Origin of the sequence: Mycobacterium paraseoulense (assembly GCF_010731655.1) — a bacterium.
In the GTDB taxonomy this organism is placed as follows: domain Bacteria; phylum Actinomycetota; class Actinomycetes; order Mycobacteriales; family Mycobacteriaceae; genus Mycobacterium; species Mycobacterium paraseoulense.
This window is the reverse complement of sequence record NZ_AP022619.1, coordinates 4804745-4918713: the sequence shown is the minus strand read 5'-3', so window position 1 is coordinate 4918713 and position 113969 is coordinate 4804745. Positions and strand designations below refer to the sequence as shown.

The following is a 113969-nucleotide window of genomic DNA, read 5'->3' as shown; positions in this document are numbered from 1 at the left end:
ATGGTGGTCAGTCGCGCCGAGGAGGCCGCGCGCGAATTCGCCGGTCTGCACCAACACGCCCACGCCGCAACCAAATTGCGCGCCCGAGCCGATGCCCTCAAGGCCATTCGGGCCGGCATCGACGGCATCGAGGCCGAGTTCGGGCTGTAGCCGGCCCGGCCCCGCGCTCAACGTCGCGCCAGATGCGCCGGGCCAACGCGATGCGCCGAAGCAGCTGTCACCACAGGTATTGATGGGCTGAACGGCGAACGCGGTGGCCGCCGCCGGCCGCCACCGCGTTCCCTTCGCCTCCTCGCCGCCAGTGTGGCACGCGCGCGAATGGCCGTCACTTCAGTTCGTGACGAATCGTCGGAACCGGTTCAGGTATCCCGGCCAATCCCAGGTGTGCAGGAAGTCGTGCGCCGCGGCGTAGCCCCGGTCGCAGAGTTCCTCCAGGCGGGCCCGGGATATGCCGAAGTCGAGAACGCTCACGTCGGTGGAGGCCACCCCGATGGTGCGGCACTTGACCCACGGCAAGCTCAGCTGCGCCTGGTCATGGCCGACCAACATGGTGGTGAAGAGGCTTTGCAGCAGGGCCGATTGTTTGAGGAAGCGCAGCGGGCGCAGCGCGGGAAACACCTGATCCACGCCCTCGGCCAGCCTGGGCATCACCGTGATGCCGAACGTCGGCCAGCGCGGCGGTCTGCCGTCCGTGCGGTCCAGCGAGTCGATCGGGAAATTCGACAGCACGCCACCGTCGACCAGGGTGGACGTGAGCCCCATGGTGTCGGTCAGCGTGACCGGCGGGTAGAAGAAAGGGATCGCCATCGAGGCGCGGACCGCGTCCGCGACGGGCTGCTCGTCGGGGTCGAGCCCGTACAGCCGCCGATAATCCCATGGCAGTCGCACCAGCTGCGCCGCGGTGACGTCGGCGACGGTGACCGCGACCTGGTAGCGCCGTTCCGGGAGGAGCTCGTCGTCGGCGAGAGCCAGGTCGCCGAACGTGACCACGCCCAGGTTCTTCAGCTCGCTGCGAATCCAGTCATGGGCGAAATCGCCGCGGTACATCGAGGTGTCCCGCACCAGTCCCCACGCGGAGCCGACGAGGGGCACCGGCCCCGCGTCGCGCCACTTGCGCAACGGCACCGACAGCGCGAGCTCCCTGACCTGGCCGCTGGTCAGTTGATCGCCCTTGGACGCGGCCGCCGAGATCGCCGCGACCACCGATCCCGCCGAGACACCCGACACCCGGTAGGCCGAGTAGCCGGCATCCATGAGGGCGGTGACCGCGCCGACCAGGCCGATGAACTTCACGCCCCCGCCCGAAAGCACCAGGTCCACCGGTTTCGCGTCGGCCACCATTTCAGCTATCCGCCGAAACCCATTGATAGGGAAGGAATTTGCCATCCAGCGTCACCACGACGCGGTCGCCCGACGGGTGTGATTTCTTGTGCAGGTCGACGCTGAAATTGATCGCGCTCATGATGCCGTCACCGAACTGCTCGTGGATCAACTCCTTGATCGCGCCGCCGTAGACCTGCAGCGCCTCGTAGAAGCGGTAGATGGTCGGATCGGTCGGCACGGCGGTCGGCAGCCCGCCCCGCATGGGCGGCGCCGCCAGCACCGGCACCACCGACTCGTCGAGGTGCAGCCGCTCGACGAGAACCCTCGCCAGCTCGGCGGGAATCGGATGCTGGCCGAGCAGCGCCGAGGTGGTCCACAGCACCGGCCTGTCTATGGCGTCGGCCAGCTGTTGCCAGGTCAGGCCCAGCCTCAGGCGAGCCAGGACGATCTGCTCGGTGATCTCGTGTCTGTTCATAGCCCCCAAGCATGCACGCACGGCGCCGCGCCGCGTCGGGGACCATGGGGCGCTCCCCGACCTGATATCGCCCGCGATATCGAATTCGCCGCTGACGCACGTGTCCAGAATCCGGCGGGCCTCACCCCGGCTTCGTCGCGGTGACCAGGCGCGTGGAAAACCACGGACCACCGTAGTACATGCGCCATCCGACGTTGCGGCGCCGCACGTTTCGCCAACCCAATTCCCTGAGGTGCGCGGCATGCCGGCGGGTCTCCCAGAGGTCCGCGATCGCCAGCCGCCCGCCCGGGCGCAGCACCCGAACCGCTTCATCGAGAGCTTTCCGCCGGCCGGCGCGCGTCGGGATGTTGTGGATGGCCAGGTTGCTGACGATCACGTCGACGCTGTCGTCGGCCAAGGGCAGGGCTGTCATGTCCGCGGTGTGCACCTCGACGCGATCGCTGACCGCTTCCAGCGCCGCGTTGGCCAGGGTGGCCTCCGGGGAGTTGTCGGTCTGGTCTGCCTGCCACAGATCGACACCGACCGCACGACCCCGAGGCAACCTCGTCGCCGCGGCGAGCAACACCGCGCCGCGCCCGCAGCCGAGATCGAGCACCGTTTCGTCGCCCCGCAGCCGAAGATCGGCCAGCACCCGGTCCCACACGACGAACTTGCCGACCCGCGTCGCGTACACGTAAAGGGCTGCGCTCGAGGCGATCCCGACCGCCGACGTTGCCGCCAGCGCCGCCGTGAGCCGCTTGCCGCGCGCCCAGCCGACCACCGCCCACCCGAGAAGGGCGACGGTCTGGGCAGCGAGGCCGATCGCCTGCCCACGCGCCGAGATGGTGTGAAACGAGCCGTCTATTCCGTAGTCGCCCCGGTGGTCATGCACGGTGCCGAGCTTACGACCGCCGTCGTCACCAACGACCGTGGTGGACGACCTCGGCGAAGGGCCGCCGGTTCGGTGTGCGGATCGGGGTGAGCGGACGGTCGGCGGGATACCCGACGCCCAGCAGGAAGGCGACCAGCCGGTCGTCGGGAACACCGAGGATGGCCCGCGCCTTGTCCTGGTCCCCCACCGACGAGTGCCCGGTCCCGATCCCCAGGTCAGTGGCCGCGATCATCATCGCCATCGTGGCCTGACCGACGTCGTAGTTGTCGGTGACCACCCTGCGCTCGTCGGGCGGCACGGGCACGACGATCGCGATCGCGGCGGCCGCGGCGGCGATGTGGCCTGCGCCCCGCCACACGGTCGACAGGGCCTGCAACTGCGCCCGGTCGGTGACGATCACGAAATCCCACGGCTGCCGGTTTTTCGCGGAAGGGGCACGCCACCCGGCCTCGGCGATGCGGTTCAGGTCTTCTCCGGAAACCGGGTCCGGCGTGTACTGCCGGACGTTGCGCCGGGCGCGGATCGCGTCCCAAGCCTCCATATGTACCCCTCCTGATTCTCCAGCCGACTCCGGGTAAACGGGGGTAACCTCGTCGGAATTCCCCGCATATGCGCGCAGAAGTTTGATTCCGGCAGTTACGGGAAGCCACGGTGAACCAGCTGAGCCGCCTACTCGTGTACCAGCTGAATGGCCCCGGATGAGAGAGGCGCGTAGCCGGCATGACCGAGAAACTGACGCCGCATTTCGACGACGTCCAGGCGCACTATGACCTGTCCGACGACTTCTTCCGGCTGTTCCTCGACCGCACCATGACCTACAGCTGTGCCTACTTCGACCGCATGCGGGACATCCCGCTCGAAGAGGCGCAGCTGCGCAAGATGGACCTGGCGCTCGGAAAGCTGGGCCTGCGGCCCGGGATGACACTGCTGGACGTCGGCTGCGGCTGGGGCGGCACCATGCGCCGCGCGCTGGAGAAGTACGACGTGGACGTCATCGGGCTGACGTTGTCCAAGCACCAGGCCGCGCACGTGCAGAAGATGTTCGACGCGATGACCACCCCGCACAGCAGGCGGGTGTTGCTGCAGGGCTGGGAGCAATTCGACGAGCCCGTCGACCGGATCGTCTCCATCGGCGCGTTCGAGCACTTCGGCTACGACCGCTACGACGATTTCTTCCAGATGGCTTACCGCGTCCTGCCCGACGACGGGGTGATGCTGCTGCACACGATCACCATGCTGACCCCGGAGCAGATCGTCGAACGCGGCTTGCCGATGACCGAAGAGCAGACCGGCTTCAACGACTTCATCGCCCGCGAGATCTTCCCCGGCGGCCAGCTGCCGCCGATCGAGATGGTGGAGTTCCATGCGTCGAAGATGGGCTTCAACCTGGCCCGCAGGCAGTCGCTGCAGCTGCACTACGCCCGGACGCTCGACCTCTGGGCCGCGGCGCTGGAAGCGCACCACAGCGAGGCGGTCGCGATCCAGTCCGAAGAGGTCTACCAGCGATACATGAGATACCTGACCGGGTGCGCCAAGGCATTCCGCGACGGCTACATCGACATCAACCAGTTCACGCTGGCCAAGTAGCCGGGCCGCATACCCGGCGGGGGTCACGACTCCACAAGGCGGACAAGGTTTTTCAGGCTCTCGTCGAGTGAGCGGCCGACCCAGAAGGCCGCCACGCGGTCGGCGATCAGGCCCAGCAGGCCGCCTTCGGAGCTGTAGGCGAGCCGGAACGTCACGCGGGTCCGGCCGGGGCCGGCGTCGCGCAACCGGAACCGGCCGCGCTGCGTCACGCCGGTGATGTTGATCCAGGCCAGATCCCGCGCAGTATCGAACTCCACGACTTCGGCGATGCCGCCCACCGGGATCGAGCCGATCTTCCACAACACGGTGTAGCGGGCGCCCACCCGGGCCGGGCCCTCCGTCAGCGTCTCCCAGCGCTCCAGGTGCGGTAGGAACGACGGGTATCGATCCGGGTCGCTGAGCACCGTCCACACCGTGTCGCGATCCGCGTTGACGACGATCCGTCGTTCGACGCGCATCAGCCGAGCACCGGGAAGCGGCGCTGCGCGGCAAGCCGGTCCACACCGGCCTGCAGGCTGGCGATCACCTCGTCGTACACGGCCTGGTCGTCGTCGCCCACCGCGACCGGCTCCTGCACCTCGATGACGATCTTGGCGGGGAGCGGGATGTGCCCCAGCAGGTCGCTGATGTTCAGGCCCCACGGCAGCGCCAGCGAGATGGGCACGCTCTTGAGCCGGACTACCTTGTCGACCAGCAGCAGTCTGGCCAGCCATTGCGCGCGGCCGAGGAACAACGCCGTCTCCTGGCCGCCGACGGCGGCCACCGGCACGATCGGCACGCCGGTCTCCCGCGCGAGCCGCACGAACCCCTTGCGGCCGCCGAAGTCGACGATGTGCCGCTGCCAGGACGGGCGGAAGACCTCGTAATCGCCGCCCGGATATACCAGCACGGCGGCACCGGATTCCAAAGCGAGGCGGGCGTTTTCGGGACTGGCCGCCACGGTGCCGAACTTGCGCAGCCAGCGCAGCGGCGGATAGAGGGTGACCAGGTTGTGCGCGAGCTGATAGAACGGGCGCTCCACACCGAAGTACGAGCAGAACGCCAGGGTGAAGACGAAGGTGTCCGGCGGGACGTTGCCGCCGCTGTGGTTGCCCACCAGCAGCACCGGTCCGTGCGTGGGAATGCGGTCGAGTCCGCGCACGTCGGCGCGGAAATACAGCGATGCCACCAACCAGGTCGCGGGCAGCTGGTCGCGGATGAAGTCCGGGTCGCGCTGATCCAGGTCCGCCTTGGGCACCCGGTCCGCGATCTGCCTACTCGCCCACCCGATGGCATCCGCGACTGTCGCCATGATTTCAGCCTGGCACAGCGGGGCCGACGGGTGGAGGGACTTTCGTCGCCTACCGCGGCCCGATGTCGGTGCGGGGGTCTATCGTTGCACCGCAATGGCGCTTCATCTCCACCGTGCCGAACGCACCGATCTCCTTGCCGACGCTCTCGGGGCCCTGCTGGCCAACCCGCCCATCGACCCGTTCGCCGAAGAGCTGGTGCTGGTTCCCGCACGGGGCGTAGAGCGCTGGCTCAGCCAGCGGCTGTCGCATCTGCTCGGCCGCTCCCGGGGCGGCCCGGGCGGCGACGGGGTGTGCGCGGGGGTGGCGTTTCGCAGCCCCTCGTCCCTGATCGCCGAGCTCACCGGCACCGCCGACAAGGATCCCTGGTCGCCGGACGCCATGACCTGGCCGTTGCTGGAGGTGATCGACTGCTCCCTGGACGAGCCGTGGTGTCGCACGCTGGCAACGCATTTGGGCCACTTCGACACGGGCCCCGAGGCGGAGTTGCGCCGCGGCAGGCGTTATTCGGTCGCGCGCCGGCTGGCCGGGTTGTTCGCCTCCTACGCAAGCCAGCGTCCCCAGCTGCTGGCCGACTGGCTGACCGGCGACGAGGGCCCGGACGACCTCGACGCCGACCTGGCCTGGCAGCCGGAACTGTGGCGGGCGGTGGCGGCGATCATCCCGGCCGATCCCCCGCACGCCCGCCACCGGAGCACGATCGCCCGGCTGCTGGCAGGCCCGTGCGACCTGCCCGCGCGGCTGTCGCTGTTCGGCCACACCCGGTTGTCGCGCACCGATGTGGAGCTCCTCGAGGCGGCCGCGGCGCACCACGACCTGCACCTGTGGCTGCCGCACCCGAGCGATCGGCTGTGGCGGGGTTTGACCGGCGTTCACGGCGTGGTGCGCCGCCGCGACGACGACAGCCGGCGCGCGGCGCGCCACCCATTGCTACAGACCCTCGGCCGCGACCTCCGCGAATTGCAGCGGGGGCTGCCGGCCTCCCGTGCCACCGATGAATTCATCGGCGCCGCAACGCGATCCGATACCCTGCTGGGCTGGCTGCAGTCCGACATCGCGGCCAATGCGGTCAGGCCGACGGGCCGCAAACCGTCCCCCGGTGACCGCTCGGTGCAGGTGCACAGCTGCCACGGCGCGGGGCGGCAGATCGACGTGCTGCGCGAGGTGCTGCTCGGGTTGCTCGAAGACGACCCGACGCTCGAGCCCCGCGACATCGTCGTGATGTGCCCCGACATCGAGACCTACGCCCCCCTGATCGTCGCCGGGTTCGGACTGGGGGACCTGACCGGGGAAGGTCACCCCGCGCACCGGCTGCGGGTGCGCCTGGCCGACCGGTCCCCCGCCCAGACCAACCCGCTCCTCGGCGTGGCCGAGCAGTTGCTGAACTTCGCGGGCGGCCGCGCCACCGCCACCGAGGTGCTGAACCTCGCGCAGGCCGCGCCGGTGCGGGCCCGCTTCGCGTTCACCGACGACAACCTCGACTCGATGACCGCGTGGGTGCGGGAATCGGGGATCCGGTGGGGGTTCGACAAGGAACAGCGCGCGCCCTACGGGCTGGACCACATCCTGCACAACACATGGCGTTTCGGACTCGACCGCATCCTCACCGGCGTCGCGATGTCCGACGACTCGCAGGCCTGGCTGAACACCGCGCTACCGCTCGACGACGTCGGCAGCAACAAGGTCGAGCTGGCCGGGCGGCTGGCCGAATACGTCGCGCGGCTGCAATCCGCGGTGGATGCGCTGGACGGGCCCCGGCCGTTGACCGAGTGGATCGACGCGCTCACCACCGGGGTCACCGCGCTCACGCAGGTGGGCACCGATGACGCATGGCAGGCCGGGCAGCTCCGCAGCGAGTTCGCAAACGCCTTGGAGCAGGCCGGTTCCCGCGACTCGACCATGATGCGCCTGCCCGATGTGCGCGCGCTGCTGGCAGGGCACCTGGCCGGGCGACCGACTCGCGCGAACTTCCGCACCGGCACGTTGACCGTCTGCACCATGGTCCCGATGCGCTCCGTTCCCCACCGGGTGGTGTGCCTGCTCGGCCTCGACGACGGTGTCTTCCCCCGCTTCAGCCGGCCCGACGGCGACGACGCGCTGGCCCGGGTGCCGATGACCGGCGAACGCGACATCCGTTCGGAGGACCGGCAGTTGCTGCTGGACGCGATCTGCGCGGCCACCGAGACGCTGGTGATCACCTACACCGGTAACGACGAACACACCGGTCACCCGCGCCCGCCGGCCGTGCCGCTGTCCGAGCTGCTGGACGCACTGGACCAGACGGCCTGCGAGCGCGTGCGCGGGCGCGTGGTCGTGCGTCATCCTTTGCAGCCCTTCGACATTCGCAACGTCACCCCCGGTGAACTGGTCCCGGGCCAGCCGTTCACCTTCGACCCCACCACGATGGTGGCCGCCCGGGCCGCGGCCGGCGACCGGCACGCCGCCCGCCCGTTCTTCGCCGGCCCGCTTTCCGAGCCACCGCACGACGACGTCGCCCTGGCCGACTTGGTCACCTTCCTCCGGGATCCGGTGAAGGGCTTCTTCCGCGCCCTGGACTACGTGCTGCCCTGGGAGGTCGAGGACCTCGAGGACGAGATGCCGGTCCAGATCGACAATTTGGCGGAGTGGACCGTCGGCGATCGCATGCTGCGCGACATGCTGCACGGCATGCATCCGGACACCGCCGCCAACGCCGAATGGCGGCGGGGGACCCTGCCGCCCGGTCGCCTCGGGATGCGCAAGGCCATCGAGATCCGCGACCAGGCCGCCGATCTGGCGCGAACGGCGTTACGGCACCGCGGCGTTGACGCCGACGCGTACGACGTCGACGTGGACCTCGGCGGCGGCCGCCGCCTCACCGGCACCGTGACGCCGGTCTTCGGCGAGCGCACGGTTTCGGTCACCTTCTCCAAGCTGGGTGGCAAGCACCTGATGGAGTCCTGGATTCCACTGCTCGCCTTGAGCACCGCCGTGCCGGACCGCGACTGGGCGGCCCTGTGCATCGGGCGCGCAAGAACCGACCACCGCATCGAGCAGCGACTGCTGGGACCGCCGCCCGGCCCCGGTGAGGCCTTGCGTGACCTGGTGCGCCTCTACGACGCGGGCCGCAGGGAGCCGCTGCCGCTGCCGGTCCGAACGTCGTTCGCCTGGGCCGAGGCCCGCCACAGCGGCCGAGACCCGGTCCGGGCGGCCGGTTGGCGGTGGCACTCACAGAACAACTTCCACGGCGAGAACGCGGAGCCCGCGCACGAAAAGCTCTGGGGCAAACGGGCGCCGCTGAGCGTCTTGCTAGGCGCGCCGCATCTGGGCGAGGAGGTCGGCGGGGAAGACTCCCGCCTGGGCGCACTGGCCGCGCGGCTGTGGCTGCCGATGCTTCGCTCTGAGGTGCGCTGATGGACCGCTTCGATTTGCTCGGCCCCCTGCCCGGGCCCGGCTGCACGACGGTCCTGGAGGCCAGCGCCGGCACGGGAAAAACCTTCGCGCTCGCCGGCCTGGTCACCCGCTATCTCGCCGACGGCCTGGCCACCCTCGACGAGATGCTGCTGATCACCTTCAGCCGCGCCGCCAGCCGGGAATTGCGCGAGCGCGTCCGGGCCCAGATCGCGCAAACCGTTGCCGCACTCTGCGATCCGGCATCCGGCGCCCCCAACGAGTTGGTCGCCCACCTGATGCGGGGCACCGCCGCCGACCGCGGCGCGCGCAGCGGCAGACTCACCGACGCGCTGGCGGGATTCGACGCGGCCACCATCGCCACCACCCACGAGTTCTGCAGCATGGTGCTGAAATCCCTCGGCGTCGCCGGAGACACCGACGCCGGCGTGACGCTGGTCGAAAGCCTCGACGACCTCGTCACCCAGATCGTCGACGACCTCTACCTCGCGCGCTTCGCGTCAGAACGTGACGACGCGGCGTTCAGTCACCCCGCCGCGCTGGCGCTGGCCCGTGCGGTGGTCCGCGACCCGTGCGCGGAGCTGCGGCCGCAGCGGCCCGACGCGGATTCCGTTGCCGCGGTGCGACTCCGGTTCGCCACCGATGTGCTCGCCGAGTTGGAGCTCCGCAAGCACCAGCTCGCCATCCTGGGCTACGACGACCTGCTGCGCAGGCTCGCCGCCGCGTTGCGCACGCGGGATTCCGACGCCGCCAACCGGATGCGGGCGCGTTGGCCCATCGTCATGGTCGACGAGTTCCAGGACACCGATCCCATTCAGTGGGAGGTGATCGGGCGCGCGTTCGGCGGCCACTCCACCGTGGTGCTGATCGGCGATCCCAAGCAAGCGATCTACGGCTTTCGCGGCGGCGACATCTACACCTATCTGGAGGCCGCCCGCACCGCCGGCGAGCGGCGCACGCTGGACGTCAATTGGCGCAGCGACACCGCACTGGTCGAGCGTCTGCAGACCGTGCTGCACGGCGCGGCGCTGGGCGATCCCGGCATCGTGGTGGGCGAGGTCGAGACGCGCCTGGGGGGCCACCGGCTTTCGGGCGCGCCGCGCAACGCCCCGTTTCGGCTGCGCCTGGTCAGCCGCTCCATGTTCGGGGTCGACCAGTCCAAAACCATTCCGATGTCCGAGCTCCGCCGCTACATCACCGCCGATCTGGCCGCCGACATCGGCGCCCTGCGGGCGGGCGGCGCCACGTTCGGCGGTGTCCCCGTCGAGCCCGGTCACGTGGCGGTGATAGTGGAGACCGGTGAGGACGCCCGGGCGTGCCAAAGCGCCCTGATACAAGCCGGAATTCCCGCCGTCTACACCGGCGACGCCGATGTGTTCCTCTCCCAGGCCGCAGAGGATTGGCTGTGCCTGCTCAACGCGTTCGACCAGACCCACCGCAGCGGGATGGTCCGTGCCGCCGCGGCGACGGTGTTCTTCGGCAAGACAGCCCACGCGCTGGCCGCCGGGGGCGACGAGCTCACCGACGAGGTGGCCGCCACGTTGCGGGACTGGTCGGGCCAGCTGCGGGAGCGCGGACCGGCCGCGGTGTTCGAGGCGGCGCAGTTGGCCGGGATGGGCCGGCGCGTGCTCGCGGAGCAGGGCGGCGAGCGCACGATGACCGACCTGGCCCACATCGCGCAACTGCTGCACGGCGTTTCGCACCGGGATCGGCTGACCCTGCCGGCGCTGCGCGACTGGCTCCGCCGGCAATGCGACGAGCGCGACGGTCCGCCCGAACGCAATCGGCGCATCGACAGCGACTCGGCCGCGGTACAGGTCATGACGGTGTGGGGAGCCAAAGGTTTGCAGTTCCCGATCGTCTACCTGCCGTTCGCGTTCAACCGGCACGTCTTCATCGAGGACATCCCGATGTTTCACGACGACGCCGGCGTTCGCTGCCTGCACATCGGCGGGCCCGAGAGCCCGGACCTCGCCGAGATCGAGAGGTTCAGCCGGGCCGAGGCGGCGCGCAACGACATCCGGCTCACCTACGTCGCGCTGACCCGGGCGCAGTCGCAGGTGGTGGCGTGGTGGGCGCCGTCCTGGGACGAACCCAACGGCGGGTTGTCGCGGCTGATGCGGGGCCGGCGCCTCGGCGAGGCCGAAGTGCCGGACCGCTGCGATCCGAAGACGGTCTCCGACGAGGAAGCGCGGGCCCGCTTCGACGCCTGGGAGGCGGCGGGCGGCCCGGTGATCGAGGAGGCCGTCGTCGCCGGCGCCCCCGCCGTTGCGGGGCCGGCACCGCCAACCAACTTGGCGGTGCGGCACTTTCACCGTGTGATCGACACCGCCTGGCGGCGCACGTCGTACTCGGCACTGATCCGCGACGCCGACGAGCGCGGCCTGGGTAGCGAGCCGGAGACCGGCGCTCGCGACGACGAGGTCGAGGTGACCCCGGCCGCGACCCCGCCGGTCGTCGGTGCGGACACGTCCTCCCCGATGGCCGACCTGCCGGCAGGCGCGACGTTCGGGTCGTTGGTGCACGCGGTGCTGGAGAACGCCGACCCGTCGGCGCCCGACCTGACGGCCGAATTGGAGGCGCAGGTACGCATGCATTCGGCCTGGTGGCCGGTGGACGCCGATCCCGCCGGGTTGGCTTCGGCCTTGGTCCCCCTGCATGACACGGCGCTGGGTCCCTTGGCGCCCGGCATGACCTTGCGTCAGATCGCGCTCCCGGATCGACTGCGCGAGTTGGCCTTCGAGATCCCGCTGGCGGGCGGTGATTCTCGTGGCGAGGTGACCGACATCCGGCTCTCCGACGTCGGTGAGTTGCTGAGCCGATACCTTCCGCCCGACGATCCCCTGGCCGGTTACGCGAACCGGTTGAGATCCGACGGCTTGGGCCGCCAGCCGCTGCGAGGCTACCTGTCCGGCTCGATCGACGCCGTGCTGCGAGTGCCCGGGCCGCGCTACCTCGTTGTCGATTACAAGACCAACATGCTCGGTGCCACCGCGGCCGATTACAGCTTCCCCACGCTGACCGAAGCGATGCTGCACTCCGACTATCCGCTGCAGGCGCTGCTGTATCTCGTTGTGCTACACCGCTTCCTGCGTTGGCGCCAGGCCGGCTACGACCCAGCGCGGCACCTGGGCGGAGTGCTGTACCTGTTCGTGCGCGGCATGTGCGGCGCCGCCACACCGGCGCCCGGCGGCCAGCCCTGCGGAGTGTTCAGCTGGGGGCCGCCGGCCGAGCTGGCGGTCGCCCTGTCCGATCTGCTCGACGCGGGGCCGCGCGCCGCATGAGCACCCTCGAGGAAGTCTCCCCGGATCGACTCGACCACCGATTCGCACTGGCCGCCGGTGGTCTGCTCGGCGAATTCAACGGCGCGGGCGTGCTGGATGCCGCGGACGTGCATGCGGCGCAACGCATCACGGCGCTGGCGGGCGAGTCCGACGAAGCGGTGGCGCTGGCGCTCGCGCTGCTGGTTCGTGCGCTGCGCGGCGGCGCGGTGTGCGTCGACCTGTCCACCGTCGCCGCGGACTGCGACGCGCCGGAGTTGCCGTGGCCAAAGCCGGTGTCCTGGCTGACGTCGGTGCGTTCGAGCACGCTGGTCGCCGACCCGCCGGTCCTGCGACTCTACGCGGATCGCCTGCTGTACCTCGATCGGTATTGGCGCGAAGAGACCCAGGTCTGCGCCGACCTGCTGGCGCTGTCGGTGCCCGAAGCGCCGGTCGAGGCGCCCGTCCTCGAGCGGCTCTTCCCGTCCGGTTATGACGAACAGCGGGCGGCGGCGCAAATCGTGCTGTCCCAAGCGGTTACGGTGCTCACCGGCGGTCCGGGGACGGGCAAGACGACGACCGTCGCCCGCCTGCTCGCGCTGCTGAGCGACCAGGCGGACCGATCGGGCGGGGCGGGTCTGCGGATCGCGATGGCCGCGCCGACCGGCAAGGCGGCCGCGCGGTTGACCGAAGCGGTGGCCGCCGAGGTCGCCAGGCTCCAACCCCGCGACCGTGAGCGCCTGGCCGGGTTGGAGGCGGTGACGCTGCACCGGCTGCTCGGCAGCCGCCCCGACACGTCGGTGCGGTTCCGGCACCACCGGGCCAACCGGTTGCCGCACGACGTGATCGTCGTCGACGAGACGTCGATGGTGTCGTTGACGATGATGGCGAGGCTGCTCGAGGCGGTGCGGACCGACGCGCGGCTGATCCTCGTCGGCGATCCCGACCAACTGGCGTCGGTGGAGGCCGGAGCGGTGCTGGCCGATCTGGTCGACGGCCTGTCCGCCCGCCACGACCGGCGGGTCGCCGCCCTGCTGTCGTCGCACCGTTTCGGCGAGTCGATCGGTGCGCTCGCCGACGCGATCCGCGTCGGTGACGCCGACCGGGTGATCGCGGTGCTGCGGTCCGGCGGCGATCACATCGACTGGGTGGACGACGAGGAGCCGACCGATCGCCTGCGGGCAATCCTTGTCCCCCACGCGCTTCGCGTGCGGGAGGCCGCCGTGTTGGGAGCCGACGCGGTCGCGCTGCAGGAACTCGACCGGCACCGGCTGTTGTGCGCGCACCGCCATGGCCCGTTCGGGGTCGAGCGGTGGAACCGGCAGGTCCATCGATGGCTCACCGAGGAGAGCGGCCTGCCGGTGTGGTCCCAGTGGTACGCGGGCCGACCGTTGCTGGTCACCGCCAACGACTACGGGTTGCGCGTGTACAACGGCGACACCGGTGTGGTGGTCGCCCATCAGGAGGGATTGCGGGCCGTGATCGCCGGGGCCGCGGGGCGGCTGGAATTCGCGACCAGCCGGCTCTCCGACGTCGAGACGATGTATGCGATGACCATCCACAAGAGCCAAGGCAGCCAGGCCGACGAGGTGACCGTGCTGCTGCCCCCGCAAGACTCTCGCCTGCTCACCCGTGAGCTGTTCTATACGGCGGTGACGCGCGCCAAAACCAAGGTGCGCGTGGTCGGTTCGGAGAGCGCGGTACGCGCCGCGATCGGCCGCCGCGTGGTGCGCGCGAGCGGGCTGCGCCAGCGGCTCAGGTCCGCTGCCGGGCCCGCCTAGCGCCGCGGCCGTGCCGGTACGGCAGGATCGCGGACACGATGATTGACGAGGACGGTGCGCCACCGGCATCCCGGCGACCCCACATCCTGCGGCTCGCGGTGTTCGCCGCGTTCTTGCTCGCGGTGTTCTACCTGGTGGCCGTCGCGCGTGTCGTCGACGTCGAGGAAGTGCGGCGCACTGTCTCGGCGACCGGTTCCGCGGCGCCCGTCACCTACGTCGTCTTGTCGGCCGCGCTGGGCGCGGTGTTCGTGCCGGGCTCGATACTGGCCGCGGGCAGCGGGTTGTTGTTCGGCCCGCTATTGGGTGTCGCCGTGACGCTCGGCGCGACGGTGGGCACCGCGATGGTGGCCGGCCTCATCGGCCGTCGGGCCGGCCGGAACAGCGCCCGGGCGCTGCTGGGACCGGCGCGCGCGGACCGCATCGACGCGTTGATCGAACGCCGCGGGCTGTGGGCCGTCGTCGGCCAGCGCTTCGTCCCCGGGATATCGGACGCGCTGGCCTCCTACGCGTTCGGCGCATTCGGCGTTCCGTTGTGGCAGATGGCGATCGGCTCGTTCATCGGTTCGGTGCCCCGGGCGTTCGCCTACACCGCGCTGGGCGCATCGATCGCGAACCGGTCGTCGTGGTTGGCCTATTCGGCCGTCGCGGTGTGGTGCCTGACCGCCATCGTCGGCGCGGTCGCCGCGCGACGCGGGTACCGCAAGTGGCGCGCCGGCCGCAGCGAGGCGTCGGAACCGGAGGGCCGCTAGCCCTGACTCCGCTGCGCGGTCACGAACAGATTTCCCGGCACGGCGTCGGCCACCTCTTGGGGCGCCGCCCGGCCGTAGCCGGCCATCAGCTCGTCGGACGGGGTGACGGTCACGCTCCAGCCGTGGCGGCGAAACCAGTCGCCGACGTCCTCGCGCTCCTCGAAGTACCACAGCTCGTCGGTCCTCGGCACCTCCCGCTCCGGGGCCACCCGCGCCATCAGCGCGCGGACCCGGTCCATCCGCGCACGACGCTTCGCGCGGAACTCGGGGTCGCAGAACTTCGGTCCCAGCGCCTCCACCGCGACCCGGCTGCCGGGCGCGGTCAGCTGGTGCACGCGGTGGAACAACAACTCCTGGGCAGCGGCCGGCAGATACGGCATCAGCCCTTCGGCCGACCACACACTGGGCGCCGACGGGTCAAAACCCGCCTGCCGCAACGCCATCGGCCAGTCGTGGCGCAAATCCACGGGGACGGCGACCCGGTGACACGCGGGCTGCGCCCCGTGTTCGGCCAGCGTCGACAATTTGAAGTCCAGCACCCGGGGCTGGTCCAACTCGTAGACCGTCGTGCCGTCGGGCCACGGCAACCGCCACGCCCGCGCGTCCAGGCCCGCCGCCAGGATCACCGCCTGCCGGATCCCCGCACGCGTCGCGGCGAGGAAGAACTCGTCGAAAAACGCCGTCCGCGAGGCCATGTAGCCGACCATCGCCCGCATCTGCAGCGGTAACTCCGGCTCGGCCTCGACGAGTTCGTCCGGCAGCTGCGGCGCGGAGTGCCAATTCCACACCCCGTCGCCGGCGGCGTCGAGGAAGATCTGGGCGAACGGATCACGGATCAAGGGGTTCTCGCTTCGCGTCTCCGCGGCGCGCGCCGAAGCCACGCCCAGTGCCGTCGCCCCCACGCTCTCGGTGATCTCCCAGCTGTCGTTGTCGGTTCTCGCCACGCTCGTCCCTCCAATTCGCTAGCCCGACTACCTACCCGACCCTACGCGCGCCCGCTGGGTGGGAGCTGTCCCGCGGCCGGGTATGCGCGTTAAGTTGTCGGCGAGCCGGCGAGCAGATTGGCAGCGCCGCCGAACGGATCCGAAGGATCGTTACCACATGCGAGTCGACGGGCGCGAGATCAGCGTTTCCGGCAGCTTGCTGCAGCCGTTGACCCGGCGCACCAACGACATCCTGCGGCTGGCCGCCAGCGCGGCCTTCCTGGCGGTGGTGATCACGAGTTCGCTGATCACCAGGCCGCAGTGGGAGGCGCTGGAGAAGTCGATCTCGCAGATCGTCGGGGTGCTCTCCCCCCGGCAGTCCGACCTGGTGTACCTCGCATACGGCGTGGCCATCCTCGCGCTGCCGTTCATGATCTTGATCGGCCTGATCGTCGGCCGGCAATGGAAACTGCTGGGGGCGTACGCGGCCGCCGCGCTGCTGGCGGCGCTGCCGCTGTCGGTGGGCGGCAACGGGTTCTCGGCACCCCGGTGGCACTTCGACCTCTCCGAACGCCTGCAGACCGTGCTGGGCCAGTTCCTCGACGACCCGCGCTGGATCGCCATGCTGGCGGCGGTGCTGACCGTCTCCGGTCCCTGGCTGCCCGCGCGCTGGCGGCACTGGTGGTGGGCGCTGCTGCTGGCCTTCGTGCCGATCCACCTGGTGGTCAGCGCGATCGTGCCGGCCCGAGCGCTGTTGGGCCTGGCGGTCGGCTGGCTCGTGGGCTCGCTGGTGGTCCTCGTGGTCGGCACCCCCGCGCTCGAGGTCCCGCTGGAGGCGGCCGTGCGCGCGATGGCCAGGCGCGGCTTCGTCGTCTCGCGGCTCACCGTGGTCCGGCCGGCGGGTCGCGGCCCGCTCGTCCTTTCGGCCGGATGCGAGCAGCCCGACGGCGCGGCGGTCGTCGAGCTGTACGGCCCACACCAACGCAGCGGCGGCACGCTGCGCCAACTCTGGATCAAGCTGCGGCTGCGCGATACCGAGACCGGACCCCTGGTCACCTCCATGCGCCGCGCCGTCGAGCATCGCGCGCTGATGACGATCGCCATCGGGGAGGTGCATCTGGCCAACACCTCGACGCTCGCGGTCGGCACCCTCGACCGAGGCTGGATTCTCTACTCGCACAAGCCTCCCCGTGGCCGGCCGCTGGCCCGCTGCGCGGAGTCGACACCGGTCGAGCGGGTGTGGCGATCGCTGCGGACGCTCAATGACCAGCAGATCGCGCACGGCGACCTGCGCGGCAACGAAATGACCGTCGACGACGGCGCCGTGCTCTTCGGCGGCTTCCACAGCGCCGAATACGGCGCCACCGAAGCCCAACTCCAATCCGATATCGCCCAGCTGCTGGTGACCACCTCGGCCCTGTATGACCCCAAATCGGCGGTGGCCGCCGCCATCGACGCCTTCGACAGGGACACCATCCTGAGCGCCTCACGCCGACTGACGAAAGTTGCCGTGCCCCGGGCGATCCGGAAGTCGATCCCGGACGCGGGCGCGGTCATCTCGGCCGCCCGCGCGGAGGTGAAGCGCCAGACCGGCGCCGACCAGATCAAAACCGAGACGATCACCCGATTCACCCGCAGTCAGCTCATTCAGCTGGTGCTGTTCGGTGCGCTGGTCTACGTCGCATATCCCTTCATCAGCACCGCGCCCACGTTCTTGTCCCAGCTGCGGACCGCGAACTGGTGGTGGGCATTGCTGGGCTTGGCGGTGTCCGCGCTGACCTACGTCGGGGCGGCCGCCGCGCTGTGGGCGTCCGCGGACGAGACGGTGAGCTTCTGGAAGCTGTCGGTCGCGCAGGTGGCCAACACCTTTGCCGCCACGACGACGCCCGCCGGGGTGGGCGGGTTGGCGCTCAGCACGCGGTACCTGCAAAAGGGCGGCGGGCTGTCCGCCATGCGGGCCACCACGGCGGTGGCCCTGCAGCAATCCGTGCAGGTGATCATGCACCTGGTGTTGCTGATCCTGTTCAGCTTCGTTGCGGGCGCATCGATGAACCTCTCACACTTCGTCCCCACCGCCACGGTCCTGTACCTGATCGCGGGTGTGGCGCTCGGGATTATCGGCACCTTCTTGTTCGTACCCAAGCTGCGCCGCTGGCTGGCGACGGATGTGCGCCCCAAACTCAAGGAGGTGACAACCGACCTCATCGAGGTGGCCCGAGAGCCCCAGCGCTTGGGATTGATCGTACTCGGTTGCGCCGGAACGACTCTCGGTGCCGCACTGGCGCTGTGGACCAGCGTCGAGGCATTCGGTGGCGGTGCTTCGTTCGTCACCGTCACCGTGGTGACCATGGTCGGCGGAACGCTGGCCTCCGCCGCCCCGACACCCGGGGGCGTCGGGGCCGTCGAAGCGGCGCTGATCGGTGGGCTCGCCGCCTTCGGCATCCCGCCGGCGATCGGCCTACCGTCGGTGCTGCTGTATCGGGTGCTCACCTGCTGGCTGCCCGTGTTCGTCGGCTGGCCGGTGATGCGCTGGTTGACCAAGAACGAGATGATCTGAGGATCGCCGCGGAATCACTGGGACGAGTCTTGCACCACCACGAGAATCGTTGAGGTGCGCGAGCTTTGGCCGACAGTCGAGGTCAGGTAGACCAAGTAGTACTCCTCGGACACCGAGCGTGCCACCGCGATGGGGACGTCGATGCTCGCCGACCCGTCCGGGGAGAACTCGCCCGCCTTGGGCGTCACGCTGATACCGCCATCGGAGCCGGTGCCGGTGACGGTGTAGCCGCCGGCGTCGCCGATCATCCGTTGCGCGTCCAGCCTGACCGTGCCCGTGCTGCCCGGGGCGATCGTGACGATCGGCCTGGGAACGTTGACCGTTACCGCCGAACTGCCGGCACCGAACGACGGCGGCGCGGACGATTCGCTTGTGCCCCAATTCCTGTCCGGGTAGGCGGCAAGCGAGAAGGAAAGCTCCCCGCCGGTGCGGACGAATGACTCGGGCAGCCACGTGTGGTCGGTGGCCCGGCCGTCGACGCGAAGCCCGCTGATGTATTTGAGGTGGTGCGGTCCGGACGCGCCCGGTGCGGAGATCCGAATGGCGTTGCCGTGGGGAAGCGTGATCACGGCACGGTCGAACAGCGGTGCGCCCACGGTGAGTATCGATGTTCCCGGAGTGCTCGGATAGAGGCCCAGGGCCGCCCAGACGTACCAGCTGGCCATCGCGCCGAGATCGTCGTTGCCCGGCTCCCCGTCGGCCGTCGGGCCGAACAGGCCGCGCACCCGGTCGACCGTGCGCTGCGTCTTCCACGGCTGACCGATGTAGTTGTACAGCCACGGCACCCCGAACCCGGGTTCGTTGCCGGCCCACAGGTAGGGCTCGTTGGGACCGACGTTGAGTTTCTTGGTGAAGCCGTCGAGCCGCCCGGCCACCGCCTGCCGGCCGCCGAGCGCGGTCACCAGGCCGGCCACGTTGTGCGGCACCCACCACACGTACTGCGTGGCGTTGCCCTCGTCGAAGCCGACCTGGCCGAAATCGGAGGGGGACACCACGAACGCGGGACCGGCGCGGAAGAAGCTGGTCCAGTTGCGCGGCGAAATGTATCGGGTGGTCGGGTTGAACAGGTTCTGCCAGTACTGGGACCGGCGCTGGAATTCGGCGGCGGTGCCCGGGTCACCGAGCGAATCGGCGAACCGCGAGATGGCGAAGTCGTCGACCGACCACTCCAGCGTGATCGACGCGTCGGCCACCCAGCCATCGGTGCGGAACTCGAAGGAGAACGGCGCGTAGCCGAATTTCAGATACGTGTCGATCCCCGGTCGCTCGACGTAACCGCCCAGCCCGACACCGCCTTTCGTCGCCGCGTTCACCATGTAGCGCAGCGCCGCCCCGGTGTCGAAGTCCTGGGCGCCGAAGGCGTGGAAGTTCGCGATGAGCGGTACCACGTTGTCCCCGCTCATCTCCGCGGTCGCGGCGTTGGCCAGCGCCCACCGTGGCAGCGCTCCGCTCTGCTCGGCGTCGTTCACGAGCGATTGGGCCATATCGCTGGCCCGGTCCGGAAAGAGGAGCGCCTGCAACGCCGCCAGGCACCGGTAGGTGTCCCAGTCGGAGAAGTTGGCGTACTGCGTGTGCCCCGCGGCCACGGTGTGCACGGCACCGTCGAACCCGGTGTAACGCCCGTCCACGTCGTTGAAGGTGTTGGGGTGCAGCAGCGATCGATACAGGGAGGTGTAGAACGTTTCCAGGTCGTCGGCGTTGCGACCGGCGACCGAGATGCGCGACAGCGCGGCGTTCCACATCCTCGACGCCGTGCGGCTCACGTCGTCGAAGCTCGCCGAACCCTCGGCCGCCAGGTTCGCCCGCGCCCCGTCGATACCGACGTAGGAGATCGCGGTCCGCACCTCGAGCACCGCTCCCGCCGGAAATTCCACGTACCCGCCGCTGTACGGCGAATTTGCGCTGCGGGCACCGGGATACACCGCATTGCCGTCCCAGGCTCCGTAGGAAACGAAAGGCTGGCTGAACTTCATCGCGAAATAGACCGTGTACGTGTTGTTCTTGCCGCAGAATCCGCCGCTGGTGGCCCAGCCGGTGATCGTGGTGTTGTCCTGGCCGATCTGGATGGTCGCGCGGGAGTTGCCCGCCAACGACGCCCCGGAACGCACGTGTAGCAGCGCGGGGCGGCCGTTGCGCGGATAGCTGAATCGGCCGACGCCCGTCCGCGTGGTGGCGGTGAGCTCGGCCTTGACCCCGGTGCCCGGGAACCGGACCGTGTAGTAGCCCGGCACGCCGCGCTCGGTGCCGTCGTGGGCGATCCGTTCCCAGGCGTTCCACGGCTGCGAGCCAATTCCATTGGTGGTCGGCAGCATTGAGATGTCACCGAACGCGGCGCAACCCACCGAGGCGTGGGTCATGCTGAACCCGGTCGAGCGCGGGTTGTCGTAGTTGTAGCCGGCGTAATTGCCGACGGTGTCCGGCGAGTACTGCACCATGCCGAACGGCACAGTGGCGCCGGGGAAGTTGTTGATCTCCCCCACCGTCTGACCGCCCGTTCCGGTGCCGATCAGCGTGGCGACGTGATCGACCGGGTTGGTCACGAGTCCGGGCTCACCGTCGTAGGCGATGGGCGGCGCCGCTGCGACGAATGCCATGAAGACGACCGACGCCGCAAGTAGTGCGACGAGGGCCCTGCGTGACCGCATACCTGTCTCTTACTGGACAACGGTGTACCGGGTGGCTGTTTTTCGTGAACGAATTGGATAACGATTTGCGGTCCGCCGCGATCCGGCCAAAAAATCAAAAGATCGGCAACGTTGCTCGCCAATTCGGCTACTGTCATTTCGCCGTGGTCGGCGCTGGTACCGGCCCCAATTTTCGGGAGATTGGATAATGAAACATTTGACGCTAGCAACCATTTCCGTTGCACTGAGTCTGGCGCTCGCCGGTTGCGGCCACGATCACAAGACCGGCAATCAATCGTCGACCTCGACGACCACGTCCACGTCGACATCGACGTCGACGTCCGCCACCAGCGCAGCCCCGGCCGCGAAGGCGAAATACACCATCGCCGACTACGTCAAGGACAACCACATCACCGAGACCCCCGTCCATCACGGCGATCCCGGCCCCAACGTCGACCTGCCGGTGCCCGCCGGCTGGCAGCTCAACCAGAACGCCGACACGTCGTACGGCGGAATTGTCTCGACCCAGCCCAGCAACCCCGCCGACCCGCCCACCGTTACGGCGCTGTTCTCCAGGCTCAGCGGCGACGTCGACCCGGCGAAGATCATCCAGTACGCCCCGGGCGAGGTGCAGAACCTGCCAGGATACGAGGGCGGTGACGGCAAAGCGTCCACGCTCGGCGGCTTCCAAGCGTGGCAGCTCGGCGGCACGTACCAGAAGGACGGCACCACCCGCGTCATCGCGCAGAAAACGGTGGTGATCCCCAGCCAGGGCGCGGTCTACGTGCTGCAGCTCAACGCCGAGGGCCCGCAGGCCGACCAAGGCCCGCTGATGGACGCCACCAACGTCATCGACGACCAGACCACCATCACGCCCTGATTGGCTCTACGGTAAGCACATGGCAGGGCAGGAATATGCGATAGACGCCGGGCACCCACCGTCGGCCCTGCTGCGCGTCATCAACCCGATGATGGGTTTCCTGCTTCGCACCCCGCTCGCCGGACCCGCCCGCAAGCAGCTGATGGTGTTGAGCTTCACCGGGCGGAAATCGGGGCGGCCGTTCACGCTTCCGGTCAGCGCGCACGTGATCGACGGCCAGCTCTACGCGTTGACCGGGGCGAGCTGGAAGCAGAACTTCCGCGACGGCGCACCCGCGCGGGTGGTCTACGACGGCAAAACCACCGCGATGCGCGGGGAACTCATCGCGGACCGCGCCGCCGTGTCCGACCTCTTCCTGCGCTGCGCCCAGTCCTACGGCGTCCGGCGCGCGCAACGCATGATCGGACTGAAATTCCGCGATCAACGCATACCGACGCGCGAGGAGTTCGCCGAGGCGGTCGACCGGATGCACCTGCGAGCGGTGCGCCTGACGCCGGCCGAGTAGCGCCGCTACCCGTCGGGGCCGGATGCCCGCAGGGGGCATTCATCCGAGCTGGTCACGAAGCCTGTCGACGAGCCGGACCAATTTCTCGTGATGCGACCCGGGCCAGTAAACCCGCCCGCATTCCGCGCACCGGCTGAACTCGTCGTGGTACTGGCGCGTCAGCGGCTCCAACTGGTCGATCACCTCCTGCTTGGCGACCCGGGTCAACGCGCCGTTGCAGCGCACACAGCGGGTGAGCGGCGCCAGCCGCTCTCCCAGGTCCAGCCGCCGCAGCACGTCGAGCGCCTGCTCTTCGGGGTCGCCGGACCTAACGAACAGGCCGCGGGTGACGGCGCGCCGCTTCAACAGGCCGCGATCGCGGGTCAACAGGATCCGGTGCCCCTCGGCGCTGATGTCGGCCAGCGTCTTGTCGTCGGCGTCGTTCGACCACCACACGTCGAACCCGAGCAGGCGAAGCAGCCAGGCCAGCCTGCCCAGGTTGACGTCGACGACGAACCGCGGATCGCGCAACGGCACCGGCCGCAGCCGGGCGGTCGCCCCGACGTCGAGCGCCTCGAACACCGGGTAGGCCGCGATGCGGTCGCCGAAGTCCGGGCGGTAGGCGAAGTCACGCGGGTACCCGTTCACCACGATGAGGTCGACCTCGGTGTGCGGGACACCCATCGCCTCCAGGACGTCCTTGACGGTCTGATGCGGCCGGAACGGTCGGCGCACCGTCGTCCCGCGCGTCTGGGAAGACAGGAAGTCGTTGAGCTCGGCGTACACCCGAACTTCGACGTGACCGGTCGGCTCGTTCACTCACCCGGGCCCCGCGCCGGCGGCGGCGCGGGTGCGGGTGATGACCGGCGGCTCGAGACCGGCGGCGGCCACGGCGCTTCGCACCGCCTCGCCGACCGCGTCGGCGCGGTCGGCCGGCACCAGCGCGATCACGCAGCCCCCGAACCCCCCACCGGTCATGCGGGCACCCAGCGCGCCCGCGCGTACCGCGGTGTCGGCGATCAGGTCGATGTGCCCCGTGGTGATTCCGAAATCGTTGCGCATGGACGCGTGCGAGGCGGTGAAGATCCGCCCGGCCCCGGCGAAGTCCGAACGCTGCAGCGCCGCAACACAATCGATCACCCGCTGGTTCTCGCTCAGCACGTGGCGGGCCCGGCGGGCGTCGACCGGGTCGCGCACCGCGGCGACGGCGGACGGCCCGCGGTCCTGGACCTCGCGCAGCGAGGACGCACCGAGATCCGCGGCCGCCCGCTCGCACGACGCGCGGCGTGCGGCATAGTCGCCGCCGGCGTGGCTGTGCCGGGCGCGGGAGTCGATCAGCAACAGCGCGACACCGGCGGCGTCGGGGTCGAAGGCCACCGGCGCGACCGTGAGATCGCGAAAGTCGATCAGCAACGCGGTCGCCGGCCGGCCGAATAGTGCGGCCAGCTGGTCGAGCAAACCCGTTGGGGCGCCGACGTAGTCGTTCTCGGCGCGCTGGGCGAGCCGCGCCTGTTCCCGGGGGTCGACGCGCGCACCGGCGGCCGTCGCGATCGCGCCCAGGACCGCGCACTCCAGCGCGGCCGACGAGGACAGGCCCGACCCTATCGGGACGTCGCTGGTGACGTGCATCGCGCCGCCGGGCACCGGGTGACCGGCCTGGCGCAGCGCCCACATCACCCCGGCCACGTAGGCGGCCCAGCCGGCCACCCCGCCGGGGGCGGTGCCGAGCGGGATGCGCACCGGCCCGTCCGCGTGGTCGCTGACCACGGTGATCGCCTCGCCACGGTCCGGCGTGAACGTCACCACCGTGCGCTGCGGCAACGCGATCGGCAGCGCGAACCCCAGGTTGTAGTCGGTGTGCTCGCCGATCAGGTTGATCCGGCCCGGCGCGGCGTACCGGATCGTCATCCCAGATCCCTGAGCCGCCGCGCCACGCTCTCGGGCGTGACATCGCTGATGAATGCGTCCATCGCAGACTCGGAGGCCGCCAGATACTTGAGCTTGGTGGCGCTGCGCCGGATCGACATCAGCTCGACGTGGAAGTAGCCGTCGGCCTGGGCTTCGGCGTCGGTGTACTGGTGCAGTGCCGAAATGTACGGCAGCGGTGAGGCATACATCCGGTCGAACCTCCGCAGCACGTCGAGGTAGGCCCGCGCGAACCCGTCCAGTTCGTCCTCGTCGAGGTCGACGATGTTGCGCACAAACCTGTTCGGGTAGATGTGCACCTCGACCGGCCAGCGCGCGGCGAACGGCACGAACGCGGTGAACAGGTCGTCGCGCGCGACGATCCGGCTGCCGTCGGCGACTTCGCCGGCCAGCAGGTCGCCGAAGAGGTTGGTGCCGTGGCGTGTCCGGTGCCGGCGCGCCCGGTCCAGCATGGCGGCGGTGCGCGGCGTCAGGTACGGATAGCCGTAGATCTGCCCGTGCGGGTGGGTCAGCGTCACCCCGATCTCCTCGCCGCGGTTCTCGAAACAGAAGACCTGCTCGATCCCCGGCGCGGCCATCAGGTCGCCGGTGCGGTGCCGCCATGCCTCGATGACCAGCCGGGCGTGCGCCGGTTCCAGCCCCGCGAACGAGCCGGTGTGGTCGCTGGAGAAGCAGATCACCTCGCAGCGGCCCTGCCCCGGGGCGGACACGAAGCCGTCACCGGCGGGCGCAAGCGCCGGCCCGGAGCCGGCCAGGCTGGGGAACCGGTTCTCGAAGACGACGACGTCGTAGTCGGGGGCGGGCACCTCGCTGGTCAGCCCCGTCGGGCCCGGGCACAGCGGGCACTGGTCGGCGGGCGGCTTGTAGGTGCGGTCTTGGCGCAGCGCCGCGACGATCACCCACTGCCCCGTGGTCTGGTCGAACCGGAGCTCGGTCTGCTGCCCGCCGGGCGCCGGCAGCGGCCTGCGATCCTCGACCGGCGCCGGGCGATGGCCGGGCAGCGCGAAGAACAGCAGGTCACGGCCGTCGGCCAGCTTCGCCCGCGTCGGCGCTGTCACGATGTCGAAGACTAGCCTGTGCCGAAGTCCGGGTAACCATGGTTGGTCCGGCGGGCGAGAAGGGGGCGCGGCGATAACCGTTCTTTACGAACAAGCCGGCAACTGGGTGATCGGCTCGGATCCCGGTTTGCTTCGGCTGCGGATGGCGACGCGGACGACGGCCGCGCTCGGCTGTTCGCTGCTGGCCCTCTACGCCGTGACCCGGGCGACGGGACAGCCGCTGACCGTCGCGTTGCTGGGCGTCGTCATCACGATGGTCGCGTCGCGATCCGTCAACGAGCCCGACCCGCGCCGGCAGCGGATCACCATGGCGCTGTTGCCCCTGCCCGCCGCGGTGTCCATCACGGCCGCCGCGGTGCTCGCGTCCCACCAGCTGGTCAGCGACGCGGTGTTCGTGGTGGTCGTGTTCACCGCCGCGTACGTCCGCCGGTTCGGGGCGCGGGGCAGGGCGCTGGGCATGGTCGCGTTCATGTCCTACTTCTTCACGTTGTATCTGCGAGCGCGCATTTCGGAGCTGCCGTGGATGATCGGGGCGGTCGCGGTGGGCACCGTGTGCACCTTCGTGATGACCACCTACGTCATGCCCGATCGGCCCGAGCGGGTGCTGCGTGCCACCATCCGGGCGCTGCGGGCGCGCATGGCGATCGTCGTGGACACCACGGCCGAAGTGGTGCGCACCGGCCACCTCGACGAACGACGCCGGCGCCGCATGCGGGCGCGCACCCTTCGGCTCAACGAGACCGCCCTGATGGTGCAGAGCCAGATCGAGGACAAGGCCGACCCCGCCACGCTGTGGCCGGGCGTCACCGCCGAACAATTGGCCCCCTGGCTGCTGGACGCCGAACTGGCGATCGAATGGGTGGCCACGGCCGGCCGGCGGGCCGCCGCGGCGGCCCCCGAGACCCCGGGCGCCATCCCCGGCCCCACCCGGGCCGCCCTCGTCGACGCGCTCTCCCGGCTGGCACGGGCCATCCGCCTTCCCGAGCCCGATGGCCTCCGGCGGGCCGCAGACCAGGCGCAGCGGCTATTGGACGAGCAGTGCGGTCCCGCGGGCGACGACCCCGGCGGCGTCGCCGTGCGCCGGCTCGCCCTGGCGATAATCAACGCCGCCACAGCGACTTCCGACGTCCGGGCCATCGTCGACCGCGCGGTCACCGCCGGCGAAACCGTGGAGGCCGCGGACAGCGAGCGGCCGCCGGCATCCGATGACGCACCCATCGCCGGACCCGAAGAAGCGGAAATCAAGGGTCTCCGGCCGACCACCCGGCAGGCCATTCAGGTCACCGTCGCCGCGGTGCTGGCCATCGTCGTCGGCGAGCTGGTGTCTCCGGCCCGCTGGTATTGGGCGGTGATCGCCGCGTTCGTCATCTTCGCCGGAACCAACTCGTGGGGCGAGACCCTGACCAAAGGATGGCAACGCCTGCTCGGCACCCTGCTCGGCGTGCCCTGCGGCGTGCTGGTGGCCACGCTGCTGGCCGGCGATAAGGCCGCCGCGCTCACCGGGATCTTCGTGTGCCTGTTCTGCGCCTTCTATTTCATGACGGTCACCTACAGCCTGATGACCTTCTGGATCACCACCATGTTGGCGTTGCTGTACGGCCTGCTCGGCCAATTCTCTTTCGGCGTACTGATGTTGCGGATCGAAGAGACCGCGATCGGCGCGGTCATCGGGGCGACCGTGGCGGTCGTCGTGCTGCCGACGCACACCAGGACCGCCATCCGTGAGGACACCCGGACTTTTCTGGCCACCCTGTCGGCGCTGATCGACGTGTCCACCGCAACGATGTTCGGCGCGCAGGAGAGCCTGAGCCCGTCCGAGCAGGCACGCCGGCTCGACCGGGACCTGCAGCAATTCCGGGTCACCGCCAAGCCGCTGCTGGCGGGTGTCGCCGGCCTGGCCGGACGGCGCAGCATTCGCCGCGCGCTGCGCATCTTCGCCGCGTGCGACCGGTACGGCCGCAGCCTGGCGCGCAGCAGCGAGCAGTATCAGGACCCGGTGTGGTCGCAACCGCTCGCCGTTGAAGTGGAACAAGCCTTCTCGGCCGCCGCGGCCCAGACGCGGCGCAACATCGATGCGCTGGCCGCCGCCATCGGGACCGGACAGCGGCCGACGATCATCTCGGCGGCCGACGACCTCGACAACGCCGAAACCCTGGCCCGTCAGCGCGACGGGGAAGGCGGGTCACTCGGCCAACCGGGGCCCGACACCCGACGATTCCTCACCGCGGTGCACGCGCTCCGCCAGATCGAGCGGGCCGTCGTGACCGCGGCCACCAACCTCGGCGGGCGCGAAACCGCCGGCGCCGGGTCTCACGGATTTCAGAGGCCTGGCAGGCACGCGGGGAAATAGCACGGCTGATTGGGCCCCTGCGCCTTTCTCACCAGGTCGAACAGCGCAGCCATGGTTTGCAACAGCCGCAATTCCACCCCGGGCCGCTGCGCCGGAGGCAGGTTTTGCGCGTCGTTGGACACCGTGGTGGCCTGCTGCTGAAGCTGAGTCAGCCGTTGTTGTCGTTGCGCCGGGGTGAGGTTGTCCCAGTTGTCGTGCAGCTCGTTCACCTGCCGCTGCAGCTCTGCGACCTCGGCCTCGGGGTCGGGTGCGGGGGGTGGCTCCAGCCGGTAACCGTGGCCGAAAGCGGCCGGCGCCGTCGCGTCGGCGTGCGCGGGGCAAGCCGTCACGATCATGGCGACCGTCAGGCCGGCGGCGGCCATCGCTGTGATTCTCATGGAGGCTTCTCTTCTTCCATGCTCGGCTTTATGGTGCTGGCAGTAAGACACGCGGGGTTTGCTACCGATCCCAATAGGCACGCGTGAGGAGAACTCCGATGGCCGCACCGAACCTCCCGCCGGGCTTTGACTTCACCGATCCCGACATCTACGCCCACCGGTTGCCGGTGCAAGAGTTCGCCGAACTGCGCGCAACGGAACCGATCTGGTGGAACGAGCAGGTGCCCGGCGCGGGCGGATTCGGTGACGGTGGCTACTGGGTGGTGACCAAGCACCGCGACGTCCGCGAGGTCTCGCTGCGCAGCGACGTCTTCTCCTCGGCGGCCAAGTCGATCGTGCCGCGTTACCGCGACGACGTGGCGGCCGGCCAGATTGCGGCGGGCCGGGCGTCGATGATCATGATGGACGACCCCGAACACAGCCGGTTGCGCAAGATCGTCTCGCGGGCCTTCACGCCCCGCGCGGTGGAGCGGCTGCGCACCGAACTCTCCGAGCGGGCGGGCCGCATCGTGACCGAAGCGGCGGCGGCCGGTTCGGGCGACTTCGTCCGCCAGGTGGCCTGCGAGTTACCGCTGCAGGCCATTTGCGGGCTGCTCGGTGTTCCGCCCGAGGACTACGGCAAGCTGTTCGACTGGACGAACAACATGATCGGCGGCGACGATCCGGAGTTCGCCGGCAACGATGCGCTGACGTCGGCGGGCGAATTGATGTGGTACGCAATGCAACTGGCGGCCCGCAAGCGGGACGAGCCGGGCGACGACATCGTCACGACGCTGATCCGCGCGGACGCCGAGGGCCAGCGCCTCTCGGAGGCGGAGTTCGGCATGTTCGTGGTCACCCTGGCCGTCGCCGGAAACGAGACGACGCGGAACTCGATCACCCAGGGGATGATGGCCTTCACCGATCATCCGGCGCAGTGGGAGCTGTTCAGGGCGCGGCGACCCAAGACGGCGGCCGACGAGATAATCCGTTGGGCGACACCGATCACTGCGTTTCAGCGCACCGCGCTCGCCGACACCGAGCTCGGCGGTGTCCGGATCGCCGAGGGCCAGCGGGTGGTGCTGTTCTACCGCTCGGCCAACTTCGACGAAGAGGTCTTCGATGCCCCGTACACCTTCGACGTATTGCGCAGCCCGAACCCGCACGTGGGTTTCGGCGGCACCGGTGCGCACTACTGCATCGGCGCCAACCTGGCGCGCATGACGATCGACCTGATGTTCAATGCGCTCGCCGATCACGTGCCCGACCTGACTCCCCTGGCGAATCCCGAGCGGCTGCGGTCGTCGTTCATCAACGGCATCAAGCACTGGCAGGTCGACTACCGCGGCGCGCGGACCCACTAGGCCCTGGTGCCCGCCGGCCGAACGGCCGGAACTCGACCAACGGGACAGATATTCATATATGCGCATTAATGAACTAATGTCGAGGAATAGGGGTCGAAAAGCAACGGAGGGAGTTCAAGGTGTTCGAGTTCAGCGAATCGGTCTTGATAGCAGCACCACACGCACAGGTATGGAATGTGCTCCGCGACATCGACCGCTGGTGGTTGGCTTCCAACAGCGAGCACAAAAGCCTCGAGCACCTGGACTCGCTGCCGGCGACAGAGGTCGGCGCGCGACTGCGGATCGCGGAAAAAATCGGCGGGATACCCGGGGTGGCCGAGGGGACCATCACCGCTGTGGACCCGGGCACGGCGGTCACCTGGGAAGCCGACGCGCGGTATCGCTGGTTCGGCGTTTCGCTGCCGGTGGGTGAGGGCGTGACCTGGCGCGTCGAGCCGAGCGACGGGGCCAGCACCCGGGTCAGCGCGCGGGTGTGGGCCACGTTCCCACGCCACTTGTTGGGGCGCATCGCGGCGTTCGCCTTCGTGCACCTGCTGCACGGCATCGAGAAGGATCGCGAGCACACCCGAACCGAGCTGCGCTATCTCAAGCGGCTCATCGAAAATCCGGGGACGTGACCCGGGTCGTAGCGCAGGGTCGGGACAGCCCTTCCAGCACAACGCATTCCGTGGCGGGCCGGCCATCGCAGTCAGCCTTCGAGGTCACGATCAATTCGGCGATGCGGCTTTCCAGCGTTCGCAAGTCCGCGAGCTTTGCCCGCACCGCGGTGAGGTGGAGCTCCGCCAGGTCACGGGCCTCAACGCAGGACCGATCAGCATCGTGCGTGAGTTCGACGAGAGCGCGGACCTGCTCGACCGAAAAATCAAGATCCCGGCAGCGTCGAATGAAAGTCACCCGCCGCACATCGTCGTCGTCATACCGACGCTGACCGCCGACCCGCCGCGGGTGGGGCAGCAGACCGATCTGTTCGTAGTAGCGAATGGTCGGCGCCGTCGTCCCGGTTGCACCGGCAAGCTCGCCAATCCTGAGGGCCATCTCCCCATGGTCTCGCGTGCGGTCTTGACCCTCAACCCACGTGAAGTCCGATCCTTGAGGCATGCCCGAGAATGACCTTGCCTGCAGCCTGACGGCCTCCGATCACGCGGCGCGAATGGCGTGGATCGGACAACTCAACGCGACGGCCCTACAGACTCATCAGCGCGATGGCCAGCGGATGCGGCTGCGGTACCGGCCGGCGGCCGCCGCGCAGGCACGGGAACTGGTGCGTCGCGAGCGCGAGTGCTGCCCGTTTCTGCGGTTCGGCACCGAGGAGAGCGACGACGCGTTCGTCGTGATCATCGACGCCCCGGACGATTTGGACACCGCAGCCGATGAGCTGTTCGCGCCGTACATTCAACTGCGAGGCCGGCCGTGATCGACGTCATGCGCGGGAGCGACCGCGACGTGCTGGGACTGTGCGCGACGGGCAAACTGACCGCGGGCGATTACCGCGACGTGCTGGTGCCCACGGTGCAGAGCTTGCTCGACCGCTTCGGCACCCTGAAGGTGCTCTTCCTCATCGGCGAGCCGTTCGACGGATGGACCCTGCGCGCGGCGTGGGTCAACACCGTTTTCGACATCGGGCACCGCAACGACTTTCGCAAGGTTGCCGTGGTCGGCGCGCCGCGGTGGGAGCAATGGTGCGTCAACGTCGCCGCCGCGTGGCTGATGAGCGGCGAGTTGCGAACTTTCGACCGTGAGCGACTGGACGCGGCATGGGAGTGGGTGCGAGCGTAGAGGCCGCCATGAGAATCGCCATCAGCGGCGCCGGCGTGGCCGGGGCGGCCCTTGCCCACTGGCTGCAGCGCACCGGCCACACGCCGACGCTGATCGAGCAGGCGCCGCAATTCCGCACCGGCGGCTACATGATCGACTTCTGGGGCGTCGGCTACCAGGTGGCCAAGCGGATGGGCATCGAAGAGCAGATCCGCGCCGCCGGCTACCACATGGAACGGCTTCGCTCGGTCGGCCCGAACGGCGAGGTCAAGGCGGACGTGGACGTGAACGTCTTTCGCCGGGTCCTCGGCGCCGACCTCACCAGCCTGCGGCGCGGCGATCTGGCCGCGGCGATCTACACCACCATCGAGGACAAGGTCGAAACCATCTTCGGCGACAGCATCGCCACCGTCGACGACCGCGGCGACGGCGTACGGCTCACCTTCGACAACGGCGCGCCGCGCGATTTCGACCTGCTGATCGGCGCCGACGGACTGCATTCCAACGTGCGCGGTCTGGTGTTCGGGCCAGAGCGACCATTCGAGCACTATCTGGGTTGCAAGGTCGCGGCCTGCGTGGTCGACGGTTACCGTCCGCGCGAGGAGCTCGCCTACGTGACCTACGCCGCCCCCGGGCGGCAGCTGGCGCGTTTCGCGCTGCGCGACGATCGCACCACGTTCCTGTTCATCTTCCGCGCCGGGCACGATGATGACGGGATCGCGCCGAAAGACCAGTTGCGCAAAGAGTTCGGCGACCTCGGCTGGGAGGCCAAACCCATGCTGGCCGCACTCGACGACGTCGAAGACCTGTACTTCGACGTCGTCAGCCAGATTCGGATGGACCGCTGGTCCCGTGGCCGGGTGTTGTTGATCGGCGATGCGGCCGGGTGTATTTCGCTACTCGGCGGGGAGGGCACCGGCCTGGCCATCACCGAGGCATACGTGCTGGCGGGCGAACTCGCCCGCGCCGGGGGCGATCATTGCCGCGCTTTCGGCGCGTATGAGGCGCGCATGCGGCCCTTCATCGGCGACAAGCAAGCCGGTGCGGCCCGCTACATCGGGTTCTTCGCCACCCGGACCCGATTCGGACTGTGGTTGCGCGACGTGGCGCTGCGCACCATGAATTTCGCCCCACTGGCGACGCTGTTCGCGGGCGGCGTGCGCGACGACTTCGACCTGCCGGATTACGGCATTTAGCTACCGGGCCGGCGTCCGCGTCCCCGCCGCGGCGGGGACGTCCCTGACCGCCCTCAGCCGGATCCGGGCCCCGCGATGCGGCACCAGCACGACGAATTTCAGCTTCTGCCGTTCGCCGGCCGCGGCGGTGGTCTCCAGATCGGCCCGGCGCAGGATCTCGCGCAGCACCACCCGCATCTCGACCAGGGCGAAGCCGGCGCCCAGACAGCGACGGTTGCCTCCGCCGAACGGGAACCAGGTCGTCGGGCTCAGCGCGGCGCCCAGCATGCGGTCCGGATCGAACCGGTGCGGATCCTGGTACACCGAGGCGCTGGTGTGCACCAGCCCGATTCCAGGCGCCACCATCACCCCGGCCGGCAGCCGGTAGCCGGCCACGTCGGCCGGTTCGGTCAGGACCCGCCCCACGTCGAACACCACCGGACGGATCCGCAACGTCTCCTTCACCAGCGCGTCGAGATATTCGTCCCCGGCCGGGTCACCCGCGGCGCTGGCCTCGGCGGCGGCGACGGCCTTGGCCAGCACGGCGGGGTGGCGGGTCAACCGCTCGAGCGCCCAGGACAACCCGTTCGCGGTGGTGTCGTGCCCGGCCACCAGCAACGTCATCAGCTGGTCCCGCAGCTCGTGGTCGGACATCGTCCGTCCGCCGTCGTCGGCGCGGACCAGCATGGCCAGCACGTCGGTGCGTTCGGCCAGGTGGGGATCCGCGCGGCGCTCGGCGATCTCCGTATAGAGCAGACGGTCTGCTTCGGCCATGCACCGGCGCAGTCCCCGCCAGGGGAGGTAGCGCTGCAGCTCCGGCTTCGCCAGCGCCAGCGTCGCCCACGAGCCCACGGTGAGCAGCCGCGGCATGATCGCCCGCAGGGCCGCGAGCCGGGCCGGGTCGGTGGCGCCGATGACGGTGCGCAGGATCACCTCGAGGGTGATCTCCGACATCTTGGGCGCGGCCGCGAAGCTCTTGCCCACCGGCCACCCCGCGATATTCGCCGCGGCAATCTCAGCCATCAGCCCGGCTTGGCGCGCGACGGCGTCGCGGTGAAACGGCGGCAGCATCAGGCGGCGCCGATCCCGATGGACGTCTTCGTCGATCACCAGAAGAGAGGTGTCGCCGAGCAACCCGCTCAGAATCGAATTCGCTTCGCCCGCATGGAAGACATGCGGGTCGCCGGCGAATACCGCCTTGATATCGGACGGGTCGGCCAGATACACCAGCGTGCCCATCCCGGCGACGCGCAGCGTGAACACATCCCCGTAACGCCGCCGGCAGGCGGCGACGAAGCGCGACCCTCGGTGCAGCATGACCGCGGCCTGTACCGCCCGGGGCAGCCGGGGCCCGGGAGGAAGTGCTGCACCCGCGGTTTTGGGCATTGCCCCAATTTTACGACCGGCGAGCGCGGCGCGGCGCGATCGATTGCCGTCGCCTCAGCTACAGCTGCGCCTGGGCACTCTGCGTGTCGTGGCGGTCGCCGGTCGCGATGAAATCCTCGATCAGCTCCACCACCTGGTTCGGCGCCTCCACCTGTGCGAAGTGGCCGACGTCGGGGAGGATTTCCAGCCTCGCGTCGGTGCGGGCCTCGTGCGCTGCGTACGCGTGGTCGACCGGAATGATGCCGTCGCGCTCCCCCCAGATCGCCATGACCGGGAGGTCCTCACGCAGCCGCAGCCTGCTGAGCGCGCTGACTGCCTGCCCGCGGTAGTCGACCACCGATCGCAGCGTCCGAAGAAACGACTGGCGCGTCTCGCCGTCCGACAGCGACGTGTAGGCGCTCCAGATCTCGGCCCCGCGCGGCGAGTGGATGCCCGCGCCTCTCAACCACGACCTCAGTTTGTTGCCGACCGACAGCACGGGCTTGGGCGCGATGATGGGCAATACCAGCTCCGCCCCCGGCGCCGAGAGCAGGCGCAGCACCCACCCCACATCGGGGCCCAGGCCGCCGCTGCTGATCAGGATCAACCGCTTGGCGTAGTCGGGATGCTGATAGACGAACTGCATCGCGACCCCGCCGCCGAGGGATTGACCCACCAGGGTGGCCTGGCTGACGCCGAGTTCGTCGAGCAGGTCGCGCAGCCAGACCGCGAAGGCGCCCAGCGAGTAGTCGGTGCGCGGTTTCGCCGATTCGCCGTGTCCGAGCAGGTCCGGGGCGATGACCCGGAATTTCTTCGACAGCGGAGGTATCACCGACCGCCATGTCTCCGAACTGCCCGCCATGCCGTGGATGAGCAGTAGCACCTCACCGTCGCCCTCGTCGCGGTAGGCGACCCGATCGCCGTGCAACTCGAGGAACTTCAACTCGTTCATTGCCCAGGTGTACCCGATATGGCTGCTGTCTAGGGCCCCGCCGGGGCGAATCGTGACGGAAAACGCTTCCGACCGCCACAGTGCCGGACGCCTCAGCGATGATTTAGCCCATGACGGAACCCATCGCGGCCCGCGTGGCCGTCTACCTCGACTTCGACAACATCGTGATTTCACGATATGACCAGGTTCATGGCCGAAGCTCGTTCCAGCGGGACAAGGCCAAGGGGCTCGAGCAGTATGCCGAGCGGCTGGATCGGGCCACCGTCGACGTCGGCGCGATCCTCGACTTCGCGTCGTCGTTCGGCACCCTGGTGCTCACCCGCGCGTACGCGGACTGGTCGGCCGATATCAACGCCGGGTACCGCGGGCAGTTGGTGGCCCGCGCAGTTGACCTGGTGCAGCTGTTCCCCGCGGCGGCCTACGGCAAGAACGGCGCCGATATCCGGCTGGCCGTCGACGCGGTCGAGGACATGTTCCGGCTGCCCGACCTCACCCACGTGGTGATCGTGGCCGGCGACTCCGACTACATCCCGCTGGCCCAGCGCTGCAAGCGGCTGGGCCGGTACGTGGTGGGCATCGGGGTGGCCGGCGCGTCGAGCCGGGCGCTGGCGGCGGCCTGCGACGAGTTCGTCATCTACGACTCGCTGCCGGGCGTGCCGGCGCTCGAACCGGGTCCCGCGGCGGCCGACGCCGGCGACGAGGCGAAGCGACCGAAGCGACCGGCCGGGCGCGCCAAGACGGCGCAGCCCGAGGAACCGGAGCCGCCCGATCCGCAGGCCGCCGCCACGGCGCTGCTGACGCGCGCGCTGCAGATCGGCCTGGAGAAGGACGACGTCGACTGGCTGCACAACTCCGCGGTGAAGGCACAGATGAAGCGAATGGACCCGTCGTTCAGCGAAAGATCTTTGGGATTCCGGTCATTCAGCGATTTCCTGCGTTCGCGTTCCGATGTCGTCGAGTTGGACGAGACGTCGACGACCCGGATGGTGCGGCTTCGTGCCCAAGAGTCAAACTGACGCGGGCCCCCGCTGGCTCACCCGCAACGTTCGGGTGCTCTCCGGGGTCTCATTTCTGCAGGACACCGCCAGTGAGCTGCTGTATCCGCTGTTGCCGATCTACCTGACGGCCGTGTTGGGCGCGCCCCCATCGGTGGTGGGAGCCGTCGAGGGGGCCGCCGAGGGTGCGGCGTCGCTGACGAAACTCGCCGCGGGCCCGCTCGGCGACAGGTTTCAGCGCCGCCCGCTGATCGCCGGCGGCTACGGGATGGCCGCGCTCGGGAAGGTCATCATCGCGGTGGCGGCGGCCTGGCCCGGTGTGCTGGCGGGTCGTGTCGTCGACCGGCTCGGCAAGGGGGTCCGCGGCGCACCGCGGGACGCACTGCTGGTCGACGGCGTCGCCGAGCCCCTGCGCGGGCGGGTTTTCGGATTCCACCGCACGATGGACACCCTGGGCGCCGTCGCCGGTCCGCTGATCGGGTTGGCGGGCTACGAGCTGCTGGACCACCGCATCGCCCCTCTGCTGTATATCGCCATCGTGCCCGCTGTCCTGTCCGTGGCGCTCGTCTTTCTGGTGCGCGAGCGGCGCCGCGGTGCCCCGCTCGCGCCGCGGCCGTCGATGTGGGCCGGTGTGCGCTCGTTGCCGCGGCCGTACTGGCGGGTGACCGCGCTCCTGGTGGTCTTCAGCATGGTGAATTTTCCCGACGCCCTGCTGTTGTTGCGCCTCAACGAGATCGGCTTCTCGGTGGTGGGGGTGATCCTGGCGTACGTCGGGTACAACGCCGTGTACGCCCTGGCCAGCTACCCGGCCGGATCGCTGGCCGACCGCGTCGGCCGCCCGGCGTTGTTCGGCCTCGGCCTGACCTTCTTCGCGGTTGGTTACATCGGGTTGGGGCTGACCACCGACATCGTGACCTCCTGGCTGCTGATCGGCGCCTATGGGTTGTTCACCGGGTGCACCGACGGCGTCGGCAAGGCCTGGATTTCCGGGCTCGTCGATCAGGAGCACCAGGCCAGCGCGCAGGGCCTGTTCCAGGGCGCGATCGGCTTGGCCGTCCTGGTGGCAGGGTTGTGGGCGGGGTTGCTGTGGGGTTCGAACGGCCAACTGCCACTGCTTGTTTCGGGGATCATCGGGGGCGTGTTCGCGCTGGCGCTGCTCGGCGGCCAGTTGACCCGCGGCATGAGGGGCCGGTAGCCGCCGCTTGGTGGCCACACGGCCGATGCTTTTTGTATGGCCGGCGGCGTCGAATGGCCGCGGCTACGCGCGAGGTCGTTGACAGCCCACGGGCGCGGCCATACATTGTGTGCAAGTTGTCGCGGACTATTCGCGCAACCTCGAGGAGACCGTCATGACCGTCGGTACCGTTGCCACAAGCGTTTTCGATGCCGATCTGCCGACGCTCACATACGGCCCCGAGGAACCCCCCGCCGACGTCTATCCGCGCATTCAGGCGGCGCAACGGCACGCCCCCGTGGCCATCGGACCGCACGGACCCGAAGTCCTGTCCTACCAGCTCGTCCGCTCCGTCCTGCGCGACGGCCGATTCCACATCCCGCCCGGCATCAATCTGCTCGCCCAGGGCGTCACGTCGGGTCCGCTGTGGGACAAGGTGGTCAACAGCCTGCTGTGCCTGGAAGGCGACGCACACCATCGGCTGCGCAGCCTGACATCGAAGGCGTTCACGCCGCGCGCGATCCTGAGGCTGCACGACACCATGGCCAAGGTGATGAACGAGCTGGTCGACGGGGTCGCCGACGCGGGCCGCTGCGACGTCGTCACCGACCTCGCGCGCCCCTACCCCGTCCCGATCATCTGCGCATTGCTCGGCGCGCCCCGCGAGGACTGGCAACAGTTCTCCTTGTGGGCCGACGACGTCTTCAAGGCCTTCAGCTTCAGCGTCGACCTCCGGCAAGTCGAGCCCGTCGTCATGGAGGCCTGGCGGCAGCTCGACGACTACGTCGACGACATGGTGGCGCGGCGGCGGCACAGCCTGACCGATGACCTGCTTTCCGACCTGATCCGCGCCGAGGACGACGACGACCGCCTGAACACCGCCGAATTGCGAATGCTCGCGGGCGGCCTGCTCCTGGCGGGGACGGACACCACCCGAAACCAGGTGGCCGCCTCGGTGCACGTCCTGTGCGAGCACCCGGAGCAGTGGGACCTGCTCAAGGCGCACCCCGAACTGGCGATGCGCGCCGTCGAGGAGACCATGCGCCACTCGCCGATCGCGTGCGGAACCCTGCGGCTGGTGATCGAGGACGCCGAGCTGGACGGCTACCTCTTTCCCGCCGGCACGATGGTCCTGGTGAACACCGCCGCGGCCAACCGCGACCCGGCGGTGTACGACGACCCCGACCGCGTCGACATCACGCGAGCGGGCGCGCCGCCCATCTTGACCTTCGGCGGCGGCGTGCACTACTGCCTGGGGGCCAACCTGGCCCGCCGCGAGATCGCCGAAGCGCTGAACGTCATCGCGGGCCGCCTGCTCAACCCGCGCACCGCCGGGCCGGTTCCGTGGAAACCGATGGTGAGCCTGAGCGGCCCCGAGAGCCTGCCCATCGAGTTCGACCGATAGCAGGTCCGCGGCCGGGTGTGACGAAGACCGCCTGACACAAGTCGCGGTGGGTCCCGGCCCGCTTTACGCTCGTTGGTTACACGAACTTAACGGGGGTTTCTTGATGCGGGCGTTTACGGGGCAAACTGTGCCCAAATGGGGGCTTGCCCTGGTCACGTCCGTTGTCTGCCTGGCCGTCGTTTCCTGTTCGGAAACCGCGTCGCCCCCCGCGGCGGTCCCGACCACCTCGACTTCCGCCGGTAAAGCGACCGCCCAGTCGGCTCCCCTGCCGCCTCCGGTGACGGGTCCGCTCGAGAAGGACTGGAAAACCTACGGCGCAACCGCGTACTTCGGTTGTCCCGATAAATTCTCGCCGGGCAAATCCGCGCTCGAGGGCATCCGGCCCAAAGTATTCGATACGAAAACCGGGCAATACGTGGCGCCCGGGGTCCCCACGGTCCCCGCCGGCGAGAATCTGACCGGGGGCATCTGCGCGCTGACCGGCACGGCGGAGGACATGAAGGTCGTCTATCTGACGACGACCGTCAAGCCCGCGCACGGCCCGGAACCCGAGGTCGCCAAGGCCACCGCATACGCCTTTGACCTCAAGACCAACCATCCGTTGGTGACCAAAGAGCTGCAGCCGCCGAACCCCGACCTGAAGTTGACCCCACCCAACGACTGGAGCCTGGCGGCGACCGCGTCGGGTGTCGCGTGGGTGAACGCCTTTACCGACGGGCACAGCGCCACCTCGGCGCCGCGGACCGTGATCCTTTCCGGTTCGGATCTCTCGCCGATGTGGGACGACCCGCAGCCGGGTCATGCGTGGCAGGACGTGTTGTCATTCCAGCGAAACACCGACGCCGCCAAGACGTCCGGTGCCGAGCTGCGCCGGCCAAGCGGGGAAGCGATCTATCAGGACAACGACATCTGGACGGTCGATGGCGAGTTATCCGACGGCCCGGACAAACTGGTGAAGATGACGCACTGGGATTCCTACAATCCCCCGGTGGTCTCGACGATGTTCTACGACCTGAACGCCAAATCCGTCATCAAAGTCGGTGACTCCGACAAGGTTTCGGGCGGCGGGCTCTCCGCCACGTTGTCGGACGGGAAGCTCTTCATCGACGGCCGCAACTCCGATAATTCGCAGTTCGGATTCGGGGTGTGGAACCTGCGCACGCAGCAGTGGGACTTGCTGAAGACGCGCGACGACGCGAAGAAGATGCCAATCGCCAAATTGGCGTTCTTCGAGGACCACCTCTACATCACCAACGTCGGCAACACGTTCGCCGTCCTCGCCCTGCCTGCCACCGACCCGATCGCGACCACCTGGTCCGTCCGGCCCTTCGCGCGGATCTCGGGCTGGACCCTGGTGTGCCGCGGTGAGAATGCCGCGGCGCTGAACGGGGAGTGCAAGGACATCGTGATGGTGCAGGACCAGGACGGCCACTTCCCCGGCCCGTGGACCTGAACCCGTCAGCCAGGCTTGTCCGCGGTCGCAATCAGGATCTCTTCCGCGTGGCAGAAGACGAGCATGTGACCCTCGTCGCTCGTCGTGCATCGCGGACGGCCCACGAATACCCCGCGGCCCGGCGCGCCTTCGACTTCCAGCGCGTCATCAGCCGCGGGCGCCGTTCGCCGAAGGACCGCCAATCAGGTGGCGGTGCAGAAACTCCGTCTCCACCGCGCTGATCGTCTCGAACAGAGTTCCCGTGTAGACGTCGAAGTGCCCCACCGGATAGCGATGCAGTTCAACGTTATTCATCAGCGACGCTATGCGAGCGCCGAACCTGGGCGAAGCTTGCAGGTCGCGGTCCCCGATGCACATCAGGACCGGCATGCGTAGCTTCTCTGCGGTGCCTTTGCGATAGCGGGGCAAGGCGAAAAGCATGCGCGGCGCAAGCGCATTGCGCCAGCCGACGGCTTCGCCGCCCAGCGCCTCGAACGCGGCTCTGGCCTCAGGCTCGGTGAACACCGCGACCATTCCGGAATTCGCCACCACGGGAACCAGATACGGCTCCCTACCCAACTTTGCCCCCACTACATCGCGCACGGCCGCGACTGCGAATTGCGCAGTCCGCCACGTTACATCCCAATTGAGACGCTGGCGCAGCATGCGGCCGCGGTGCCAGCCGTCGATAAGCGGTACCTGCGACACCACCGCAGCGATATCCGGATCGGTTGCGGCTACCGCCAGCACGTGTCCACCGCTGAGCGACGTCCCCCACAAGGCAATACGATGCGGGTCGATGTCGTCACGACCGCGCAGGTATCGCACCGCCGCGCGGTAGTCATCCTGTTGTTCGGCAACCTTGATGACTTGCCGGGGCTCGCCGCCGCTGGCGCCGAAATTCCGATAGTCGAACGCGAATGCCGCCAAGCCCGCCTTCGTGAACTTCTCCGCATACGCGGGCAGGCCGAGGCGCTTGGTGGCGCTACCGCCGTGCCCCATCACCACGCAGGGCATCCTGGTGCCGACGGTGGTGGGCAGGTAGAGATCGGCCACACACCGTGTGCCGTCGGACTCGAAAAAGACTTCGTTGAGTGCTGCCAATTCTGTTCCAGGTTTGAGTCGCTACAACTTCGTCCCAATGTGCACCATCGACTCGTGCATAACCAGAATCGAAAGGAGCGGCCTTTGATGACTTTGGCCCCTCATGAACGTCCATGCAGATGCCGATGCCGCCGGCGTAAGCGGTGGACGATCACCGTCTGACCGGCAATCGAATAGCCGGGGTTGGGCACAACTCTGGGCACGGTCGCTGCCACCGGGTGCTAGCGCCGCGCTGCGGCGGTCTTGTAGATCTCGAACCACGCGACCCCGATGACGCCGGCCGCGACGGCGATGATCCAGTCCCGCGGTGTGATCGGGCCGAAGTTGAAGGCGCGGCGCAGTCCGGGAACCACCAGCACCATGACGAGCAGCGAAGCCGCCGCGGCGAGTATCCACTTCAGGGCGCGGTTGCGCCGCTCCCGGAACGTTCGCCAGATCGGAAGCCGCCATGACCGATTCACCAGAATCAACGCGAGATTGCCGACGACGAGCGCGACGAACGTCACCGAGCGGACGACATTGTCGGGGCGATCGTTGAGCGCTGCCCACAGGAAAACGCCGAGGGTAGCGGCGAGCACCGAAAGCCCTTGCAGAGCGGCAATTGTCAATACGCGTGCACCGAACATCCGCTCGTTCGGCCCGCGCGGCGACGATTCCATGATCTTAGGGTCGGTCTCCTCGGCTTCGAACACCACCGAGCACGCAGGATCGATGATGAGTTCGAGGAATGCGATCTGGACGGGCAGCAGCACGAGGGGCCAGCCGGCGACGAAAACCGGGATGAGCGACATGCCAACGATCGGGATGTGCACGGCGATCACATAGGCCATCGCTTTCCGCAAATTGTCGAAGATGCCGCGGCCCTGCCGCACTCCACCAACGATCGACGTGAAGTCGTCGTCGGTGATGACGAGCCCAGCGGACTCGCGGGCGACGTCGGTGCCATGCGCCCCCATTGCGATGCCGATGTTGGCCGCGCGCAACGCCGGAGCGTCATTGACGCCGTCACCGGTCATTCCGACCACTTCACCGTTGGCTTGCAGGGCGCGGACGAGTTGGAGCTTCTGCTCTGGCACCATTCGGGCGAAAACACTGACGGATCGGATGCGGCGAGCCAGCTCATCATCCGACATCACTTCGAGATCCCGGCCGGTGATGCAGCCGGCGGCATGGTCTAAGCCGATGTCGCGGGCGATCGCCAGTGCGGTGCCGGGATAGTCGCCGGTGATCATGATCGTGCGGACGCCGGCGCGCCGGCATTCAGCGACCGCACCGGCCACGCCCGGGCGCACCGGGTCATTAAGACCAGCCAGCCCGAGGAATTCGAATTCGAAGTCGTGCTGCTCGGCCGGCAATGCGGTGTGGTCGTCGAAGCGGGCGCACGCCACCGCGAGGACCCGTTGGCCGCCGGCGGTGGCGCGCTCCACATCGGCGGTCAGTGCGGCGAGCTGGTCGGCGGTGAAGTGGCACAGGTCAGCGATCGCCTCGGGTGCGCCCTTGGCGGCGATGACGAACTTGCCGCCGTCGGGCGAGCGCCAGACGTGCGACAGCGCCAACAACCTTTCCGAGAGCGGATATTCGCGCACCAGTTCCCACGCGGCGTGGACGTGTTCGGTTCCGGACAGGTACTTCTCGCCAAGTTCCCTGAACGCTTTGTCCATCGGATCGAACGGATCAACGGGCGAGGCCAGCACGGCAAACTCCGCGATGGTGTGAAACGCCTCGGGTAGCGGATCCTCGCCAAGGGTATGAGCATGCCCGTCAACGATGAGCTGGCACACGGTCATTCGGTTCAGCGTCAGGGTGCCCGTTTTGTCGACGCACAGGACCGTCGCCGATCCCAGCGTTTCGATCACCGGGGGACGCCGAGTGAGGACCTGCTTACGCGACATTCGCCAGGCGCCCAGCGCCAGAAACACCGTCAGAACCACCGGAAACTCCTCCGGCAGCAGCGCCATCGCGGTCGCGATGCCCGCGAGCACACCCGTAAGCCAATTGCCTCGTGTCAGCCCGTAAACAATCACGACGACGACCGCGACGGCAAGACCGAAAACGGCGAGAATTCCTACGAGGCGGTCGATTTCCCGTTGCAGCGCAGTGCGCTCCGGCTCTATCGTGCGCAGCGCCGTTCCGATCTTTCCCAGCTCGGTTCCTGCGCCGGTTTCCCTGACCACCGCAACGCCGTGGCCCTTGACCACCAGGGTTCCCGAAAAGACCCACGGCGTCGTGTCCCCACCGGGTCGACCCATGGCCGCCGACATCGCCGGCGGCTCGATCGACGCCTTCCGCACCGGCACGGATTCGCCCGTCAGCGCTGCCTCGTCAACCGAAAAGTTCGCGCATTCAAGGAGGACGGCGTCAGCGGGGACCCGGTCCCCCTCGGCGAGAAGGACCACATCGCCGCGCACAACGTCGCGGCCGGCAATGCGTACCTGCGTCCCGTCCCGTACGACGAGCGCCCGGGGCGACGACAGGTCACGCAGCGCGGCCAGCGCCCGTTCAGTTCTGTGCTCCTGATAGATCGAAATCGTGATGACCACGACGACGAAACCCAACAGCATGATGCCGTCCAGCGGCTCGGCCACCAGGAAGTTCACCAGGCCGGCACCGAGGAGCAGGAGCAGCATGGGCTGGCGTACGACATCCCAGGCTTCCTGCAGCAGGTTCCGCCGCATCTGGGCCGCGAGCTCATTGGGTCCGTCGGCGGCGAGCCGACGCGCGGCCTCCTGGGCTGTTAGCCCGGACAGGGCCGCGCCGGCTCCTGCCTCCGCCAGGGTCATGACGCAGTCAGCGCCTTCTGAAAGGTCTGCTGGTGGATCTTCTCGTCGCCGGCGATTTCCCGGAACAGGTTGGCGGCCTGAGGGTTTCCCGCCTGATCGGCTTGGCGGGCATAGTCGGGATACATGACATCGGCCTCGTGCTGCTCACCGTTGATCGCGTCTTGCAGGTTTGCGTTGGTGTCGGTGGCCACCAACCCGGCCAGCGTGGCCAGCATCGCGAAATGCTCGTTCAACTCAAAGTTTGCGGCGTTGGTAAAGAGTTGCGCCACCGCCGAGTTACCGTCTCGTCGTGCCTGATCGGCGTAGCGCATGTATTTCGCGTAGGCGAACGCCTCGCCCTGCATCGCTGTGCGCAGGTTCGCCAGCGTGGCCCCGGACGACCGCGGGGGCCCGGCCGTGATGGCCGCCGGTGCCGGCGGTGCGCCGGCCGGAACCGACGCGCCACCGCCAGGGTTGCTCACCGCGTTCAGTGCGGCCTGGAAGTCCTTGAGGTGGGCTGCCTCGTCGGTGCCGATTTCGCTGAAGGCGGATGCCGCGGCCGGATCGTTGTCAGCGGTGGCCTGCTTGGCGAAGCCCGGATACATGGAGTTGGTCTCGGTGGTCTCGCCGTTGATCGCGTCGCGCAGGTTGGCCGCGATGTCTCTGCCCAGCCCGACCAGATCGGCCTCGCGGGCAAAGTGATCCATGTGCTCGGTCTGGGCGGCGTTGGTGAAGTCCTGCGCGGCCTGCGCCCGCCCGGCCTGCTGCGCCTGAGTCGCATAAGCCAGATACTTCGCATGGGCGAGCGCCTCACCGTGCATGGCTGACAACGCATTTGATCGGGTGGAATCGGCCAGGGATGACGATGCCGGTGGCGCCGGGTGACTCGAGCATGCGGTCACCAGCAGCGCGGCAGTGCAGACCACAACCTGGAACCACTTCGCCTGATACATGGTGAACCTCGCAGTCGATGTGTCGATCGTCTCGCTATAACGCCGACGGTAGTTTTCGGTGCCGCGTCAGGCCAAGGGGCGGAAGTCCTGTGTTTGCATCGCCTGGCGGCGCTGTTTTCGCCCGGGCGGCTCACCTCCGCCGATCGATCAGGGCGGGTGGCGGCCGAAACTGCTCCGCACCGGACGAGCCGAGATAACGTGTCGACCATGCGCCGTAGACGGACACCGTCCCAAGCGCAGCTGCTGCTCGACCAGCTGCGCGATGAGCGCGGTCGGCGGATTGTCCTCGTGTCGCACTGTCTGCTGAACGAGAACACGCGTTACGCCGGCGGCGCCACCCGACCGGGTGCGGTGTCGGAGTCGGTCGAGGAGCTCATCAGCGAGGGTTACGGCATTCACCAGCTGCCGTGCCCGGAGCGGCTGGCCTGGGGCGGGACCCTCAAGCCGCACAGCCTGCACCTGTACCACTCCAAGGGCGGACTGCTGTACCCGCTGCGCGGTCCGTTGCTGCGCGGATTCGTCGCCTGGACCCGCCTGGTCTACCGGCGGCTGGCGCGGCGGGTCGCGCGCGACGTCGCCGACTACGAGCGGTCCGGGATCACCGTCGCGGGCATGGTCGGAATCGGCGCCTCGCCATCGTGTGGGGTCACCACGACCTTGGACATGCGGGCATCGCTCGAGGTGGTCGCATCCTGCCCGGCCGCCGCCCTCACCCGCGACGTCATGAACGAGCGCGCCGTGCTCGGGTGCCGCCGCAAGGGCGAGGGCCTGTTCATCGCCGCGCTGGACCGGCAGCTGCGCCGCCGAGGGGTGGAGGTTCCGGCGTTAGAGCACGACCTCGCGGCGGAGCTTCGCGGTTCCCAGCAGACCCTGCTTGCCGCGGGCGCGTTGCGGACGGTGAGGGCACTCGGGAATTCAAAGACCCCCTCCCACGACATCGCAAGCCACTGAACTGCTTCCGGATGCTCAGCTGGCACAAGCACAGGTCAGGGCACGCAATTCGGGGCACGTGCTCGCGCGGCACAGCCTGAACACGCTTGCCATAGTTACCCTACGGGGGTATGGTTCCGGGCATGAACGAGACAGACACCTGCCACTGCAAATCCACCGGATGCACCTGTGGCGACTCCGCCTGCACCCAGGCCGGCGGCTGCGCCTGCGGCCACCCCGCGTGCACGTGTAACGACTAGTCGCCTGCAAAGAAAAGGCCTCAACCCTGCCTAGGCAGACCGTCATCGATGCCAGCCCCAGGCCATAGTGATTAATTTCCCTGCGATTTCGATCCTCTGCGCCAGTGCAACCATCGCCCTCGGCTTGGGCATTGACCTCGCGCCGGGGGCCAGTGCCGACCCGAACCCATTCGGCAATCTGAGCTGCTATTGCCAGCCACCACCGGGCCTCGGTCCTGACGTCACCGGTCAGATCGCCGGGGGAATCCGCGACGGCCTCTCTCGACTGCAGGCCCATCGAGGCGACTCATCACCTGCCCGACCCTGACGCGAGGCCGCCCGGCAACGCAGAGGACCTATGGCCCTACCCCGTAGGGGTATAACGACGTCAAATGGGTGGTACGCACAAATCGAGAGCGGAGACTGTGATGAAATCTCGAGCGATGACGGCGATCGCGCTGTCCAGCGGTGCGGCAGTGCTGACCCTGGCGGCAGCCTTCGGCAGCGAATCACCCAGCACCACGACCACATCGATTGCAACCCCGACGTCCACCGTTGCACCGGCGCCCCCGACCACTGCCGGTCCAGGAGCACCCGCGGCCAGTCAGCCCACGAGGGGCTTCAACGGCCCCGGAGGCGACACGGGTTGCATTCCTCATATCAACTGCTAGGCCGACCGCGCCGGGCTCTCGGCCGGCCTCGAGGCGTCTCGTCGCTAGAAGAGGTGAGGCGTGCTTCGGTGATGCCGGTGGTCGTAATGCACGACCGCCCCGACCACGCCGGCCCCGACGCCGACGCAGGACAGCAGGGCGGCGGCCGCCACCATCGCCCAACCCGGGTGGCCGGTGCCCGCCGCGAAGAGGGCCATCGGCAGCGCCGCGAACGCAAGGAGTGTGGCAAACCACCCGGTCCAGGCGGCGAATCTATTGAGCATCATGACAGAGCCTCCTTAGCCGTCAGTCACGATCATCGTCCTCGTAACGACCGGCCGGCAAGGTTCCGGATGAATAGATTCCTTGTCGGGGCGTACCTGCGCCGTTGAACCGTCGGCCCAGCTGAGCGCGACGCCCGCAACCCGGCGGACCGAGCGGGCAACGGGCCATGGCGATCACCATCGAGGCGATGCCGCCGCTCGCAGGTCCGAATCCTCCACCTCGGCGGTCATTGCGTCGCCAAGTTCAAAGCCTGCATGCCCGACTCAGCACGAAGACATGCATGCGGGCAAACGACTTCGAGCACATTCATCCTGGCTTCATGTGCTGGCGCTAGCGTCGCTTCCATGATCAGGTCAAGACGAGAAGGGACGAATCGATGAGGGCCAGAACGAAAATCGGCATCGGCGTGGCCAGTGCCACCGTCCTAGCGGCCATTGGCGTCGGCGTCGCCGCCGCCGACGACCAGGAGATCACCGGGCCGCCCGCCGATCAGGCCCGCGCCGCGGCGGTGCAAGCCATTCCGGGCAAAGCCGGGAAGGTCGAAAAGGAAACCAACGAGGGCGCCGCGTATTACGGGGTAGTCGTCACCAAACCCGACGGCACTCAGGTCGAAGTTCACCTAGATCAAGGCTTCCACTTCGTAGGGACTGAAGCCCCGGATAATGACTGACCGGGAGGACGAATAACGTTGTCGCCGAGCACCAGCCATGGTGATCAGCCGATCGCGTCAGTCAAACCTCGTGGCTTGGGCCGGCTCTACGCCGCCCGCAGATCGGTGGCGTCGAGCGCCGGGCGCAACGCCTTCGCCAGGGTGACCGCGTCATCGACGCCCCAATAGCGACATCGATGTCGACCGGCGGCTGCACCGTCGGCGCCGGGATGGCCGGCCCGATCGATGTCGCGTCCAGCGCCGCTTTCCTCATCGCAGCTTCATCAACGCCAACTACACCTGCTTTACCTCAAATAGAGACGATGATGGGTGTGGGCCTGGTGGCACCTCCGAGTGCAGAGAGGGTGGTGGCAACGGTGCGAGTGCTGGTGGTCGAAGACGAGCCCAAGATGGCCGACCTGCTGCGCCGCGGTCTGATCGAAGACGGCTACGCCGTCGACATCGCCGCCGACGGCCCCAGCGGCTACCAGGCCGCGATGGCCTATGACTACGACGCGGTGGTGCTGGATGTGATGCTGCCAGGCATGTCCGGCTTCGATATCTGCCGGAAATGGCGCAACCGGCAGAAGTGGGTACCGGTGCTGATGCTCACCGCCCGCGGGGCGGTCACAGACCGGGTCGCCGGTCTTGATGGCGGCGCCGACGACTACCTCACCAAACCGTTTCACCTCGACGAACTCTTCGCCCGGCTGCGATCACTCATCCGCCGCGGGCCCACACCACGACCAACGGTATTGACCGCCGGATCGCTGCGTGCCGACCCCGCCAGCCACCGATGCTGGCGCGGCGAAGTTGAGATTTCCTTGACCACCAAGGAATTCGGATTACTGCAGCTGCTGCTGCGTCGGCCCGGCGCGGTACTTAGCCGAGACCTGTTGATGGAGCACTGCTGGGACTTCGCCTACGAATCACGTTCCAATGTCATCGACGTCCACATCCGCGCGCTACGCGACAAGATTGACCGGCCGTTCGGGCTGCGCTCCATCGAAACCGTCCGCGGGATCGGCTACCGAATGCGCACCGACGGCGGTGTGCCCGAGAAAACGGGCAGATGATTCGACGCTGGCCGATTCGGATCAGGCTCACCGCCGCGTTCACCGCCGTGACGGGGCTGGTGCTGTTGGTCGTGGCGACCCTCACCGTTGCCCACACCAAAGAATCGCTCGACGCGGCGATCACCGAGTCCCTGTCCACTCAGCTGGCCAACCTCCGCCCGATCGCAGCGGATGACGATCCGTTGCTGGCCGGAGGCGATCCCGACACCGCACAGCAGATCGTCGCCCCCGGGGGCCACGTGCTCGCCGCGACCTCCAATCTGGGCGGGCAGACCGCGCTGTCACCCTCCCAGTTGGGGACCGCCCAGCGAGGGAAACTGGTAACCGATCAGCCGCGGCTCGGCAACCTGCACGGGCCGGTGCGGCTGGCCGCGGGCCCGGCGGCCGGTGGACGCGTCGTCGTCGCGGCCCAAAGCCTGGCCGACCGGGACGCCGCGGTCGCGGATCTGCGCAACGAGCTCGCCGTCAGTTTCCCGCTCCTTCTGTTGGCCACCGCCGTCGGCGCCTACCTGCTGGCAGCGGCCGCCCTTCGACCGGTCGAACGCATGCGCGTCCGTGCCGCAGGCATCAGCGCGACCGACGCGGACGCCCGACTGCCCGTCCCGCCGGCCCGTGATGAGATCCGAGACCTGGGAACGACTTTCAATGAGCTCCTGCAGCGGCTGCAGGTCGCCTTGGAGCGGGAACGTCAATTCGTCACCGATGCGGGCCACGAACTGCGCACCCCGCTGAGCCTGCTGACGACCGAACTCGAACTCGCACTACGGCGCCCACGAAGCAATCCCGAATTGGTCGCCGCAATGCACTCGGCCCTGCACGAAACCACTCGGCTGTCCCGATTGGCGCGCGACCTGCTCGCGGTCGCAGACACCGGCAGACGGGCCGACCCGCCGACCATCGACCTCGGTGGGATCCTGGCCGGCATCGGCGAGCGCTACCGCCACAGCCTAGGCGCCCAGCTTGAGATTGACTGCCCCGCAGGCCAACATGTCCGCGTCCAGCCAGACGACCTGGACCGGATCGTCGACAACCTCATCGACAACGCCGCCCAGCACGGAGCCCCGCCGATCACCGTCCGCGCCCAGGCGACCGCCGACGGCGTCGAGATCCACGTCGGCGACCACGGTCCGGGATTTCCGCCCGATTTCCTCCCCCACGCTTTCAACCGATTCACCCGCGCAGACAACGCGCGGACCGCCGGCGGCACCGGCCTCGGATTGGCCATCGTCGACGCCCTCACGCGGCGCAACCATGGCACGGTCACCGCCGAGAATCACGCGGAAGGCGGTGCCGAGATCACCGTCAGGTTGTCGGGCGCGAGCTGAGTGATTTATTATCTGCGTATGCATGCAGGTAAGCGGCCAGTGCCCAGATGAGCACCCCCGGCGGGCACGACCACGACCACCACCATGGGCCTGGTCACCCGCATGCCCACGGACTTCGCGGCCTCGTTGCCCACCTGTTCGTCCCGCACAGCCACGACGCCGCCGACAGTGTCGACACCGCCCTGGAATCCAGCGCGGTCGGCATCCGGGCGGTCAAGGTCAGCCTCGTCGGCCTGGCGGCCACCGCCGCCATCCAGGTGGTCGTCGCCGTCATCTCCGGGTCGATCGCGCTGGCCGCCGACACCATTCACAACTTCTCGGACGCGCTCACCGCGGTCCCGCTCTGGATCGCGTTCTCGCTGGGCCGGCGCGCGGCAAACCGGCGATACACGTACGGCTACGGGCGCGCCGAAGACATCGCCGGTTTGTTCGTCATCGGCATGATCGCCCTGTCGGCGATCATCGCCGGGTACGAAGCCGTGCTGCGGCTCATCCACCCCGTTGCCGTCGAGCACGTCGCCTGGGTCGCCGCCGCCGGCGTGATCGGCTTCCTCGGAAACGAGGGCGTCGCAACCTACCGCATCCGGGTCGGCCGCCGAATCGGCTCGGCCGCCCTCGTCGCCGACGGCCTACACGCCCGCACCGACGGATTCACCTCGCTGGCAGTGCTTTTCGGGGCGATCGGCGTCGCTCTGGGCTACCCGGTCGCGGACCCGGTCGTGGGCATGCTCATCACGGTGGCGATTGTCGCGGTGCTCTACCGCGCCGTGCGGGAGATCTTCCGCCGGCTGATGGACGCGGTGGACCCCAAGCTGGTCGACACCGCCGAAGCATGCCTTGCCGCCCGGCCCGGCGTCCGTAGCGTGCGAAGCATCCGGATGCGCTGGATCGGGCACCAGCTGCACGCCGACGCCGAACTCGACATCGATCCCGGCACCAGCCTCGAGGACGCCCACCGCATCGCCCATGACGCCGAACACGAACTGACGCACGCCGTGCCCAGGCTCAACAGCGCGCTCGTCCACGCCTATCCCGCGCACCACAGCGAACAACACGGCGTTTAGCTCCGGCCGCGCCCGCTTCCGCGTTTCTAGGCGTCGATCACCAGCCGATCGCCGTGGGCGCGCGAGACGCAGACCAGCATCTCGCCGTCGCCCTCGCTGGCGCGGCCGCGCCGATCGACCTGTCCGGCAAGCACTTTCACCTTGCAGGTGCCACAGAAGCCTTGCTGGCACGAGTACGCGGTGGTCGGGTCGCCGTCGAGCATGACGTCAAGCGCCGAGCGGTTCGCCGGCACGCTGAGCACCCGCCCCGAACGGGCGAGCTCCAGCTCGAAGGGGGTGCCGTCGACGACGGGCGGCGGCCCGAACCTTTCGTAGTGCAGCGGAGCGTCGGCGTGTCGATCTCGCGCCGTGCGCACCGCTTCGAGCATTCCGGCCGGGCCGCACACGTAGACGGCCGTCGTCGGCCCGGCGTCGGCAAGCAGCTCCTCGACGGTGGCGATGCGGCCACGCTCGTCGTCGGCCCAGACGGTGACCCGCCCGGGCGCCATTGCCAGCACCTCGTCGAGCAGCGGCATGTACTCCCGGCTGCGCCCGACATACACTGCGCGCCAGTCGATTCCGCGCTGCTGGGCGAGTGAGATCATGGGCAGGATCGGTGTCACGCCGATGCCGCCGATCACGAACAACACCTCCCGCTCGTCGGTGACGAGATAGAACGCGTTGCGGGGACCTTCGAATTCGACCCTGGCCCCCACGTCGAAGGTGTCGTGCATTTCGATCGAGCCGCCGCCGCCGTCGGCGATCCGTCGCACCGCGATGCGGTAGTCGGTGCGCCGCCCGGGCGGACCGCACAGCGAGTACTGGCGGCGGCGGCCCGACGCCAGCCGGATGTCGATGTGCGCGCCGGGAGTCCACGTCGGCAGCAATCCGCCTTGCGCGTCGGCGAGCGTCAACGCGACCACGTCCGGGGTGAGAAGTTCTCGCTTGGTGACCACCGCGGTGTTGGTCCGATGCACCGGCACGACCCGCGATGGATTCCACCGCGACGCCGACGCCAGACCGCCGAACAGGGTGCCCACTCCCCACAACGCCGTGTAGAGGCGATCGCGCTTGCGGCGACCGTACAGGTCGGCCGGTCTGCTGCTCCAAATCGCATGTGCCACAGCGAATGTCCTATGCCTGTCGGATGTCGGTGCCGGCGACCTGGTTGATCCACTCGGCGGTGAGCCGGGCGATGACCTCGGGATGGGAGGACACCACCCAGTGCCCGCCGTCGATGTCGACGACCCTGCCGTTCGGCGGTATCGCGCCGGTGAACCGCTGCAGGGGCGGCGAGACGAAATAGTCCCTGCGCGCCACCAGCACCTGCACCGGGACGGCCGTCTGCGGCAGCTCCTTTCCCGGGGCCAGGAACGGTCCCGGCATGTTGGCGCGGTACAGGTTGAGCCCGTTGACGTAGTCGCGGGTCGAGCGGGTGGTCGCCGCGCGCGCCCGGCCGGCGCCGCGTGGGCGGCCGATGAGTTCAACAGCGGCGAAGACGGCCACGCTGGCCCGGGACCAGATCGCCAGCTCCGGCACCCCCGGGCAGAGGAAGAACCAGATGTACGACGACGCCAGCGCCTGCTTGAGCACGTCGAACACGCCGCGGGGCGTGCGCGCGGACCGCAGGAACCTGCCCGCGTAGTTCAGGTGCGGGCCCGAGATCGACGTGAACGAGGCGACCTTACGCATCACCGCGTCGTCGGTGACCGCCGCCCAGGCCTGGATGGAACCCCAGTCGTGGGCCACCAGGTGCACCCGGCCCGCGCCGAGGCTGTCGATCACCGCGCCGATATCCGAAACCAGTTGGGGCAGGCGGTATCCCGCCCGCCTCGCCGGCTTGGAGGATTCACCGGTCCCGCGCACGTCGTAGGCCACGACGTTGAAGCGGCCGCCCAGTGCGTCGGCGACGCCGTCCCACACGTGGTGGTTGTCGGGGTAGCCGTGAATGGCCAGAACGGTGGGGCGCCGGCGGTCGATCTCCGCGTAGGCGTGGACGGCGAGGGATACGCCGTCGGAGGCGACCACGGTGCGGGAGTGAGTCATCTCTGCCATGTCCGGCTCTCAGTGCGCCGCGCGCGCCGCCGGCGAGCGGGCCAGGTAGTCGACCGCGCGGCCCACCCCGCCCAGTTTGGACGGGTGGAAACTCGGCGTGTAGTAGGCGCCGATGACCCGCAGGAACTGGAACGGCCCGGGCACCAGGCCCCGGCGCGCCGCGCTGAAGTAGTCGCGCCAGCGCGGTTTGGCGCCGGGCGGCAGGTGCGGGTCGACCGAGTACATGAACCGCACGCCGCGGATGAACAACCACAGCAGCGCCGGGGTCACCAGCAGCTGGGTGCGCACCTGCCGCCAGTACCCGGCGCGCAGATGCTTCATGGTGTCGAACGCGACCGCCTTGTGTTCGACCTCTTCCGCGCCATGCCAGCGCAGCAGGTCCAGCATCACCGGGTCGGTGCCCAACGCGTCGTGTTGCGGGGTGTCGAGGATCCATTCGCCCAGGATGGCCGTGTAGTGCTCGAGAGCCGCCACCATCGATACCCGCTCGAGCAGCCAGCTCTGCCGTCGCCGCCAACCCCACCCCGGCCGGCCGCCGATGAGTTGGGAGAACAGCCAGGCCATCTGGTCGGTGAAGGGCGTGACGTCGATGCCCTTGGCCGCGAAGTGGTCCAGCACCCCCGAATGGGCCTGGGAGTGCATGGCCTCCTGGCTGATGAAGCCCTGCACGTCCAGCCGCAGCTGATCGTCCTTGATCAGCGGCAGCGTGTTCTTGAACGCGTCGACGATGAACTCCTCGCCGGCGGGCAGCAGCAGGTGCAAGACGTTGCAGAAGTGGGTGGTGAAGGGCTCGTTGGGCACGTAGTAGAACGGCAGCGCCGCCCAGTCGAAGTCGACGTCGCGCGCCTGCAGGACGATCCGCTCGTGGTCGAGCGAGGCGTCATGCGGGCCGGTCGCCTGGTCGTCGACGGTGAACATGGTGACCCCCTTGCTTGGTTGTCGCGCGGGTCAGGCGCTGCGTTGCTCCTCGGCCTCAGCCTCGGTGATCAGGCGCTCACTGCGCAAGAACCGGACGAGATTGTCGACCGTCTCGGTCAGCGCCGGTTCCCGCAGCCGGACGTCGGCCAAAGCGCGCGCACGCTGGTATTGGGTGTTGCCGTAGCGCTTGTCCCGCATCGCGGCGATCTTGTCCGCCGAGCGGGTGAGGAAGTCGACCAGCGGGTAGATCGGGTCGCGCGGCGTGCACCGCCGGTTCATCTCGGCGGCGAAAGACGAGATGTCGTGGTACTCGAAGCGGTAGCCGTAGCGCTCGGACAGCACCCGGGTGATGTCGGTCATGTTGTAGTAGTCGTCCGCGGTCATGTTGAACACATCGCCCGCGCCGGCCGGCAGCTCCATCAGCGCGACGATGTGGTCGGCGATCAGGTCCGCCGGCAGCAGGCTGAGCTGGTTGAGCGCATTGGCGGCGACGCCGTGCTCGATCATGAACGCCATGGTGCGCACCAGGATGTCGTCCTGGCTGCCGAAGCCCGCGCCGGTCGGTGAGATCAGCGAGGGCCGGAAGATGCGCACGTCGAGGCCCTGGCGCTGGGCGGCGAAGGCCAGCTGCTCGGCGACCCACTTCGTCTGCGAGTAGCCGAAGTCCAGGGCGTTCATCTCCAGGTTGGCGTCGGACTCCCCCACCACCGGCTTGACGCTCCATCCGTAGATGAAGGTGCTGGAGACCAGGTGGAAGGTCTTGCGGTGGGCGGTCATGGCCAGCCGCAGCAGTTCGTGCGTGCCGGCCACGTTGGCGGGCCGCAGGGCGTCGTAGGTCCGGACGTAGTTGACCAGGGCGCCGTTGTGGACGATGACGTCGACGCCCTCGGCCAGGCGCTGGAATTCCGGCGCGCCGAGGCCCAGGTGCGGCTCGGCGAGGTCGCCGCACACCACGCGCACCCGCTTGCGGACCTCGGCTTCCAGCGCCGGGGACCACAGGCGGGCCTTGCGCAGCGACGCGACGATCCGGTCCAGCCCGTGGGCGGAGTCCGTGGCGCGGATCAGCGCGTGGACGGTGTACGACGTCCGGCCCAGCAGGCTGGCGACCAGGAACGGCCCCAGGAACCCGGTGGCGCCCGTCAGCAGGACGTCGCTGGGCGCGCCCGGCCGCGCCGGCGGCAGCGCCGGCAGGGGCAGCTGTGCGTCGGCCCGCATCCGTGCGATCTCGTAGGCCTCGTACTCCGCCGAGATCTGGTCCAGCGCCTGGCGCAGCGCGTCCAGCGGCCGCCCGGACCCCTCACCGAACTGCCGCATCAGCCCGAAGAACTCGGCCACCGTCAGTCGCTGCAGCAGGCGCGTGTTGACCTCCTCGGCCAGCGCCCCGGCGCCGTGCTCCTCCAGCAGGGCCTGCAGATCGGAGCGCAGCTCCGCGAGTGCCAGCGAGTCGATGCCGAGATCCGCGAAGGAGCAGTCCTCCTCACCTGTGAGGTCATAACTTTCGATGAGGTTGCGGAACCGGTCCAGCGGGCCCCGGTCCGCGTCCGGCAGGTCGTGGGGCTGATGCGTGTAGACCGACAGCACCGGCAGCTTGCCGTCCAGCCAGAGCTGCCGCGTCGACGAGCGCCTGATCTTCCCCGAGGTGGTCTTGGGGATGCTGTGCGGCGGCACGAACGCGATCGCATGCGGGTCGATGTGGCCGTGCCGGCGGATGGCCCGCGCCAACGCCTTGCCGTCCGGCAGCGCCTGCGCGTCGCGGACCTCGGCCACCACGGTCAGCGCTTCCTGCTCGTCGTGCTCCACCGCGAAGGCGGCGACGCAGCCGCCGCGGACCTCCGGCGCCGACCGTTCCACGATGCCCTCGATGTCCGAGGGGTAGCAGTTGACGCCGCGGACGATGATCAGGTCCTTGCTGCGGCCGCAGACGAACAGCTCGCCCTCGTAGAGGAAGCCGAGGTCACCGGTGCGCAGGTAGGTGTGCTCGTCGTCGCCGGGGATGCGGGCCGCGAAGGCCTCGGCGGTCAGCTCGGGGCGGTTCCAGTAGCCGCCGCCCTTGGACGGCCCGTCCAGCCAGACCTCGCCGACCCGGCCCTCGCCGAGGGCCCGCCCGGATTCGGGGTCGACGATGCGGACCACGTTGCCGTCGATCGGCTTGCCGCAGCTCACCACCGGGGCCTGGTTGCTGTTCTGGGGCTGAGCCTTTTCGACCCGGGCGAGATTCTGCTCCAGCGCGCGCTTATTGAGGGCCAGGGTCTGGCGTCCGCGAAGCGAGACGATCAGGGTGTTTTCGGCCATGCCGTAGGCGCCGGTGAGCGCATTGGGGTCAAGGCCGTAGGGGGCAAAGCGCTCCCGGAAGCGCGTGAATGTGCCGGCGCGCAGCGGTTCCGCGCCCACGACGATGCTCTCCAGGCAGCTCAGGTCGATCCCGGCGAGCTCGGAGGTGGGCAGTTTGTCCTCGCGCAGGCACAGCTCCAGGGCGAAGTTGGGCACCGGCGTGTGGGTGGCGCGCACGTCGCTGATCAGCCGCAGCCAGGACGACGGGCGCTTGAGGAAGTCCAGCGGCGACATCGCGTGCGTGGTCCCCCCGACCAGCAGGATGAACAGGTAGGCGGAGATCAGGCCCATGTCGTGGTGCTGCGGCAGCCAGCTGACCAGCACCTCGCCGCCCGCGAAGGCGGAGGCGTTGGCGATGACGTTGGCGTGGCTGACCACCACGCCCTTGGGGTCGCTGGTGGAGCCGGAGGTGTATTGAAGGAAGAGCACCGGCCCGGGCGTGTCGGGGACGGGCGCGCCACCGAACTCCTGCGTGCCGTCGGTTCCGAACCACGGCAGTTCCGGGGGCCGTTGGGCGTCCGGCCAGGGCGATCCGCCGTCGAGGTGGTTGAGCAGCAGGCGGTAGTCGTACTCGAACTGCTTGGTCGACAGCACCGCCTTGGCTTGGCAGTCGCGCGCGATGAAGGCGAGTTTGGCCAGCCCCGACTCGAACGACATCGGCAGCGGCGGGCTGACCGGTACGGCGATCACCCCGATGCGGGCGCACGCATAGAACGCCGCGACCATCTCCAGACTGGGCGGGTAGACCAGCAGCGCGCGATCACCCCGGCGCAGGCCCGCTTCCGTCGTCAGATAGGCGGCCAGTTCACGCGTCCGCTCGGCGAAGGTCTGGTAGGTGTAGTGCTCCTGTTCCCGGCCTTCGTCGTCGACGAACCGGAAGAGGGTCTTGTCCGGTGTCAGCGCTTCCCGCTTGTGCAGATGATCGATGAGCGTCTCCATCGCAGGAGCCACCCCCTTCCGGGTTAACTATTGCGCGATAAGAAGTTTCGTATCAATTGGTAACGCCCAATGTAACGCCGCTGGCCGGCACTAAGCAAAGCGTGCGTGGGCTTTGTTGGGCATTGCACATTCACCACACAGGCAAGGCACATCAACGGCTTCTTATCAGGGGTGACCCACCCGCAAACGCGTAGATCAGTATTTCCTATTATCGTTTCTAGCTAGCCGTTTAGCCGCTTCTGCGCTCCGTAGACCAGTGGATACTGACATACGTAATTATGCTTATCCTGAATTATCACCGGAGCAACGGTCCTGTTTTCCGGCCGCATTTCATATCGGCACCGCAAATGACATAACGCGGCCGAAAGCGAGCCGAATCGGTGCTTTCCCATTCGTGCCGGACAGCGATTTCCGCAACGGGCGAGCCGGCCAGCGGTGCTGATCTACTGACGTACGGAGTCAGCCGATCCGGGCGACGCGGATGAGCGGGCCGGCGCGGGCCACCAGCCGGGTGATGCCGACGAACCGTTCGCCGTCGATGATCGGCGAGAGCGGCTCGCCCTCGGCCTCGATGACCATCTCGCGCCCGTTGACGTCGCGCACCCGGCGACCGCGCACCGTCCCGTTGGTGAGCGCCGCGGGAAGCTGCGCGACGATCCTCGAGGGCCTTATCTCACCGGCCTGGAAATGCAGCGCGCCCGGGTCCTGGGCCTTCGGGAAAAGCCGGAACGGCCCACCGATCCTCAGGTCGATGGCACCGGCGTGCAGCAGGCGATGCGTCCGCGTCGGGACCTCCTCGCCGTCGATGACGACTCGGGCGCGCGTCGGGGCGAACAGCAAGGACGCGTAATTGGAAGCCTGCGAGCGGCCGACCTTGGACGCGAGGTAGTCGCGGAACGAACGCCCGATCACCTTCGCGACTTCGCTGCGCCCGTGGTCGGGCTTTCCGTAATACATGTCGTAGAACCGGTTTCCGACACCCCCGGCGGCCAGCCCGAAGCACAGGCGATGAAACGCGGCGCCGTCGGCGGTTTCGCCGTCGAGTCGCAAGGTGTCCAGGCGTATCTCGGGCGGCGGCCGGTCGGCCGCCGCGGCCGCCGCCAGCGCGCGGATGACCGCGTCGGGCCGCCCGCGCACCCCCGCCTTGCGGGCGACGGCGTTGACGCTGCCCCCGTTGGTGGGCACGAACGCCGGCCAGCGTTCCGGATCGCTCTCGCAGCGCTCCATCTCGTTGATCAACCAGTGCAGCGCGCCGTCCCCCCCGTCCGCGACGAGGTGAGTGACCCGCGGACGGAGTTCGTCCAGGGTCTTGGCGAGCTCCTCGGTCGAAGCGGTTTCATGCACCTCGCCCGACGGGCCGACGATGCGGCGCAACTCGGCGACGCGGTCGCCCCGCGCGCGGCGATTCCGGCGCGCGAGCGGATTGACGATGACCCCTAGATACATCCGTGGCGTCCAGGTGAGGTTCCGCTGGCCATCCCACGCACGATACCTGCGGCGTTCCGATGGGCCAGATCACGTAGTTAGGGTGGGCTGCATGCCAGGTTGGACCGCAGCGGAGTTGCCTTCGTTCGCCGGACGTAGCGTCGTGATCACCGGGGCCAACGCCGGCCTGGGCGAGGTCACCGCACGTGAATTGGCGCGGGTCGGTGCCCGCGTCGTGCTGGCGGTGCGCGACACCGACAAGGGCAAGGCCGCCGCCGAGCGAATGGCCGGTGATGTCGAGGTGCGCCAGCTCGACCTGCAGGATTTGGGCTCCGTGCGGCGCTTCGCCGACGAGATGGGCACGGTCGACGTGCTGGTCAACAACGCCGGCATCATGGCGACCAAGCACGCGGTGACCGCCGACGGCTTCGAGGGCCAGATCGGCACCAATCACCTCGGCCACTTCGCGTTGACCAACCTGCTGCTGCCCAAGCTCACCGACCGGGTGGTGACGGTGTCGTCGCTGATGCACCACTTCGGCTACATCAGCCTCAAAGACCTCAACTGGCGGTCGCGCCCATATTCGGCGTGGCTGGCCTACAGCCAATCCAAGCTGGCCAACCTGCTGTTCACCAGCGAACTTCAGCGACGGCTCAACGCCGTCGGTTCCCCGCTGCGCGCGCTGGCCGCCCATCCCGGCTGGTCGCACACGAACCTGCAGGGCAACTCCGGCCGAAAGCTGGGCGACGCGGCGGTCTTGGCCGTCGACCGCATCGTGTCCACCGACGCCGAGTTCGGCGCCCGGCAGACGCTGTACGCGGTGTCACAGGACCTGCCGGGCGACACCTACGTCGGCCCGCGCTTCGGCCTGTATGGCCGCACCCAGCCGACCTGGCGTCACTGGCCGGCCAAGCGGGCGGGCACCGCGACGGCCCTGTGGGACCTTTCCGAGGAGCTCACCGGCACCGCCTTCCCGCTCTCGGCGAGCGGTTTGCCGTGACGCGATTAAATTGGTGACATGTCGAGGGCTGATATGGCGGCGATCCTCGCCCTGTGCGCCGCGCTCGCGTCGGCGATCGGCAACGTGGTGCGTCAGCGATCCGCGCAGGAGGTGACCGACAAACCGGTCGGCCACCTGGCGCTGTTCGGCATGCTGTTGCGCGATACCCGTTGGTGGATGGGCGGTCTGGGAGACATCGCCAGCTACTGCCTGCTCGCCGCGGCCCTGGACAAGGGCTCCGTGCTGTTGGTGATGTCGCTGCAGGTGACCGCGCTGCTGTTCGCCCTGCCGATCTACGCGCGGATGAGCCGTCACCCGGTCACCCGCGGCGAGTGGATATGGGCCGTGTTGCTGACCGCGGCGTTGGTGGTCGTCATCTCGGTCGGCGCTCCGGTGGGCGGTCAGGAACGCGCGCCGGCCCACGTCTGGCTTGTGGTGGCCCTGGTGATGGCCCCGCCGCTGCTATTGGGACTGCTGGGCGCCCGGATCTGGTCGGACCGTCCGCTGGCCGCGCTGTTGCTCGCGGCGGTCGCCGGATCGTTGCTGGCGGTCTTCGCGGTGCTGATGAAGGGCGTCGTCGACATCCTCGAACACAACCCCGAACAGTTGTGGACCAGGCCCGAGCTGTACGGCTGGGTGTTCTGCGGGGCGGCCGGGATGATCTTTCACCAATCCGCTTACCGCGCAGGCGCTTTGACAGCCTCGTTGCCGACGATCATCGCCGCCAAGCCCATCGTGGGCGCGGTCCTGGGCATCACCGTGCTCGGCGAGACGCTGGACGCCCACGGCTTTGATTGGGTGGTGCTGGCCGTGGCGGCGGTGTTGGTGATCGTCGCGGCGGTCGGCCTGGCGCACGGCGAGGCCGCCACCGTGTCGGCGGGCGCCGGGCGCGACGTGCGAATCGCCGACGAGCCGAAAGCGTCGTCGCCGCTCTGACGAAGTGTGGTGGCAGGTACAGGATTCGAACCTGTGAAGCTTTCGCGACGGATTTACAGTCCGCTCCCATTGGCCGCTCGGGCAACCTGCCGCCAGACAGGTTACAACGAGGGGGTAGACAAAGCACAAACGGCACCGGATGAAGGGACGGATCGCATGGCGGACTCATCGTTCGACATTGTCAGCAAAGTCGAGCGCCAAGAGGTCGACAACGCACTCAATCAGGCCGCCAAGGAGCTGGCCACCCGCTTCGACTTCCGCGGCACCGACACCACGATCGCGTGGAAGGGCGATGAGGCTATCGAGCTGACATCGTCCACCGAGGAACGCGTCAAGGCCGCCGTCGACGTCTTCAAGGAGAAGCTCATCCGGCGCGACATCTCGATGAAGGCCTTCGACGCGGGCGAACCGCAGGCGTCCGGCAAGACCTACAAGGTCAGCGGCACCCTGAAGCAGGGCATCGACAGTGAGCACGCCAAAAAGATCACCAAGCTGATCCGCGACGAGGGACCCAAGGGCGTCAAGACGCAGATCCAGGGCGACGAGATCCGCGTCAGCAGCAAAAAGCGCGACGACCTGCAGGCCGTCATCTCGATGCTCAAGCAGGCCGACCTGGACGTCGCGCTGCAGTTCGTGAACTACCGATAGCCACGTAACGCCATCGAGCCGTCGCGAGGATTTCTGGCCCGGCCAACCGGTGGGTGCCTAATGTAGTGACCAGTCCCACGATGTGAGCGAGGTTCACGATGGCCCCTAGCGAAGCCGAGTATTCCGACGTGATCATCGTCGGCGCCGGCATCTCCGGCATCGACGCGGCCTACCGGATCAGCGAGCGCAACCCGCAGCTGAGCTACACCATCCTGGAGCGGCGCGCGCAGATCGGCGGCACGTGGGACTTGTTCCGCTACCCCGGTGTGCGCTCGGACAGCAGCATCTTCACGCTGTCCTTTCCGTTCGAGCCGTGGACCCGCAAGGAGGGCGTGGCCGACGGTGTCCACATCCGCGAGTACCTGGTCGCCACGGCGCGCAAGTACGGCATCGATCGGCACATCCGATTCAACAGCTACGTGCGCTCAGCCGACTGGGACTCGTCCACCGACACCTGGACCGTCACGGTCGAGCAGGACGGGGCGCGGAAGCTCTTCCGCGGCCGATTCCTGTTCTTCGGCAGCGGTTACTACAACTACGACGAGGGGTACACCCCCGACTTCCCCGGCATCGAAACGTTCGGCGGCGTCGTCGTGCACCCCCAGCACTGGCCGGAAGACCTCGACTACACCGGCAAGAAAATCGTGGTGATCGGCAGCGGGGCCACCGCGGTGACGCTGCTTCCGTCGCTGTCGGAGCGGGCCGCCAAAGTGACCATGCTGCAACGCTCGCCCACCTATCTCATCTCCGCATCGAAGTACGGCAAGGTCGCCGCCGTCGCGCGGAAAGTGCTGCCCCGCAAGCCGGCTCATCTCGTCGTCCGGATGTACAGCGCGCTCACCGAGGCGGTGTTCTTCGCGCTGTCCCGCAAGGCGCCGGGGTTGGTGCGCTGGCTGCTGCGGCGCAAGGCGATCAGCAGCCTGCCCGACGGCTACGACGTGGACACCCACTTCAAGCCGCGGTACAACCCGTGGGACCAGCGGATGTGCCTGATACCCGACGCCGACCTGTACAACGCCATCACCGCAGGCCGCGCCGACGTGGTCACCGACCACATCGACCATTTCGACGCAGCCGGCATCGCGCTGAAATCCGGCGGGCACCTCGACGCCGACATCATCGTCACCGCCACCGGCCTGCAACTGCAGGCGCTGGGCGGGACCGCGATCAGCCTGGACGGCAGCGAGATCAAGACCAACGACCGCTTCGTCTACAAGGCGCACATGCTCGAAGACGTGCCCAATCTGTTCTGGTGCGTCGGCTACACCAACGCTTCGTGGACCCTGCGCGCCGACATCACCGCCCGGGCCACCGCGAAGTTGCTGGCGCACATGGCCGCTCACGGCTACACGCACGCCTACCCGCACCGCGGCAACGAGCCGATGACCGAGAAACCGTCGTGGGACATCAACGCCGGCTACGTGCTGCGGTCGGTGCATGCGCTGCCCAAGTCGGGAACCAGGCGGCCGTGGAACGTGCGGCAGAACTACCTGGCCGACGCCATCGACTACCGCTTCGACCGCATCGAGGAGGCGATGGTGTTCGGGCGGGCCGCCGACCGGGCGCCACTGGCCGGTTGAACAGCTAGCCGGCCGCCGGTGGTTTGGCCATCACCGACGGCTTGAACCCATACGTCGGAGTCTGACGCCAGCCGGTGTGCCCGGTCATTGGCCCAAAGGGCGCCATCGGGAAAGGGTGCAGCCCGTCGGCCGCGGCCGGGGCCGCGCTCGTCAGGGTTGTGACCCCCGGGTTGGTCACCGCGGTTACCGGGGCCCAGCTCGGCGGCACCGACATTGCGCCGATCGGAAGCGCGCGCCCCAGCCCCGCCGCGGCCGACCCGGCGTTGCCCAGCCCGGCGCCGGCGGCGCCCAGCGCGTTGGTCCCACCCCCGGCGGCCTGAGCCGCCGACGAGGCGGCGGGTAGCAGGCCCTTTCCGAACGTGGTCATGGCCGTGATGCCATTGCTGATCTGCCCGAAGGATTGGGCGGTCTGAACCCCCACCTGTCCCGACGACACATACGGGACAACGTATTTCGAGTACATCGCGGCCATGTCGTCCAACGGTGTGTTCTCCGAAATCCACTCGTCGATCGGTTTGAGGTTGCCGAAGGTGGGGGTCGCGGGTTCGTTCGCCGCGACGTCTTGCGCGCCGGTCTGGGCCGAATTGCCTACGGCTTTCGCCACCGCGGCGGCCTGCCGGGCCGACCCGGCCGGGTCCGTCACCTCCTCGGGCTCCGCGAAATCGGTCAGCTGGGTGGCGGTCGCGGAGGCCGCCACATAGCCATACATGGCCGCGGCGTCCTGAGCCCACATCTCCAAGTACTCCGCCTCGACTGTCGCGATGGCGGCGCTGTTCTGCCCCAAGACATTCGTCGCGATCAGCGACGCCAGCACGGCGCGGTTGGCCGCGATCACCGGCGGGGGCACCGTCAACCCGAACGCCGTCTCGTAGGCGGCCACGGCCGCGCCGGCCCGTTCGAAGGTCAGCTCGGCGCTTTCAGCGCTGCTGCGCAGCCAAGCCACATTGGTGGCGGCGGCAGCGGCCAGCGCCAGCGACGCCGGACCCAACCACGGCCCGCCGGTCAACGCGGAGATCACCGACCGGTACGACGCGGCGCTGGCGTGCAACTGCGCGGCCAGTTCAGCCCAGGCCGTCGCGGCCGCCAGCAACGAACCGACCCCCGGGCCGGTGTACATCCGCCCCGAGTTGATTTCCGGGGGCAACAGCGCGTAGTCCACGTTGGCTGACACGTTCAGAGCGCCGAAGCCGCGGCGTTGGCGGCCTCGGTGCCGGCATAGGAACCCGCACCCGACGCCAAGGCGGCGGCAAGCAGCTCGTGGATGGCAACGGCTCTGGCACTGAGGATCTGGTACCGCTGCGCGTGGACGGCGAAGCGCGCCGCCGTCAGGGCGGACACCTCGTCGGCAGCAGCGGGAACCACCGCGGTGGTGGGTCCGGCCGCCGCGGCATTGCCGGCACTCAACGCGGCGGTGATGGACTGCAGATTGCTGGCCGCCGCCGACAGCTTCTCCGGATCGACATTTACATAGGACACGCGGCTTCCCCTCTGGCGAATTGGACGATTGCCGCGAAACGCTATAAACACGGGTCGAGCGCATCAAGGCGACCGATGGCTCCGCAATCCCCGTGAGCTCGCCATTTTGGCAACGCTCACATTGATTTTTAATTTGTCGGCGGCGGCATTCTTTTCCGCGGGCCCACCGTCCGAACCGCCCCCGCAGTAGGCCCGTTGTCCAGGGCTTTCGACCCGCCTGCGCATCAGTCTTTTCCGCACAATTTTGTGAGTTTGGCATGAACCGGACCGGCCCGCCGCGGCCCGGAATGGCAATGTTATGAAATGTCTATGTATTTCGACCTACACGCGTTTATCGGGCCATGGGCGGCTGGTCGCGCATTCGCTGCCCATCCCCGGATGAATGCACTTTGTGAATTTCGCATGAAACGGGCGCAGGGCCGAGCGGAAGCTTCGCTGTCAGGCGTCCGCCGCGCCAAGGCCGCACTCGACGCGAATCGGTGCCGCGTGAACTGCTACTAAATGTGAGGTGTCGGCAATACGCTGATCGCCATGGCAGCTGCGATGCGCGAACCCAAAGTCGTTGTCCTCGGTGGCGGTTCCTGGGGAACCACGGTGGCGTCGATCTGTGCGCGCCGCGGACCGACGCTGCAATGGGTGCGCTCGGAGGAGACGGCGAAGGACATCAACGAAAATCACCGCAACAGCCGCTACCTCGGCGACGATGCGGTGCTGAGCGACACCTTGCGCGCGACGACCGACTTCGCCGAGGCCGCGAACTCCGCCGACGTCGTGGTGATGGGCGTTCCCTCGCACGGCTTCCGGGGCGTGCTGACCGAGCTGGCCAGGGAACTGCGGCCTTGGGTTCCGGTGGTGTCGCTGGTCAAGGGGCTCGAGCAGGGCACCAACATGCGGATGTCGCAGATCATCGAGGAGGTGCTGCCGGGTCATCCGGCGGGCATCCTGGCGGGGCCGAACATCGCGCGTGAGGTCGGCGAGGGCTACGCCGCGGCCGCGGTGCTGGCCATGCCGGACCAGCATCTGGCGACCCGGCTGTCCGGGCTGTTCCGCACCCGGCGTTTCCGCGTGTACACCACCGACGACGTCATCGGGGTCGAGATGGCCGGGGCGCTGAAGAACGTCTACGCCATCTCCGTCGGAATGGGTTACTCGCTGGGCATCGGGGAGAACACCCGCGCGCTGGTGATCGCCCGTGCGCTGCGCGAGATGACGAAGCTGGGCGTGGCCATGGGCGGCAATCCCGAAACCTTCCCCGGCCTGGCCGGGCTGGGCGACCTCATCGTGACGTGCACCAGCCAGCGCAGCCGCAACCGCCACGTGGGTGAACAGCTGGGAGCCGGCAAGCCGATCGACGAGATCATCGCCTCGATGAACCAGGTCGCCGAGGGCGTCAAAGCCGCCAGCGTGATCATGGAGTTCGCCAACGAGTTCGGGCTGAACATGCCGATCGCCCGCGAAGTCGACTCGGTGATCAACCACGGTTCGACCGTCGAGGAGGCCTATCGGGGCCTGATCGCCGAGGTCCCCGGCCACGAGGTGCACGGCTCGGGGTTCTGACGTGGCCGTATGACGCCGCCGAATTCAAATCTTTGCATTCTCTATGGGCCGAGCCTGTCCGCTTGACCGGCGTTTGCCAGCAAAATACCGTCAGTGACACAGCCAGGGGTTCCCGGCCATGGTTCTGTGAGCAAGGCCGGGTCTTAACCGTTTGTGCGCCAAGAGTTTACGACGACGTAATGGCGCGCATGATGGGCCGGATATCGGAACATCCCCCGCAAACGCCTAACGAGGGACGCGCCCGATGCAAGACATCGAACAGCTCGGCAATCAACCTCACGACCAGGCCACGAACCCACGCAAAGACCGGGTGCGATCGATCATCCGGCACGACCTGCCTTCGTCGCTCGTCGTTTTCCTGGTCGCACTCCCGTTGTCCTTGGGGATCGCGATCGCTTCCAACGCGCCCGTGCTCGCCGGCCTCATCGCCGCGATCGTCGGGGGCATCGTCGTCGGCGCCATCGGCGGGTCACCGCTGCAGGTCAGCGGCCCCGCGGCGGGACTGACGGTGGTCGTCGCCGACCTGATCTCCGACTTCGGCTGGGGCGTAACCTGTTTGATCACCGTCGCCGCCGGCGCCCTGCAGGTGCTGTTGGGCCTCAGCCGTGTCGCGCGGGCGGCTCTGGCGATCTCACCGGTGGTGGTGCACGCCATGCTGGCGGGCATCGGCATCACGATCGCGCTGCAGCAAGCGCACGTGTTGCTCGGCGGAAAGTCCAAGAGCACGGCCTGGCACAACCTCATCGGACTGCCGGGTCAGATCATCGGGGCACATCGGCCGGGGGTCGTCCTCGGCGTGCTGGTGATCGTCATCCTCGTCGCCTGGCGTTGGGTTCCGGCCAAGGTTCGCCGCATTCCGGGCCCACTGGTCGCGATCGTCGGCGTGACGGTGGTGTCCGTCGTCTTTCCCTTCCACGTGCGCCGGATCGACCTGGACGGGTCGCCGCTGGACGCGTTGCAGCTGCCCGACATTCCGCACGGCAACTGGGGTGCGGTTGCCATCGGGGTGATCACCGTCGCGCTCATCGCCAGCGTCGAGAGCCTGCTGTCGGCGGTGTCGGTCGACCGGATGCACAACGGGCCGCGCACCGACTTCAACCGCGAGCTGGTGGGACAGGGCGCCGCCAACATCGTCTCGGGCACCATCGGCGGGCTGCCGGTCACCGGTGTCATCGTGCGCAGCTCGACCAACGTCAACGCGGGCGCCAAATCCCGCGCCTCGGCACTCCTGCACGGCGTGTGGATCCTGCTGTTCACCGTTCCGTTTGCGGAGCTGGTCGAAGAGATTCCCACCGCGGCGCTCGCCGGGCTGCTCATCGTCATCGGCATTCAGTTGCTCAAGCCGGCCCACATCGAGACCGCAATGAAGCACGGCGATCTCGCCGTGTACGTCGTGACCGCCGTCAGCGTCGTCTTCCTGAACCTCTTGCACGGCGTGATGATCGGCCTGGCGCTGGCCATCACGCTGACCGGCTGGCGGGTGATCCGGGCCAAGGTCGAGGCCAAGCCGGCCGGCGACGGGTGGCAGGTGGTCATCGAGGGTGCGGCCTGCACGTTCCTGGCGCTCCCGCGATTGACCCGGGTGCTGGCCTCCATCCCCGCCGGAAGTGTTGTCACCGTGGATGTTTGGGTGCACTACCTGGATCACGCGGCGCATCAGGCGATCAGCGACTGGCAGCGCCAGCACGAGGCCAACGACGGCACGGTCCACATCCGGGGCAGGCTGGAAACGGGTCATTCGCCCCGCAGGGGAACAGAGCCCGTCGAACCCGAACGACCGGCAGCCGCCTAATCGGGCGCCAAGCTAGTCATAGCCGGAGAGGCCGAAGGTTTCGCTGGGCGCCCGCCCGCTGAGTCTCTGGACTATCCACTGGTTCATCGGCACACCCTGCTCCACGGCTTCCAGCGCAAGGCGGGCATGCAATTGCGGCGAGGTTCTGACGAGAAATTTCCCGCTGTAGCGCCGTTCGGAAAGCGGTTCGGGTGCCGATTCGCCGGTTGCCCGCAGGGCTTCCACGTGCTCGAGGACGGCGTCCTCGACGGCGGCCACGGCCTGGGGCGCCGTCGGCGCTTCGCGCCTCATGTAGGGCAATTCGATACACACGCCCACGTATTCGTTGTAGTCGGGCAACCACTGCGCGCCCTAGGTGTAGCGGTCCACGCGGGATTTGATAGCACGGGCGGTATCAAATCCGGGAGTCACTCATCCCCAGGGGGCTCGGCGCTCCAGGGCATGTGAAGCTTCGCGGATTTGATAGCGCGGGCGATATCAAAATCGGCAACGCCCGCATCCTTGCGGAGAGCGCCGACACTAGCCGCGCGCCATGGTCTCCAGCCGGCGGATACGGTCCTCGATCGGCGGGTGCGTCGAGAACAGCGACCCGATCCGCTCGCCCGCACGGAACGGGTTGGCGATCATCAGGTGCGCCTGGCTGGCCAGCTGCGGCTCCGGCGGCAACGGGGCGGCCTGCACACCGCCGGAGATCTTGCGCAGGGCCGAGGCCAGGGCCAGCGGATCACCGGTCAATACCGCGCCCGACTCGTCGGCCTGGTACTCCCGCGACCGGGACACCGCCAGCCGCACCACGGTCGCCGCGATCGGACCCAGCAACGAAACCAGCAGCAGCGCAAAAGGATTCTCGCCGTCCCGGTTACCGCCGAACATGCCGGCCCACATGGCCATGTTGGCCAGCGCTGTGATGACCGACGCCATCGCGCCGGCCACGCAGGAAATCAGGATGTCGCGGTTGTAGACGTGGGAAAGTTCGTGACCCAGCACCGCGCGCAGCTCACGTTCGTTGAGGATCCCCAGAATGCCGGTGGTGCAGCAGACGGCGGCGTTGCGCGGGTTGCGTCCGGTCGCGAAGGCGTTCGGCGCGTTGGTGTCGCTGATGTAGAGCCGGGGCATGGGCTGGTGCGCGGCGGTGGCCAGCTCGCGCACGATCCGGTACATCGCAGGCGCCTGCAGTTCGGACACCGGTTGTGCGTGCATCGCCCGCAACGCGAGCTTGTCGCTGTTGTAGTACGTGTAGATGTTCATCCCGACGGCGAACAGCACCGCCAGGAACATGGCCGTCCTGCCGAACAGCGACCCGACAAACACGATCAACGCGGACATACCGACCAACAGGGCGAAGGTCTTCAACCTGTTGGCATGGGGATGCCAGGTCATCGGTGTCCTCCTCGGAGCACTCAGGAATTGACTACTACAGCCAATTGAACGTCCGAGACGGGCCGTTGGGTTCCGCGACTCGCTAGCCGTGCCGGCTGATGGTGTAGTCCACCAGCGTCTGCAGCGCGCGCCGGCCGGCGACGTCGGGTAAAAGCGCCAGCTCGGCGCGTGCCTGGGCCGCATATTCCGCCAGCGTTTGCTTGGCCTTCGCCATGCCGGGGGACGCCCGCAGCAGCGCCAGCGCCTCGGCCACCGCGTCGTCGTCGTCGATGGGGCCGGCCAGCAGCTCGCGCAGCCGCGCCGCGTTCGCCCCGGATTCGCGCAGGGCGTACAGCATCGGCAGGGTGTGCACGCCCTCGCGCACGTCGGTGCCGGGCAGCTTGCCCGACTCGTGCGAGTCGCTGTCGATGTCGATGATGTCGTCGGAGATCTGGAACGCGGTGCCCACGATGCCGCCGAGCCGGCTCAGCCGCTCGACCTGCTCGGCGTCGGCGCCCGAGAACATGGCGCCGAAACGGCCCGCCGCGGCGATCAGGCAGGCCGTCTTCTCGTACACCACCTTCAGGTAGTGCTCTATCGCGTCCGCCCCTTCGGCCGGTCCCGTCAGGCCGCGCGTCTCGCGCATCTGGCCCGTCACCAGCTGGGCGAACGTCTCGGCTATCAGCCGTACCGCTTCCGGTCCCAGCCGGGAGACCAGCCGCGACGCCGTGGCGAACAGGTAATCCCCGGCCAGGATCGCGACGTTGTTCCCCCAGCGGACGTTCGCGGTCGGCGCGCCGCGGCGCACCTCCGCCTCGTCCATCACGTCGTCGTGGTAGAGCGTGGCCAGGTGGACCAGCTCGATGACCGCGCCGGCGATGGTCACGTCGTGCGCCTCCGGGTTCGGCCCGATCTGGGCGGACAGCACCGTGAACAACGGCCGGAATCGCTTGCCGCCGGCCTTGAATAGGTGCGTCAGCGAGTCGGTCATCACCTCGTCGGCGCTGCGCAGTTCGGTGTCCATGAGCTGCTCGATCCGCCCGACACCGTCGCGCACGGCCGCCGCGAACGCGGCGTCGCCGAAGTCCACGCCCGCCACCACCGTCGCCGGAGTACTCACCCGACCAACATACTGGTGAGCGTGGAGACCAAAGCCGACCTGGTGGTCGTCGGCGCCGGACCGGCCGGCTCGGCGGCCGCCGCGTGGGCGGCACGCGCCGGCAACGACGTGCTGGTCATCGACTCCGCCAGCTTTCCGCGGGACAAGCCATGCGGTGACGGGCTGACGCCGCGCGCGGTCGCCGAGTGCGAGCGCCTCGGGCTGGGCGACTGGCTGGACACCCGCATCAGGCATCGGGGCCTGCGGATGAGCGGATTCGGCGGCGAGGTGGAAGTCGGCTGGCCGGGCCCGTCGTTTCCCTCGACCGGCAGTGCGGTGGCCCGACTCGAGTTGGACGACCGGATCCGCAAGGTCGCCGAGGATTCCGGCGCCCGGATGATGCTGGGCACGAAAGCCGTTGCTGTCCATCATGACTCGTCGAGACGCGTGGTGTCGCTGACGTTGGCCGACGGCACGGAGGTGGGCTGCCGGCAGCTGATCGTGGCCGACGGGGCCCGGTCTTCGCTGGGCCGCGAGCTGGGGCGGCGTTGGCACCAGGAGACGGTGTACGGCGTCGCGGCCCGCGGCTATCTGGCCACCGCGCGCGCCGACGACCCGTGGCTGACGTCGCACCTGGAGCTGCGCGGACCCGACGGCTCCAAGGACAAAGTGCTGCCCGGCTACGGCTGGATCTTCCCGCTCGGCAACGGCGAGGTGAACATCGGCGTCGGCGCGCTGTCGACGTCGAAACGGCCGGCCGACCTGGCGCTGCGACCGCTGATCAACTACTACACCGACCTGCGCCGCGACGAGTGGGGCTTCGACGGGCCGCCGCGGGCCGTGTCGTCGGCGTTGCTGCCGATGGGCGGCGCGGTGTCCGGGGTGGCCGGGCCCAACTGGATGCTGATCGGCGACGCCGCGGCCTGCGTCAACCCGTTGAATGGCGAGGGCATCGACTACGGGATGGAGACGGGGCGGCTGGCCGCCGAGCTGCTGGACTGCCGCGACCTGTCGCGGGTGTGGCCGGCGCTGCTGCAGGAGCACTACGGCCGGGGGTTCTCGATCGCCCGAAGGCTGGCGCTGCTGCTGACGTTCCAGCGGTTCCTGCCCACGACGGGGCCGATCGCGATGCGCTCCCCGAGGCTGATGACGATCGCCGTGCGGGTGATGGCCAACCTCGTCACCGACGATGACGCCGACTGGGTGGCGCGGGCCTGGCGGGGCGCCGGACGGCTGTCCCGGCTGGTCGATCGCCGGGTGCCGTTCAGCTGAGCGAACTGCTCACCGTCATTGACGTGCGCAAACGGTGCTCGGTCCCGACTGCGGGCGTCGAGAATTTTCCGCACGGTTCGGGCGAGCGGTGTATAGTCCGGCTAATGAAGGGAACGAAGCTGGCTACTATTGGCGGCCTGGCCGCCGCCGCCATCGCGCTGGCCGCGCCGGCATTGGCCTCGCCGCCGCCGCCCAACGACCAGGACGCCCCGTTCAAGAACACGGTCAACGGCTTCGGCATCTACCAGCCGCAGGACCAGCTCGCGTGGCTGGGCAAGATCACCTGCGAGCGGATCGCCAGGGGTGTGGACGGCGACCCGTACAAGTCCGCCAATTTCATCCAGCACAACCTGCCGCGGGGCACCACCCAGGGGCAGGCGTTCCAGTTCCTCGGTGCCGCGGTGGACCACTACTGCCCCGACCAGGTCGGCTTCGTGCAGCGCGCCGGTACCCACTAGGGCGTTCTCACCGCAGCGGCTTGTGGCCCGCGTGTAGGGCGACGATGCCGCCGGTCAGGTTGCGCCACCGCACCGCCGCCCATCCGGCCCGCGCGATTTCGCGTGCCAGGTTTGCCTGGTCGGGCCAGGCCCTGATCGACTCCGCGAGGTACACATAGGCGTCCGGGTTGCTGGACACCGCGCGCGCCACCCGCGGCAGCGCCCGCATCAAGTACTCCTTGTAGGCGGTGGCGAACAGCGCATTGGTCGGCGTGGAGAATTCGCACACCACCAATCGGCCGCCCGGGCGGGTGACCCGAGCCATCTCACGCAGTGCCGCCTGCGGAACGACGACGTTGCGCAACCCGAAACTGATTGTGACGGCGTCGAATACATCGTCACCAAACGGCAGGCGAGTGGCGTCGGCGGCGACCTTCGGCACGTCGCGAGCCGCCCCCGCCGCGAGCATCCCCACCGAGAAATCGGCCGCCACACACCATGCCCCCGACTTCTGCAGCTCGACGGTGGATACCGCCGTGCCCGCGGCGAGGTCCAGCACCCGCTGGCCCGGCCCGATGTCCAGCGCCGACCGGGTGGCTTTCCGCCAGTACCGGTCCTGACCCAGCGACAGCACGGTGTTGGTCACGTCGTAGCGGCGGGCCACGCCGTCGAACATCGACGCGACGTCCCGGGGGTCCTTGTCCAAGGCCGCGCGACTCATGACGGAGACGCTACCTCTCGGGAATTAGGCGGCGACATCGGCGTTGCAACACTTCGTGACTGAAAAAGTTTGGTTTATCACCGGGACATCGCGCGGTTTCGGACGGGCATGGGCGATCGCGGCGCTCGAGCGCGGCGACAGGGTTGCGGCGACAGCGCGCAACACGGCGTCACTCGACGACCTGGCCGAGAAATACGGCGACGCGCTGCTGCCGATCCGGTTGGACGTCACGGATCGAAGCGCCGACTTCGCCGCGGTCAAGCACGCGTACGACCACTTCGGGCGGCTGGACATCGTCGTCAACAACGCCGGCTACGGGCAGTTCGGCTTCGTCGAGGAGCTCTCCGAACGGGACGCGCGCGACCAGATCGAGACGAACGTCTTTGGGGCGCTGTGGGTCACCCAGGCCGCGCTGCCATATCTGCGGGCGCAGGGCAGCGGGCACATCATCCAGGTGTCCTCGATCGGGGGCATCACCGCGTTCCCCTTGGTCGGCATGTACCACGCGTCCAAGTGGGCGCTCGAGGGCTTCTCACAGGCGCTGGCGCAGGAGGTCGCCCCGTTCGGGGTGCACGTCACGCTGATCGAGCCGGGCGGCTTCGACACCGACTGGGCCGGAGATTCCGCCAGGCACGCCGATCCGCTGCCGGCCTACGACGACGTTCGCGCCGCCGTGCAGGCCGAGCGCAGCAAGCGCTGGGCCAGCCCGGGCAACCCGGAGGCATCCGCCGCCGCGCTGCTGAAGGTGGTCGACGCCGAAAAGCCGCCGCTGCGAGTGTTTTTCGGGGCCTCGCCGCTGGAAACCGCCAAGGCCGACTATGAGAGCCGGCTACGCACCTGGGCGGAATGGCAGCCCGTCGCCGAGCTCGCGCAGGGCTGACCGGAGGACGGTCATAATCCTCGGCAAAACCCGTGGACTCTAGATCGGGTCCGGGCGATTGCCACAGGCCGGCGCCGGCAGCATCCCCAAAAGGTGTCACCGTTTCGCACCGCTGAAGCTCCTACCCGCGAGAGTCGGCCCCGTCTGCGACCGACCGCCACCCAAGGAGCGACGAATGGAAGCCGACCGAAATAGCGACGACGGCGAGACCCGGCATGAGCCGGTGTTTCGTGAGCGGTGGCGCGACCGCCAATCCACGGCGAGCCGCCCCGGTGAACTGATCAAGCAGCAGGAGCGGACCGAGGCGGGACTCGTCATGCTCGGTGTGCTGTTGGCAGCCGGCGCTCTGATCGCCGGCACGGTCAGCATTGCGCGGACCGAGGCGCTGCCGGCCGTCACGCAAGGCATGACTGTCACGGCGAGCCGTGGCGGCGGCATACCGCCTGCCCGGGGTGCTGCCGTCCAATTTCGGGATGCTTCCGGCACAACGCACGGCGCCGTCGTCATCGACGTGACCGCGACCGAGGTGAAGGCCGAGTTGGACCGGCCCGTTTCGGCGCCGTCCGGTGAACTTGTTGTTCCGCAAGGACGGCAGCGGCTGATCAGCGCGTTAATGCCGAGGCTGCGGTGAAGGGGCGGGGACGCGCGATCCCCTACATTGCGCAGGCAGAAATGGCCGACTGCGGCGCCGCCGCGCTCGCCATGGCGCTCGGCTATCACGGCCGCCACGTTTCGCTCGCCGAGGCGCACGAGGCCACCGGGACCGGGCGCGACGGTATCGACGCCTTGCGGCTCGCGGAGGCCGCGACCTCGTTCGGGTTGCGTGCCCGCGGCGTGGCTACCGAACTCGACGATCTGCGGGCTCTGCCCCGGGGCACCGTACTACATTGGGGTGCTTCGCATTTCATCGTCCTCGACTCGACTTCACGGCGCGGGGTGACCATTGTCGATCCGGCCGCCGGTCGCTACCGGCTCAGCTGGGACGCGGTCAACGATCTCTACAGCGGCGTCGCGGTCATGCTGGAGCCCGGCGACGGTTTCGCGGCGGGCGGGCGGAGAGCCCCCGGCGCGCTCCATCACGCGCGGCGCCTGCTGGCCCGATCGACCGGGATCGGCCGGGTGCTGGCCACCTCGGTGGTGGTGCGGGTGATGGCGCTGGCGGTGCCGGTGCTGACCGGCGTGGTCGTCGATCGGGTCGTGCCCAACGACGACGGGCGCCTGCTGAAAGTGCTGGCCGCGGTGATGGCCGCTTTGGTCATCTACTCGGTGCTCGCGACGTATCTGCGCGCCCATTTGCTGTTGCGGCTGCGCAGTCGCCTGGACGTCGACATGACGCTCGACTTCCTCGAGCACCTCGTGGACCTGCCGTACGCGTTCTTCCTCAAGCGCTCGTCGGGAGACCTGATGATGCGATTGCGCAGCAACGCCACGGTTCGCGAGATCCTGACCACGGGCACCATCTCCGCGCTGCTCGACGGCGCGCTGGCCACCCTCTACCTGGTTGTCATCGTCGCCCTGTCGCCGGCTCTGGGCCTTCTCGTCTGCGTGCTCGGCGCCGCCCAGGTCGCCGTCCTGCTGGCGGCGCGCCGCCGCAACCAACACCTGATGGGCGAATCACTGGCCACCGAAGCCCGCTCACAGTCCTACGCCTACGAGATGTTCTCCGCCGTCGAAACGCTCAAGGCGGCCGGCGCGGAGCGGCGCGCGGTGGCGCACTGGACCAACCTGTTCGTCGCCGAACTGAACGTCTCGCTACGCCGCGGGCGCCTCGAGGCCTTGGTCTCGACCGCGATCCACGGGCTGGCGCTGTTGTCCCCCATCGCGGTGCTGCTGGCCGGCGCCGAGCTGACGTCCAGCGGAAAGCTCTCGTTGGGCACCATGCTTGCCCTGGCTGCCCTGGCGACGGGATTTCTTGAACCACTTGGCATTCTGGTCGCGACTGCGCTGCAAGTGCAGCTGCTCGGCAGCTACCTGGCCCGCCTTGACGACGTGTTCAACACCCCCACGGAGACCGCGGGGCGCGAGCTACGACACGCGCCCGAACTCATCGGATCGGTACGCGCCGAGCGGCTCACCTTCCGCTACACCCCCCATGGCCCACCGGTCGTCGACGGCGCCAGCCTCGAGGTGCGGCCCGGACAGGTCCTGGCCATCGTGGGTCGTTCCGGGTCGGGCAAATCCACGCTGGGCCGGCTCCTACTGGGCCTCTACTCACCCTCGGAGGGACGCGTCCTGCTCGACGGCAATGACCTCGCCACCCTGCACCCGCGCAGCGTGCGCTCGCAAATCGGCGTGGTGACCCAGGACCCCTACATCTTCGGGCTGCCGATTCGCGACAACCTGGTACTGGGTAACCCCAGCCTGCCGCTGGAGCGGCTCGAGTCGGCGGCGGAACTGGCCGGCGTCGCCGAGGACATCCGCGCGATGCCAATGGGTTTCGACACCCCGCTCGTCGACGCGGGCGCCTCGCTGTCGGGTGGTCAACGTCAACGGCTTGCCCTGGCACGCGCGCTCGCCCCCCGGCCACGGATCCTGTTGCTCGACGAGGCGACCAGCAGTCTCGACACCGTCACCGAGGCCAGGGTCCACGGCAATATCGCGCGGCTCGGCTGCACCGTCATCGTGATCGCGCATCGACTGGCGACCGTGATCGACGCCGACCACATCGTGGTGATGGACGCGGGCCGGGTCGTCGAGGCGGGCTGTCACCAGGAACTCATGGCCATGGGCGGCCATTACGCACGACTCGTGGCCGGACAACTCGTCGGCGAAACAGCAAGGTAGGCAACCGCAATGAACGCTCCATCGACGTCCACACTGACTCCGAGCGGCTTCTTCGTGATGCGCGCGCCGTTGCTGCCACTGCAGGAATTGGATTGCCTGCGCGCCGATTCCGACCACTGGCGGACCCTCGTTGCGCGGCCGGAGGTTCGCGAGGCCCTGCACCTCGCCTCACCCGGGTTGATGCGATGCTTGGCCGCGGGCGATCCCGACGACCGGGTGATTGCCTCGGTGACCGCGTACCTGACGCGCATGTGCACCCGCGCAACCCCTTTCGGACTTTTCGCGGGCTGCGCGCTGGGCGAGGTGAGCCCAGATCCGGGAGCCACCGCGCTGGTGGTCGACGGCCCGCAGCGGGTCAGTCGGCACAGCCGGCCCGACACCGAGGTGCTGGCGGCGCTGGTGCAGCGGCTGCTCGCGGATCCGGCGACACGGCCGGCGATGATGGTGGAACCCAACTCCAGCCGCTACCACGCCGCCGGGGCCGTGCGCCTCATCGAAAGCCGGCTTCGCGAGGGCCGTCGCTCGCATCATCTGGTCGTTATCGAGGACGACGCGCCGTTGCGGTGTGCGCTGGACGCGGCCGCCGGCGGCTGTTCGGTGGACACGGTCGTCGAGGCCGTTGCCGAAGGGATGGTAGTCGAGCGCGGCGAGGCCCGCGAGTACGTCGATGCCCTGATCGAGGCCAAGGTCCTGACGCCGGTGGCAGAGCCCGCGGTAACGGGCCCAGAACCGCTGGCGCAGCTGATGTCATCGCTGAGCGGACCGGCCTTCGCCGCGACGTCGGAGGCGTTGCGGCGGGTATCCGACGAGCTCGCCCGGCTGGACGCCGCCGGGCTGGGAAATCCGCCGGAGGCCTACGGTGCCGCGGCCGCAACCCTGCTCGAGCTGGCCGGCGAAGGCGACGAAGCCCGGCTGATCCAGGTCGACCTGCACCGGGCCGGGTCCGGTCTGAGGCTTGGATCCGACGCGGTGCGACTGCTCACCGAGGGCGTGCACCTGCTGCATCGGTTGTCCACCGGCGGCGAGGATCCGGCGCTGATTCGGTTCAAGCAGCAGTTCGCGGCGCGCTACGAGGACCGCGAGGTCCCGCTGATGGAGGCGCTCGACGAGGAGATGGGCGTCGGATTCGACCCGTCGACGCACCCGGCCGCCGACGAGTCGCCACTGCTGACCGGCCTCGACCTGGGCGGTGTGGCACCGCAGTATGCGTTCACCGCGCGCGACGCCGTCCTGCTCGACATGATGATCCGCACCCGCGAAAGCGGCGCTGCCAGCCTCGAACTCGACGCCCCTACCGTCGCGCGCCTGGAATCGCCGTCGCCGCCGCCGTTGCCCGACGGCCTGGCGGTCAACGCCAGCCTCCTCGAGGACGGTATCGAGATCGACTGCGTTTACGGGCCTTCGGGAGCTCAGCTACTCGGCCGGTTCTGTCACGGCGATGCGCGCATGTCCGACGCGGTACGAGCCCACCTGCGCGCCGAGGAGGCCCAGTCGCCCGGTGTCGTGTTCGCCGAGATCGTCCACCTGCCGGAAGGCCGTGTCGGGAATGTGTTGGCCCGGCCGGTGTTGCGCGACTACGAGCTGGTCCTGTTGGGTCGTTCGGGGGCACCCGCGGATCGTCAGCTCAGTGTCGACGAGCTGACCGTGCGTCTCGACGGTGACCGCGTCGTCCTCTACAGCCCGCGGCTGGGCGCCGAAGTCAGGCCGCGGCTGACCACCGCCCACAACCCGGCGTGGCGCGGCTTCGGGGTTTACCGGTTTCTCGCGGCACTGCAAAGCGACGGGGTGGCCGGCGGGCTTACGTGGGATTGGGGCGCCCTGGCAGGGGCGCCGGCGTTGCCCCGAGTCACCTCCGGGCGCCTGGTCCTGGCACGGGCGCGGTGGCGGCTGTCGGCGGACGAGATCGCCCGGGTCACCGGGTCCGACGCCGTGGCCGCATGGGCGGCGCTCGCCCGTGAGCGGGGGCTACCCGGCGAGCTGCTCATCGCCGACGGCGACAACCGCCTGTACGTCGACACGGCCAGCCCCGCCCTGACCGCCGCGGCCGCCAAGGTGCTGCGCGGGCGGACCGAGGCGATCCTCGAGGAGGTCCTGCCCACCGGGGTCGCCGGCGGCCCGCAAGGCCGGTTCGCCCACGAACTCATCGTGCCGTTCCTCCGCCGCGGCGAACCGGCACCCGCCCCCCGGTCGTGGACCGCGCCCACGGTGCGCCGGACGTTCGCACCCGGCAGCCCGTGGCTCTACCTCAAGGCGTACACGGGTACGGCGTCGGCCGATCACATCCTCACCGACACCGTCGGGCCCGTCATCGAACAGCTGCGCGAAAGCGGCGTTGTCGACCACTGGTTCTTCCTGCGCTATGCCGACCCCGAACATCATCTGCGGCTCCGGTTGCACGGGGACCCCGCCGCGCTGCGCGACCACGCCCTCCCGGCACTGACCGACGCCCTGGCGCCACGGCTCGCCGACGGGACGATATGGAAGTTCGCGACCGACACGTACCACCGCGAGATCGAACGCTACGGCGGCGACGCCGGCGTCGAGCTGGCCGAGCGGATCCATGCGGTCGACAGCGAGGCCGTGCTGCGAGTCCTGGGCATGCTCGGCGGCGAGGAGGCGGCCGACGCGCGCTGGCGGTTGTGCCTGTATGCCACCGACCGCCTCCTGGCCGATGCGGGCCTGGACATCCACGAGCGCCGCGACTGGGCCAAGAGCGGGGCCGCCGGATACCGGCCGGAATACCCCAACGCCGCCAACCTGGATCCCGGGATCGGGCAGCGCTGGCGCCGCGAGCGCGCCGACATCACCGCGCTGCTCGATGACGGCGAGGGGCACCCGTACGAAGCCGCGCGCCTGGTGTTCAGGCGGCGATCCGACCGGATGGCGCCCTTGCTCGCGGAGCTGGCGGACCTTTCCAGGCGGGGTGAGCTGACCCGGTCCTATCCGGAGCTGCTGCACAGCTTCAGCCACCTGAACGCCGTGCGGCTGCTGCGCTCGGCCGCCCGCACTCACGAACTCGTCCTGCTGAACTTTCTGGATCGCCACTACGCGAGCCGATTGGCGCGGGCGAAATAGCGTCACGCTTTGCCAGGTTTGTCGCTCCTACCTGTGAGTGCGGCCAAACCCGGTCCGCGCCAACACAAATCACAATCAGGAGAGACGATGAACACCAACGACAAGCTGGCCCTGCGCCGGCAAAGCATCCGCGCCTTGACCGGCGACGAGCTGCGCATGGCCCACGGCGGTCAGGGCGGCAACGGCACCGGCGGTGGCAACGGCACGGGCAGGACCACCAAACACACCACGATGCCCAGCTCGGGAACGCACACAGGCACCAGCACCAATCCGACGGCTACTCATTTACCCACGCAGACGCTGACGGTGGCCTAGCAGAGCCCAGCGCCTACCCGAAGAGACCGCCCCACAACCGATTTGGTGTCGATTGTGGGGCGGTTCTCGCTGTGCCGGCAGGTAACCGGCCGGGTTCGGCAAGTGCAAAATCTCCGCGGGAAAAGGGTCACCCTTCGACGTCGCCGGCGCTCCTACCTATGAGCGGGCCCACCCGGGCTTGCCGTCAACAAATCACCAGAAGGAAAGGTCACATGAGTATCAACCACGACAAGATCGCGCTGCGCCGGCAGAGCATCCGCACACTGACCGCCGACGAGCTGCGCATCGCCCACGGCGGCCGCGGCAACGGCACCGGCACGGGCACCGGCCACGGCACGGGGACCGGCACCGGAAACGGCACCGGCACCCGCACGGCGCACACCAAGACGAAGGCGTGAGCTGCCCATAACACGTCAAGATCGTCGCCACCGCCCCATCACCGAGGTAACGGTGATGGGGCGGTGGTCGTCGTCGGCATGCTCCCCGCAGCCGAGTCGGCTTACCGGCACTTGCCGAACAAACCCTTACCAAACGGATAGGAAACCCTTCCCTTTCGGGAGTGGAAACTGGCTTCCACGGTAATTACGAGATCACCCGCCATCGCCGAGCATTTCAGTCATGAGTTTCATGACCACACTGCCGAACAGCCCCATCGTGAGCGACGCGGACCTCGCCCGGGCTGCTGCGGCCGGCGATCGCGCCGCGCTGGCCGGGATCTACCACCGCTACGCCGCCCCGCTGCACGCCTACTGCGTCGGCATGCTGCGCGATCGGCACGCGGCCTCTGACTGCGTGCAAGAGGTCTTCTGCACGGCGACGACAGAGTTGCCGAAGCTTCGTGACGCGGACAAGCTGAGGCCGTGGCTCTACGCCATCGCCCGGCGCAGCGCACTGCGGACCCTGTCCGAACGCCGCCGCGAGGCCGCGTCCGACGAGCTGCCCGACAACGCGGCCACCGGCCCGGGGCCGTTCACGCTCACGGCCCAGAACGAACTCCGCCAACTGATCGCCCAGGCCGCCGGCGGATTGTCCGAGCGCGACCGCCAGGTGCTGGAGCTCGCCTACCGCCGTGGCATGACCGGAGCCGAGCTCGCACGAACGCTCGGCATCAGCTATGACTCGACCAAGAAGCTGCTGCAGCGGCTGCGCGACACCATTGAACGCTCGTTGGGGGCGCTGTTGGTGGCCCGCCGCGCTCCCCAGAACGGATGCCCGCGCCTCTCCGCGGAGCTGTCCGGCTGGGACCAACAGTTCACCGTCCTGATGCGCAAACGCATTGCGCGCCATATCGAGTCGTGCCCCACATGCGACGAATACCGCCGCAGCGCCCTCAACGCCGTCGCCATGCTCGGCGGCGGGGTGCTCGACAAGGTCTCCTAGTGACGCGGCCGCTCACCGTTGCCGCGGGCGACGCTCACGCAGCATGGAGCGGTTGACAGCCCCGAGGCGGATGGCCGCGTTGGCCAGCCGGACCCGACGATCTCCATCGGCGTTGATACCGAACTTGTCGTACAGGTGTTGCAGATGCTGCTTGACGGCCGCCTCCGTAACGAACAGCTCCTGGGCCATCCGACGAACCGACGCGGGCTCGGGAAACGGGTCATCGGAGACGAACGGCCGACACAACACCTTGAGGACCTCGAGTTCGCGCTGGGTCATCCGAGGCGGTCGCAGGACGGACTTGCCGGTTTCGGTTTCTTGATCACCCGGTGCTTCGTCGGCCCCCCTTGTCATCCAGAAGACCAACCGTGAACTGCCCAGGCGTAATTCGTCTCCAGACCGCAGGATCCGTTCCGCGGCGATCTTTTCCCCGTTGACGTAGGTGCCGTTGCGGCTACCGAGATCCCGCACGGACCACGCTTGCCCGAAGTTCTCCAAGACGGCGTGCACGCGGGACACGGTCGGGTCGTGCTCGAACGACACGGCGTTGGTCAAGGCCTTGCCCAGGGTCACTCGTTCACCGCTCAGCGCGATCAGCTCCCGTCCCGAGGGTTTCCACACCTCCAAATGGGAAGACATGCTGACCCCTCCTATCAGGCCAATCCTGCCCCTGCGACCCAGAGCTTGGTCGGGATCACCCATCCATCGATGCGGCCGGTGATCAAGTCGTCGACCTTGCCCCGCCGATCCGGCACCAAACTTGGATGTTAGAGCGCGACACACGGCCGCGAGAAGCGTTCAGCAAAGATGCCGACAGCAAATCATCCCGCAGCGATGGCCGGCGCGGGGCTGACCGCTAGCTCACTGCCCCTGCGCGTACCGCTTGGCGAACATCCGCCGGCGGGCAAACGGCGACAGCACGGCCTCGTAGTGGCCGAGCAGCTCGTCACAGATGACCGGCCAGCTGCGGCCGAGCACGCTGCGCCGGGCGGCCGGCGCGTAACGCTGGCGTTCGTCGATCAAATGGGTGACGGCCGCCGGCAACTTCGCTTCGAACTCGTCGACGCCCAGTAACAAACCGGTGCGCCACGGCGTGACGAGGTCACGTGGGCCGCCGGCGTCGGGGGCGATCACCGGCAACCCCGACGCCAGCGCTTCCTGCACGACTTGGCAGAATGTCTCGTGCTCGCCGGGATGCACGAAGACGTCCATGCTGGCGTACGCCGCCGCGAGTTCGTCACCGTACAGAGCTCCGGTGAAAACCGCTGTCGGCATTGCCTTTTGCAACTTGTTCCGGTCCACGCCATCACCGACGACGACGACCTGTAGCGCCTCCCGCGCGGCCAGCGGAATCAGCCGCTCGACGTGCTTCTCGGGCGCCAACCGGCCCACGAAGCCGACGATCGGCTTGCCCTGGGGCGACCATTGCCGCCTGAGCGCCTCGTCGCGTGCCGACGGCGCGAACCGCAGCACGTCGACCCCGCGCGCCCAGTGGTGGACCCGGGGGAAGCGGTGCGCGACAAGCGATTCCATCGTCACGCTGGACGGCGCCAGGGTGCGGTCGGCGAGGCTGTGCAGATGGCGGAACCAGGCCCACGCGGCCCGTGTCGTCATCGGGATGCCGTAGCTCGCCGCGAAACCCGGTACGTCGGTTTGATACACCGCGACCGTCGGCACCCCCAGCCACCGCGCCGCCTTCACCCCGCCGTAGCCCAACAGCGCCGGCGAGGCCAGATGCACGACGTGCGGGTCGAATCCGCGCAGCACCTTGACCATCCGGGGCATCGGCACACCGAGCGGCAGCGTGGTCACCTTGGGAAACATCCGCGACGGAACCCGATGCACGCGGATTCCGTCGTAGACGCGATCCGCTGGGGGCGCACCGGGCGGGGTGTCCGGGGCGATGACGAGGGCTTCGTGACCCGTCCGGCGCAGGTGCTCGAGCACCCGGATCACCGAGTTGCTGACACCGTTGACTTCCGGCAGGAACGATTCGGCGACGATGGCAACGCGCACAACATCACGGTGTCAGCACCGACTGTCGAAAAGGTTGCCTACGGGCATACGTCGCGCGAAATCTGCTGGTCGGCAGCGTCACTGCGACGATCCAGCAGCCTGTCCAGCACCGCCAGCCCGATGAGCAGCCCCGTCGCCGCCAGCCAGCACACCACCGCGATGGAGCCGGCCGGGATGATCGCCAGGCCGGCATTGCGGTGCTGCACGCGAACCAGATTGGGATCGTTCTTGTTGTACTCGACGTAGATCCGCATTCCCGTGGCCAGATGTGACGGGTACAACACGCCGAGCTCCGGGCGATAGGTGACCCGCTCGGGTGTGACGAATTCGATGGTGGAGCGCCGCGGCCCGGCACTGAGCACCTCGGCCTGCGCCACCCCCATGTTGTGTTGAATCGCAAGGTCGTCGCGCCAGGCCCCGGCGACCAGCAGGACCGACTGCACCGTCACCAGGCCGGTCACGATGAGCACCGCGATGCGGGCCCAGCGCAACGCAATCCGCGAGCGGGTGTTCGGCGGGTGATCGCTGCGGCCGTGAATGAGTATGTGCAGCAACCTTTTCGGGTGGTTCACCGGACCCTCATAGGGACGCCTTGATGGCGGCGTGCAGCTGTCGCAGCGAGGAGCGGTCGGCCTTGACCTCCAGCACCCGCATGCCGGCCGCGGGCTCGTCGAGAGCCGCGCCGAGCTGGTCGACCTCGATCTGCCTGCTCTCGACGTGATAGGCGCGGCACAGCGCACCCACGTCGACGTCGTGCGGCGTGCCGAAGATACGCGACGACACGTCGGAGAACCGCGGGTCGCCCTGCTCGAGCAGTTCGAAGATGCCGCCGCCGTTGTCGTTGGAGACCACGATGGTCAGCCGGCGCGGCGTCGGCTCGGTGGGGCCGATCAGCAGCCCGGAGCTGTCGTGGACGAACGTCAGGTCGCCGATCAGCGCGACGGTGCGCCCCTCGTGGGCCAGGGCGGCCCCGATCGCGGTGGAGACGGTGCCGTCGATGCCCGCCACACCTCGGTTGGAGCGCACCCGGATGCCGTGGGTGTCCAGGCCGACCAGCGCCGCGTCGCGGACCGGGTTGGACGCGCCGAGCACCAGCTGGTCGCCGGGGCGCAGCGCGTCGGCGACGGCCGCCGCGACGTGCAAACCGGTGGTGAGCGGGTGTGCCTCGAGTTGGCCGCGCACCGCCTCGTTCGCGTGCCGGTTGACGTCCGCGCAGCGCTTCAGCCAGGCCGGATTCGGGGCGCCGGTGGTGACCGCCCGGGTGCCGGTGGCCGCCGAGTTGCCCGAGACGTCGGGCCAGCGCGGTCCGGTGGTCAACGCGTACACCGGCACCTGGGGGTCGGCCAGCAGCGCCGACACCGGCCGGTGCAGGGTCGGGCGGCCCAGCATGATCACCTGCTTGGGGCGCAGCAGCGGCAGGGCCAGCGGGTGCAGCGGGTTGGCGGGGGCGGGCGCCGTCGGCTCGGCGACGGTCGGCAACTCCGCGAGATTGGGCTGCGCGCCCGCGCCGTGTCCGGCGATGACGATGGTGTCGGGCGTCAGGTCGATGTCCAGCGGCTGGTCGAAGGCGACGGGCGGGGTGTAGGTCCACGGCCGGCCGCCGGGCCGGCCCTGCGGGGCCGCGGCGCCGTGCGGCTCCGGACCGGGGACCAGCGGTTCGCGCAGCGGGATGTCGAACTGCACGGGACCGGCGTTGGCGGTGCGAGATCCCGTGGCGGCGGCCAGGACTCGGCAGGTGGCCGAGCGCCAGGTGGCGTTCAGGGCGGCCAGCCGCTCGGGGGCGTCCTCGGCCAGGCCCAGGCTGATGGCGGCGCGGACCTGGGTGCCGAAGTAGCCCAGCTGCTCCATGGTCTGGTTGGCGCCGGTGCCCAGCATCTCGTAGGGCCGGTTGGCCGACAGCACGATGAGCGGCACGCGCGCGTAGTTGGCCTCCACCACGGCCGGCCCGAGGTTGGCCACGGCGGTGCCGGACGTCATCGCAACGCACACCGGCGCACCGGCGGCGATCGCCAGGCCGATCGCCAGGTAACCGGCGGTGCGCTCGTCGATGCGGACGTGCAGCCGGATCCGGCCGGACTGGTCGGCGTCCTGCAGCGCGAACGCCAGCGGCGCGTTTCGCGACCCGGGGCACAGCACCACGTCGCGGACGCCGCCGCGAATCAGCTCGTCAACGACGACCCGGGCCTGTGTCGTCGAGGGGTTCACTCCTACAGCCTGTCACAACCCGAAAAAACTAGTTGCTGGCGAAGAACTTCAGCGCCGCCTCGTTGACGGCCTCCGGGCGCTCGAAAAAGCCGAGGTGGCCGGCGTCGGCGATCTGCACGTACCGGCCGTTGGGCAGCGCGTCGGCGACCTCACGCCCGAGGTAGGGGGGCGTCAACACGTCATCGGAGAAGCCGATCACCAGCACCGGCGTCGTGATCGCGCGGTAGGCCGGCAACCGGTTGGTGTACGGGGCGATGTCCAGCTGGCAACGCATTCCCGGGGTCGACTTGACCGGCCACATGGAGAACATCGCGATCCAGTCCGCGACCGCGACGTCGTCGTTGAGCGTCTTGTGCGAAAAGTTTTCCAGCAGACGGATTTTCGCCTCGTACGAGCTCGGCAGCTGGACGCCGGCGTCGGCCAGCTCGGCCTCGGCGTCGCGGAAGAACTCGCGGGTTTTGTCCATCCGGCCGCGGGTGCCCATCAACACCGCGGAGCTGACGAGTTCGGGCCGGGCGAGCATGAGTTCCTGGGCGATGAACGCACCCATCGACATCCCGACGATGCGGGCCGGAGCGGCGTCGAGTCCTTCGATCAGCGCCGCGGTGTCGGCCACCATGGTCTGGGTGGTGAAGCCCTGGGCGTTCTCGGTGGCGCCGATCCCGCGATTGTCGAACGTGATGACGCGGTAGCCGGCCGCCAGGAACGCGGGAAGCTGGTAGGGGTGCCAGGTCCGACCGGCGCCGCCGTGACCGCTGATGAACACCACCGGCTCGCCCGAGCCCCGGTCGTCGTAAGCCAGGTTGATCACCCGGACGACGGTACAAGGAACCGGTGGCAGGCCTCGACCCGGTCGATCCACCACTGCCGCCGCTCCGCGGGCGCGGCGAGGGCCCGCAGCCGCCCCGGATCGGGCGTGACCGGCCCGACCGCCAGGGTGCCGTCGACGGGCGGGGCGACCTCGGCGACGTCGTGGACGAACAGCCCGCCGGTGCCCAGCCCGCAGGCGTGGTCCAACACCGGCAGGGCGGCCGCGGCGGCCAGGCCCGCGGCGATTCCCACCGCGGAGTCGATCGCGCTGGAGACCACGACCGGGATGTCGATCTGCGCGGCTAGCGACAGTAGGGCCGAAATGCCGCCCAGTGGAGCGACTTTCAGCACGGCGATGTCGGCGGCACGGGCGCGGACCACGGCGAGCGGGTCGTCGGCCTTGCGGATGCTCTCGTCGGCGGCGATCGGCACGTCGACCCGCCGGCGCAGGGCCGCCAGTTCGTCGACGGTCGAGCAGGGTTGTTCGAGGTATTCCAGCGGGCCGTCGGCGGTCAGCGCGGCCGCCGCCCGCACCGCCTGCTCCACGCTCCACCCGCCGTTGGCGTCCACCCGCACGGTCGGCACGAGTTCGCGCACCGCGTTGACCCGCTCGACGTCGTCGGCCAGGGTCTGGCCGGGCTCGGCGACCTTCACCTTGGCCGTGCGGGCGCCAGGGAACCGGGCCAGCACCTCGCCCACCCGGGCGGCGTCGACGGCCGGCACGGTGGCGTTGATCGGGATGCGGTCGCGTCGCGGTGGCGGCGGCGGGCGGTAGGCGGCCTCGACGGCCGACGCCAGCCAGTGCGCGGCCTCCGGCGGCGCGTATTCCAGGAAGGCCCCGAACTCCCCCCAGCCCGCCGGCCCCTCGATGAGGGCGACCTCCCGGGTGGTGATGCCGCGGAACCGCACCCGCATCGGCAGCGCGACCACGTGCAGGCGGTCGAGCAGGTCCCTCAGGGCGGGCCTCACTGGCCGTAGACCTGGCGGCCCGCCAGGAACGTCGCACGCACCTCGAGGTCGGCGATCTGCTCGGGCGGCACGGCCCGCGGGTCCGCCGACAACACCACCAGGTCGGCGTACTTGCCCACCTCCAGCGAGCCGGTCACGTCGTCGGCGAACAGCTGCCACGCCGCGTCGATGGTTTGCGCGCGGATCGCCTGCTCGACCGTCAAGCGCTCCTCGGGCGCCAGCACCCGGCCGCTGGGAGCGGTCCGGGTGGCCGCGACGCTGATGTTGCGCAGCGGCTCCTCGGGCGTGACCGGCGGGTCGTTGTGCAGCGAGATGCGCATTCCGGTGGCGACCGCGGAACCGGCCGGCATCCAACGGGATCCGCGCTCGGGCCCGAACAGGCCGTCGACGAGGATGTCGCCCCAGTAGTGGATCTGGTCGACGAAGATGCTGCAGGTCACCCCGAGGTCGGCGGCGCGCTGCAGCTGCTCGGGCCGGATAGCGCCGACGTGCTCGAGCCGCAGCCGGTGGTCGGGGCGCGGGTGCTGGTGCAGGGCTTCTTCGTAGACGTCCAGGATGGTGTCCACACCCGCGTCGCCCTGCACATGGCAGGCCATCTGCCAGCCCCGCGGCAGGTACGCGCCGACGATCTCGGTCAGCTGCTCGCGGGTGTAGTTGGCGCAGCCACAGGAACCGGGCGTGATGCCGGCCGAGCGGGTGGCGGCGGTGTCCAGGTACGGAAACGACAACGCGATGTTGCCGATCCACGGCGAGCCGTCCACCCAGATCTTGATACCGACCTGGCGCACCATGTCGTCGCCTTCGCCCGGGCTGGCGTCGGTGGACAACTGTGCGTTGGAGACCTCATAGGTGCGCAGCCGCACCGTCAGGTCCTTGCGCAGCTGCTCGACCAGCGGCTTGAACTTCGGGTCGAAGGCCATCTCCGAACAGGTGGTCAGGCCGGCACGGTTCAGCCGGGCGCACTCGGCAAGCAACATGTCCGGATAGGCACCGCCCTCAACCGCGCCGCCCAGCAGCGGGAACACGGCACCGATCTCCTCGGCCGTGCCGTCGAGCTCACCTTCGGCGGTGCGGCCATACTTGGCCCCTTTGGGGTCGGGGGTGCCGCGCGTGAGCCCGTTGATTTCCGCGGCGCGCGAGTTGAAGTAGGCCTTGTGGCCGGAGTTGTGGATGATCACCAGCGGTCCGTCCGGCGCGATGTCGTCGAGCCAGCTCAGGGTGGGATCGGGCAGGCCGGGCTGCAGCAGCGCGTCCCAGCCGTTGAGGTAGGCGCCTTGGGATCCCCGGCGCGCGGCCTCACGCCGAATCGCGTCGACCACCTGCTTGGGATCGCGGATGGTGACGGGGCGGATGTCGACGATCCGGTCCGACAGCGCGATCGCCTCCATCAGTGGATGCCCATGCGCCTCGACGAATCCCGGCATGACGCAGCCGTCGCCGACGTCGATCGTTTCGGTGTCCGGGCCGATGTGGTCGGCGACATCGGAGCGGCTGCCGACGGCGACGATGCGCCCGTCGGCGACGGCGAGCGCCTCGGCGGTGGGCCGCGACTCGTCGACGGTCAATACGGTTCCGGTGACGACGAGATCTGCGGGAGCCATAGGCAGGGAGCGTAGTGGTCCGAGGGGGTGGCTGACCGGAATTGCAACACGTTCTAGTCTTGCCCCATGAGTGACGATCTGCTGCGCCATCCCATTCATTCCGGACACCTAACGGTCGGTGCGCTCAAGCGCAACAAGGACAAGCCGGTGCTGCACCTCGGCGACACCACGCTGACCGGTGGTCAGCTCGCCGAGCGCATCAGCCAGTACATTCAGGCGTTCGAGGCGCTCGGCGCGGGTACCGGCGCGACCGTGGGGCTGCTGTCGCTGAACCGGCCTGAGGTGCTGATGATCATCGGCGCCGGCCAGACCCAGGGTTACCGGCGCGTCGCGCTGCACCCGCTGGGCTCCCTGGACGACCACGCCTATGTGCTGGGCGACGCCGGCGTGACGTCGCTGATCATCGATCCCAACCCGATGTTCGTCGAGCGGGCGCTGGGCCTGCTGGAGAAGGTGCCCGCCCTCAAGCAGGTCCTGACCATCGGCCCGGTCCCCGAAGCGTTGGGTGATTCCGCGGTGGATCTGGTCGCCGAGGCCGCGAAGTATCCGCCAAAGCCGTTGGTGGCGGCCGACCTTCCGCCCGATCACATCGGCGGGATGGCCTACACCGGTGGCACGACCGGCAAGCCCAAGGGCGTGCTGGGCACCGCGCAGTCGATCACCACGATGACCACGATTCAGCTCGCCGAATGGGAATGGCCGGAAAACCCGCGTTTCCTGATGTGCACCCCGCTGTCGCATGCCGGGGCGGCGTTCTTCGTGCCGACGATCATCAAGGGCGGCGAGCTGGTGGTGCTGACCAAGTTCGACCCCGCCGAGGTGCTGCGGGTGATCGAGGAGCAGAAGATCACCGCCACGATGCTGGTGCCGTCGATGATCTACGCGCTGATGGACCACCCCGATTCGCACACCCGTGACCTGTCCTCGTTGGAGACCGTCTACTACGGCGCCTCGGCGATGAACCCGGTGCGGCTGGCCGAGGCCATCCGCCGCTTCGGGCCGATCTTCGCCCAGTACTACGGGCAGTCCGAAGCCCCGATGGTGATCTCCTACCTGGCCAAGAAGGACCACGACGAGAAGCGGCTCACCTCCTGCGGGCGGCCCACCCTGTTCGCCCGCACGGCGCTGCTGGGTGCCGACGGCGAGCCGGTGCCGCAGGGCGAGGTCGGCGAGATCTGCGTGTCCGGGCCACTGCTTTCCGGCGGGTACTGGAACCTGCCGGAGGAGACGGCCAAGACGTTCAAGGACGGCTGGCTGCACACCGGTGACATGGCCCGCGAGGACTCCGACGGGTTCTGGTTCATCGTCGACCGGGTCAAGGACATGATCGTCACCGGCGGGTTCAACGTGTTCCCGCGCGAGGTCGAGGACGTCGTCGCCGAGCATCCGGCCGTCGCGCAGGTGTGCGTGATCGGCACGCCGGACGAGAAGTGGGGCGAAGCCGTCACCGCCGTGATCGTGCTGCGACCCGACCATCCCTCCGACGAGGAGTCGGTGGCGCGGGTGACCGTCGAGATCCAATCCGCGGTCAAGGAGCGCAAGGGTTCGGTGCAGTCGCCCAAGCAGGTGATCGTCGTCGAGTCCGTGCCGGTGACCGCGCTGGGCAAGCCGGACAAGAAGGCCGTGCGCGCGCAGTTCTGGGAGGGCGCCGAGCGCGCCGTGGGCTAGGACTTCTGGTGCCGAGCGCCCGGCTCATCGGGCACTCGTGAACCAGCGCCCGGCTGGCGGGGCGCTCGGCGAGCTTCACGTTCGAGGCGCAGAGATGCCCGCCGCCAGCAGGTCGAGCATGCGGCCCGTCTGCTCGGGCGATCCGCTGGCCAAGAAGATGCCGATCAGGCTCGACACCACGTCGTCGGCCCGGACGTCGGGGCGCAGGCTGCCGTCGTCGGCGCCGGCCCGCAGCAGCAGGTCGACGGCGCCCACGATGCTGTCGCGGGTCTGGCTGGGCTGCATGGCGCCGGAGTCGAACATCGCGTGCAGCGACTCGGCCATTCCGCGCTTGGCCGCCACAAAGCCGGCGTAACGGTCCATCCACCGCCGCAGGGCAATCCTCGGCGGATGCCGCTTGACCAGCCGTTCGGCCGACGCGGCGACTTCGGCGAGCTCGGCGCGGTAGATCGCCTCGACGAGCGCCTCCCGGTTGGGGAAATGGCGGTAGAGCGTGCCGATCCCGACGCCGGCCTCCCGCGCGATCGACTCGAGCGACACGGGTTGCCCCTCCGCGGACGTGAACGCCGCCGTCGCCACCTCGAGCAGCCGCTCGCGGTTGCGGCGGGCGTCGGATCGACTCGGTCCAGGCAAGCGGAGGATCCTCCGTTTCTGCTACGCTCGGGTAAGCGGAGGATCCTCCGCATTTCTCCAGTGTGACACGAGGGAGCACCATGACGGACAAACCACAGCCCGGCGGTCTCGGAATCATCGGCGCGTCGACCGTCGCTCGCGTCGGCTATGGCGCCATGCAACTCTTCGAAACGTCCGCGGACGAGGCGGCCGCGGTGCTGCGCCGGGCGGTCGAACTCGGCGTCAACCACATCGACACCGCGTCGTTCTACGGTCCCGGCGAGGTGAACCGCCGGATCCGCGCGGCGCTGGCCCCCTACCCCGACGACCTCGTCATCGTCAGCAAGGTCGGTGCGCGATACACCGGCGAACAACCGATACCCCTGGCCGCCGCACAAAAGCCCGCGGAGCTGCGCGCCGCCGTCGAGGACGATCTGCGCCAGCTCGGCCTCGACCGCATTCCGGTGGTGAACCTGCGGCGCATGGACCTCGGGCCCGGCGTGGCCGCCGAAGGTGACCAGGTCGTCGACCTCGACGACCAACTCGCCGAGATGATCGCGCTGCGCGACGAGGGCAAGGTCGGCGCGATCGGCATCAGCGCCGTGCCGGTCGACGTGGTGCGGCGGGCGTTGCCCGCGGGCATCGTCTGCGTGCAGAACGCCTACAGCCTGCTCGACCGTTCGCAGGAGGACGCGCTCGAGCTGTGCGCGGCCGAAGGCGTCGCGTGGGTGCCCTACTTCCCGCTGGGCTCGTCATTTCCCGGTTTCCCGAAGGTCGCCGACCACCCGGTGGTGGCCGAGATCGCCGGCGAGCTCGGCGTCACGGGCGCCCAGGTCGGGTTGGCGTGGCTGCTGGCGCACGTGCCGAACACGTTGTTGATACCGGGCACGCGATCCGTCGCGCACCTGCAGGAGAACCTCGCCGCGGGGACCGTCACCCTCGGCGCCGACGCGCGGGAAAGGCTGGACGCCGTCGGCACGGCGGAACCCCAGCACCGTGGGGTCGAGCCCTTTCAGAGGTAACGTCGCTGCCTATGGGAAGCGGCAAATCGATCAAGCCGCCGTGGTGGTTGAAGCCGGCCAACAAGGTCTTCATCCAGATGTCGCGGCTGGGACTGAGTTTCGGCGGCGAGAGTCCCGTCGTGTTGACGGTGACGGGCCGCAAGTCGGGCGCGGCGCGCTCGACCCCGGTGACGCCCATGACGGTCGACGGGCGGCAGTACGTCGTCGCCGGGTTCCCGGGGGCGGACTGGGTTGCCAACGTCCGCGCCACGCCCGAGGCGACGATCGCGCGGGGCCGTCACGTCCAGCGGGTGCGGATGGCCGAGCTGCCCGCCGACGACGCCCGGCCGATCCTGCGGGCCTTCCCCGCCGAGGTGCCGACGGGCGTCGGCTTCATGAAGCGGGCCGGGCTCGTCACCGAGGGCCGCCCCGAGGAGTTCGAGGCCCTGGCCGGCCGCTGCGCCGTGTTCCGCCTTGACCCGGTATAGGAGTTCAAACACCTTGACAGACAACCCCTTCGACGCGCAGTCCTGGCGGGCGGTGGCCGGGTTCGACGAGCTGACCGACATCACCTACCACCGCCACGTCACCGACGCGACCGTGCGGGTGGCGTTCGACCGCCCCGAGGTGCGCAACGCGTTTCGGCCGCACACCGTCGACGAGCTGTACCGGGTGCTCGACCACGCCCGGATGTCCCCGGACGTGGGCGTGGTGTTGCTGACCGGCAACGGCCCCTCCCCCAAAGACGGCGGCTGGGCGTTCTGCTCCGGCGGCGATCAGCGCATCCGCGGCCGCAGCGGCTACCAGTACGCGTCCGGCGAGACCGCGGACACCGTCGACACCGCCCGCGCCGGCCGGCTGCACATCCTCGAGGTGCAGCGGCTGATCCGGTTCATGCCCAAGGTGGTCATCTGCCTGGTCAACGGGTGGGCGGCCGGCGGCGGGCACAGCCTGCACGTGGTCTGCGACCTCACCCTGGCCAGCCGCGAGCACGCCCGCTTCAAGCAGACCGACGCCGACGTCGGCAGCTTCGACGGCGGGTACGGCAGCGCGTATCTGGCGCGTCAGGTGGGCCAGAAGTTCGCGCGCGAGATCTTCTTCCTCGGCCGCGCCTACACCGCCGAGCAGATGCACCACATGGGGGCGGTCAACGCGGTCGTCGACCACGCCGACCTGGAGCAGGAGGCGATCGCGTGGGCGGCGGAGATCAACGCCAAATCCCCACAGGCCCAACGGATGCTGAAGTTCGCCTTCAACCTGCTCGACGACGGGCTGGTCGGTCAGCAGCTGTTCGCGGGCGAGGCCACCCGGCTCGCCTACATGACCGACGAGGCCGTGGAGGGCCGCGACGCCTTCCTGGAGAAGCGGCCACCGGACTGGAGCCGGTTCCCTCGCTACTTCTAGCGTCGACGGGGGCGGCGGGGGCCGCCCCTAGACTCCCCACGTGAGCAAGAGTCCCCTGCGCCGCTTGACCGATCAACTCGTGCTGGCCACGATGCGGCCCCCGATGGCCCCGCAAGTGCTGGTCAACCGCCCCGCCATGAAGCCGGTGGACCTCGACGGCAAGCGCATCCTGCTCACCGGGGCGTCGTCGGGCATCGGCGAGGCCGCGGCCGAGCTGCTGGCCCGCGAGGGCGCGACGGTGGCCGTGGTCGCCCGGCGGCAAGAACTGCTGGACGCGCTCGCGGATCGGATCACCGCGTCGGGCGGCGCCGCGCTGCCGATGCCGTGCGACGTCTCCGACATGGACGCGGTCGACGCGCTGGTCGCCGACGTCGAAAAGCGTCTGGGCGGGGTGGACATCCTGATCAACAACGCCGGCCGGTCCATCCGCCGGCCGCTGGCCGAGTCGCTGCAGCGCTGGCACGACGTGGAGCGGACCATGGTGCTCAACTACTACGCGCCGTTGCGGCTGATCCGCGGTCTGGCCCCCGGGATGCTCGAGCGCGGCGACGGCCACATCATCAACGTCTCCACGTGGGGCGTGCTGTCCGAGGCGTCGCCGCTGTTCGCCGTGTACAACGCGTCGAAGGCGGCGCTGTCGGCGGTGAGTCGCGTCGTGGAAACCGAGTGGGGACAGAAGGGCGTGCATTCGACGACGCTGTACTACCCGCTGGTGGCCACGCCGATGATCGCGCCGACGAAGGCCTACGAGGGCATGCCCGCGCTCACGTCGGAAGAGGCCGCCGAATGGATGCTGACCGCCGCCCGCACCCGGCCGGTGCGGATCGCGCCCCGGATGGCGATCGCCGCCAAGGCGCTGGACACCTTCGGGCCGCGCTTCGTCAACGCGCTCATGCAACGCCAGCGAATTCAGCCCAACCGCGAAACCGGTTGCTGAACCGGCGCGTGTGATAGACACGACGTCATGGAGATCCTGGCCAGCCGGATGCTGTTCCGGCCGGCCGACTATCAGCAGTCGTTGGCGTTTTACCGGGACCAGATCGGGCTCGCGATAGCCCGCGAATACGGCGGCGGCACAGTCTTTTTCGCCGGCCAGTCGTTGCTCGAGCTGGCGGGCTACGGCTCCCCCGACCACTCCCGGGGGCCCTTCCCCGGCGCGCTGTGGCTACAGGTCCGCGACATCGAGGCGACCCAGGCCGAGCTTCGGAGCCGGGGCGTCGAGATCGCCCGCGAGGCGCGCCGGGAACCGTGGGGCCTATACGAGATGCACGTGACGGACCCCGACGGCGTCACGCTGATCTTCATTCAGATCCCGCCGGACCACCCGCTGCGCCGCGACACCCGCGGTGATCAGCAGTAATTACCGGTTAACTAGGGGCTAACATCTGACGACAAGTCGAGGTACACCCGCGATTCGACCTCTCCACCATTCGACAATCGAATCTCCCAACTACGAGAATCAGGCGCTGTGAACATCCAATTGTTCCTCTTGATCATTGTCGTAATCACGGCACTCGCTTTCGATTTCACCAACGGCTTCCACGACACCGGCAACGCGATGGCAACCTCCATCGCCAGCGGCGCCCTCAAGCCCAAGGTGGCGGTCGCGCTGTCCGCGGTGCTGAATCTGGTGGGCGCGTTCATGTCCACCGCCGTCGCCGCCACGATCGCCAAGGGCTTGATCGACGGCCACATCGTGACGCTGGAGCTGGTGTTCGCCGGCCTCGTCGGCGGCATCGTGTGGAACCTGCTGACGTGGCTCTTCGGCATCCCCTCCAGCTCGTCGCACGCCCTGATCGGCGGCATCGTCGGCGCCACCATCGCCGCGGTCGGCGGGCACGGGGTGATCTGGAAGGGCCTGGTATCGCACGTACTCATCCCGGCCGTGGTGGCCGCGATCCTGGCCATCGCCGTGGGGGCGATCGCGACCTGGCTCGTGTACCGGATCACCCGCGGCATCCCGACCCAACGCACCGAGTCCGGATTTCGGTACGGCCAGTGGGGCTCGGCATCGCTGGTCTCGCTGGCACACGGGACCGGCGACGCGCAGAAGACGATGGGCATCATCTTCCTGGCCCTGATGTCCTACGGCTCGATCAGCAGAAACGCCGCGATGCCACCCCTGTGGGTCATCGTCGCTTGCGCGGTGTCCATGGCTGCGGGCACCTACCTGGGCGGCTGGCGGATCATCCGCACCCTCGGCAAGGGGCTGGTCGAGATCCAGTCTCCCCAGGGCATGGCCGCCGAGTCGTCCTCGGCCGCGGTGATTCTCCTGTCCACCCACTTCGGCTACGCGCTGTCGACCACCCAGGTCTGCACGGGCTCGGTACTGGGCAGTGGGCTCGGCAAGCCCGGCGGGGAGGTCCGCTGGGGCGTCGCCGGCCGCATGGGCGTCGCCTGGCTGGTGACGCTGCCGCTGGCCGGGCTGGTCGGTGCGATCACCTACTGGATCGTGCACCTGATCGGCGGCTACCCCGGCGCCGTCGTCGGCTTCGGACTACTGATCGCGGTCTCGGCGACCATCTACATCCGGTCGCGCAAGGTCAAGGTGGACCACAACAACGTCAATGCCGAATGGAAGGGCGACCTGACCGCGGGGCTGCAGGATTCGGCCGAGCACGAGCCGCCATCGGACGTTCACCCGACGAACGGCAGCGGCGTGATCGGCCGGTACGACTCCGACGACCCCACGATGAAGGCGAACGCTTGATGAGTCACTTCAGCGACTGGTTCAACTACCAGGCATCCCTCAAGATCCTGCTCTTCTCCATGCTGGCCGGCGCCGCGTTGCCGGGGCTGTTCGCCCTGGGGCTGCGATTCCACGCGGTCGGCGCCGGGCAGGGCGGCACCCACGGCGGCCCGCCACAGAAGAACCCGGCGCTGCTCGCGCTCGCCTGGCTGATCTATGCGGCCGTACTGCTGGTGATCGCCTTCGCCCTGCTTTACATCTCCCGGGACTTCATCGCCCACCACACCGGCACGGCGTTCCTCGGAGCAAAACCCAAGTAGCATCGACGGATGCCCACCGCGTTACCGCGCCGTACACCGGGGGGAGTTGTACCAGCGTGAACGGATTTCTCAACTCGATCGTCTCGTGGCTTCGCGCGGGATACCCGGAAGGCGTCCCGCCGACGGACACCTTTCCGGTGCTCGCGCTGCTGGCCCGCCGGATGTCCAACGACGCGGTCAAAGAGGTGGCTAGCGAGCTGATCCGGCGCGGCGAGTTCGACGACGTGGACATCGGGGTGCTGATCACCCAGATCACCGACGAGCTCCCGACGCCCGACGACGTCGAGCGGGTACGGCTCCGGTTGGCGGCCCAGGGCTGGCCGTTCGACGACGCGGAGCAGGCCGAGGACCCCGCATAGCCGTACTGCGCGCCCTCACGGTCCCGCCGGGCTCGGCCGTCTCGTCGCTGCTGCCCGCGCTGGAGCGGGTGCTCGAGGGCCGCGAGGCCGCGCTGGTCGCCCTCTCCCCCGGCTCGGACGCGCTGCGGGCGGCCCTGCGGGTCGGCGAGGACATCGACGACGACGTGGCCCTGGTGGTGACGACGTCAGGAACCACCGGTGCGCCCAAGGGCGCGCTGCTCACCGCGGCCGCGCTGACGGCCAGCGCCAGGGCCACCCATGACCGCCTCGGCGGGCCGGGCAGTTGGCTGCTGGCATTGCCCCCGCAGCACATCGCCGGGCTGCAGGTGCTGGTGCGCAGCGCGCTGGCCGGGTCGGCGCCCGTCGAGCTGGACGTCACCGGCGGCTTCGACGTCGCCGAATTGCCCGGTGCGATAAGGCGATTGAGCGCGGGCCGACGCTATGCCGCACTGGTCGCCGCGCAGCTGGCCAAGGCGCTGACCGACCCGGCGGCCGCGGCCGCCCTCGCCGAACTGGACGCCGTGCTGCTCGGCGGCGGGCCGGCCCCGCAGGGCGTGCTCGACGCCGCCGCGGCCGCCGGCATCGCCGTGGTCCGCACCTACGGCATGAGCGAGACCGCCGGCGGCTGCGTGTACGACGGCGTGCCCCTGGACGGCGTGCTGGTCCGGGTGGCGGAGGCCGGGCGCATCGTGCTCGGCGGCGCAACCCTGGCCAAGGGCTACCGCAACCCGGTGGACCCCGACCCGTTCGCCGAGCCGGGCTGGTTCCGCACCGACGATCTCGGCGTCCTCGACGGGTCGGGCGTGCTGACCGTGCTGGGCCGCGCCGACGACGCGATCAGCACGGGCGGGTTGACCGTGCTGCCGCAGCTGGTCGAGGCCGCGCTGGGCAGTCACCCCGCCGTCGGGGACTGTGCGGTCTTCGGCCTGGCCGACGACCGGCTGGGTCAGCGGGTGGTCGCCGCGATCGTGGTGCCCGAGGGGTGCGCGGCGCCCACACTGGACGCGCTGCGCGCGCACGTGGCGCGCACCCTGGACACCACCGCCGCGCCGCGCGAGTTGCACGTCGTCGATGCGTTGCCGCGACGCGGCATCGGCAAGGTCGACCGGACGGCGTTGGTGCGCCGCTTCGCCGGTTCGGACGATCAATAGGCTGGTCGACCGTGACACGTCGGGAGTTGCCGGCCGTCGCGGCCGGGGTGGTTCTGGTGGCGGCGGCCTTCGTGCTGCCGCGGCTGCACCTTGGCGTCCGGCCGCGCACCGATGTCGGGCAGGAGCGGTTCGGCACGCATACCGGGGCCGCCCCGATTTTCGGCGCCTGGGAAGTCCACGCCAGCTGGGGCACGGGCCCGGCCGTCGCCATCGCGGTTGCCGCGGTGGTGTGGGGACCGGTTCTGGCGCAACGTCTTTCGTGGCGGGTTCTGACGCTGAGCACCTGGGCCACCGCGTGCGGATGGGCGTTCGCGCTGGCGATGATCGACGGCTGGCAACGCGGCTTCGCCGGCCGGCTGACCACCCGGGACGAATACCTGTCACAGGTGCCCAGCATCACCGACATCCCCGCCGCGGTGCGCACGTTCTCGAGCCGGATCGTCGACTACCAGCCGAACTCCTGGACCACTCACGTCTCCGGCCATCCGCCCGGCGCGTTGCTGACGTTCGTGTGGCTGGACCGGATCGGCATGCACGGGGGCGCCTGGGCGGGGCTGCTGTGCCTGCTGGTCGGGAGCAGCGCGGCCGCCGCGGTGCTGATCGCGGTCCGCGCGCTGGCGGACGAGCAGACCGCGCGCCGCGCCGCGCCGTTCGTCGCGGTGGCGCCGACGGCGATCTGGGTCGCCGTGTCCGCCGACGGATATTTCGCCGGGGTCGCGGCCTGGGGCATCGCGCTGCTGGCCGTGGCGGTGCACCGGCCCGGCCGGTTCCCCGCGTGGGTGGCCGCCGCCGCGGGCCTGCTGCTGGGTTGGGGCGTGTTCTGCAACTACGGCCTGATGTTGATGGGGCTGCCGGCCCTGGCGGTGCTGGCATCGGCCGCGGACTGGCGGGCGGCGCTGCGGGCGCTCGGCCCGGCGACGCTGGCCGCGGTGGCGGTGGCCTCGAGCTTCGCCGTCGCGGGGTTCTACTGGTTTGACGGCTACACCCTTGTGCAGCAACGCTATTGGCAGGGCATCGCCAAGGACCGGCCGTTTACCTATTGGAGCTGGGCCAACCTGGCGTCCGTGGTGTGCGCGATCGGGCTGGGCAGCGTTGCCGGCGTCAGCCGGGTGTTCGACTGGGCGGCCATCCGGCGCCGCTCCGGGTTCCACCTGCTGCTGCTGGCCGTGCTGGCCGCCATCGCCTGCGCGGATTTGAGCATGCTGAGCAAGGCCGAGGTCGAGCGGATCTGGCTGCCCTTCACCATCTGGCTCACCGCGGCACCCGCGTTGCTGCCCGTGCGGTCGCACCGGACGTGGCTGGGGCTCAACGCCGCCGGTGCGGTGCTGCTCAACACGGTCATCGTCACGAACTGGTAGACGGACGCGAATTCACCGGTTACTCACAGCTTTCGTGAACCGGACAAACGATTCCCCCGTCTACCGTCGACGTCGGCAACTATTCATTACAGGAGGCTAAATGGGGCGCGCGCATCGGTTCGTCGACTGGAATCCCGAGGACGTCATTGCTTGGGAGACCGGCAACAAAAAGATCGCGCAACGCAACCTGCTCTGCATGATGGCGGCCGACCACGCCGCCTTCTCGATCTGGGCCCTCTGGTCGGTGATGGTCCTGTTCATGCCCGAATCGGTGTACGGCTTTTCGCCGGCCGACAAGCTACTGCTTGGCGCCATCGCCACCCTGACCGGGGCCTGCCTGCGCATTCCCTATACGTTGGGCATCGCACGCTTCGGCGGCCGCAACTGGACCACCTTTTCGGCGGCGGTACTGCTGATCCCGACCGGCGCAACCATCGTGCTGCTGGCCAACCCGGGCATGCCGCTGTGGACGTATGCGGTGTGCGCGGCGCTGACCGGGTGTGGCGGCGCGAACTACGCCGCGTCGCTGGCCAACGTCAACGCTTTCTACCCGCAGCGGCTCAAGGGTTCGGCGCTGGGCCTTAGCGCCGGTATAGGCAACCTTGGCGTGGCGGGCGTCCAGGTGGTCGGGTTGTTGGTGATCGCTCTCGCCGGGAACCGCCAGCCCTACTGGGTGTGCTCGGTGTACCTGGTGCTGCTGGCGGTGGTCGCGGTCGCGGCGGCACTGTTCATGGACAACCTGGAGCACGGCATCGAGGTGGCCACCCTACGGTCGGTGATGTTCGAGCGCGATACCTGGGTACTCGCGCTCCTCTACGTCGGCACGTTCGGGACGTTCATCGGGTTCTCCTTCGCGTTCGCCCAGGTGCTGCAGATCAATTTCATCGCCAGCGGGCAGGGCGCCGCGCAGGCATCGCTGCACGCCGCCGAGCTCGCCTTCATCGGGCCCCTGCTGGGGTCGCTGTCGCGGATCTACGGCGGCAGGCTGGCCGACCGCTTCGGTGGCAACCGCGTCACCATGGCGGTCTTCGCGGGCATGGTCGTCGCGACCGCGGTGCTGACCGGCGTCGCTACCCACGACGACCACAACCGCGGCCCGACGAGCGGTGCCACCATGGTCGGCTACATCGTCTGCCTGCTCATCCTGTTCCTGCTGGCGGGCCTCGGCAAGGGTTCGGTGTTCAAGCTGATCCCGGCGGTCATCGAAGCGCGCAGTCACACGCTGGGCGTCGCCGAAGCCGAGCGCCGCCATTGGTCACGCAACATGTCGGGTGCGTTGATCGGATTCGCCGCCGCGGCAGGCGCATTCGGTGGTGTCGCCGTGAATCTCGCGCTGCGGCAGTCCTATCAGAGCACCGGCTCCGACTCGGCGGCGTTCGGGCTGTTCTTGGCGTTGTACGTCGCCGCCACGCTCATCACGTGGACCATGTATGTGCGACGCCCTTTCGCCGGGAAATCCGCCGCGCCGCTCACCCGGGCGGCGGCCGAAGCGTCACTGGTCGACGCTACTTCGAGGTAGCCGCAGCACGTCGCCTGACGTGCGCCTCGGCTCGGAGCCGTTCGACCATGTGCGGGTAGTGCAGCTCGAAAGCCGGGCGTTCCGAACGGATCCGGGGCAGCTCGGTGAAGTTGTGCCGCGGCGGCGGGCAGCTGGTCGCCCACTCCAGCGAGTTGCCGTAGCCCCACGGGTCATCGACGGTCACGACCTCGCCGTAGCGCCAGCTCTTGAAGACGTTCCAGACGAACGGGAACATCGACACGCCCAGGATGAAGGCGCCGATCGTGGAGACGATGTTGAGCCCCTGGAAGCCGTCGCTGGCCAGGTAGTCGGCGTAGCGGCGCGGCATCCCCATGTCACCCAGCCAGTGCTGCACCAGGAACGTGGTGTGGAAGCCGATGAAGGTCAACCAGAAGTGCAGCTTGCCCAGCCGCTCGTCGAGCAGCCGGCCGGTCATCTTCGGGAACCAGAAGTACACGCCCGCATAGGTGGCGAACACGATGGTGCCGAAGAGGACGTAGTGGAAGTGCGCGACCACGAAGTAGGTGTCGGTCACGTGGAAGTCCAGCGGCGGGCTGGCCAGCATCACCCCGGTCAGGCCGCCCAGCAGGAAGGTCACCAGGAAGCCCACCGAGAACAGCATCGGGGTCTCGAAGGTGATCTGTCCCTTCCACATCGTGCCGATCCAGTTGAAGAACTTGATCCCCGTCGGCACCGCGATCAAATACGTCATGAACGAGAAGAACGGCAGCAGAACGGCTCCGGTGGCGAACATGTGGTGCGCCCACACCGCGACCGACAACGCGGCGATCGACAGCGTCGCGTAAACCAGGGTGGTGTAACCGAAGACCGGCTTGCGGGAGAACACCGGGATGATCTCGGTGACGATCCCGAAGAACGGCAACGCGATGATGTACACCTCGGGATGGCCGAAGAACCAGAACAGGTGCTGCCACAACAGAACCCCGCCGTTGGCGGCGTCGTAAACGTGGGCCCCCAGATGCCGGTCGGCCGCCAGCCCGAACAGCGCGGCGGTCAGGATCGGGAACGCGATCAGGATCAGGATCGAGGTCACCAACACGTTCCACGTGAAGATCGGCATCCGGAACATCGTCATGCCGGGCGCGCGCATGCACACCACGGTGGTGATCATATTGACCGCACCCAGGATGGTGCCCAGACCCGCGACGATCAAACCGGTGATCCACAGATCGCCGCCGGCGCCGGGACTATGCACGGCGTCGCTCAACGGGGTATAAGCGGTCCAGCCGAAATCCGCTGCGCCACCGGGCGTGATGAACCCCGAGATGGTGATCAGGGCCCCGAATAGGAACAGCCAGTAGGAGAAGGCGTTCAGCCGCGGGAACGCCACGTCGGGGGCGCCGATCTGCAGCGGCAGCACCAGGTTGGCGAACCCGAACACGACCGGCGTCGCATACAGCAGCAGCATGATCGTGCCGTGCATCGTGAACAGCTGGTTGTACTGCTCGTTCGACAGGAACTGCAGCCCCGGCGCGGCGAGCTCGGTGCGCATCAACAGCGCCATCAGTCCGCCCAGGAAGAACAACACGAAACAGGTGACGACGTACATGATGCCGATCATCTTGTGATCGGTGGTCGTCACCAGTTTGTAGAGCAATGTGCCCTTGAGGCCCAAACGATCTGGAAAGGGGCGGCGCGCCTCCAGTCGCTCGGGCGTCGGTGCTACAGCAACCATGTCGGCTCCATGTCCAACCCGTGCCCGGTGGATGTCCTGCCCGATACTTCTCCGCCTGTGCGCCCGTCCGGTAGAGGCCGGTGAGTTGTGAAATCACAACGCATCGTTGTGCGGGCCGGCGGAGACAGTCGTCACGCTTCGGACCGTCGCCGGAGCTCTCGACGTGGGTAAAATGTTTGCCGTACAATAGTTTTCAGAGGATGAAAAGGACGGGCGGGCGCGGTCCAAAGGCCGTCACAGCCCGGCCGCGCGGGTGAGCTTGGCGAAACGACTGGCCTGGGCGCACGCCTCGCGCACCGCGACCACGTCGTCGAGCACGTCGAAGTCGGCCAACCGTGGCGCCGGTGTGACGTCGATGTCGTTGTCGCGCAATGCTTTCAGGGTGAGCTCTCCGGTATCGGGCTGGGACATCGGGACGGTGCGCAGGCATTCGGCCATGGCGGGCGCCGTCACGCCGAGCACCCACCAACCGCCGTCGTGAGCCAACCCGAGCACGGCCGGCGCCTCCAGCAGCCGGCGTGCGCAATCCATCAGCAGCTCGGCGGTGACCTGCGGGGTGTCCATCCCGATCTGCAGCACCGGAAACCCGGCCGCGGCGTCGGCGTGGGCGTTGGCGAGCCGGTCCGCGAAGTCCTCGCCACGCTGCGGAATCACCGTGAAGGACCGTAGCCGTTGCCGGATCTCCCCGGCGCCGGCGGCGGCGTCGAGGTCGCCGGTCATGGCCACCACCCTCCTCGCCACCGGCGCGGCGGCCACCGCGTCCAGCGTGTCGAGCAGCGCGGCCGCGGCGATCTCGGCGGCGACGACGTCCCCGACGGTCGCGGCGAGCCTCGTCTTGGCCCGGCCCGGCTCCGGCGCCTTGGCGACCACCAGCAGCGTCACCGGCAGGACGCTCACGAGATCACCTTCCAGAAGTCGAAGATCGCGGTGACGCTTCCCCGCAGCGAGCCGCTGACCTTCGACCTGCCGCCCGTCCGCGGACCGTAGCTGACGTCGAGCTCGACCACGCGCCAGCCGGCGGCCGCGGCGCGGACCAGCAGCTCCAGCGGATAACCCGACCGCCTGTCGACGACGCCGAGGTTCAGCAGCGCGTCGCGGCGGGCCACCCGCATCGGCGCGATGTCGTGCACGGGCAGTCCGTGGCGGGTGCGCAGCCGCCAGCTCATCACCACGGTCCCGACCCGGGCGACCCAGGGCCAATGCAGTCCGGCCACCGGCCGGCGCCGCCCGATCACGAGATCCGCGCCCCGCTCGAGCTCGGCGACCAGCCGCGGCAGGTCGCCGGCGTTCATCGAGCCGTCGGCGTCGATGACCGCCACGATCGGGGTGGTGGCGGCCACCACGCCCGCGTGCACCGCCGAGCCGTAGCCGGCCCGCGGCTCGGCGACGACCTGGGCACCGTGCCGCCGCGCGACCCCGGCGGTGTCGTCGGTGCTGTTGTTGTCGACCACCAGCGCCCGATATCCCGCGGGGATGCCCGCCAGCACGCCCGGCAGCGACTCCTCTTCGTTGAGACAGGGCAGGACCACCGTGACGGCGTCGGGCATCGGCTTCTCAGAACCCGCGACGGGAACGCGGCTGCTGGGGGACGAGCGTCTCCTGCGAATGCGTCGGCGGTGCCACGGTGGTTTGGTGCGTGCTGGGCGGCGCCACGGTTGTCGGCGGTTGTGTCGAGGTGAACGGCGTCTTGGTGCTGGGCGGCGTCGTCGTGGTCACGGGCGGCGCTGTTGTGGTCGTCGGCTCTGTCGTGGTCGTCGGCTCGGTCGTGGTTGGGGTCGTGGTGGACGGCGTTGTCGTACTGGGCGTCGTCGCGGTCGTTGTCGTCGTCGGCGTCGTGGACGTCGGTGTCGTCGGCATCGTCGTGGTCGTCGGCGTCGTCGTGGTCGTCGGCGGGTTGTAGGGCGGCGTGGGGTAGCCCGGGTTCCATCCTGGGACCGGAACGATGATCGGCACCGGAACCGGGACGGCGGGGTTCGGATTGGGCACGAAGCCGGGATTGGCCGGCACCGGGGCGGCAGGCCCACCGGCGCCGGGCGCCGTACCCCGCGCTGGCAGAAGGCCATTGGCGTCTGGAATGACGCCGCCCTGGAAACCGGCATTGGGCTGGTCGGCCGGGGGCGGTGGCACCGGCGCCTGCTGCTGCGTCGGCAACAACGGCATGAACTTGCCGGGAGCCGCGTTCTGGTGCCCCACCACCGGCTGTTGACTCGCGGTGGGACGGACCGCAATCGCCACCGCCGCGGCCAGCGACGCGAATCCGATGACCGCGAAGGCGATGACGGCGTTGCCGAGGACCAAGGATCGGCGGCTGAGGCGCGACGGGATGGCCTCGGTCTCGTCGAAGTCGTCGTAGTCGGGACCGTAGTCCTCCAGTTCGGGGAGCGGCTCGCCCTCCTCGGTCATCGAGTACGCCAGCTGCGGCTCCTCCACGTCCGGGGGCGGCACGACCGTCGTCTCATCCCCGGTGAGCCCCCCCGCCGGCGCCATGGCCGTCTGGTCGCCGAGTCCCGGGGCCATGGCGGTCTCGTCCCCGGTCAGTCCGACGGCCGGCGCCATCGCGGTGGCATCCCCGGCCGGCAATGCCGTCTGCGCGGCGGCGACCATGGCCGCGCCGCGGGCGAGCGCGAAGGCGGGGTCGTCGGCGACCTGCACCCGCATGGTCGACGCATCCCGGATCTGGTCGGCAACCTGGGCCAGCTCGGGAGAAGCGCCCACCAGGTACACCTCGCCCGGGGCGTCCGGCCTGTCGCTGAGCTGGGCCATCATCGTGTTGAGCGTCGCGGTCGCGTCACCACCCGCGAGTGGCTCCCTGGCCAGCATGGTCGGCGGCGCGTTCTCGTCGTCGCCGGCACCGGGCACCGACAACGTCGCCGTCGCGCCGTCCATCACCAGGGCCGCGCCCGGCCGGCCGGCCGCGCGCATCAGGGCGGCCAGCGCCTGCGACTCCGGGAGCACGGCAACGTTGTAAACGCCGGACTGCTCCAGCGCCTGCCGCAGCTGTCCGGCCAGCGGATCGTCGCTCCAGCACACCCGGGTGCCGACCAGCCGGTGGTTCTCGTCCGCCAGGAGCCGATTGGTGCCGACCACGGTCTCGGTGAGTTTCCCGACCGGGTTGTCCTCCAGGTCGACGACGGACTGGTCGATCACGTCGGCGCCCGGCCCGACGAGCGCCAAGCGGGCAACGGGGCCCGTGACCGCGACCCCCAACACGACGTCCATCCCGGTTCTCCTTCGGCTGGTCACCCCACGACCAGCAATGTCCCGGCATCATTACACTTGCGATACCGTTGGCAGTATCCGTTATTCGGGCGAAGGTTTGCCCATAGCGCAGCGTAACCAGCTTCACGGACTACAGGACGGGCGCCGCGGAATCCGCCGCCGCGTCCGAACGGAGAACATGTTCGCAAGCGAGCAGTGCGACCGACTCGGCGGCGTGTTGACCCGCCGCGTGATTTCCGGGGGGCAGGGTGCACCAGAGCAGTGACGACGCGCCCACCGGACCCATCGGCGGCCAGGCGCAGCAAACCACTCGCATCATCGCGCCCGTGGCGAGCGGCCCGGCCGCGACGGGGAGTGCGACGCGGCGGCGGCACGTCCTCGGCGACCTGACCGCGGTCGCTCTGCTCATCGTCGCCATCTTCCTGCCGTGGAATCTGTACTTCGGCGTCGGGATTCCCGGCAGCAACCCGGCGCTCTTCGCGGTGCTGATCGCCGCGACCGTGCTGTCCGTCATCGCCGTCGCCGCCGCCGGTTCCTGGCGGTCCTCCGGCGCGCGGTTCAACCCCGCGATGGCGGGCCGGCTCCGCCTGGCGCTCAACATCCCCTATGCGCTGCTGGTGCTGGCGTTCGTGGGATTCGACGCGTTCGAGACCGTCCGGTTCGGGGGCACGGTGAACGTGCCCGGCGGTGTGGGGCCGGGGGCGTGGGTGGGGATCGCCGGCTCACTGCTGAGTGCGCAAGCGGTGGCCGCCGGCGCCCGTTCGGGACCGGTTCCCGAGGGCGACGAGTACGCCGGCTGGCTGAGGTCGGCCCGGCTCATCGGCTTCGCGTCGATGGTGTTGGCGGTGCTCAGTTTTGGCTTCAACCTGTATTGGCGGGTGCGCTACGCGCTGCAGAACACCGGCGGCGCCGCCGCGTTCGGCAAGCAGAACGTCGCGGTCATCGTGACGGCGGTGGTGTACGGGGTGGTGGCGCTGATCGCCGTGCTGGTCGCCGCCAGATGGTTGCTGCGCGGCACCCGGGCCGCTCGGCTGGCCACCGTCGCCCTCGGCGCGTCGACGCTGGTGGCCGGGATCGGAGTGTGGAGCCTGCCGCTGGGTCGCGACGTCGACGCGTTCCACGGCATCGCGCAGAACACCTCGACCGCCGGGGTCGGGTTCGAGGGCTATCTGGCGTGGGCGGCGGCGGCGGCGATGTTCACGCCCGGGACGCTGTTCGGTCACCGGAACACGACCGGGGCCGAGGAGGGCGCCTGGCGGGTGGCGGCCCGAAACGGCTTGCTGCTCATCGCCGTCTGGGGTCTGGGCTCGATGCTGATGAGATTCACCGATCTCTTCGTGGCGGTGAGCCTGGACTACCCGTTCTCCCGGTACGACAGCGTGGTGCTGGCCGCGTTCGATCTGATCACCGCCGTCCTCGCGATCTGGCTGCGCGTGAACCTGGGCAACGCCGCCCGCTCCGCGCGGCTGATCTCGTCGCTGTGCGGGTTGGTCGCCACGCTGAGCGTCGCCCGCGTCGTCGTGGGCGTGGTGCTGGCGCCGCGGTTCGCGGACTCGCCCAATTCCCCTGCGCGGCACCCGGTTTACGGCAACAATCTCGCCCAGCAGATCACCAGCACCTTCGACGTGACGCTGTGCGGGCTGGCGCTGTGCATCCTGGGGGCGGCCATCGTCACCGGGCAGCTGCGCGGCCGGCGCTTGCGCCGCCGCCGCGCGGCGCGTCGGCCCGCCGCCCAGGCGGCCGGCGCCCCCGCCGCGCCCAGGCCGCGCGTCCCGGTGGGCCACACCGCCGCGCCGTCGGCCGCGTCGACCACCCGGATCAGCACCGGTCCGCGGATCTTCCGCGGCGACGACTCCGCGACGCGCCAGATACCCGTCCGGAAGCCCAAGATCTACCGGCCGCCGCAGGGGTAGACCCTCAGCGAAGGGGGGCGAACGCGAAGTCGCGGAGCCCCTCGGCCGGGTCGACGGCCGCCCGGAAACCCAACACGTCGGCCGCCCGCGACGGGTCGGCGACGATGTGGCGCACGTCGCCGCTGCGGTACTGGCCGGTGATCACCGGCGACAGCGAACCGCCCCGCGCGTCGCACAGCGCGCCGGCCACCTGCAGGATCGACACGGGCCGGCCCGAACAGACGTTGACCGCCGTGAAGCCGTCCGTGTGCTGGACGGCCGCGAGGTTGGCGGCGGCCACGTCGTCGACGTGGACGAAGTCGCGCATCTGACCGCCGTCCTCGAAAACCCTTGGCGGCTCGCCCTTTTCAATCGACGAACGGAAGATTGCCGCCACCCCGGAGTATGGGGTGTCGCGCGGCATTCCCGGACCGTAGACGTTGTGATAGCGCAGCGCCACCACCGAACCGCCCGTGGCCTCCGACCACGCCAGCGCGTAATGCTCCTGCGCGGTCTTGCTGGCCGCGTACAGGCTGCGGGGCCGCAGCGCCGCGTCCTCGTCGACGAGGCGCCACGTGAGTTCCTCGCCGCCGACCGGGCAGCGGTGCTCGAAGAGCCCGGCGTCGAGGTCTTCGCGCCGCCGCGGCAGCGGGTCGACGAGCCCGTGTTGCCCGCAGTGGTAGCGGCCCTGCCCGTACACCACCATCGACGACGCCAGCACCAGGCGGCGCACGCCGGCGGCGAACATCTGCGCCAGCAGCACGGTGGTGGCGAAGTCGTTGTGGCCGCCGTAGGCGGGGGCGTCGGCGGCGTCCACGCCCGCCCCGACCATCGCCGCCTGATGGCAGACCAGGTCCACCCCGTCCAGCAGGGGCGCCAGCGCGTCGGCGTCGCGGACGTCGACGCGGTGACATCCCTGCGGCAGCACCGGGTTCGGGCCGTGCGCGGCAGGCAGCAACGCGTCGACGCCGACCACGTCGTGCCCCGCCGCCCGCAGCGCCGCGTTTACCCGCGAACCGATGAAGCCCGCCGCCCCGGTGAGCAACACCCTCATGGCAACTCGACGGGCAGCGTGACGCCGGTGTGCGGCAGGCAGTGGGTGCAGTCGCGTTCGCCGGCGACGCGGCCGATGGCCTCGCGCACCAGCTCTTTGAACGGACCGATGTTCTTCTCGAATTCGGCGAACACCTCGACCGTCGTCACGCCCTCCCCGGTGCTGACGCCGGCGTCCAGGTCGGTGACCAAAGCAACTGCCGCGTAGCACATTTCGAGTTCCCGGGCGAGCACCGCCTCCGGATATCCGGTCATGTTGACCAGCGAGAACCCGGCGGAAGCGAACCATTGGCTTTCCGCGCGCGTGGAAAACCGCGGCCCCTGGATGACCACCATGGTGCCGCCGTCGACCACGCCGGGCAGGCCGGTGACGGTGGCGCGCAGGGTGGGGCAGTACGGGTCGGCGAAGTCGACGTGAATGCCGCCGGTGTCGAAGTACGTGTCGGGGCGGCCGCTGGTGCGATCGACCAGCTGATCGGGCACCACGATGGCGCCGGGACCGTTCTCGGGTTTGAGGCTGCCGACGGCGCACGGGCCGAAGATGCGGCGCACCCCGAGCTTGCGCAACGCCCACATGTTGGCCCGGTAGGGCACCGTGTGCGCCGAGAATTGGTGAGTGGCCCCGTGCCGGGGCAGGAACGCGACCTCGTGCCCCCCGACGGCGCCGATCGTCAGCGGGGCGCTGGGCGGGCCGTACGGGGTGTCGACGTCGACGGCGCGGGTGTCGGAGTCGAAGAAGCTGTAGAAGCCGCTGCCGCCGATGACTCCGAGCATCCGCCCATTGTGGTGCATGGCCCCTGCCCGATTGCGGGTGCGGGGGCGCGGCCGGCTCCTGGCAGGATGCGTGGGTGGCCAGTTTCGGGCAGTGGATCTCGGGTGCGCGGCCGCGGACGCTGCCCAACGCGGTGGCGCCGGTGGTCGCGGGCACCGGCGCGGCGGCGTGGCTGGGATCGGCGGTGTGGTGGAAGGCGCTGCTGGCGCTGGCCGTGGCGCTCGCGCTGACCGTCGGGGTCAACTACGCCAACGATTACTCCGACGGCATCCGCGGCACCGACGACGACCGGGCCGGCCCGGTGCGCCTGGTGGGTTCGCGGCTGGCCACCCCCCGGTCGGTGCTGGCGGCCGCCGTGGCGAGCCTGGCGACCGGGGCGGCCGCCGGCGTGGCGCTCGCGCTGGTCAGCGCGCCGTGGCTGATCGCGGTGGGCGCGGTGTGTATCGCCGGCGCGTGGCTGTACACGGGCGGCGCAAAACCCTACGGCTACGCCGGTCTCGGCGAGGTCGCGGTGTTCGTGTTCTTCGGCCTGGTGGCCGTGCTGGGCACCGAGTACACCCAGGCGCTGCGGGTGGACTGGGTCGGGCTGGCGCTGGCGGTGTCGATCGGCGCCCTGTCGTCGTCGGTGCTGGTGGCCAACAACCTGCGTGACATTCCCACCGACGAGCGGTCGGGGAAGATCACCCTGGCGGTGCGGCTGGGCGACGCCCGCACCCGCGTCCTGTATCAGGCGCTGCTGGCGACCGCCGGGGTGTCGACCCTGGTGCTGATGGCGGCCACACCGTGGTGCGCGGTGGGATTGGTGGCCACGCCGCTGGCGCTGCGCGCGGCGGGTCCGGTGCGGTCGGGGCGCGGCGGCCCGGAGCTGATTCCCGTGCTGCGCGATACCGGCCTGGCGATGGTCGCCTGGGCGATCGCGGTGGCCGCCGCCCTGGCGCTGGCCGGCTGATCGAGGGTGACACCGACGGCGTTGACTGTGCGCCGACGGCGGGGTTTGTCGGCGTGTCGCCGCCGTGGATGCACACTCGAGTGCAATAGCGGGGCCGGATCCGATAACAATGAGGGACCGGCGTCGGGACGACGACCGTTTCACGAGCACCGATCGGGGACAGGCAATGAAGCAGATCGCCGCGACCAGTGGGCCGACGAACATCGGGTTGCTCAGCGTCGGGGCGTATCGCCCCGAGCGCGTGGTCACCAACGACGAGATATGCGAGAACATCGAGTCCTCCGACGAGTGGATCTTCTCGCGGACCGGGATCAAGACCCGCCGATTCGCCGCCCGCGACGAGTCCGCCGCGTCGATGGCCACCGAGGCGGGGCGGGAGGCGATCGCCAAGGCCGGGCTGACGCCGTCGGACGTCGACTGCGTGATCGTCGCGACCAGCACGCATTTCCTGCAGACCCCGGCCTGCGCCCCGGCGGTCGCCGCGGCGCTGGGCGCCACCGGCGTGCCCGCGTTCGACGTCTCGGCGGGGTGCGCGGGCTTCGGCTACGCGCTCGGTGTCGCGGCCGACATGATCCGCGGCGGGACCGCCGCCAAGGTGCTGGTGCTCGGTTCGGAGAAGCTGTCCCCCACGGTGGACATGCAGGACCGCACCAACTGCTTCATCTTCGCCGACGGTGCGGCCGGGGTCGTCGTGGGCGAGACGCCCGATCAGGGCATCGGTCCGACCGTCTGGGGCAGTGATGGCGAACAGGCTCTGGCGATCCGCCAGGACATCGACTGGATCGACTACATGGACGCCCCCACGGGCCCCCGCCCGTTCCTGCGGCTGGAGGGAAGCGCGGTGTTCCGGTGGGCGGCGTTCGAGATGGGCAAGGTCGGCCGGCAGGCGATGGACGCGGCGGGTGTGCGGCCCGACGAGATAGACGTGTTCGTGCCGCACCAGGCCAACAGCCGCATCAACGAGGTCCTGGCCAAGGGCCTGGAGTTGCGGCCGGACGCCGTCGTCGCCAACGACATCGAGCACACCGGGAACACCTCGGCCGCGTCCATTCCCCTGGCGATGGCCGAACTGCTGGCCACCGGCGCGTCCAAGCCGGGCGACCTGGCCCTGCTGATCGGCTACGGCGCGGGCCTCAGCTATGCCGCGCAGGTCGTCCGGATGCCCACCTACTGATCACGCACCGTCGCTCGGCTCGTCGGGCGGCGGTTCGCCGTGCAACCGCGCCCGCAGCTGGTCGCGGTCGCGGCGCCGGCGTTCCCCCGCGATGGCCAGCGACGCGGTAGCGCGCCGGCGCAGCGGGCCGAACAGCCAGATGCCCAGGGGCATCGCGATGATCAGGGCGAACAACGCGGCGACGGCGATCGGGAACTCGCTGACCCCGATCAGGCGGGCCACCCCGTAGATCGCGGCCGCCAGCGCCACCGCCAGCAGCAACCGCGCGACCGCGTAGAGCGAAACGTCGACGACCGCCCGATGGCGGGCGCCCCGGGCCGGGCCGTCGTCCACCCGGTCCCCAGTGCTGTTGTCGCCGGTTCCTTCTGACACAGGGAGAGCCTACGACGCAGGTATATTCGTCAAAGGAGGTGTTGAGTGCTCTACCTGCTGCTGGTCCTGATGTTGGGGACGCTGATCTACGTTGGCTGGCGCACGGCGCGGTCGCAAATCAACCGGCCGAAGACGCGCGTTATCGGGCCCGACGATGATCCAGAGTTCTTGCGGCGGTTAGGTCACGGGGACAACCCCCGTTAACGGCTCGCGCTACGCGACTCCGGGGTTGCGCTGATCGCCCGGGAATCCACCGGCGACGATGGCCGCCAGCTCGGTCAGCGCCTCGCGGGTCGACCGCTTGAGCCGATCCAAGTCGATTTCCGCACCCTCTTCGAGGTGCGGGTCGAACGGCACCACCTGGACCGCGCGGCACCGCCGCGAGAAGTGGTCGACCACCTTGTTCATGTCGACCTTGCCCGTGCGCGACCGCACCCCGTTGATGACCGCGACCGAATTGCGGACCATCTCCTCGTGGCCGTGCGCGTCCAGCCAGTCCAGCGTCGCCGACGCGCTGCGCGCCCCGTCGATGGATCCGGAGCTGACCACGACGAGTACGTCGGCCTTCTCCAGCACCGAGGACATCACCGAGTGCAGCAGTCCCGGCCCGCAGTCGGTGAGCACCAGGCCGTAGAACCGCTCCAGGACGTCCAGGACCCGGGTGTAGTCGTCGGCGCTGAACGCCTCCGAGATGGCCGGATCGGTTTCCGAGGCCAGCACTTCCAGCCCGCTGGGGCCCTTCGAGGTGTAGCGGCGGACGTCGCTGTAGCGCTCGATGGTCCCGGCGTCGTGCAGCAGCTGACGCACCGTCGCCGCCGTCTCCAGCGGGATCTTCTGGCTCAGGGTGCCGCGGTCGGGGTTGGCGTCGACCGCGACCACCCGGTCACCGCGAATGGAGGCGAACGTGGCGCCCATGGTCGCGGCGATGGTCGTCTTGCCGACGCCCCCCTTGAGTGAGATGAGCGCGATCCGGTAGCAGCCGCGCAGCGGCCGGTTCACCTGCGCCACCAGGTTGTTGTAGCGGGCGGCCCGCGGGCTCTCCCCGAGGTTGATCAGGTGGCCGGACAGGTCGTAGAGCAGCCGGCGCCAGCCCTCCGACGGCGGCGGCTTGACCGGCCGCAGCAACATGCCGGTGGACAGCTCCGGGTACGGCGTGTGCGGCAGGGGCTCGGGCCGCGGCGGGGCTTGCGCGGGCGGCGCCTCGGTCGGGCCGGTGTAGTAGGCGCCGTAGGCGGTCGGGTCGACCCGCGGGATACCGGTCACCGGGGTGGAATCCCACGGCGGCATTCCCGCCGGCCTGGCCAGGGTGGGTGGCGCGGACTCGCGCCGCTCGGGACCGGGGACCCGCCCCTGGGTGCGGAATCCGGCGAAGGCGCGGGTGGGCGCTTCGCTGCCTTCGGCCGGCGATTCGTCAGCGTCGTGCGCCGGCGACGGCGATGCGGGCGGCCCCTGCGGAGGCAACTGCGTGGTCGGGTGATCGGGCGCCCCCACGCCGGTCTGTGGATGGTCGGACACGTGCACTCCCCCTTGTCGTCTTACCTGGGTCGGTCGCTGGCGGTCACCCCACGCCCGCATATGAATGCAGGCCCACGGTGACCAGGTTAACGAAGAACAGGTTGAAGACCATGGCCACGAACCCCGCGACGTTGATCCAGGCCGCCTTCCTGTCCCGCCACCCCGCCGTCGACCTGGCGTGCAGGTAGGCGGCGTAGATCACCCATGCGACGAACGACACGGTCTCCTTGGGGTCCCAGCCCCAGTACCGGCCCCAGGCCTCCTCGGCCCAGATCGCGCCGAAGATGACCCCGAAGCCGAACACGGGGAAGGCGAAGATCGTGGTCCGGTAGGCGACGCGGTCCAGCGTCTGCGCGTCGGGGAACCGCCGCACGATGCGGGCCAACGCGCCGCCGGCGTCCTCGTCACCCAGTCGGGAGGTGCGCAGCAGGAAGAGGATGCTGGCGATGCCGGCGACCATGAACACCCCGGAACCCAGGCTGACCACCGAAACGTGGATCGGCAGCCAATAGGACTGCAGTGCGGGCATCACCGGGGCGGCGTTGGTGTAGAGCCAGCGCCCGGAGACGGTGAGCAGGATGAGCACCGGCACCAGCAGGAAAACCCACAGCGGGCGGTATTGCGGGCGGCGCAGCACGAGGGCGCCGGCGAGCAGCCCGCACATGCAGGTCAGGTTGATGAACTCGTACATGTTGCCCCACGGCGCCCGTAGGGTGGCCAGGCCGCGCAGCACGATGCAGGCGAGCAGCAGGCCGATGCCGAGGTAGACGACGGCCAGCCCGGCCCGCCCGACGCGCTCGTCGAACGGGCGCTGGGGGACCTCGTCCACGATGCCGGGGGTCAAGCTGTCCGAGGAGATCGCGCCGGCCAAGACTCGCTCGCGCTGGTCGACGCGGCGGCCACCGGCGTAGGCCAGCTCGAACGCGAGCAGCAGCAACGCGATGACGAGCGCCACGACGGCCGACGTGAACGCCCAGTCGGAGTACCGCGCCAAGCCGATGTTGACGTGCACCGTGTTCATTTGACGTCCACCTGAGAACTCCTTCTGGACGCGGGGGGCTCCGCCACACCGGGCCGGCCCAGACCGGTCAGCACCCGCTCGGTCAGCCGCTCGAACTCATCGCCCCACCCGGAGTTGTCGGTGCGCGCGAGG

The 113969-nt window shown here is 69.1% G+C and carries 104 protein-coding genes, 1 tRNA gene and 1 pseudogene (2 of these 106 running past the window's edge); 55 read left to right on the top strand and 51 right to left on the bottom strand.

The features are described from left to right. On the top strand, positions 1 to 150 hold the 3' end of the coding sequence (locus tag G6N51_RS22885) for a crotonase/enoyl-CoA hydratase family protein (RefSeq protein ID WP_083171625.1). The gene continues 546 nt to the left of window position 1, outside the view; only the last 150 of its 696 coding nucleotides appear in the window; the start codon falls outside the window, past its left edge; its stop codon occupies positions 148 to 150. A gap of 180 nt (positions 151 to 330) precedes the next feature. Here the strand turns inward: G6N51_RS22885 and G6N51_RS22880 are convergent, their stop codons facing one another. The 4 genes from G6N51_RS22880 to G6N51_RS22865 form a co-directional block, all read right to left on the bottom strand. After that, entirely contained in the window at positions 331 to 1341 is a 1011-nt protein-coding gene (locus G6N51_RS22880; RefSeq protein WP_083171626.1) for a patatin-like phospholipase family protein, read from the bottom strand. Between the two features lies 1 nt (position 1342). After that, the gene (cynS, locus tag G6N51_RS22875; protein WP_083171627.1) at positions 1343 to 1798 is read right to left on the bottom strand and encodes a cyanase; all 456 of its coding nucleotides are present in this window, start codon (positions 1796 to 1798) and stop codon (positions 1343 to 1345) included. A gap of 121 nt (positions 1799 to 1919) precedes the next feature. Then, positions 1920 to 2669 (bottom strand): class I SAM-dependent methyltransferase, encoded by a 750-nt coding sequence (locus G6N51_RS22870; protein ID WP_083171628.1) that lies wholly within the window; start codon positions 2667 to 2669, stop codon positions 1920 to 1922. Between the two features lie 25 nt (positions 2670 to 2694). Next, the gene (locus tag G6N51_RS22865) at positions 2695 to 3210 is read right to left on the bottom strand and encodes a nitroreductase family protein (RefSeq protein WP_083171629.1); all 516 of its coding nucleotides are present in this window, start codon (positions 3208 to 3210) and stop codon (positions 2695 to 2697) included. A gap of 179 nt (positions 3211 to 3389) precedes the next feature. Here G6N51_RS22865 and G6N51_RS22860 point away from each other — a divergent pair, with 179 nt between their 5' ends. After that, a complete protein-coding gene (locus tag G6N51_RS22860; RefSeq protein WP_083171630.1) occupies positions 3390 to 4256 on the top strand; it encodes a cyclopropane mycolic acid synthase family methyltransferase in 867 nt (288 codons plus the stop codon). 23 nt (positions 4257 to 4279) lie between these two features. On the opposite strand, the gene G6N51_RS22855 is transcribed toward G6N51_RS22860, so the two are convergent. Together G6N51_RS22855 and G6N51_RS22850 are read right to left on the bottom strand one after the other, a co-directional pair. Then, positions 4280 to 4714 (bottom strand): SRPBCC family protein, encoded by a 435-nt coding sequence (locus tag G6N51_RS22855; protein ID WP_083171631.1) that lies wholly within the window; start codon positions 4712 to 4714, stop codon positions 4280 to 4282. Further along, complete coding sequence (locus G6N51_RS22850; RefSeq protein ID WP_083171632.1) at positions 4714 to 5547, bottom strand: lysophospholipid acyltransferase family protein; 834 nt, start codon at positions 5545 to 5547, stop codon at positions 4714 to 4716. Before G6N51_RS22850 ends, G6N51_RS22855 begins: the two co-directional genes overlap by 1 nt. A 94-nt stretch (positions 5548 to 5641) precedes the next feature. On the opposite strand from G6N51_RS22850, the gene recC reads away from it, so the two are divergent. From recC to G6N51_RS22830, 4 genes are read left to right on the top strand one after another with little or no spacing between them, the layout of a single operon-like run. Then, positions 5642 to 8938 (top strand): exodeoxyribonuclease V subunit gamma, encoded by a 3297-nt coding sequence (gene recC / locus G6N51_RS22845; protein ID WP_083171633.1) that lies wholly within the window; start codon positions 5642 to 5644, stop codon positions 8936 to 8938. After that, complete coding sequence (locus G6N51_RS22840; protein ID WP_083171634.1) at positions 8938 to 12219, top strand: UvrD-helicase domain-containing protein; 3282 nt, start codon at positions 8938 to 8940, stop codon at positions 12217 to 12219. The genes recC and G6N51_RS22840 overlap by 1 nt, the downstream gene beginning before the upstream one ends. After that, positions 12216 to 13976 (top strand): exodeoxyribonuclease V subunit alpha, encoded by a 1761-nt coding sequence (recD, locus tag G6N51_RS22835; RefSeq protein WP_083171635.1) that lies wholly within the window; start codon positions 12216 to 12218, stop codon positions 13974 to 13976. The genes G6N51_RS22840 and recD overlap by 4 nt, the downstream gene beginning before the upstream one ends. A 38-nt stretch (positions 13977 to 14014) precedes the next feature. Continuing rightward, positions 14015 to 14725, top strand: coding sequence for a TVP38/TMEM64 family protein (locus G6N51_RS22830; RefSeq protein WP_083171636.1), 711 nt, complete (start codon positions 14015 to 14017; stop codon positions 14723 to 14725). Here G6N51_RS22830 and G6N51_RS22825 read toward each other — a convergent pair. Next, positions 14722 to 15669 (bottom strand): class I SAM-dependent methyltransferase, encoded by a 948-nt coding sequence (locus G6N51_RS22825; RefSeq protein WP_083171637.1) that lies wholly within the window; start codon positions 15667 to 15669, stop codon positions 14722 to 14724. The genes G6N51_RS22830 and G6N51_RS22825 overlap by 4 nt on opposite strands. A 157-nt stretch (positions 15670 to 15826) precedes the next feature. On the opposite strand from G6N51_RS22825, the gene G6N51_RS22820 reads away from it, so the two are divergent. Next, positions 15827 to 18205 carry a lysylphosphatidylglycerol synthase transmembrane domain-containing protein gene (locus G6N51_RS22820; protein ID WP_083171638.1) on the top strand — a complete coding sequence of 793 codons (2379 nt, stop codon included), beginning with the start codon at positions 15827 to 15829 and terminating at the stop codon, positions 18203 to 18205. Positions 18206 to 18219: 14 nt separating this feature from the next. Here the strand turns inward: G6N51_RS22820 and G6N51_RS22815 are convergent, their stop codons facing one another. Next, positions 18220 to 20850 carry a GH92 family glycosyl hydrolase gene (locus G6N51_RS22815; RefSeq protein ID WP_083171639.1) on the bottom strand — a complete coding sequence of 877 codons (2631 nt, stop codon included), beginning with the start codon at positions 20848 to 20850 and terminating at the stop codon, positions 18220 to 18222. A 187-nt stretch (positions 20851 to 21037) separates the two neighbouring features. Here G6N51_RS22815 and G6N51_RS22810 point away from each other — a divergent pair, with 187 nt between their 5' ends. After that, positions 21038 to 21709: an LpqN/LpqT family lipoprotein gene (locus tag G6N51_RS22810; RefSeq protein WP_083171640.1), complete on the top strand. Its 672-nt coding sequence runs from the start codon at positions 21038 to 21040 to the stop codon at positions 21707 to 21709. A gap of 19 nt (positions 21710 to 21728) precedes the next feature. Continuing rightward, positions 21729 to 22214, top strand: a complete 486-nt coding sequence (locus G6N51_RS22805) for a hypothetical protein (protein ID WP_083171641.1) — start codon at positions 21729 to 21731, stop codon at positions 22212 to 22214. A 39-nt stretch (positions 22215 to 22253) separates the two neighbouring features. Here G6N51_RS22805 and G6N51_RS22800 read toward each other — a convergent pair whose 3' ends face one another. Genes G6N51_RS22800 through galT form a run of 3 tightly spaced genes read right to left on the bottom strand, consistent with a single transcriptional unit; the run spans position 22254 to position 25177 of the window. Next, positions 22254 to 23012: a Mut7-C RNAse domain-containing protein gene (locus tag G6N51_RS22800; RefSeq protein ID WP_083171642.1), complete on the bottom strand. Its 759-nt coding sequence runs from the start codon at positions 23010 to 23012 to the stop codon at positions 22254 to 22256. Next, positions 23013 to 24101, bottom strand: coding sequence for a galactokinase (locus tag G6N51_RS22795; RefSeq protein WP_083171643.1), 1089 nt, complete (start codon positions 24099 to 24101; stop codon positions 23013 to 23015). Beyond that, the gene (gene galT, locus G6N51_RS22790; RefSeq protein ID WP_083171644.1) at positions 24098 to 25177 is read right to left on the bottom strand and encodes a galactose-1-phosphate uridylyltransferase; all 1080 of its coding nucleotides are present in this window, start codon (positions 25175 to 25177) and stop codon (positions 24098 to 24100) included. Before galT ends, G6N51_RS22795 begins: the two co-directional genes overlap by 4 nt. Positions 25178 to 25283: 106 nt before the next feature. Between galT and G6N51_RS22785 the strand changes: the two genes are divergently transcribed. Next, positions 25284 to 27527 (top strand): FUSC family protein, encoded by a 2244-nt coding sequence (locus G6N51_RS22785; protein WP_083171645.1) that lies wholly within the window; start codon positions 25284 to 25286, stop codon positions 27525 to 27527. On the opposite strand, the gene G6N51_RS22780 is transcribed toward G6N51_RS22785, so the two are convergent. Then, positions 27497 to 27904 carry a hypothetical protein gene (locus G6N51_RS22780; RefSeq protein WP_083171646.1) on the bottom strand — a complete coding sequence of 136 codons (408 nt, stop codon included), beginning with the start codon at positions 27902 to 27904 and terminating at the stop codon, positions 27497 to 27499. The genes G6N51_RS22785 and G6N51_RS22780 overlap by 31 nt on opposite strands. Positions 27905 to 28002: 98 nt before the next feature. Between G6N51_RS22780 and G6N51_RS22775 the strand changes: the two genes are divergently transcribed. Further along, positions 28003 to 29247, top strand: a complete 1245-nt coding sequence (locus G6N51_RS22775) for a cytochrome P450 (RefSeq protein WP_083171647.1) — start codon at positions 28003 to 28005, stop codon at positions 29245 to 29247. 119 nt (positions 29248 to 29366) lie between these two features. After that, a complete protein-coding gene (locus G6N51_RS22770; RefSeq protein WP_158086210.1) occupies positions 29367 to 29864 on the top strand; it encodes an SRPBCC family protein in 498 nt (165 codons plus the stop codon). On the opposite strand, the gene G6N51_RS22765 is transcribed toward G6N51_RS22770, so the two are convergent. Continuing rightward, positions 29842 to 30282, bottom strand: a complete 441-nt coding sequence (locus G6N51_RS22765) for a MerR family transcriptional regulator (protein WP_083171711.1) — start codon at positions 30280 to 30282, stop codon at positions 29842 to 29844. The genes G6N51_RS22770 and G6N51_RS22765 overlap by 23 nt on opposite strands. Positions 30283 to 30343: 61 nt before the next feature. Between G6N51_RS22765 and G6N51_RS22760 the strand changes: the two genes are divergently transcribed. The 3 genes from G6N51_RS22760 to G6N51_RS22750 are packed head-to-tail and all read left to right on the top strand — an operon-like array spanning position 30344 to position 32198. Beyond that, positions 30344 to 30661: a hypothetical protein gene (locus G6N51_RS22760; RefSeq protein ID WP_083171649.1), complete on the top strand. Its 318-nt coding sequence runs from the start codon at positions 30344 to 30346 to the stop codon at positions 30659 to 30661. Then, entirely contained in the window at positions 30658 to 31023 is a 366-nt protein-coding gene (locus tag G6N51_RS22755) for a SpoIIAA family protein (protein WP_083171650.1), read from the top strand. The genes G6N51_RS22760 and G6N51_RS22755 overlap by 4 nt, the downstream gene beginning before the upstream one ends. A gap of 8 nt (positions 31024 to 31031) precedes the next feature. Further along, positions 31032 to 32198 carry an FAD-binding domain gene (locus tag G6N51_RS22750; RefSeq protein WP_083171712.1) on the top strand — a complete coding sequence of 389 codons (1167 nt, stop codon included), beginning with the start codon at positions 31032 to 31034 and terminating at the stop codon, positions 32196 to 32198. Here the strand turns inward: G6N51_RS22750 and G6N51_RS22745 are convergent, their stop codons facing one another. Together G6N51_RS22745 and G6N51_RS22740 are read right to left on the bottom strand one after the other, a co-directional pair. Further along, a complete protein-coding gene (locus G6N51_RS22745; protein ID WP_163750801.1) occupies positions 32199 to 33563 on the bottom strand; it encodes a cytochrome P450 in 1365 nt (454 codons plus the stop codon). Positions 33564 to 33621: 58 nt separating this feature from the next. After that, a complete protein-coding gene (locus tag G6N51_RS22740) occupies positions 33622 to 34494 on the bottom strand; it encodes an alpha/beta fold hydrolase (RefSeq protein WP_083171652.1) in 873 nt (290 codons plus the stop codon). 110 nt (positions 34495 to 34604) lie between these two features. Here G6N51_RS22740 and G6N51_RS22735 point away from each other — a divergent pair, with 110 nt between their 5' ends. The 4 genes from G6N51_RS22735 to G6N51_RS22720 all read left to right on the top strand — a co-directional run bounded on the left by G6N51_RS22735 (position 34605) and on the right by G6N51_RS22720 (position 39521). Continuing rightward, on the top strand, positions 34605 to 35510 hold the full coding sequence (locus tag G6N51_RS22735; RefSeq protein WP_083171653.1) for an NYN domain-containing protein: 906 nt from the start codon (positions 34605 to 34607) through the stop codon (positions 35508 to 35510). Next, a complete protein-coding gene (locus tag G6N51_RS22730; RefSeq protein WP_142274925.1) occupies positions 35491 to 36684 on the top strand; it encodes an MFS transporter in 1194 nt (397 codons plus the stop codon). Before G6N51_RS22735 ends, G6N51_RS22730 begins: the two co-directional genes overlap by 20 nt. Before the next feature lie 154 nt (positions 36685 to 36838). Continuing rightward, entirely contained in the window at positions 36839 to 38068 is a 1230-nt protein-coding gene (locus tag G6N51_RS22725; RefSeq protein ID WP_083171713.1) for a cytochrome P450, read from the top strand. Positions 38069 to 38171: 103 nt separating this feature from the next. Beyond that, positions 38172 to 39521, top strand: a complete 1350-nt coding sequence (locus G6N51_RS22720) for a hypothetical protein (RefSeq protein WP_083171655.1) — start codon at positions 38172 to 38174, stop codon at positions 39519 to 39521. A gap of 147 nt (positions 39522 to 39668) precedes the next feature. Here the strand turns inward: G6N51_RS22720 and G6N51_RS22715 are convergent, their stop codons facing one another. The 3 genes from G6N51_RS22715 to G6N51_RS28970 form a co-directional block, all read right to left on the bottom strand. Then, complete coding sequence (locus tag G6N51_RS22715) at positions 39669 to 40604, bottom strand: alpha/beta hydrolase (RefSeq protein ID WP_083171656.1); 936 nt, start codon at positions 40602 to 40604, stop codon at positions 39669 to 39671. A gap of 221 nt (positions 40605 to 40825) precedes the next feature. Further along, positions 40826 to 43384, bottom strand: a complete 2559-nt coding sequence (locus tag G6N51_RS22710; protein WP_083171657.1) for a cation-translocating P-type ATPase — start codon at positions 43382 to 43384, stop codon at positions 40826 to 40828. After that, positions 43381 to 44316 carry a ferritin family protein gene (locus G6N51_RS28970; protein ID WP_197747126.1) on the bottom strand — a complete coding sequence of 312 codons (936 nt, stop codon included), beginning with the start codon at positions 44314 to 44316 and terminating at the stop codon, positions 43381 to 43383. Before G6N51_RS28970 ends, G6N51_RS22710 begins: the two co-directional genes overlap by 4 nt. A 207-nt stretch (positions 44317 to 44523) precedes the next feature. On the opposite strand from G6N51_RS28970, the gene G6N51_RS22700 reads away from it, so the two are divergent. Further along, positions 44524 to 45267: a 2-thiouracil desulfurase family protein gene (locus G6N51_RS22700; protein WP_083171658.1), complete on the top strand. Its 744-nt coding sequence runs from the start codon at positions 44524 to 44526 to the stop codon at positions 45265 to 45267. 606 nt (positions 45268 to 45873) lie between these two features. Here the strand turns inward: G6N51_RS22700 and G6N51_RS22695 are convergent. Together G6N51_RS22695 and G6N51_RS22690 are read right to left on the bottom strand one after the other, a co-directional pair. Continuing rightward, entirely contained in the window at positions 45874 to 46038 is a 165-nt protein-coding gene (locus G6N51_RS22695; RefSeq protein ID WP_158086211.1) for a hypothetical protein, read from the bottom strand. Between the two features lie 162 nt (positions 46039 to 46200). Continuing rightward, entirely contained in the window at positions 46201 to 46422 is a 222-nt protein-coding gene (locus tag G6N51_RS22690) for a hypothetical protein (RefSeq protein WP_083171660.1), read from the bottom strand. A gap of 374 nt (positions 46423 to 46796) precedes the next feature. On the opposite strand from G6N51_RS22690, the gene G6N51_RS22685 reads away from it, so the two are divergent. Further along, entirely contained in the window at positions 46797 to 47090 is a 294-nt protein-coding gene (locus G6N51_RS22685; protein ID WP_276055277.1) for a PepSY domain-containing protein, read from the top strand. 166 nt (positions 47091 to 47256) lie between these two features. Here the strand turns inward: G6N51_RS22685 and G6N51_RS29720 are convergent. After that, positions 47257 to 47337 (bottom strand): annotated as a pseudogene (locus G6N51_RS29720) (hypothetical protein); the annotation flags it as partial. A 100-nt stretch (positions 47338 to 47437) separates the two neighbouring features. On the opposite strand from G6N51_RS29720, the gene G6N51_RS22680 reads away from it, so the two are divergent. Genes G6N51_RS22680 through G6N51_RS22670 form a run of 3 tightly spaced genes read left to right on the top strand, consistent with a single transcriptional unit; the run spans position 47438 to position 50534 of the window. Further along, on the top strand, positions 47438 to 48145 hold the full coding sequence (locus G6N51_RS22680) for a response regulator transcription factor (protein WP_306460839.1): 708 nt from the start codon (positions 47438 to 47440) through the stop codon (positions 48143 to 48145). Further along, a complete protein-coding gene (locus G6N51_RS29495; protein WP_083171663.1) occupies positions 48142 to 49470 on the top strand; it encodes an ATP-binding protein in 1329 nt (442 codons plus the stop codon). The genes G6N51_RS22680 and G6N51_RS29495 overlap by 4 nt, the downstream gene beginning before the upstream one ends. Positions 49471 to 49517: 47 nt before the next feature. After that, entirely contained in the window at positions 49518 to 50534 is a 1017-nt protein-coding gene (locus G6N51_RS22670; RefSeq protein ID WP_083171664.1) for a cation diffusion facilitator family transporter, read from the top strand. Between the two features lie 26 nt (positions 50535 to 50560). On the opposite strand, the gene G6N51_RS22665 is transcribed toward G6N51_RS22670, so the two are convergent. The 5 genes from G6N51_RS22665 to G6N51_RS22645 all read right to left on the bottom strand — a co-directional run bounded on the left by G6N51_RS22665 (position 50561) and on the right by G6N51_RS22645 (position 58202). Beyond that, a complete protein-coding gene (locus G6N51_RS22665) occupies positions 50561 to 51637 on the bottom strand; it encodes a PDR/VanB family oxidoreductase (RefSeq protein ID WP_083171665.1) in 1077 nt (358 codons plus the stop codon). Between the two features lie 10 nt (positions 51638 to 51647). After that, positions 51648 to 52568 carry an alpha/beta fold hydrolase gene (locus G6N51_RS22660; RefSeq protein WP_372510077.1) on the bottom strand — a complete coding sequence of 307 codons (921 nt, stop codon included), beginning with the start codon at positions 52566 to 52568 and terminating at the stop codon, positions 51648 to 51650. A gap of 9 nt (positions 52569 to 52577) precedes the next feature. Then, positions 52578 to 53486, bottom strand: coding sequence for a metal-dependent hydrolase (locus G6N51_RS22655; protein ID WP_083171666.1), 909 nt, complete (start codon positions 53484 to 53486; stop codon positions 52578 to 52580). Positions 53487 to 53516: 30 nt separating this feature from the next. Next, entirely contained in the window at positions 53517 to 56756 is a 3240-nt protein-coding gene (locus G6N51_RS22650) for a thioester reductase domain-containing protein (RefSeq protein WP_083171667.1), read from the bottom strand. Positions 56757 to 57215: 459 nt separating this feature from the next. Further along, positions 57216 to 58202, bottom strand: a complete 987-nt coding sequence (locus G6N51_RS22645) for a diacylglycerol/lipid kinase family protein (RefSeq protein WP_083171668.1) — start codon at positions 58200 to 58202, stop codon at positions 57216 to 57218. A 91-nt stretch (positions 58203 to 58293) separates the two neighbouring features. Here G6N51_RS22645 and G6N51_RS22640 point away from each other — a divergent pair, with 91 nt between their 5' ends. After that, positions 58294 to 59181, top strand: a complete 888-nt coding sequence (locus G6N51_RS22640; RefSeq protein ID WP_083171669.1) for an oxidoreductase — start codon at positions 58294 to 58296, stop codon at positions 59179 to 59181. An 18-nt stretch (positions 59182 to 59199) separates the two neighbouring features. Then, positions 59200 to 60117 (top strand): DMT family transporter, encoded by a 918-nt coding sequence (locus G6N51_RS22635; RefSeq protein WP_083171670.1) that lies wholly within the window; start codon positions 59200 to 59202, stop codon positions 60115 to 60117. A gap of 7 nt (positions 60118 to 60124) precedes the next feature. Here G6N51_RS22635 and G6N51_RS22630 read toward each other — a convergent pair. Next, positions 60125 to 60208: transfer RNA gene (locus G6N51_RS22630), tRNA-Tyr, on the bottom strand. A gap of 65 nt (positions 60209 to 60273) precedes the next feature. Between G6N51_RS22630 and G6N51_RS22625 the strand changes: the two genes are divergently transcribed. Beyond that, positions 60274 to 60765, top strand: a complete 492-nt coding sequence (locus G6N51_RS22625) for a YajQ family cyclic di-GMP-binding protein (RefSeq protein WP_083171671.1) — start codon at positions 60274 to 60276, stop codon at positions 60763 to 60765. Between the two features lie 98 nt (positions 60766 to 60863). After that, positions 60864 to 62345, top strand: a complete 1482-nt coding sequence (locus tag G6N51_RS22620) for a flavin-containing monooxygenase (protein ID WP_083171672.1) — start codon at positions 60864 to 60866, stop codon at positions 62343 to 62345. 4 nt (positions 62346 to 62349) lie between these two features. Here G6N51_RS22620 and G6N51_RS22615 read toward each other — a convergent pair whose 3' ends face one another. Both G6N51_RS22615 and G6N51_RS22610 read right to left on the bottom strand, forming a co-directional pair. Continuing rightward, a complete protein-coding gene (locus G6N51_RS22615) occupies positions 62350 to 63504 on the bottom strand; it encodes a PPE family protein, SVP subgroup (protein WP_438502042.1) in 1155 nt (384 codons plus the stop codon). A 14-nt stretch (positions 63505 to 63518) separates the two neighbouring features. Then, entirely contained in the window at positions 63519 to 63821 is a 303-nt protein-coding gene (locus G6N51_RS22610) for a PE family protein (protein WP_083171674.1), read from the bottom strand. 531 nt (positions 63822 to 64352) lie between these two features. Here G6N51_RS22610 and G6N51_RS22605 point away from each other — a divergent pair. Then, the gene (locus G6N51_RS22605) at positions 64353 to 65378 is read left to right on the top strand and encodes an NAD(P)H-dependent glycerol-3-phosphate dehydrogenase (RefSeq protein WP_083171675.1); all 1026 of its coding nucleotides are present in this window, start codon (positions 64353 to 64355) and stop codon (positions 65376 to 65378) included. Between the two features lie 244 nt (positions 65379 to 65622). Next, entirely contained in the window at positions 65623 to 67170 is a 1548-nt protein-coding gene (locus tag G6N51_RS22600) for a SulP family inorganic anion transporter (protein WP_083171676.1), read from the top strand. Between the two features lie 12 nt (positions 67171 to 67182). Here G6N51_RS22600 and G6N51_RS22595 read toward each other — a convergent pair whose 3' ends face one another. The 3 genes from G6N51_RS22595 to grcC1 all read right to left on the bottom strand — a co-directional run bounded on the left by G6N51_RS22595 (position 67183) and on the right by grcC1 (position 69649). After that, a complete protein-coding gene (locus G6N51_RS22595) occupies positions 67183 to 67461 on the bottom strand; it encodes a toxin-antitoxin system HicB family antitoxin (protein ID WP_142274935.1) in 279 nt (92 codons plus the stop codon). Positions 67462 to 67689: 228 nt separating this feature from the next. After that, complete coding sequence (htpX, locus tag G6N51_RS22590; RefSeq protein ID WP_083171677.1) at positions 67690 to 68550, bottom strand: zinc metalloprotease HtpX; 861 nt, start codon at positions 68548 to 68550, stop codon at positions 67690 to 67692. 82 nt (positions 68551 to 68632) lie between these two features. Next, positions 68633 to 69649 (bottom strand): nonaprenyl/(2E,6E)-farnesyl/geranylgeranyl diphosphat synthase, encoded by a 1017-nt coding sequence (grcC1, locus tag G6N51_RS22585; RefSeq protein WP_083171678.1) that lies wholly within the window; start codon positions 69647 to 69649, stop codon positions 68633 to 68635. A 15-nt stretch (positions 69650 to 69664) separates the two neighbouring features. On the opposite strand from grcC1, the gene menJ reads away from it, so the two are divergent. After that, positions 69665 to 70900: a menaquinone reductase gene (gene menJ, locus G6N51_RS22580; RefSeq protein WP_142274929.1), complete on the top strand. Its 1236-nt coding sequence runs from the start codon at positions 69665 to 69667 to the stop codon at positions 70898 to 70900. A gap of 104 nt (positions 70901 to 71004) precedes the next feature. After that, a complete protein-coding gene (locus G6N51_RS22575; protein ID WP_083171679.1) occupies positions 71005 to 71358 on the top strand; it encodes a DUF732 domain-containing protein in 354 nt (117 codons plus the stop codon). 7 nt (positions 71359 to 71365) lie between these two features. Here the strand turns inward: G6N51_RS22575 and G6N51_RS22570 are convergent, their stop codons facing one another. Continuing rightward, positions 71366 to 72058 (bottom strand): demethylmenaquinone methyltransferase, encoded by a 693-nt coding sequence (locus G6N51_RS22570; RefSeq protein ID WP_083171680.1) that lies wholly within the window; start codon positions 72056 to 72058, stop codon positions 71366 to 71368. Between the two features lie 55 nt (positions 72059 to 72113). On the opposite strand from G6N51_RS22570, the gene G6N51_RS22565 reads away from it, so the two are divergent. The 7 genes from G6N51_RS22565 to G6N51_RS22535 all read left to right on the top strand — a co-directional run bounded on the left by G6N51_RS22565 (position 72114) and on the right by G6N51_RS22535 (position 80492). Next, positions 72114 to 72938 (top strand): SDR family oxidoreductase, encoded by an 825-nt coding sequence (locus tag G6N51_RS22565; protein WP_083171717.1) that lies wholly within the window; start codon positions 72114 to 72116, stop codon positions 72936 to 72938. Positions 72939 to 73113: 175 nt separating this feature from the next. Further along, on the top strand, positions 73114 to 73569 hold the full coding sequence (locus G6N51_RS22560) for a hypothetical protein (protein ID WP_083171681.1): 456 nt from the start codon (positions 73114 to 73116) through the stop codon (positions 73567 to 73569). Beyond that, positions 73566 to 75722, top strand: a complete 2157-nt coding sequence (locus G6N51_RS22555; RefSeq protein WP_083171682.1) for a peptidase domain-containing ABC transporter — start codon at positions 73566 to 73568, stop codon at positions 75720 to 75722. Before G6N51_RS22560 ends, G6N51_RS22555 begins: the two co-directional genes overlap by 4 nt. A gap of 9 nt (positions 75723 to 75731) precedes the next feature. Then, complete coding sequence (locus G6N51_RS22550) at positions 75732 to 78797, top strand: lantibiotic dehydratase (RefSeq protein WP_083171683.1); 3066 nt, start codon at positions 75732 to 75734, stop codon at positions 78795 to 78797. Between the two features lie 87 nt (positions 78798 to 78884). Further along, positions 78885 to 79112: a hypothetical protein gene (locus tag G6N51_RS22545; RefSeq protein ID WP_083171684.1), complete on the top strand. Its 228-nt coding sequence runs from the start codon at positions 78885 to 78887 to the stop codon at positions 79110 to 79112. Positions 79113 to 79324: 212 nt separating this feature from the next. Next, positions 79325 to 79510 (top strand): hypothetical protein, encoded by a 186-nt coding sequence (locus G6N51_RS22540; RefSeq protein ID WP_046182717.1) that lies wholly within the window; start codon positions 79325 to 79327, stop codon positions 79508 to 79510. A 220-nt stretch (positions 79511 to 79730) separates the two neighbouring features. Beyond that, entirely contained in the window at positions 79731 to 80492 is a 762-nt protein-coding gene (locus tag G6N51_RS22535; protein WP_232078455.1) for an RNA polymerase sigma factor, read from the top strand. A gap of 12 nt (positions 80493 to 80504) precedes the next feature. Here G6N51_RS22535 and G6N51_RS22530 read toward each other — a convergent pair whose 3' ends face one another. The 7 genes from G6N51_RS22530 to G6N51_RS22500 form a co-directional block, all read right to left on the bottom strand. After that, positions 80505 to 81131, bottom strand: a complete 627-nt coding sequence (locus G6N51_RS22530) for an FHA domain-containing protein (protein WP_083171685.1) — start codon at positions 81129 to 81131, stop codon at positions 80505 to 80507. 222 nt (positions 81132 to 81353) lie between these two features. Further along, complete coding sequence (locus tag G6N51_RS22525) at positions 81354 to 82508, bottom strand: glycosyltransferase family 4 protein (protein WP_083171686.1); 1155 nt, start codon at positions 82506 to 82508, stop codon at positions 81354 to 81356. A 38-nt stretch (positions 82509 to 82546) separates the two neighbouring features. After that, on the bottom strand, positions 82547 to 83080 hold the full coding sequence (locus G6N51_RS22520) for a DUF3592 domain-containing protein (RefSeq protein ID WP_142274930.1): 534 nt from the start codon (positions 83078 to 83080) through the stop codon (positions 82547 to 82549). Between the two features lie 7 nt (positions 83081 to 83087). Continuing rightward, positions 83088 to 84713 carry a 2-succinyl-5-enolpyruvyl-6-hydroxy-3-cyclohexene-1-carboxylic-acid synthase gene (menD, locus tag G6N51_RS22515; protein ID WP_083171688.1) on the bottom strand — a complete coding sequence of 542 codons (1626 nt, stop codon included), beginning with the start codon at positions 84711 to 84713 and terminating at the stop codon, positions 83088 to 83090. A 28-nt stretch (positions 84714 to 84741) separates the two neighbouring features. Next, positions 84742 to 85524 (bottom strand): alpha/beta fold hydrolase, encoded by a 783-nt coding sequence (locus tag G6N51_RS22510; RefSeq protein WP_083171689.1) that lies wholly within the window; start codon positions 85522 to 85524, stop codon positions 84742 to 84744. Continuing rightward, positions 85521 to 86492, bottom strand: a complete 972-nt coding sequence (locus G6N51_RS22505; protein ID WP_083171690.1) for an o-succinylbenzoate synthase — start codon at positions 86490 to 86492, stop codon at positions 85521 to 85523. Before G6N51_RS22505 ends, G6N51_RS22510 begins: the two co-directional genes overlap by 4 nt. After that, on the bottom strand, positions 86489 to 88093 hold the full coding sequence (locus G6N51_RS22500) for an amidohydrolase (RefSeq protein ID WP_083171691.1): 1605 nt from the start codon (positions 88091 to 88093) through the stop codon (positions 86489 to 86491). The genes G6N51_RS22505 and G6N51_RS22500 overlap by 4 nt, the downstream gene beginning before the upstream one ends. Before the next feature lie 66 nt (positions 88094 to 88159). On the opposite strand from G6N51_RS22500, the gene fadD8 reads away from it, so the two are divergent. Continuing rightward, entirely contained in the window at positions 88160 to 89761 is a 1602-nt protein-coding gene (fadD8, locus tag G6N51_RS22495; protein ID WP_083171692.1) for a fatty-acid--CoA ligase FadD8, read from the top strand. A gap of 75 nt (positions 89762 to 89836) precedes the next feature. Here the strand turns inward: fadD8 and G6N51_RS22490 are convergent, their stop codons facing one another. After that, on the bottom strand, positions 89837 to 90394 hold the full coding sequence (locus G6N51_RS22490) for a TetR/AcrR family transcriptional regulator (protein WP_083171693.1): 558 nt from the start codon (positions 90392 to 90394) through the stop codon (positions 89837 to 89839). Between the two features lie 80 nt (positions 90395 to 90474). On the opposite strand from G6N51_RS22490, the gene G6N51_RS22485 reads away from it, so the two are divergent. The 11 genes from G6N51_RS22485 (at position 90475) to G6N51_RS22435 (ending at position 100174) form a co-directional block, all read left to right on the top strand. Next, entirely contained in the window at positions 90475 to 91395 is a 921-nt protein-coding gene (locus tag G6N51_RS22485; RefSeq protein ID WP_083171694.1) for an aldo/keto reductase, read from the top strand. 11 nt (positions 91396 to 91406) lie between these two features. Beyond that, entirely contained in the window at positions 91407 to 91862 is a 456-nt protein-coding gene (locus G6N51_RS22480) for a nitroreductase family deazaflavin-dependent oxidoreductase (RefSeq protein ID WP_083171695.1), read from the top strand. A 13-nt stretch (positions 91863 to 91875) separates the two neighbouring features. After that, entirely contained in the window at positions 91876 to 92778 is a 903-nt protein-coding gene (locus tag G6N51_RS22475; RefSeq protein ID WP_083171696.1) for a 1,4-dihydroxy-2-naphthoyl-CoA synthase, read from the top strand. A gap of 40 nt (positions 92779 to 92818) precedes the next feature. Next, on the top strand, positions 92819 to 93715 hold the full coding sequence (locus G6N51_RS22470) for an SDR family oxidoreductase (protein WP_083171697.1): 897 nt from the start codon (positions 92819 to 92821) through the stop codon (positions 93713 to 93715). 27 nt (positions 93716 to 93742) lie between these two features. Further along, positions 93743 to 94138 (top strand): VOC family protein, encoded by a 396-nt coding sequence (locus tag G6N51_RS22465; RefSeq protein WP_083171698.1) that lies wholly within the window; start codon positions 93743 to 93745, stop codon positions 94136 to 94138. A 108-nt stretch (positions 94139 to 94246) separates the two neighbouring features. Further along, positions 94247 to 95488, top strand: coding sequence for an inorganic phosphate transporter (locus G6N51_RS22460; RefSeq protein WP_083171699.1), 1242 nt, complete (start codon positions 94247 to 94249; stop codon positions 95486 to 95488). Beyond that, a complete protein-coding gene (locus G6N51_RS22455; RefSeq protein ID WP_083171700.1) occupies positions 95488 to 95787 on the top strand; it encodes a hypothetical protein in 300 nt (99 codons plus the stop codon). Before G6N51_RS22460 ends, G6N51_RS22455 begins: the two co-directional genes overlap by 1 nt. 56 nt (positions 95788 to 95843) lie before the next feature. Then, positions 95844 to 96146, top strand: a complete 303-nt coding sequence (locus G6N51_RS22450; protein ID WP_083171701.1) for a DUF3349 domain-containing protein — start codon at positions 95844 to 95846, stop codon at positions 96144 to 96146. 68 nt (positions 96147 to 96214) lie between these two features. Beyond that, positions 96215 to 97297 carry an o-succinylbenzoate--CoA ligase gene (gene menE, locus G6N51_RS22445; RefSeq protein WP_232078454.1) on the top strand — a complete coding sequence of 361 codons (1083 nt, stop codon included), beginning with the start codon at positions 96215 to 96217 and terminating at the stop codon, positions 97295 to 97297. Next, the gene (locus G6N51_RS22440) at positions 97294 to 98655 is read left to right on the top strand and encodes a hypothetical protein (RefSeq protein ID WP_372510109.1); all 1362 of its coding nucleotides are present in this window, start codon (positions 97294 to 97296) and stop codon (positions 98653 to 98655) included. The genes menE and G6N51_RS22440 overlap by 4 nt, the downstream gene beginning before the upstream one ends. Positions 98656 to 98755: 100 nt before the next feature. Beyond that, positions 98756 to 100174, top strand: a complete 1419-nt coding sequence (locus G6N51_RS22435) for an MFS transporter (protein WP_083171704.1) — start codon at positions 98756 to 98758, stop codon at positions 100172 to 100174. Here the strand turns inward: G6N51_RS22435 and ctaD are convergent. From ctaD to G6N51_RS22415, 4 genes are all read right to left on the bottom strand, one after another. Next, positions 100161 to 101870, bottom strand: a complete 1710-nt coding sequence (ctaD, locus tag G6N51_RS22430; protein ID WP_163750799.1) for an aa3-type cytochrome oxidase subunit I — start codon at positions 101868 to 101870, stop codon at positions 100161 to 100163. The genes G6N51_RS22435 and ctaD overlap by 14 nt on opposite strands. Positions 101871 to 102104: 234 nt before the next feature. Next, complete coding sequence (locus tag G6N51_RS22425; protein ID WP_083172225.1) at positions 102105 to 102767, bottom strand: TIGR04282 family arsenosugar biosynthesis glycosyltransferase; 663 nt, start codon at positions 102765 to 102767, stop codon at positions 102105 to 102107. Further along, positions 102764 to 103417: a glycosyltransferase family 2 protein gene (locus tag G6N51_RS22420; RefSeq protein WP_083172228.1), complete on the bottom strand. Its 654-nt coding sequence runs from the start codon at positions 103415 to 103417 to the stop codon at positions 102764 to 102766. Before G6N51_RS22420 ends, G6N51_RS22425 begins: the two co-directional genes overlap by 4 nt. 7 nt (positions 103418 to 103424) lie before the next feature. After that, positions 103425 to 105089: a hypothetical protein gene (locus G6N51_RS22415; RefSeq protein ID WP_083172230.1), complete on the bottom strand. Its 1665-nt coding sequence runs from the start codon at positions 105087 to 105089 to the stop codon at positions 103425 to 103427. A 248-nt stretch (positions 105090 to 105337) separates the two neighbouring features. Between G6N51_RS22415 and G6N51_RS22410 the strand changes: the two genes are divergently transcribed. Further along, positions 105338 to 107002, top strand: a complete 1665-nt coding sequence (locus tag G6N51_RS22410) for a DUF7937 domain-containing protein (protein WP_083172233.1) — start codon at positions 105338 to 105340, stop codon at positions 107000 to 107002. Between the two features lie 4 nt (positions 107003 to 107006). On the opposite strand, the gene G6N51_RS22405 is transcribed toward G6N51_RS22410, so the two are convergent. Together G6N51_RS22405 and G6N51_RS22400 are read right to left on the bottom strand one after the other, a co-directional pair. Beyond that, on the bottom strand, positions 107007 to 108035 hold the full coding sequence (locus G6N51_RS22405) for an NAD-dependent epimerase/dehydratase family protein (RefSeq protein ID WP_083172236.1): 1029 nt from the start codon (positions 108033 to 108035) through the stop codon (positions 107007 to 107009). Further along, positions 108032 to 108808: an S-methyl-5'-thioadenosine phosphorylase gene (locus tag G6N51_RS22400; RefSeq protein ID WP_232078453.1), complete on the bottom strand. Its 777-nt coding sequence runs from the start codon at positions 108806 to 108808 to the stop codon at positions 108032 to 108034. The genes G6N51_RS22405 and G6N51_RS22400 overlap by 4 nt, the downstream gene beginning before the upstream one ends. 74 nt (positions 108809 to 108882) lie before the next feature. Between G6N51_RS22400 and G6N51_RS22395 the strand changes: the two genes are divergently transcribed. Further along, positions 108883 to 109755: a 1,4-dihydroxy-2-naphthoate polyprenyltransferase gene (locus G6N51_RS22395; RefSeq protein WP_083172241.1), complete on the top strand. Its 873-nt coding sequence runs from the start codon at positions 108883 to 108885 to the stop codon at positions 109753 to 109755. Positions 109756 to 109921: 166 nt separating this feature from the next. Continuing rightward, positions 109922 to 110929 (top strand): beta-ketoacyl-ACP synthase III, encoded by a 1008-nt coding sequence (locus G6N51_RS22390; RefSeq protein WP_083172244.1) that lies wholly within the window; start codon positions 109922 to 109924, stop codon positions 110927 to 110929. On the opposite strand, the gene G6N51_RS22385 is transcribed toward G6N51_RS22390, so the two are convergent. Then, the gene (locus G6N51_RS22385; protein ID WP_142274994.1) at positions 110930 to 111262 is read right to left on the bottom strand and encodes a DUF4229 domain-containing protein; all 333 of its coding nucleotides are present in this window, start codon (positions 111260 to 111262) and stop codon (positions 110930 to 110932) included. It abuts the gene before it with no gap. A gap of 84 nt (positions 111263 to 111346) precedes the next feature. On the opposite strand from G6N51_RS22385, the gene G6N51_RS22380 reads away from it, so the two are divergent. Next, entirely contained in the window at positions 111347 to 111505 is a 159-nt protein-coding gene (locus tag G6N51_RS22380) for a hypothetical protein (RefSeq protein WP_142274984.1), read from the top strand. A 9-nt stretch (positions 111506 to 111514) separates the two neighbouring features. Here the strand turns inward: G6N51_RS22380 and G6N51_RS22375 are convergent, their stop codons facing one another. The 3 genes in view from G6N51_RS22375 to G6N51_RS22365 are tightly spaced (at most 43 nt apart) and all read right to left on the bottom strand, a layout consistent with a single transcriptional unit that may run on beyond the window. Further along, complete coding sequence (locus tag G6N51_RS22375; protein ID WP_083172461.1) at positions 111515 to 112816, bottom strand: MinD/ParA family ATP-binding protein; 1302 nt, start codon at positions 112814 to 112816, stop codon at positions 111515 to 111517. Positions 112817 to 112859: 43 nt separating this feature from the next. Continuing rightward, complete coding sequence (gene ccsB, locus G6N51_RS22370) at positions 112860 to 113837, bottom strand: c-type cytochrome biogenesis protein CcsB (protein ID WP_083172248.1); 978 nt, start codon at positions 113835 to 113837, stop codon at positions 112860 to 112862. Further along, positions 113834 to 113969, bottom strand: the final stretch of a protein-coding gene (locus G6N51_RS22365; RefSeq protein ID WP_083172251.1) for a cytochrome c biogenesis protein ResB. Its footprint extends 1445 nt past the window's final position; the window shows 136 of its 1581 coding nt (coding positions 1446-1581); the start codon falls outside the window, past its right edge — the gene reads right to left on this strand; its stop codon occupies positions 113834 to 113836. Before G6N51_RS22365 ends, ccsB begins: the two co-directional genes overlap by 4 nt.

What these genes read in the sequence shown, in the direction of transcription:
- G6N51_RS22880 (WP_083171626.1), bottom strand. Translation starts at nt 1,341, where the DNA reads ATGGTGGCCGACGCGAAACCGGTGGACCTGGTGCTTTCGGGCGGGGGC.
- cynS (WP_083171627.1), bottom strand. Translation starts at nt 1,798, where the DNA reads ATGAACAGACACGAGATCACCGAGCAGATCGTCCTGGCTCGCCTGAGG.
- G6N51_RS22865 (WP_083171629.1), bottom strand. Translation starts at nt 3,210, where the DNA reads ATGGAGGCTTGGGACGCGATCCGCGCCCGGCGCAACGTCCGGCAGTAC.
- G6N51_RS22860 (WP_083171630.1), top strand. Translation starts at nt 3,390, where the DNA reads ATGACCGAGAAACTGACGCCGCATTTCGACGACGTCCAGGCGCACTAT.
- G6N51_RS22855 (WP_083171631.1), bottom strand. Translation starts at nt 4,714, where the DNA reads ATGCGCGTCGAACGACGGATCGTCGTCAACGCGGATCGCGACACGGTG.
- G6N51_RS22850 (WP_083171632.1), bottom strand. Translation starts at nt 5,547, where the DNA reads ATGGCGACAGTCGCGGATGCCATCGGGTGGGCGAGTAGGCAGATCGCG.
- recC (WP_083171633.1), top strand. Translation starts at nt 5,642, where the DNA reads ATGGCGCTTCATCTCCACCGTGCCGAACGCACCGATCTCCTTGCCGAC.
- G6N51_RS22840 (WP_083171634.1), top strand. Translation starts at nt 8,938, where the DNA reads ATGGACCGCTTCGATTTGCTCGGCCCCCTGCCCGGGCCCGGCTGCACG.
- recD (WP_083171635.1), top strand. Translation starts at nt 12,216, where the DNA reads ATGAGCACCCTCGAGGAAGTCTCCCCGGATCGACTCGACCACCGATTC.
- G6N51_RS22830 (WP_083171636.1), top strand. Translation starts at nt 14,015, where the DNA reads ATGATTGACGAGGACGGTGCGCCACCGGCATCCCGGCGACCCCACATC.
- G6N51_RS22820 (WP_083171638.1), top strand. Translation starts at nt 15,827, where the DNA reads ATGCGAGTCGACGGGCGCGAGATCAGCGTTTCCGGCAGCTTGCTGCAG.
- G6N51_RS22815 (WP_083171639.1), bottom strand. Translation starts at nt 20,850, where the DNA reads ATGCGGTCACGCAGGGCCCTCGTCGCACTACTTGCGGCGTCGGTCGTC.
- G6N51_RS22810 (WP_083171640.1), top strand. Translation starts at nt 21,038, where the DNA reads ATGAAACATTTGACGCTAGCAACCATTTCCGTTGCACTGAGTCTGGCG.
- G6N51_RS22805 (WP_083171641.1), top strand. Translation starts at nt 21,729, where the DNA reads ATGGCAGGGCAGGAATATGCGATAGACGCCGGGCACCCACCGTCGGCC.
- G6N51_RS22795 (WP_083171643.1), bottom strand. Translation starts at nt 24,101, where the DNA reads ATGACGATCCGGTACGCCGCGCCGGGCCGGATCAACCTGATCGGCGAG.
- G6N51_RS22780 (WP_083171646.1), bottom strand. Translation starts at nt 27,904, where the DNA reads ATGAGAATCACAGCGATGGCCGCCGCCGGCCTGACGGTCGCCATGATC.
- G6N51_RS22775 (WP_083171647.1), top strand. Translation starts at nt 28,003, where the DNA reads ATGGCCGCACCGAACCTCCCGCCGGGCTTTGACTTCACCGATCCCGAC.
- G6N51_RS22765 (WP_083171711.1), bottom strand. Translation starts at nt 30,282, where the DNA reads ATGGCCCTCAGGATTGGCGAGCTTGCCGGTGCAACCGGGACGACGGCG.
- G6N51_RS22760 (WP_083171649.1), top strand. Translation starts at nt 30,344, where the DNA reads ATGCCCGAGAATGACCTTGCCTGCAGCCTGACGGCCTCCGATCACGCG.
- G6N51_RS22750 (WP_083171712.1), top strand. Translation starts at nt 31,032, where the DNA reads ATGAGAATCGCCATCAGCGGCGCCGGCGTGGCCGGGGCGGCCCTTGCC.
- G6N51_RS22745 (WP_163750801.1), bottom strand. Translation starts at nt 33,563, where the DNA reads ATGCCCAAAACCGCGGGTGCAGCACTTCCTCCCGGGCCCCGGCTGCCC.
- G6N51_RS22740 (WP_083171652.1), bottom strand. Translation starts at nt 34,494, where the DNA reads ATGAACGAGTTGAAGTTCCTCGAGTTGCACGGCGATCGGGTCGCCTAC.
- G6N51_RS22735 (WP_083171653.1), top strand. Translation starts at nt 34,605, where the DNA reads ATGACGGAACCCATCGCGGCCCGCGTGGCCGTCTACCTCGACTTCGAC.
- G6N51_RS22725 (WP_083171713.1), top strand. Translation starts at nt 36,839, where the DNA reads ATGACCGTCGGTACCGTTGCCACAAGCGTTTTCGATGCCGATCTGCCG.
- G6N51_RS22720 (WP_083171655.1), top strand. Translation starts at nt 38,172, where the DNA reads ATGCGGGCGTTTACGGGGCAAACTGTGCCCAAATGGGGGCTTGCCCTG.
- G6N51_RS22710 (WP_083171657.1), bottom strand. Translation starts at nt 43,384, where the DNA reads ATGACCCTGGCGGAGGCAGGAGCCGGCGCGGCCCTGTCCGGGCTAACA.
- G6N51_RS28970 (WP_197747126.1), bottom strand. Translation starts at nt 44,316, where the DNA reads ATGTATCAGGCGAAGTGGTTCCAGGTTGTGGTCTGCACTGCCGCGCTG.
- G6N51_RS22700 (WP_083171658.1), top strand. Translation starts at nt 44,524, where the DNA reads ATGCGCCGTAGACGGACACCGTCCCAAGCGCAGCTGCTGCTCGACCAG.
- G6N51_RS22690 (WP_083171660.1), bottom strand. Translation starts at nt 46,422, where the DNA reads ATGATGCTCAATAGATTCGCCGCCTGGACCGGGTGGTTTGCCACACTC.
- G6N51_RS22685 (WP_276055277.1), top strand. Translation starts at nt 46,797, where the DNA reads ATGAGGGCCAGAACGAAAATCGGCATCGGCGTGGCCAGTGCCACCGTC.
- G6N51_RS29495 (WP_083171663.1), top strand. Translation starts at nt 48,142, where the DNA reads ATGATTCGACGCTGGCCGATTCGGATCAGGCTCACCGCCGCGTTCACC.
- G6N51_RS22670 (WP_083171664.1), top strand. Translation starts at nt 49,518, where the DNA reads ATGAGCACCCCCGGCGGGCACGACCACGACCACCACCATGGGCCTGGT.
- G6N51_RS22660 (WP_372510077.1), bottom strand. Translation starts at nt 52,568, where the DNA reads ATGGCAGAGATGACTCACTCCCGCACCGTGGTCGCCTCCGACGGCGTA.
- G6N51_RS22655 (WP_083171666.1), bottom strand. Translation starts at nt 53,486, where the DNA reads ATGTTCACCGTCGACGACCAGGCGACCGGCCCGCATGACGCCTCGCTC.
- G6N51_RS22650 (WP_083171667.1), bottom strand. Translation starts at nt 56,756, where the DNA reads ATGGAGACGCTCATCGATCATCTGCACAAGCGGGAAGCGCTGACACCG.
- G6N51_RS22645 (WP_083171668.1), bottom strand. Translation starts at nt 58,202, where the DNA reads ATGTATCTAGGGGTCATCGTCAATCCGCTCGCGCGCCGGAATCGCCGC.
- G6N51_RS22640 (WP_083171669.1), top strand. Translation starts at nt 58,294, where the DNA reads ATGCCAGGTTGGACCGCAGCGGAGTTGCCTTCGTTCGCCGGACGTAGC.
- G6N51_RS22635 (WP_083171670.1), top strand. Translation starts at nt 59,200, where the DNA reads ATGTCGAGGGCTGATATGGCGGCGATCCTCGCCCTGTGCGCCGCGCTC.
- G6N51_RS22625 (WP_083171671.1), top strand. Translation starts at nt 60,274, where the DNA reads ATGGCGGACTCATCGTTCGACATTGTCAGCAAAGTCGAGCGCCAAGAG.
- G6N51_RS22620 (WP_083171672.1), top strand. Translation starts at nt 60,864, where the DNA reads ATGGCCCCTAGCGAAGCCGAGTATTCCGACGTGATCATCGTCGGCGCC.
- G6N51_RS22605 (WP_083171675.1), top strand. Translation starts at nt 64,353, where the DNA reads ATGGCAGCTGCGATGCGCGAACCCAAAGTCGTTGTCCTCGGTGGCGGT.
- G6N51_RS22600 (WP_083171676.1), top strand. Translation starts at nt 65,623, where the DNA reads ATGCAAGACATCGAACAGCTCGGCAATCAACCTCACGACCAGGCCACG.
- G6N51_RS22595 (WP_142274935.1), bottom strand. Translation starts at nt 67,461, where the DNA reads ATGAGGCGCGAAGCGCCGACGGCGCCCCAGGCCGTGGCCGCCGTCGAG.
- htpX (WP_083171677.1), bottom strand. Translation starts at nt 68,550, where the DNA reads ATGACCTGGCATCCCCATGCCAACAGGTTGAAGACCTTCGCCCTGTTG.
- G6N51_RS22575 (WP_083171679.1), top strand. Translation starts at nt 71,005, where the DNA reads ATGAAGGGAACGAAGCTGGCTACTATTGGCGGCCTGGCCGCCGCCGCC.
- G6N51_RS22570 (WP_083171680.1), bottom strand. Translation starts at nt 72,058, where the DNA reads ATGAGTCGCGCGGCCTTGGACAAGGACCCCCGGGACGTCGCGTCGATG.
- G6N51_RS22560 (WP_083171681.1), top strand. Translation starts at nt 73,114, where the DNA reads ATGGAAGCCGACCGAAATAGCGACGACGGCGAGACCCGGCATGAGCCG.
- G6N51_RS22550 (WP_083171683.1), top strand. Translation starts at nt 75,732, where the DNA reads ATGAACGCTCCATCGACGTCCACACTGACTCCGAGCGGCTTCTTCGTG.
- G6N51_RS22545 (WP_083171684.1), top strand. Translation starts at nt 78,885, where the DNA reads ATGAACACCAACGACAAGCTGGCCCTGCGCCGGCAAAGCATCCGCGCC.
- G6N51_RS22540 (WP_046182717.1), top strand. Translation starts at nt 79,325, where the DNA reads ATGAGTATCAACCACGACAAGATCGCGCTGCGCCGGCAGAGCATCCGC.
- G6N51_RS22535 (WP_232078455.1), top strand. Translation starts at nt 79,731, where the DNA reads ATGAGTTTCATGACCACACTGCCGAACAGCCCCATCGTGAGCGACGCG.
- G6N51_RS22530 (WP_083171685.1), bottom strand. Translation starts at nt 81,131, where the DNA reads ATGTCTTCCCATTTGGAGGTGTGGAAACCCTCGGGACGGGAGCTGATC.
- G6N51_RS22500 (WP_083171691.1), bottom strand. Translation starts at nt 88,093, where the DNA reads ATGGCTCCCGCAGATCTCGTCGTCACCGGAACCGTATTGACCGTCGAC.
- fadD8 (WP_083171692.1), top strand. Translation starts at nt 88,160, where the DNA reads ATGAGTGACGATCTGCTGCGCCATCCCATTCATTCCGGACACCTAACG.
- G6N51_RS22485 (WP_083171694.1), top strand. Translation starts at nt 90,475, where the DNA reads ATGACGGACAAACCACAGCCCGGCGGTCTCGGAATCATCGGCGCGTCG.
- G6N51_RS22480 (WP_083171695.1), top strand. Translation starts at nt 91,407, where the DNA reads ATGGGAAGCGGCAAATCGATCAAGCCGCCGTGGTGGTTGAAGCCGGCC.
- G6N51_RS22465 (WP_083171698.1), top strand. Translation starts at nt 93,743, where the DNA reads ATGGAGATCCTGGCCAGCCGGATGCTGTTCCGGCCGGCCGACTATCAG.
- G6N51_RS22455 (WP_083171700.1), top strand. Translation starts at nt 95,488, where the DNA reads ATGAGTCACTTCAGCGACTGGTTCAACTACCAGGCATCCCTCAAGATC.
- G6N51_RS22435 (WP_083171704.1), top strand. Translation starts at nt 98,756, where the DNA reads ATGGGGCGCGCGCATCGGTTCGTCGACTGGAATCCCGAGGACGTCATT.
- ctaD (WP_163750799.1), bottom strand. Translation starts at nt 101,870, where the DNA reads ATGGTTGCTGTAGCACCGACGCCCGAGCGACTGGAGGCGCGCCGCCCC.
- G6N51_RS22420 (WP_083172228.1), bottom strand. Translation starts at nt 103,417, where the DNA reads ATGCCCGACGCCGTCACGGTGGTCCTGCCCTGTCTCAACGAAGAGGAG.
- G6N51_RS22415 (WP_083172230.1), bottom strand. Translation starts at nt 105,089, where the DNA reads ATGGACGTCGTGTTGGGGGTCGCGGTCACGGGCCCCGTTGCCCGCTTG.
- G6N51_RS22405 (WP_083172236.1), bottom strand. Translation starts at nt 108,035, where the DNA reads ATGAGGGTGTTGCTCACCGGGGCGGCGGGCTTCATCGGTTCGCGGGTA.
- G6N51_RS22400 (WP_232078453.1), bottom strand. Translation starts at nt 108,808, where the DNA reads ATGCTCGGAGTCATCGGCGGCAGCGGCTTCTACAGCTTCTTCGACTCC.
- G6N51_RS22390 (WP_083172244.1), top strand. Translation starts at nt 109,922, where the DNA reads ATGAAGCAGATCGCCGCGACCAGTGGGCCGACGAACATCGGGTTGCTC.
- ccsB (WP_083172248.1), bottom strand. Translation starts at nt 113,837, where the DNA reads ATGAACACGGTGCACGTCAACATCGGCTTGGCGCGGTACTCCGACTGG.